The organism is Microbacterium atlanticum (genome assembly GCF_015277815.1).
Classification (GTDB): Bacteria; Actinomycetota; Actinomycetes; order Actinomycetales; family Microbacteriaceae; genus Microbacterium; species Microbacterium atlanticum.
Genome location: NZ_CP063813.1, coordinates 3,037,292 through 3,149,248, shown reverse-complemented (window position 1 = coordinate 3,149,248; position 111,957 = coordinate 3,037,292). Strand labels below are relative to the sequence as shown.

Genomic DNA, 111,957 nt, shown 5'->3' with positions numbered 1-111,957 from the left:
TCGTGTGGCAGGCGGGCGGCCAGTGGTTCGCCAACGACGGCGACGCGTGGACGGTCGAGCTCACCAGCGACGAGTCGGTGAAGGTCGCCGATTACTGGCAGGACCTCCTCGAGAACGACCTCGTCTCGAGCTACCCGGCGTGGACCGACGAGTGGAACAACGCCTACAACTCGGGTGAGGTGTGGACCTGGAACTCGGCCGTCTGGGGTGCGAACTCCATCTCGTCGGGCGCTCCCGACACCGCCGGCAACTGGTCGGTCGCGCTGGCGCCGCAGTGGGAGGACGGCGGGACCGCCGCCGGCAACTGGGGCGGCTCGTCCATCGCGGTGTTCAAGGGCACCGATCACCTCTACGAGGCGGCGAAGTTCGCGCTGTGGCTGAACACGTCGGAGGAGGCGCTCACGTCGCTGAACCAGACCGCGGCGATCTACCCCGCCACCACCGCCGGCCTGGAGCTGCCGACCCTCACCGAGGGCGTGGAGTTCTACGGTGGCCAGCCGATCTACGACGTCTTCGCGGAGGCGGCCGAGCAGGTCAACCCCGACTTCGTGTGGGGCCCGACGATGACGCAGACGTACGCCGACGTGTCCGACGGCTTCAAGGCCGCGGCCTCGGGGACCGGCACGCTCACCGAGGCGCTCGAGAAGGGACAGGAGTCCACGATCGCGACCCTCGAGGCGCAGTCGATCCCGGTCGCGGAGTAGTCCTCTCGCACACGCGCCGCCCCGGGGCCCTCGTCCCGGGGCGGCGCTCCGGCAGACCGCTCGCCACGGAATCGGAGATCGGCACTCGCGCGGACCGTGTGGGACGGATGCTCCGACCTCGCGTCGATCTCCGAGTCTGTGGCGCGGCGCCGCGCCGCCGCCGCGTCAGGACCGCGCGGCGCGCTTGACGTGCTCGTAGGCCGCCAGCGCCGCCTTCCGGGAGTCGCCGAGGTCGACGATCGGCTCGGGCGCGTCGCCCTGCAGGTGCTCCGGCGCCCACTCGCGGACGTACCGGCCGTCGGGGTCGAACTTCTTCGCCTGCAGCTCTGGGTTGAAGATGCGGAAGTACGGCGCGGCGTCGGCACCCGATCCCGCGACCCACTGCCAGTTGAACGCGTTGTTGGCGCCGTCGGCGTCGACGAGCGTGTCCCAGAACCACTCCTCGCCGTGCCGCCAGTCGATGAGCAGGTTCTTGATGAGGAAGGATGCCGCGACCATGCGCACGCGATTATGCATGTAGCCGGTGCGCCACAGCTCCTTCATCCCCGCGTCGACGAGCGGGACGCCGGTGCGTCCCCGCTGCCACGCCTCCAGGGCGCTGGGCCGCAGGCGCGGCCACGGGAAGGCGTCGAACTCCGGCCGCAGGTTCCTGGTCGCCAGATCGGGATGGTGGTACAGCACATGCCACGCGAACTCCCGCCAGCCCAGCTCCGACAGGAACCGGCCGCCGCCGCCCGACGCGATCGCCTCGTGCCACACCGTGTACGGGCTGATCTCGCCCCATCGCAGGCGCGGCGAGAGCTGCGAGGTCGCCCCCGCGGCGGGTTCGTCGCGGGCCCGGTCGTAGTTCGCGAGGTCGTCGCGGAGGAACTCGCGCAGCCGCCGCCGCGCCGCGGGCTCACCGGGTTCCCACGTCTCGCGCAGCCCGCCCGCCCAGTCGGGCCGCGTGGGCAGCAGCCCCCAGTCGTCGAGGGAGTCGGATGCCGCGGCCCGGCGCGGCGCCGGCACCTCGCGCGGTTCGGGCAGCGGCTCCCGCGGCGCCGGCAGCGACTGGCACGCGCGCCAGAAGGGCGAGAACACCGAGAACGGCGTCCCGGCGCCGGTCTTCACGGTCCACGGCTCGAAGAGGAGCGAGGCGGCGAACGAGGCGACCTCGACCCCGTCGCCGCGCAGGCCCACCTTCAGCTCGGCGTCGATCTCGCGCTCGGGGCCGCCGTAGCGCCGGTTCCAGAAGACGGCCGCGGCGGAGGCATCCGTCACCGTCTCCCGCACCACCCGCCCCGCGGGGCCGCGCCGCAGCACCAGCGTGCCGCCGCGCTCCTGCAGCCGCTCGCCGAGCGAGGCGAGCGAGTGGTGCAGCCACCATCGCGCGGCCCCGCCGATCGGGCGGATGCCGGGGCTCTCGTCGTCGAGGACGTACAGGCCGATCACGGGCTCCCCGCGGTCGAGCGCGGCACGCAGCGCGGGATTGTCGGCGAGGCGCAGGTCGTCGCGGAACCAGACGAGCGTGGGTCCGGGCATGGGTCCATCATGCCGCCGGCGCGTGCGCGGCGACGGGCCTTGACAGACGGCGTGCAGGACCCGGGCAGAATCGGCCGCTCGCGGGCTCGAGGGCGGCCCCCCGGCGCCGATCCGGCCCGGAAGTGTCCCCGTCAGAGGTCGTCGGTGGAGTGCCCCTTGGGGACGACGACGAGCAGCGCGGACGGCTCCACGCGGGTCTTCACCGAGAGCGCCTCGCCGAACTCGTCGCCGTCAAGCTGCACCGGCTGGGCCTCGTGCGCGGCCAGCTCGATGCCGGCGCCGCGGGAGTAGAGCACGGAGTTGTCCTTGGTGCGCAGCGCCAGCACGCGGCGACCGGTGCGGAACCGCCGCAGGAAGCTGTTGTCCCACGCCACCCGGCGCCACACGAACAGCCAGCCGAACGGGCCCTTCGGCTGGAAGATGACGATGTCCAGCGCCCCGTCGGCGACGGAGGCCTCGGGGATGAGCTCGAGGCCGGCGGGCAGCTTGCCGCAGTTGGCGAACAGCACGCTCTGCACCCGCGAGGAGTGCAGGCGGTGCCCGGGGAGCTCGTAGACGACGCGGAAGGGCTTGGCGCTGGGGAGCGCCCGAGCGGCGCCGTCGACGTAGGCGACCCATCCGACGGTCTTCTTCAGCTGCGGGTTGGTGTTGGCGATCATCGCGGCGTCCAGGCCGATCCCGCCCATGACCACGAACGCGTGCTCCGCCGTCGTGCCGTCGGGCCGGGCGAGCTCCGTCCACCCCACGTCCATCGACAGCGTGTCGCCGTCGAAGACCGCACGCACCATGGCGTCGGGCTCGGTGAGCGGCAGCTTGAGGTTGCGCGCCAGCAGGTTGCCGGTGCCGCTGGGCACGATCGACAGCGGCACGCCGCTTCCGCTCATCGCCTCCGACACCGCGCGCACCGTGCCGTCGCCGCCGGCCACCAGGACGGCGTTGACACCCTCCTTCAGCGCCTCGCGCGTCACGTCGTCGCCGAGGTCGTCCACCGTCGTCTCGTAGAACAGCGGCTCGGACCAGCCGGCCTCCTCGGCCAGCCTCGTCACCGTCTCGCGCAGCGCGTCGGCGTCGACCTTCGTCGGGTTGTAGACCAGCGCCGCCTTGGGGGACGGGCGCTCTGCGCCCTCCTCCATCGGGCGAGGCTCGCCCTCGGGCCCGACCCGCCGCGCCTCGCCGGTCTCGCCGTCGGCCGTATCGGGCTCGACGTCCTCCGGCTCGCGGATCACCTCGTCCGGCTCGGCCGCCTGCGCGGGGTCGGGCGCCTTGGCCTCCGCCGCGTCGGCGGTGGCGGATGCCTCGGCTGCGGTCGCATCCGCCGGCTCGGCCGCGACGTCGGCGAGGTCGAGGTCCTCGGTCGACGGGCCGTCCGCGTACACGGCGTCGGCCGGGTGAGGAGTGAGATCGTCGTCGTCGCGGGCCGCGTCCTCGCCCGATCCCGATACCGCCGCCATGTCGTACAGATTAGGACCCGACGGGGGCGTGCGGTGCAATCCGCTGGTGAGCTTGACACTCACCGGGCCGGTGTGCGGGCGCCGACTAAGCTTGCAGGGTGATCGATCCCGTGCTGCTCCGCGACAATCCCGAGCTGGTCAAGCGCTCGCAGGAGGCGCGCGGCGAGTCGCCCGAGACGGTCGACGCGGCACGCGAGGCCGACCGGGCGCGACGCGCCGCGATCACCGCGTTCGAGGAGCTCCGCGCCGCGCAGAACGCGCACGGCAAGAAGGTCGCTCAGGCCCCCAAGGAGCAGAAGGCGGCGCTCGTCGCCGAGGCCAAGGACCTCAGCGAGCGGGTGAAGCAGGCCCAGCACGCGGTGGCCGCCGCGGAGGAGGCATCCGCCGCCGCCTTCGCCGCGCTCGAGAACATCGTGATCGACGGCGTGCCGGCCGGCGGCGAGGACGACTTCGTCACGCTGCGCACGCACGGCGAGATTCCCGCGTTCGGCTTCGAGCCGCGCGACCACCTCGAGCTCGGGGAGCGCCTGGGCGCGATCGACATGGAGCGCGGCACCAAGGTGTCGGGCAGCCGCTTCTACTTCCTCACCGGCATCGGCGCCCGCCTCGAGATCGCCCTCATGAACCTCGCGCTGGACCGGGCCGTGCAGGCGGGCTTCACGCCGATGATCCCGCCGACGCTCGTGCGCCCCGAGGTCATGCAGGGCACCGGGTTCCTCGGCAAGCACTCCGCCGAGGTCTACCACCTCGAGGACGACGACCTGTACCTCGTCGGCACCAGCGAGGTGCCGCTGGCCGGGTACCACATGGGCGAGATTCTCGACCTCTCGGCGGGCGCGAAGCGCTACGCCGGCTGGTCCACCTGCTACCGCAGCGAGGCGGGGTCGTACGGCAAGGACACCCGCGGGATCATCCGGGTGCACCAGTTCAACAAGCTGGAGATGTTCGTCTACACGACGCCCGAGGATGCGGAGGCCGAGCACGAGCGTCTCGTCCAGATGCAGGAGGGCATGCTGCAGGATCTGGGCCTGTCCTACCGCGTGATCGACGTGGCCGCCGGCGACCTGGGCTCCAGCGCCGCGCGCAAGTTCGACATCGAGGCCTGGGTGCCCACGCAGCAGGCGTACCGCGAGCTCACGTCGACGTCGAACTGCACCACCTACCAGGCGCGCCGGCTCGACATCCGCCATCGCCCCGACGGCGGCAGGACCCAGCCGGTCGCGACACTGAACGGGACGCTCGCCACGACCCGGTGGATCGTCGCGCTGCTGGAGACCCACCAGCGCGAGGACGGCTCGGTCGCCGTTCCCGAGGTGCTGCGGCCCCTCCTCGGCGGGCTCGAGGTCATGGAGCCCATCGCGTGACATCGGCTCACGACGGCGCCGGCGGCAGCTCCCGCGCCGCCGACGACATCGACACCGACCCCGTCGTCGAGGAGGCGCTGCCCGCCGCCGGCCGCATCGAGGTAGAGCCGCAGGGGGACGCCGCCGAGCTGGTCGATGAGCTGGCTCGGGAGACCGAGGTTCCGGGCGTCGCGGTCGCGCGCATGCTCATCGTGCTCGACATCGACGGCACCGTCCTCCTCGAGGACGAATCCCTGAGCCCCGGCGTCGTCGAGGCGGTCGCGCACGCGCAGGACGCCGGCCACGAGGTGATGATCGCGACCGGGCGAAGCTGGGAGGGCACCCGCGGCATTCTGCGGGTGCTCGAGCTCGCACCCGAGTACGTGGTGTGCTCCAACGGCGCCGTCGTGCTCAAGCGCGTCGACGCCGACGAGCTGGTCTACGAACGGTGGCACGTCGAGACGTTCGATCCCCGCGAGGTGCTGCGGCTGCTGCGGGAGCACCTGCCGGAGGCGCGCTACCTCGTCGAGCTGCCCGACGGCGTGCGCCTGTACACCGAATACCTCGAGGACTGGAACCTCGTGCACGCCCGCCGGGTGCCCTTCGAGGAGCTGGGACGCGAGCGCGTCTGCCGCGTCGTGGTCGTCTCGCCCGAGCAGGACGAGCAGGACTACCTCGAGCTGGTGCGCGACATCGGCCTGCACGAGGTCTCGTACGCGGTGGGGTGGACCGCGTGGCTCGACATCGCCCCGCAGGGCGTCGACAAGAGCACCGGACTCGAGCTCGTGCGCACCGAGCTGAGGATCGAGCCCGAGAACGTGCTGGTGATTGGCGACGGCCGAAACGACGTCGGCATGTTCCGGTGGGCGCTCGAGCACGGCGGCCGTGCCGTGGCGATGGAGCAGGGCCCGCAGGAGGTGCGCGACGCCGCGGGCGAGACGACGGGATCGGTGCAGGCCGGCGGCGTCGCCGCGGTGCTGGGCGCGCTCTGAGCAGCGTTCGGCCGTCGCAGCCCCCGAAGGCGCCGCTGACACGCTTCACGTGCGCGTCCTTCAGAGGATTGCCAGCCGCCGTTGGAAGAATGGGGCGACAGTGCTGTCGGCTAGACTCGACGCCTGTTCGACGGATGCCGCGCCCCTCGGGGAGCCGGGATCCTCGGGAGGGTTGTCCGAGCGGCCGATGGACCTGGTCTTGAAAACCAGTGGGCAGCAATGTCCCGTGGGTTCGAATCCCACACCCTCCGCTGTGCACCTGTGCCCGGGGGCTTGAGAGCCGACATCCGGAGAGGACCGAGTGAGCCAGACCCGCCGACCCGCCCACCAGGGCCGCCGCACCGTGGCGCGCCATGGCGAGCTGTCGTCTCCGGGCCCGCTCGCTTTCCTCCTCAAGCTCGTCGGCGTCATCGCCGCCGTTGCGCTGGTCTCCGGCTTCGGCGTCGCCGCCTACGCCCTATCCGACCTCACCTCCAGCTTCGCCGACGACGCCGTCGAGCTCGAGGGCCAGGGCGCGCTTCCGCCCGACATCGGGGCCATCGAGGGCGGCGTGGACGTGCTCCTCGTCGGAACCGACGAGTGCGAGCCCGAGTACGCCTACATCTTCGGCGACCGCTGCACCGGCCCGGAGGCGGAGGGACAGCTCAACGACGTCAACATGCTCGTGCACATCTCGGACAACCCCCGCCGGGTGACCGTGGTGTCGTTCCCTCGCGATCTGATGATCCCCATCCCCTCGTGCACGCGTGAGGACGGCTCCACCACCGGTGGCAGCTCCTATGCGCAGATCAACCAGGCGTGGGGCGACGGCGGGCTGTCGTGCGTGGCCAAGACGATCAAGGAGCTCAGCGGCCAGAACGTGCCGCTGGCGGCCAAGGTGAGCTTCGGCAACGTCATCAACATCACCGACGCGATCGGCGGTGTCGAGGTCTGCATCGGCAACGGCGGCATCCGCGACATCTACACCGGGATCGACTGGGCCGCAGGCCCCCGCACCGTGCAGGGAGTCGAGGCGCTGCAGTTCCTCCGCACCCGACACGGCCTCGAGAACGGCAGCGACCTCGCCCGCATCAGCAACCAGCAGCAGTACATGTCCAGCCTCGCCCGCAAGCTGGTGAGCGAAGAGGTCATCTCCAACCCCGCGACGCTGTACAAGCTCGCCACGACGGCGGTCGACAACATCACGCCCAGCGCCGGGCTGACCAACCCGATGACGCTCGCGCAGATCGCGCTCGCGGTGAAGGACGTCCCCTTCCAGGACATCGTGTTCCTCCAGTACCCGGTCCTCGAGGACCCGAACGACCCGAACCGGGTCGTGCCCGACTACGACGCCGCAGGCCAGATGTGGGCCGCACTGGCCGCCAACGAGCCGATCGAGGTCACCCACGACCAGGATCTGACCGGCGGTGTGATCGTGGCCGACCCCGAGCCCAGCGAGGCGCCGGTGGACCCGACCCCGACCGCCGAGCCGGGCGCCACGCCCGTTCCCACCGAGACCGCGGTGGCGCTCCCCGACAACATCCCCGGGCAGAACGCCGCCCAGCAGACCTGCTCCGCCGGCAACGTCAGGGCCGCCGGCTGATGCCGGCGACCCGGCGACCCTCGACCGAGGGCCGCGGACCGCTCGCGCGCCACGGAGCGCTGCGCACGCGGCATCCGCTCACCACCGTCCTGTCCATGCTGGGCGTCGCGCTCGCCGTGTTCGGCGTGAGCGCGGCAGGCATCGCCGCGTACAACGTGTGGGACGCCGCATCGGCGATCTCCGCCAACGCGGTCGTCTTGAACGAGGACAAGCCGCTGCCGCCGTCGCTCGGCGCGATCGAGGGCGGTGTCAACGTGCTGATGGTCGGCACGGATTCCTGCGAGGGGCAGGACGTCGCGCTCTTCCCGCGCTGCGCCGAAGACGACTCGCCGGGAGAGCGCAACGACGTGACGATGCTCGTGCACATCTCGGACGAGCCGCGCCGCGTCACCGTCGTGTCGTTCCCCCGCGACATGCTCGTGCCGATCCCCGCGTGCGCGAAGGAGGACGGCAGCGGCGAGCACCCCGCCATGTCGCTGCAGATGATCAACGCGTCGTACCTCTACGGCGGGCTCGGCTGCACGGTGCGCACGGTGGAAGAGCTCACCGGCGAGCAGATCCACTTCGCCGCCGCCATCCGGTGGACCGGCGTCATCAACATGTCCGACGCCATCGGCGGTGTCGACGTCTGCGTCGCGGGAGACATCAAGGACGGCCACACGGGTCTCGACCTCGCCGCCGGCACCCACACCCTCGTCGGTGTGGAGGCGCTGCAGTTCCTGCGCGTGCGCCACGGCATCGGCGACGGGTCCGACCTCGGCCGCATCTCGAACCAGCAGCAGTTCATGTCGTCGATGATGCGCAAGCTGCAGTCCGACGCCGTGCTGGCTGATCCGGCGACGCTGCTCAACCTTGCGACCACGGCGGTCACGCAGGTGCAGCAGGAGCAGCTCGTGCTGAGCTCGGGGCTGACCAACCCGAACCTGATGGTGCAGATCGCGATGGCCGCGAAGGACGTCCCCTACGAGGACATCATCTTCGTGCAGTACCCGACGCGTTACGCGACGGGGGCGGGCGGCAGCCGCGTGCTCCCGGTCACCGAGGCCGCCGACGCGCTCTTCGAGGCGCTCCGCACCAACCAGCCGCTCACGCTCACGGGCGACGCCAGCCAGGGGTACGGCGTCGAGGTCACCGGGGAGGCGGTCAAGCCGGATGTCCCCGCGCCCGGACCGACGGGGGACGCTGTGGAAGCTCCTGCGGCCGAGACGCCCGCAGCCGGGCCGACCCCCGCCGAGGAGGAGCGTGTCGAGCTGCCCTCGGAGATCACGGGTCAGACCGCAGCGCAGACGACATGCACGCTGCCGGAGAACTGAGCACTTCGCATCCGGGCGGCTCCGAGCGTTTCTCAACGCGTGTGCTCGAGCCCGCCCGGCGATGCGATACATTTCGGACGGATGCCGCGTGCCCGGCGCGGAGAGGATGCTCATGAGCGGTCTGGAGATCGACGCGCTGCCCGTCGGCGTGGTGCGCGTGGACCGCGCCGACCATATCGTGGAGTCGAACGCGTGGTTCCGTCGGTGGCTCGGTGAGGACACCGATGTCACCGGCCGGGTGCTGAGCGACATCCTGGTGCCCGTCGCCGACTTCCTCGAGGGCGCGGCGTTCGCTGCGAGGATGATGTCGTGCCCCGGTCATCCGGAGCGTGCCGTCCTCGTCACGCGTGCGGAGGACGCCGACGGTGCAGTGCTGACGGTGATGGAGGCCGCCGACCGCTATGCGTCCGGCACCCGCCTGCGCAATCTGCACGGCCTGGCCGACCGCACGCAGAGCCGGCTGCAGCTGATCATGGACGCGTCCGTCGCGTTCGCGGCGGCGACGACCGAGGAGCGTCTCAGCAAGATACTGGCCGACACCGCTGCGCAGGCCTACCGGGCCGAGGATTCGGTCGTGATGCTGTTCTCCGACAACGGCGTCTTGCGGCGGACCGCCGGCACCAACCCCTTCGAGCCCGTCATCCCCGAGTTCACCATGTCGGCACGGGCGCGGGAGCTGCGCGAAGTGCTGAAGATCACCGACGAGGCGGTCGCCGAGAAGGTGTCGCCGTCGCTCGCGGCCGCGATGCGCCACACCGGCGTCCACGCCCTGATCGCCGCACCGCTGCAGCTGGACGGTGTGGCGCTCGGGCTGTTCGCGTGCTTCTTCCGGCATCCGCGCGTCTTCGACGACGAGGCATCCCCGCTGGCGGAAGCCCTCGCCGGCCAGGCCGCGCAGAAGCTCGCGACGGTGCGGCTCGAACGCCGACTGCAGCACGCCGCGATGCACGACGACATCACCGACCTGCCGAACCGGCGCAGCCTCGAGGATCTGCCGACGCTCGGAGACCACACGCCCGCCTCGGTGATCTTCATCGACCTCGACGGCTTCAAAGAGGTCAACGACACCCTCGGCCACGACCGCGGCGACGAGGTGCTGCGCGAAGTCGGCCGGCGGCTGCAGCAGAACCTGCGCGAGGGCGATGTCGTGGCCCGGTACGGCGGCGACGAGTTCGTGGTCGTGTGCGGGGCGGATGCCGCCTCCGCTGTGGAGATCGCGGAGAGGCTGCGCGAAGCGGTGGCCGGGGAGGAGTATCCGTTCCTGCCCGCGTCGCTGCCGATCGCAGCGAGCATCGGCGTCGCGACAGCCCGGGTCGGAGAGGGCGTGCTGAACGTGGATCGCCTCATCCGCCGTGCCGACCAGGCCATGTACACCGCCAAGAACAGCGGCGGCAACCAAGTGGCCATCGCCGACTGAGCGCCTGCTGCTTAGCGCGCGGGTCTCGCTGCGGGGGTCAGAGCGGGTGGCCCTGCGCGTCGGTGTGGTCGCGCTGGGTCGAGAACTTCGAGAGGAAGACGAGCCAGCGGCCGTCGGACTGCTGCGTCGCCACCGCGCCGTCCTGCCAGATGCCGTTCTCCGGCCACCACGGCGACCCCGCGGGGTCACCTTGGTTCTGATGCACGTTGTGCATGCCCTGCAGCGATGTGGGCGGGGCTCCCTCGGGGAACGGCTCGCCCCACACGAGCGTGACGGCGCCCACGCGGAGCGTCATCTCGAGCGCCTCTGACGCTTCGAGGTGATCGCCCGAGCGCCAGGGCCTCAGCACCGGGATCCAGAACCAGGACCGTGCCGCCGGCACCGCTCCGCCCACCCGGAGGATCCGGAGCAGCCAGCGCCGGAACCCGACGACACGGAGCGCCGGATGCCGGATGACGTCGATCGCGCCCGTCCCGGGGGCCGAGGCGAGTGCGGTGTAGCCCGCGGCCGGCGGCGTCGGCCAGCCGAGCGCCGTGCCACGCACGCGCAGCACCTTCCACTGCACGCCGACCGCGGAATCCTTGCTGTCGACGTCGACGGCGACCCGGAAGTCGCGTCCGCCGCTGCGGACCTTGAGGTTGACGTGCCTCCAGCGCCCGAAGTCGTCGGGGTCGTCGCGGTGGTGCGCGACCAGGGTTCCGCTGAGGACTCCGTACTGTGTGAACGGCATGACGGGAGGAGCGATCGTCCGAGGCCGCTGATACCGGGACGCTCGTGACTGCCGTCGACAGGGTGCAAGCGGCGTCGCGCGACTCGGTTATGATTGCTGGGTGCATCCGCGCCCAGCAGGCCCCGGATGCCTGGAGACGTCGCATAGTCAGGCCTAGTGCACCACCCTGCTAAGGTGGAGTCCCCTCACGGGGACCGAGGGTTCAAATCCCTCCGTCTCCGCAGTAAGTCCCTGGTCAGCCCACCCGTCGACGGGTGACCAGGCGCAGGTCCGCCGGGATCAGGTGGTCTCGCGAGCCACCAGGTGGGCATCGGTCTCGGGCCCTGCGGGTGGTGGTGCGGAGCCCATCGCGGCGCTGAGCGCCAAGTCGGCGAGATACCGGCCGAGTCCCGCGGTATCGATCCGAACACTCGAGAGTGCCGGAACGAGGAGTCGCGCGAGCGGCGTGTCGTCGTGACCGATGATCGCGAGGTCTTCGGGGACGCGGATGCCGGCACGCAGCGCGGCACCGAGCACGACGGCCGCGATGTCGTCGTTGTAGGCGACGACCCCGTCCACCCCGGCCGAGACCCAATCGGACACCGTGTCCGAGGAATCGGATTCTGTGAGCGGCCCCTCCGCGACGAGGCCCCGGCCCGTGCGATCCCCGAGGGTCTGCACGGCCAGTCGACGGCGCTGGGCGACGAGATCGGCGACACGTGGATCCGGCGAGCCGGCGAAAGCGAGTCGCGTGCGCCCCCGATCCAGAAGGTGCTCGACCTGGAGCCGCGGGCCACCCGCGAAGCCGAGGTCCTCGCTCGTCGCCGAATCGTCCGTGGGAGTGGACGGGAGGATGTGCTGCACTCCGCTGGCGCGGATCTCCTCGAGCCGACGCGCATCGAAGGGCGTCATCCCGAGAACGACGTCCGGGCGCAGGGTCTCCCAGAGGGGCCGCGCTTGACCGGTGGGATGGGGGGTCATCGTGACCAAGGAGTATCCGGCCTCATCCAAGGCGAGCGAGGCCTCATCGAGGTGGCTGCGCATGCTGTAGTCGAGCGGCCAATCGGGGAGGACCAGCAGGATGATCCGGCTTCGCCCGCTCGCCAGCGCCTGCGCCGCCGAGTTCGCCCGGTAGCCGAGCCGCTTGGCCTCCGCCAGCACCCGCTCACGCGTCGCCTCGGGGATGGTCTGACCGGGAGTGTCGTTGAGCACGAACCCGACGGTGGCGCGGGACAGGCCGAGAGAGCGGGCCACGTCGGCGGCGGTGACTCGCTTGACGGTGGAAGCCGGCATCCGATGCTCCTCGATACTTGCGCGCGCTAGTGACGATACCGTAGCATCCTGACCATGCGCTAGCACGTGCTAGTAACAACGACGATGGAGTCCCCATGACGACACCCAGCAAAGACGAGCCGCTCGTCACGCCGCTTCCCGCCTCCGTCCCTGCACCCGCGTTCGATGCGGTCGCCGTCGACGAGATCAGCGAGGCACCTCCCGCTGACCTTCCCAAAGTGGGTTCTCGCTACATCTGGTCCATGGTGCTGGCGCAGTTCGGCGTCTTCATGGCCTTCATCACGCCGCTCGCGATCTCGCTCACCATCCGCGTCAATGCCCTGGCCCCGGGGCATCCGGAGTATCTGGGGTTCATCACCGGAGCGGGTGCGCTGTTCGTGATGCTGACCTCGCCGTTCATGGGCATCTGGAGCGACCGCACGCGCACCCGCATCGGGCGCCGCCGTCCGTTCATGATCGGCGGTGTGGTCGTCGGAGTGCTCTCGCTCGTCGTGATGGCACTGGCGCCGAATGTGCTCATCCTCGGCCTCGGCTGGATCCTCGCGCAGTGGGGATGGGGCACCACCCTCAGCAACCTGCAGATCTCGACCGCCGATCGCCTGCCCGAGTCGCAGCGCGGCAAGGTCGCGGGCCTCACGAGCTTCGCCACGCAGATCGCACCCGTCTTCGGCGTGATCCTCGCGCAGTTCTTCACCGGTGACCCGCTGCTGCTCTTCCTCGTCCCCGGTGCGGTGGGCGTGCTGTTCGTCTTCCTCTTCGTCGTGCTCGTGCACGAGGCAGACAGCCGCACGATGGCGAAGGATCCGATCACGGTGGGCCAGCTGCTGGCGAAGTACGTCTACAACCCGCGCAAGTACCCCGACTTCTCGTGGAACTGGCTGGCACGTTTCCTCTTCTACACGGGCATCACCCTCAACACCACCTACACCGCGTTCTTCTTCGCGGATCGTCTCGGCATCAGCGTCGAATCGGTCGCCGGCATCATCGCCACCCTCAGTCTCGGCGGAATCCTCGCCGTGACCCTCGGCGCGCTCGGCGGCGGCTTCATGTCGGATCGGGTGAAGCGCCGCCGCGTGTTCGTTCTCCTGGGCGGGATCATCATGGCCATCGGAATGCTCCTTCAGGCATTCGCGCCCGAGATGGTGCTCCTCATCACCGGATCGCTCGTCACCTCGCTCGGGCTGGGTCTGTTCGCCGCGGTCGACCAGGCGCTCCTGCTGGACGTGCTTCCCGAACGCGAGACGGACGCCGGCCGCTTCATGGGCATCACGGGGTTCGCCACGTCGATTCCGCAGTCGCTCGCACCACTCGCGGCATCCGGCATCCTGCTGATCGGCGTCACCGGCGGGGAGCGCAACTACACGCTGCTCTTCGTCATCGCTGCCGCATCGGTACTGCTCGCCGGCGCCGTCGTCCTCCGCATCCGTTCCGTCCGCTGACCCATCATCCGGAGAATCCGCCATCATGGTCGCCGCTGTCACCGTCACCCCCGTCCGCTTCGAGAATCACCGCGACGCAATCGGGATCGGCGAATCCGCTCCCCGGTTGAGCTGGATCGTCAGCGCCGCGCCGGCAGGGTGGCGGCAGGCTCGATTCGAGGTTCAGGACGCCGATGGCGAGGCGATCGCCGTCGACAGCGCCGAATCGGTTCTCGTGCCGTGGCCCTTCGCGCCTTTGGCCTCGCGCGAGCACCGGTCGGTGCGGGTGCGGGTGACCGGCGAGGACGGATCAGTATCCGAGTGGGGCGAATGGGCGACCGTGGAGGCGGGGCTTCTGGAAGCGCACGACTGGCGAGCGCAGATGGTGAGTCCGGTGGATCCCACGGTCGCGTCGCCCCTCGTGCGCGGCTCGTTCGAGATCCGCGAGGCTGAGATCGCACGTGCTCGCATCTACGCGACGGCGCAGGGTGTGTACGAGCTGGAGCTCAACGGATCCCGCGTCGGAGATCAGGAACTGGCTCCCGGATGGACGGCGTACGAGAGCCGGCTGCGCTACCAGACGTACGAGGTCACCGAGCTGCTCATGCCGGGTCGCAATGCGATCGGCGCGTGGCTCGGCGATGGCTGGTGGCGCGGGCATCTCGGCTGGGACGGTCGTCGCGCGCTGTACGGCGGCGATCTGGGAGTGCTGGTGCAGCTCGAAGTCGAGTATGCCGACGGGGAGCGCCAGGTCGTGGCATCCGGCCCCGAGTGGGTGTCGAGCGCGGGCCCGATCAGCTCGGCTGATCTCTACAACGGAGAGGACTTCGACGCTCAGGCGTTCGACCCGGCGTGGTCGACCGCCGACATCGACGTCCGCGCGTGGGCTCCTGTGGCGCTGCGCGAGTTCGACGCCGCGACGCTCGTCGCACCCGATGGCCCGCCCGTCCGGCACGTCGAGACCCTCGCCGTGCAGGAGGTGTCGACGAGCCCGTCCGGCAAGACCATCCTGGACTTCGGCCAGAACCTGGTCGGGCGCCTCCGCATCCGGGTGAGAGGTGACGCGGGCCGCACCGTCAGTCTTCGTCACGCCGAAGTGCTCGAGCGCGGAGAGCTCGCGACCGAGCCCCTTCGCGGTGCGAAGGCGACCGACACCTACACGCTGCGTGGAGGAGAGGCGGAGGAATGGGCGCCTCGGTTCACGTTCCACGGCTTCCGGTATGCCGAGGTCACCGGCTGGCCGGGAGAGCTCGACCCCGCTGACATCGTGGCCGAAGTCCTGCACTCGGACCTTCGCCGCACCGGGTGGTTCGAGTCGTCCGATCCCCTGGTGAACCGCCTGCACGAGAACGCGGTCTGGGGGATGCGGGGCAACTTCGTCGACATCCCCACCGACTGCCCGCAGCGCGACGAGCGTCTCGGCTGGACCGGCGACCTGCAGGTGTTCGCGCCGACGGCCGAGTTCCTCTACGACTCCGCGGGATTTCTGACGTCGTGGCTGCGCGACCTCGCCGCCGAGCAGAAGAAGTACGGCGGGACGCCGATGGTGGTCCCGGCTGTCACCACCGGCTACCAGGGGCCGATGGCGGCGTGGGCGGATGCGGCGACCGTCGTGCCGTGGACGATGTACCGCGCCTACGGCGACCTCGGCATCCTGCGGACCCAGTTCGAGAGCATGGCCGCGTGGGTGGACGAAGTGACCGCGGCCGCAGGAGAGGACCGGATCTGGTCGAAGGGATTCCAGTTCGGCGATTGGCTCGACCCGACTGCGCCGGCAGGCCGGCCCGAGGCAGCCCAGACCTACCCCGAGATCGTCGCCACGGCCTATTTCGCTCGCTCGTCACGCATCGTTGCGGATGCCGCAGCCCTCCTGGGCCGAGACGAGGACGCGGCGCGCTACCGCACGCTCGCCGACGAGGTGCGCGCCGCGTTCCACCGCGAGTACGTCTCGGGATCGGGTCGGCTGCTTTCCGACTCGGCGACCGCGTACGCCCTCGCTCTGCAGTTCGACCTGATCGAAGGCGAAGCGGCGCGCGCGCATGCGGCGGATCGCCTCTCCGAGATCGTCCGCGGCAACGGGTACAAGATCTCCACGGGCTTCGTCGGCACACCGTTGATCTGCGACGCGCTCTCCGCCAACGGCCACCCGGACGTCGCGTACCGGCTGCTGCTGCAGACCGAGGCGCCCTCGTGGCTGTACACCGTGAAGCACGGCGCCACGACGATCTGGGAGCGGTGGGACTCACTGCTCCCGGACGGAACCGTCAATCCGAGCGGGATGACCTCGTTCAACCACTACGCCTTCGGCTCGGTCGCCGACTGGCTCCACCGCGTCGTCGCCGGGCTCGCCCCCGCCGAGCCCGGGTACCGCCGCCTGCGCATCGCGCCACAGCCGCCGCGCGCCGGGCTGACCTCGGCGGCCGCGCGCCTCGAGACGCCGTACGGCGAGGCCTCCGTCTCGTGGGAGCTGGCCGACGGCGCGATCACCGTGTCAGCCACCGTGCCGGTCGGCACGACAGCCGACGTCGTCCTTCCCTCCGGCGACACGGCGCTCGTCGAGCACGGCGTGCACGAATGGGTCGAGCCGTTCGAGGTCGACCCCACTGAGCGGGCGCCGGTCACCGTCGACACCCCGATGGGCGAGATCATCGACGAGCCCGAGGTGATGGCGGTGTTCATGGGCGTCGTGACGAAGTACGTGCCGGAGGCCGCCGCGCACATGAGCGGTGGCCTGAACGGGCGGGAGGACATCACGCCCCGCCAGATCGCCGGCATGATGCCCCACTCGGAGGCGTTCCTCGCCGATCTCGAGCGCGGCTTCGCCGCCGTGTCGGCAGGAGAGCCGATTCCCCAGGATCTCTTCGCCGAGCCCGAGCCGCAGAGCGACGAGGGTGTGGTCGAGGCGGCGGCGATGCTCAGCGGACGCGACTTCTGGTCCACTCGCGAGGGCGACGGCATCCGCTCCCTCACGATCGTCGACGGCCCGCACGGTGTGCGGCGGCAGGACGGTGCGTCCGACAACCTCGGCCTCTACGACAGCCTCCCTGCCACCTGCTTCCCACCGGGGGTCGCTCTCGGCTCGACGTGGAACCCCGCCCTGATCCGAGAGATCGGTGAGGCCCTCGGCCGGGAAGCACGTGCGCTCGACGTCGATGTGCTCCTCGGTCCCGCGATCAACATCAAGCGCTCCCCACTGGGCGGTCGCACGTTCGAGTACCTGTCGGAGGATCCGCTGCTCACCGGGGTGCTCGCGACCGAGTACGTCCACGGCGTGCAATCAACCGGCGTCGGCACATCGCTCAAGCACTTCGCCGTCAACAGTCAGGAGACCGACCGGATGCGGGTGAGCGCAGAGGTCGACCACCGGACTCTGCGCGAGATCTACCTGCCTGCCTTCGAGCGGGTCGTCACCCGAGCGCAGCCGACGACCGTCATGAGCGCTTACAACGCGATCAACGGCGTGTTCGCCTCGGAGAACGAGTGGCTGCTCACCGAGCTGCTGCGCGGCGAGTGGGGGTTCGAAGGGCTGGTGCTCTCGGACTGGGGTGCGATCAAGGATCGGGTCCAGGCCCTTCGCGCAGGACTCGACCTCGAGATGCCCGGAACCGGAGACGAGGGCCGCGATGCGATCGTCGCGGCCGTCCGAGACGGACGTCTCGATCGCGCGTCGGTGGATCGGTCGCTCGAGCGGCTCCGCACGCTCGCGGAGCGGACCGCCGCCGAACAGCCGACCGCGCCCCTTGACGCAGACGCGCACCATGCCCTCGCCCGGCGTGCCGCCGGCGAGGCGATCGTGCTCCTGCGCAACGAACGGGACACTCTGCCGCTTCGTCCGGGGCGGAAGACCGTCGTCCTCGGCGAGCTCGCTGTGAAGCCTCAGTACCAGGGCGGTGGAAGCTCCCATGTGAACGCCACTCGTCTCGACATCCCGCTCGACGAGCTGCGCGCGCAGCTCGGCGATCTCCCGTACGCGCCGGGATACTCGACGGATGCCGCAGCCGACGCCGCGGCTCTCCTCGACGACGCACGAGCCGCGGCGCAGGGCGCCGATGTCGCGGTGGTCTTCGTCGGCCTGTACGAGAAAGACCAGTCGGAGGGCTTCGACCGCACGCACCTCGAGCTCCCCGCGGCGCACGTCGCGCTCATCGAGGCGGTCGCGGCCGTCGCCGGTCGGACGGTGGTCGTCCTCTCCAACGGCGGGGTCGTCTCGCTCGAACCGTGGCACGATTCCGTCGACGCCATCGTCGAGGGATGGGCGCTGGGACAGGCCGTCGGGGGTGCTCTCGCCGACGTCCTCACCGGTGCGGTCAACCCCTCGGGACGCCTCGCCGAGTCCATCCCGCTCCGGCTGCAGGACACCCCCTCGTACGTCACCTTCCCGGGCGAGAACGAGACGGTCCGCTACGGCGAGGGCGTGTTCGTCGGCTACCGCTGGTACACGACCGCCGAGCAGCCGGTGCGCTATCCCTTCGGGCACGGCCTGAGCTACTCGACGTTCACCTACGAGGGACTCGAGGTCGCGGCATCCGGGTACGACGAAGCGACCGTGCGGGTCGTCGTGCGCAATGACGGGGCCGTCGCGGGTGCCGAGGTCCTCCAGGTCTATGTGGCACCTGCGGCAGCGCCGGTGCGTCGACCCGTGCGCGAGCTGGGCGCGTTCACGAAGGTGCACTTGGCGGCCGGCGAGTCCGCGGTCGTCGAGCTGACTCTCGAGCGGCGCGCCTTCGCCTACTGGGACGTCGTCAAGGACCGCTGGCGCGTCGAGCCGGGCGCCTACCGCATCGAGCTGGGCCGCTCGTCATCCGATGTGGTGCTGTCCGAGGCGCTGGAGCTCGCGGGCGATGTCGAGCAGCTCGAACCTCTCACCCTCGAGTCGACGGTCGGCGACTGGTTCGGGCATCCCGTCGTCGGTCCGGCGCTCATGCAGGCGATGATGGCCGGCGCCACCGAAGAGCAGCTGGCCGCGGCATCCGACAACGAGAACATGCTGAAAATGGTCGAGTCCATGCCGATGGGACAGTTCGCGCGCTTCCCGGGAGTCGAGATCCCGGATGCCGCACTCGAACAGCTCATGGCGCTCAGCGTCGCCGCGGCCGCCGCCTGATGGCGGCAGTCGGATCACGGGGGGCAACGGATGTCGCAGAGTAGCGCCTGACGAACTGGCAGCTGCAGACCGCGGTGGCCGCCGCGATTGGCGTCGCCGACGTTCGCCCGACGACCGCCTCGGGTCGGATGAGCGGGGTGAGACGTTCACTCGGCAGCGCTGGTCTACACCGGTCGAGGGGCGACATCCGTCCGATGGTCGGGTGACCGCGAGCCGAGCGGAGGCGCGCTGGCACGATCCCGACCCCGAGGGGGAGTTCGCGTACCTCGAGATCACGATCGACGAGATCGAGGACGCCCGTCCCGCGGTCGCCGACGAGGTCAGCAGCCTGGGCTCGTAGTCCGTCGTCAATGCGCAGCGCCGGCCGGCGCCTTGCGCTTCAGGATTCTCATCACGGCGAATACGATCCCCGCGATGAGCAACCCGTAGACCAGACCGAACAAGCCGGACAGCACGGACTCGACGACCCACACCACAACCGGCCCGAGCGACTCCACCCAGTGCGTCACGACATGCAGCAGGTCGTACGGGCCCGACCAGAAGGTCTCCGCCAGATTCTCGATCACCAGGTGGCCCCCGACCCACAGCATGGCGACCGTGCCGATCACACTGATGATGCGGAACACGGTCGGCATGGATCGCACGATCGATTCGCCCGTGGTGCGCACCCTGGCGACCGGGCTCTGCGCCATCCCGAGTCCCACGTCGTCGATCTTCACCAGCAGTGCGACGACGCCGTAGACGAGCAGAGTCATGGCCAGAGCGATCACGGTGAGAGCGCCGAGGGTCATCCAGATGCCCAGGCCCGCGTCGAGACTGGCCAGCGAGATGAGCATGATCTCGGTGCTGAGTATCAGGTCCGTGCGGATCGCGCCGAACACCAGCTTGCGCTCGTCCCTCGGCTCGTCCTGACCGGGGCCGTGGTGGGCCCCGAACCACTCCATGACCTTCTCGGCGCCTTCGAAGCACAGGTAGGAGCCGCCGATGATGAGCAGCCACGGCAGCACCCACGGTGCGAACGCGGTGAGCAGCAGTGCGAGGGGGATGATGATGACGAACTTGTTGGCCAGACTGCCGAGGGCGATCTTCCCGACGACCGGCAGCTCACGCGCCGGGGTGATCCCCTGCACGTACTGCGGAGTGACGGCCGCGTCATCGATCACGACGCCCGCGGTCTTCGCGCTCGCTTTGACGGCGGCGGTGAGGATGTCGTCCACCACCGCGAGCAAACCCACCGACATGCTCTGACCTCCGCCTCGAACCTCTCGACGCCGGCGCGCGCCGTTCGACGTCATGCACGCTAATGCAGCCGGCACGCCTCGACAAACGGGTTGCGTTTCGGTGAACTCATCCTGCGCTGTCAGGCGACCCGACACGACGGCGCCGAGATCCGGCGTCGCTACGTCGCGGTCCGCAGCGGCTCGAGGGCGGCGAGGACGAGGTCGAGGCCGAAGATGAACTCCTCAGCCGGGTCGAAGCCGGCAGCGACGAGCGCCGCGGCTGACTCATTCAGGTACGGGAACTCATCGTGAGGAAGCTGAGGCAGATAGATGTCCTCGGTCATGTCGGCGAGCTCAGCGGCGGTGTCGAACGGCAGGCCGGCTGTCTGGAGAGCGAAACCGTACACATAGCTGTCGAGAAGCCAGTTGGCATGGGTCGCCGCCAAGGGTGAGAAGCCGGCCCTTCGCAGGCAGGCGGTGACGGCTTCGTGGTGGCGGAGGTTGGCGGGCCCCGGCGAGGTCCGCGACTCCATCAGGCCATTCGCCCAGGGGTGGCGCGCGAGCACCTGCCGGGCGGATATCGCTCGCTGTCGCAGTGCCGACTGCCAATCCGTGCCTTCAGGGGGCAGTTCGATCTGCTCGAAGACGACGTCGATCATGGCGTCGAGCAGATCCTCCTTGCTCGCGACGTAGTGGTAGAGCGACATCGCGCCGGCGCCGAGGGTGCCGGCCAGCCGGCGCATGCTCAGACCCGCGACACCCTCACGGTCGGCGAGCCGGATCGCCTCGTCCACGACCCGTTGCCTGCTCAACCCCGCATCGGGGGCCCGCTGGCGGTGTTCCTCGGCAGACATCGTCTCCTCGCTCCCCTGCAGCACTTGACAATCGTACGGCGTACGGCGATAGTACAGCGTACGACGTACAGTGTACGAACTCCCGAGACGCGAGAAGAGGCTTCACATGCACATCGAAGAGCGACCGGATGCCGCGGCCCACGTGGCGTCAGCGACGAGCCGGATCATCGCCACGACCATGCGCGCCGTCGTGCAGCGCGAGTACGGGCCGCCGTCCGTGCTGGGCGTGACCGAGATCGGGGTGCCGCGCCCTGGTCGCGACGAGGTGCTCGTCCGCGTGGTGGCGGCCTCCGTGCATCCCGGCGACTACTTCGTCATGACCGGTCAGCCCTACCTCGTACGTCTGGTGTTCGGGCTCCACCGACCGCGCAACGGCATCCCCGGCAGAGACTTCTCCGGAGTGGTGGCGGCGGTGGGGGAAGATGTCATCGACCTCCACCCTGGCGACGAGGTCTTCGGCTGGGGCACGACCGGAGCGCTCGCCGAGTACGCCTGCGTTCCGGCGGGCAACGTCGCATTGATCCCCGCCGGCCTGTCGGCCGCGGATGCGGCAGCGGTGCCCACCTCGGCGATGACGGCGCTGCAGGCGTTGCGCGACATCGCGAACGTCGAGCCGGGTCAGACGGTGCTCATCACGGGCGCGTCGGGCGGGGTGGGATCGTTCGCCGTCCAGATCGCGAAGGCGTTCGAGGCTGAGGTGACGGGCGTGTGCAGCACCCGCAATGTTGACCTGGTCCGGTCGCTCGGCGCAGACCACGTCATCGACTACACGGCGACCGACTTCACCCGCATCGGGAAGCGCTACGACGTCATCTTGGACAGTGTGGAGGCCCAGCCCCTGGCGGCTTCCCGCCGGGCGCTGACGCCGACGGGCACCCTCATTCCCAACAGTGGTCGCGGCGGCCGCTGGATCGGTCCCCTCGGCCGGATCCTCGTGGCTCGCATGCTGTCCGCCTTTACGCGTCAGAGACTGCGGCCCTTCACGTCCGTCGGGAAGCGCCAGGATCTGCTCACCCTGGCCGACCTCCTCGCGACCGGGCAGGTCACGCCCGCTATCGACCGGACGTACCTGCTCGACCAGGCAGCCGAAGCCCTCAGCTATGTCGGGACCGGGCACGCCCGCGGAAAGGTCGTGGTCACCATCTGACGCCCCGTCCGACGAGAACGACCCCATCCACGAACACGCCCCCGGTCCGACCTCCAGCCATCGCGGAGGGACCACTCCTCAAGAAAGGGATACCCATGACCACGAGAACAGAGATCACAAACCCGCTCGACAACGGGACGGTCCCCGTGCAGCTGAAGCTCGCCGCCGCCTGGACCACCTTCATGTTCCTCTACGTGTACGTCGACATCCTCAACTTCTACAAGCCCGGCGTCGTCGACGGCATCCTGAACGGCCTCGTCTGGCGGTTCGACATCAGCTCGACACTGCTGACGATCTTCCTCGTATCCGTGTCGATCCCGGCTCTGATGGTGGTCCTCTCCGTCACGCTGCCGGCTCAGGTGAACCGCCTCACGAACCTCGTCGTCGCATCGCTCCTCATCCCGTACTCGATCTTCAACGCGGCAGGGGCGACCTGGGAGTGGGCCGCCTTCTACGGCATCTCGATCGGCATCGAAGTCCTGCTCCTGGCCTTCATCCTTCGCTCCGCCTGGGCATGGCCCCGCACCTCTGGCGTCGCCGCTGATCACCCGATGACCGCTCTTCGACGGTGAGCCGGAGCGGGCGCGCCGTCGATCGGCGCGCCCGCTGCGGGAATGCCATGGTGGTCTCAGACCACCCCGCTGCGCGTCATCCGGCGGTGTAGCCGCCGTCGGCGACGAACTCCGCTCCGGTCACGAAGCTCGCGTCGTCGCTCGCCAGGAACGTGATGATCGCGGCGATCTCCTCCGGGCGTCCCAGGCGGCCCATCGGCGTGCCGGCCACGAGCTGATCGCGATCGGTGTCGCCCAGGATGGGGGTGTCGATGAACCCGGGGTGCACCGAGTTGACCCGCACACCTTCCTTGGCCCACCCGAGCGCGGTGGTCTTGGTGAGCAGTCGCACCGCCCCCTTGGCGGCGTGGTAGGCCGGGCTGACGCCGGAGCCGACGATGCCGTACATCGAGCTGATGTTGACGACGGCGCCGTTGCCTCGCTTCTTGAGCGCCTCGGCCGCCGCCTTCATGCCGAGGAAGACACTCGTCTGGGTGACCGCCACGACACGGTCCCACGTGTCGGCGCTGGTCGCCTCGAGGGCGTCGGTGTCGACCTGTTGCAACGCCCCTCCGCGAATTTGTATTCCGGTGAATAAATATCTCGGCCGCCCGCGACGGGGGTGGAGGAAGCGCGTTGTCGTCACCGTGGCGTTGTGGCGTGTCGTCGGAGTAGAACGGGTCCATGCCATCCCCGCTGATCCTGGGGCCGATGCTCCGCTACGTCGACGAGACGTCGGCCAGCATCTGGGTGGAGACGCAGTCCGAGTGTCTGGTGAGCGCGCACGTCGGGGGACGGTCGTGGGAGGCCCGCACCTTCGCGGTGCACGGCCACCATTACGCACTGGTCGAAGTCGACGGGCTCGAGCCCGGGAGCGTCTCGCCGTACCGTGTCGAGATCGACGGGCGCACGGTCTGGCCTGATCCGGGCTCGGACTATCCGGCTTCGGTGATCACCACGCGCGCGCCGGGGCATCCGTCTCAGATCGCCTTCGGATCGTGCCGCACCAGCGTGCCCCACGACCGCTCGGGCAACCGGACCCACGGCGTGGACTCGTTGCGGTCGTTCGCCCTCGCGGTGGCCGACGGTCGCCAAGACCGGCCGGAGATGCTCCTCTTCCTCGGGGATCAGGTGTACGCCGATTCGACCACCAAGGCCATGCAGGCGTTCATCCGCAGCCGCCGCGACATCCACGAGCCGCCGGGGAAGGAGCTCAAGGACTTCGAGGAGTACGCGCATCTGTACCGCCTGGCATGGTCGGATGACGCGAACCGGTGGCTGTTGTCCTGCGTGCCGACCGCGATGATCTTCGACGACCACGACATCCGTGACGACTGGAACGCCTCGCTCGACTGGAAGAAGAAGATGCAGGCCACCACGTGGTGGCACGAACGCATCGTCGCGGGCCTGGCCTCGTACTGGGTCTACCAGCACCTCGGCAACCTGTCTCCCCGCGAGCGCGCCGCCGACGAGATGTGGCAGACCGTCTGCGCCCGCCGCGACGACGCCTCCCGCGACCTGACTGATGCCCTCGACGCGTTCGCCGATCGCTGCGACAGCGACCCGAGCAGCTACCGCTGGAGCTACTCGCGGGACTTCGAGGGAACCCGCCTGATCGTCCTGGACTCGCGTGTCGCGCGAGACCTCACCCCGTCGGACCGGGGGCTGCTGAACGACCGAGAGCTGACGTGGTTCGACGAGCACATGCAGGGCGGATGCCGCCACGTGCTGGTGGCCACCTCGCTCCCGTTCCTCCTGCCGCTGGGTCTGCACCACGTCGAGGCGTGGGATGAGGCGATCGCTCAGGGCGCGTGGGGTCGCGCGGCCGCGTGGGTGGGCGAGCGACTGCGGCGGGGCTTCGATCTGGAGCACTGGGCGGCCTTCCAGAACAGCTTCCAGGCGGTGGCCGCGATCGCGACGGAGGTGGCCGACGGCGACCGTGGCCCGTCGCCGCAGACCGTGACCTTCCTGTCGGGGGATGTGCACTTCTCGTACCTGGCCGAGGTCGAGCGGCAGCACGGCAGCCGCATCGTGCAGGCCGTCTGCTCACCGATGCGGAACCCGCTGCCGCGCTTCCTGCGCTGGTTCTCGGTGGTGATGTCGTATGGCGCAGCGACGCCGCTTGGGGCAGCCGCGGCGCATTCCGCCAAAGTGCCCGACCCGCCCTTCCGCTGGAAGACGGTGAAGGGCCCCTGGTTCGACAACAACGTCGCGCTCCTGGAAGACAGACCCGATGGGCTCACGATGACGTGGCACACCGGCGTCGTCGAGGACGGCGACGAGAGCCGTCCTCGGCTGGAGGAGGTGGCGTCCATCACGGTGCCTGCGAAGCGAGACTCGGCCGTGTCGTCCTGATCCGCTGCTCGAGCCCGCCTCGTGCGCCTCTGCGAGCCGGAGGACGGAGAGATCGCGGGACGAAAGGCCCCTGGCAGCGGAGCGCGCGCGGCGAGGATGAGGCCAGGCGATCGGCGCCTGGAGCGTCCAGCCCGCCGCGCCGAGGAGGCATGATGCATGCAGTAGTGGTGTTCGAGACGCTGTGGGGCAACACCGAGCAGCTCGCCCGAGAGGTGGCCGCCGGTCTCGGCCTCGAGTCCACCGACGTCGTAGACGCCGTGTCGGCGCCGGCGATGCTCGAGGACGACGTCGATCTGCTGGTCGTCGGCGGGCCGACACACGCCTTCTCGATGTCGACGGACAAGACGCGCGAGGCCGCGCAGCAGCAGGGCGCGGAGAACATCCCGCGCCGAGGCATCCGGGAGTGGATCGCTTCCCTGGCGTCGCCCGGCCGCGACATCAGGGTCGCGACGTTCGACACCCGCGTGACCAGCCCCCGCCTGCCGGGGTCGGCGGCGAAGAAGGCCATGAAGCGCCTCGTCGCGCTCGGCTTCCGCCCGGCCGCGAAGCCGCACACGTTCGGGGTGCACGGCTACTCCGGCCCGGTCGCCGACGGCGAGCTGGAGCGGGCGCGCCGCTGGGGTGAGGAGCTCGCGGCCACGAGGTGACCGACCGACGCGGCATCCGTCCCCCGCCCCACCGCAGCGAGCATCGGCGCCCGTCACTCGTGCTCGGGCAGCAGCGGCGTCGACCAGCCCGGATCGCGGCCCAGCTGCGCGGCGCGCGAGACGGCGGCCGCGCCGAACCGCGTGCGCACCGCGTCCAGTGCGACATCGAGACGGGCGCCGTCGTCCCAGTCGAGGGGAAGTTCGGGTGGGATGCTGTCGGCCCCGCCGAGCTGCGACAGCGAGACGCCGATCAGCGTGATGCCGCGCCGGTCGATCTCGGGTTGCGCAGCGGCCAGCAGCGCGCGCGCCACCGCGAGGAGCACGGTCGTGCGGTCGGTGGGGGATCGGACGGTGTGGGAGCGGGTGGCCCTCCCGAAGTCGCCGTACCGGAGTCGCAGCACGACGGTGCGGCACACCCGGTCGCCGTCGCGCAGCCGGCGCGCGAGCCGGTCGACGATCTGGGTGAGGATCACGTCGAGCTCGTCGGCGGAACGGGGACGGGTGCCGAGCGCCCGCTGCGAGCCGATCGATCCGCGGCGCTTCGTGGTGTCGACGGGTCGGGGATCGCGCAGCCGCGCCAGCGCGTGAAGGTGGGCTCCGGCGGCCCGGCCGAGGAGCCGCTCGGCGGTCGACGCCTGGAGCTCGGCGAGCTCGCCGACGGTGTGGATCCCCAGGCCGTGCAGCTTCGCGGCGGTCGCTGCCCCCACGCCCCACAGCCGTTCGACGGGGAGGGGGAGGAGGAACGCCTGCTCCCGCTCGGGCTCGACGACCAGCAGCCCGTCGGGCTTGCTCACCGCGCTCGCCACCTTGGCGAGGAACTTCGTGCGGGCGACCCCGACCGAGATCGCGAGCCCCACCTCGGCGCGCACCCGCTCACGCAGGCGCACCCCGATCTGCTCCGGAGTGCCGGCCAGCCGGCGCAGCCCGCCCACCTCGAGGAACGCCTCGTCGATCGACAGTCCCTCCACCAGCGGCGTCGTGTCGCGGAAGATGGCGAAGACCGCCTTGCTCGCGGCCGAGTACGCCTCCATGCGGGGCGGTACGACGATCGCGTCCGGGCAGAGGTCACGCGCCTGGCGGCCTCCCATCGCGGTGCGCACCCCGCGGGCCTTCGCCTCGTAGCTGGCGGCGAGCACGACCCCGCCGCCGACGATCACCGGCCGCCCGCGCAGCGCCGGCGCGTCCCGCTGCTCGACCGAGGCGTAGAAGGCGTCGAGGTCCGCGTGCAGCACGGTCGCCTCGCCCCGCATGCCCTCGCCTCCCGCCGCTCGTCCGTCGTGCGAATCGTCGCACCGACGGCGGACACCGGGAGGTGCGCGGTCACGTCGTGTGGTCGTCCGCCGACGCCCGATAGCGGTCCGGCTCAGCAGTCCTCTGAAACCATCGGCCGCTGATCTGCGTCGGCGTGATGCGCACCCAGCGGTACTTGAGCGTCGGGATCCACGGCCGCAGCGGCAGCGCGTCCGCCGCGTCGATGTCACGCTGGCGCTCCAGGCGCTCGGCCACCCCCTTGACGATGACGCTCGCCGCGAAGGTGTCGTCGTACTCGTCGACCTCGAACGCCACGCGCGGGCTCGTGGCCAGCGTGGCGAGCTTCGAACCCGGCGCGGTGCGGAACAGGATGCGCGATCCGTCGGTCACATAGTTCACCGGAAAGATGTCGGGCTCGCCGTCGGCGTCCAGCGCGAGGCGGCCGAGTTCGCGTCGGGCAAGGAGGTTCCAGCAGCGCTCCTCGCTGAGTGTCACGACCGCATCGTTCGTATCCTGCATGACGCCATCACCGCCGATCTCGTCCGCTTCTCGCTTCCTTTGTACTCGCTCCGCCCCTGGATGTCGCCACGGACGTCGTGTCACCTCGAACGGCACCCGCGTATGGACCGCGCGGCACCGGGTGCGCCAGAGTGGGCATCGTGTCCACCCTCGCTGACGAAGCCGCCGATGTCGCCGGAATCCTCGACGATCTGGCGGGTGCCGGTGCCGAGGCGGAGTTCCTCGACCGTGTCCGCCGGCACCTGCCCCGCCTCCACGGACTGTTCGGGCGCCTCTACGGCGACCGCCCGGACGCGCTCGACCGGCTCCGGTCGGTGGTGGCGCTCGCCGCGGAGTCGTGGCATGCCCGGCCCGAGCCGCTCAAGGAGCTGGATCGGGAGCGGGAGCGGCGTCCGGACTGGTTCCAGTCGCAGCGCATGCTCGGCGGCGTCTGCTACGTCGACCGGTACGGCGGCGGCCTCGCCGGCATCCGCGAGCGCATCCCGTACTTCCGCGAGCTGGGGCTGACGTATCTGCACCTGATGCCGCTCTTCGAGAGTCCGGAGGGCAACAGCGACGGCGGCTACGCCGTCTCCAGCTACCGACGGGTGAACCCCAGGCTCGGTTCGATGGCGGAGCTCGCCGACCTCGCCGCGGAGCTGCGCGAGGCGGGGATCTCGCTCGTCGTCGACTTCATCTTCAACCACACGAGCAACGAGCACGAATGGGCCCGCAAGGCCGTCGCCGGCGTAGCCGGCTACGAGGATTTCTACCTGATCTTCCCCGACCGCACCCTGCCCGACGCGTACGAGCGGACCACGCGCGAGATCTTCCCCGACGACCATCCCGGCTCGTTCGTGCAGCTGCCGGACGGCCGGTGGATCTGGGCGACCTTCTACTCCTTCCAGTGGGATCTCAACTACGCCAACCCCGCCGTCTTCCAGGCGATGGCCGGCGAGATGCTCTTCCTCGCCAACCAGGGCGTCGAGGTGCTGCGGATGGACGCGGTGGCCTTCATCTGGAAGCGGTTCGGCACGGCGTGCGAGTCCCTGCCGGAGGCCCACCTGCTGCTGCAGGCCTTCAACGCGGTGCTGCGCATGGCCGCCCCGAGCCTGCTGTTCAAGTCCGAGGCGATCGTGCACCCCGACGAGGTGGCCGAGTACATCTCACCCGACGAGTGTCAGCTGTCGTACAACCCGCTTCAGATGGCGCTCACTTGGGAGGCCCTGGCGACGCGCGACGGGCGGATGCTGCAGCAAGCGCTCGAGCGCCGGCACGCGCTGCCCGACGGCACGGCGTGGGTGAACTACGTGCGCAGCCACGACGACATCGGCTGGACGTTCGCCGACGAGGACGCCGCGGAGTTCGGCATCGACGGCTACCCGCACCGCAGGTTCCTCAACGACTTCTACGTCGGGCGGGCTCCCGGATCGTTCGCGAGGGGGGTGCCGTTCCAGGAGAACCCGCGCACCGGCGATGCCCGGGTGACCGGCACGACGGCGTCGCTGGCGGGTATCGAGGCCGGTGACGACGGCGGCGAGGATCGCGTGGTCCTCGCGCACGCGCTCGCCCTCTCGACCGGAGGCATCCCCCTCCTCTACCTCGGCGACGAGGTGGCGCAGCTCAACGACTACTCGTACGAGGACGACCCCGCTCAAGCCGGAGACAGCCGATGGGTGCACCGGCCGCACCGGCCCGAGCGCGAGTACGCCCGAAGGAACGATCCCCGCACCGCCGCGGGCCGCGTCTTCGCGCGCCTGACGACGCTGATCTCAGCCCGTCGCGACGCCCCCGAACTCGCCGGGAACGAGCTCCGGCCGTTCGACGCACACGACGACCATGTCGTCGGATTCCTCCGCCCCGGCCCGGACTCCGCGATCCTCGTGCTCGCCAACGTCGGCGATCATCCGGTGGAAGTCGATGCGCTGACGCTCTCCGGCCTCGACCCGGACGCGCGCGACCTCATCGGCGGCCGTGCCGTCTCGCTGCGTGACGGCCTGGTGCTCGCCGCCCATGAGGTGGTGTGGCATCGCGTCGTGATCCGGTGACAGGCCGGCCGACTTCCATTCGCCTGCATCCATTCGCGTGCCGCGGGCGGAACAACCCTTCGAGACCCGCACTGGGCCGCGCGCAGAGCTGCGAAGGGGATCGCGATGAGAGCACCGACGGAGGCCTTCACCTACCGCTACACCCACTACGGCGACGCAGACGTGCTCAAGCGCCATCTGCACCCGCTGCCGACGCCCGGGCCGGGCGAAGTGCTGGTCGAGGTGATCTCGACGGCGATCAACCACATGGACGCCTTCCTGCGCAACGGCAAGGAGGACACCTGGCGCGATGACCCCTGGCCGCGCGCGTCCGGGTGCGATCTCGCCGGGATCGTCCGCGCGGTCGGTCCGGGAGTGACCCGATTCCGCGTCGGGGCCGACGTCGTCGGGCACACCCGGACCGGTGCGCACGCGAGCCACGTCGTCCTCCCCGAGGCCCAGCTGGTGCCCAAGCCCCGGGGCTTGGAGTGGGAGGTCGCCGGAGGGCTGTTCCTCGCCGGCGCCACGGCGCTCGAGACGCTCGACGACCTGCGGATCGGCGCGTCCGACACGGTGGTGATCTCGGCGGCCGCGGGCGGCGTCGGCAGCATCGAGGCGCAGATCGCCAAGCACCGCGGCGCTCGCGTCATCGGCACCTGCGGCGCCCGCAACTTCGACTACCTGCGACAGCTCGGCATCATCCCCGTGAGCTATGACGACGGCATGGCCGAGCGCATCCGGCGGGCCGCGGGGCGGCCGGTCACGGCGTACATCGACAACTACGGCAAGGATGGCCGACAGGTGGCCGAGGCGCTCGGCGTTCCCGCCGAGCGCTACCGCTCCAGCGCAGACCGGCGCGAGGTGGAGCTGCGGCTGCTCCGCGACGACCCGGAATCCGTCGCCCAGGCGACGAGCGTGCTGCAGAAGGTCGTCGACCTCGCCGGCGCGGGCGCGTTCCGGCTGCTCGTGTCGGGGCTGTATCCCATCGACGACATCGTGGACGCGTTCGAGGACCTCGCCAAGCTGCACGCCCGGGGGAAGATCGTCCTGGCCACCCGTCCCGTCACCCGGGTGCGAACCCTGCGCGCGCGCGAGGTGTTCGAGCGGATGCCCTGATCCCGGGGACGCAGGAGCAGGGAACGGATGCCGCGGACCTCGCTGCCGCGGCATCCGTCGCCCCTGGCTCAGGCCCCGGTGATCCAGACGGTCGTCTCACCCGGCAGCTGGTCGCCCTCGAAGTGCTGGCTCGACAGCGACCTGGCGCCCCGTCCATCGAGGGCGTACGGCGCCTCCCCGAAGTTCGTCACGACGGTCCAGCCGTTCGGCCTGCGGAACGCCAGCACGTCGTCGCGGCCGGTGTCGATCCACTCCAGGGACTCGTCGGTCTGCACCAGGCGGCGCAGAGCGAGCGCCTGGCGGTAGAGCGCCAGCGTCGAGGTCGGGTCGCCGTCCTGCACCGACACGGCGAGCTCGCCGAACCAATCGGGCTGCGGCAGGTGCGCCCCGCCGTCGCCGAAGCCGAACGAGGAGCCTGCTGCCGACCATGGCAGCGGGACGCGGCATCCGTCCCGTCCGATGTCCTCGCCGGGGCTGCGGAAGAAGGTCGGGTCCTGGCGCGCGGAGTCGGGGATCGACGCGACCTCGTGCAGGCCCAGCTCCTCGCCCTGATAGACGTACGCCGACCCCGGCAGCCCGAGGACGAACAGCGATGCCGCTCGGGCGCGCCGCAGGCCCCGCTCCTTGTCGAGTGCCGGCGTGGTTCCGCCGGAGAGCAGCCACTCGTTCCCGTGCTTGCGCGTCGGCCGGCCCTTCTCGTCGCGCTCGGCGTCGGGCAGGCCGTACCGGGTCGCGTGGCGCACCACGTCGTGGTTCGACAGCACCCAGGTCGTCGAGGATCCCGACTTCTCGGCGAGGGCGAGGTTGTCGCCGACGATGCGGCGGAACTGCCCGGCATCGAAGTCGGCCTCGAGCAGGTCGAAGTTGAACGCCTGGCCCAGGCTCTCGGCGCGCGCGTACAGCGGGATGCGCGACGGCTCGACCCACGCTTCGGCCACGGCGGTGCGCGGCGGGTCGTACGAGTCGAACACCTCGCGCCACTCGGCGTACACCTCGTGCACGTCGTCGCGGTCGATCATCGGGTGGTTGCCGTCACGGGGCATGGCGTCCAGCTCCGCCTGCGACGGGAGCGGGTCGACGAAATCCTTCGTGAGCATGTGGGCGACATCGATGCGGAAGCCGTCGACGCCGCGGTCCGACCAGAAGCGCAGCGTGGTGACGAAGTCGGCGCGCACCTCGGGATTGGACCAGTCGAGGTCGGGCTGCTCCTTGGCGAAGTTGTGGAAGTACCACTGCCCGTCGGCCACGCGCTCCCACGCCGATCCGCCGAACACCGACACCCAGTCGGCGGGCGGCTCGGACCCGTCGGGGCCCGTGCCGTCGCGGAAGATGTACCGCGCCCGGGCGGCCGAGCCGCGCCCCGCCGCGAGAGCCTCCTGGAACCATGCGTGCTGGTCGGAGGTGTGATTCGGGACGATGTCGACGACGACCTTGATGCCCGCCGCGTGCAGCGCCGCCAGCATCTCGTCGAAGTCGTCGAGCGTGCCCAGCCGCGGGTCGACGTCGCGGTAGTCGGCGACGTCGTAGCCGCCGTCCGCCAGCGCCGACGGGTAGAACGGGCTCAGCCAGACCGCGTCGACGCCGAGCTCTTTCAGATACGGCACGCGCGAGGTGACGCCCTTGATGTCGCCGATGCCGTCGCCGTTCGCATCCGCGAAGCTTCGCGGATACACCTGGTAGACCACCGCCTGCCGCCACCAGGCGGGCAGCTCGAGGTCGTTGAGCTTGTTGGTCAGGGGTGCGGAGTGCACAGTCGTCACGGGGACGCGTTTCCTTTCGGGTGTTCCTTGTCGGGTGGGATGACGGGATGCCGCGGGCTCAGCCCTTCACGGCACCCTGGGTGACGCCCTCCACGACCCATCGCTGGGTGAAGAGGTAGACGATGATGGCCGGCGCCATCGCCATCAGGTACGAGGCGAACGAGACGTTGTAGTTGTTGCTGAACTGCGTCTGGAAGATGTTCTGCACCACCGGCAGCGTCTGCAGCGCCGGGTCGGAGATGATGAGCGACGGCATCATGAAGTCGTTCCACGAGGCCAGGAAGGCGAAGATGCCGACGGTGGCGCTCATGGGGGCGAGCAGCGGGAAGATCAGCCGCCAGAACGTCTGGTTGGTGCTGGCGCCGTCGATGCGCGCGCTCTCCTCCAGCTCGGCGGGGATCGAGCGCAGGAACGCCGTGAAGAGCAGGATGCTGAAGCTCAGCTGGAACATGATCTTCAGGAGGATCACGCCGGCGGGGTTGTCGAGACCGGTGAGGCCCGTCAGCTGGATCTGCGGGAGCGCCACCACCGGGAACGGCAGGAACATCGCCGCGAGCAGGTAGTAGAACGAGTACCGGAACAGCTTGTGGTCCCAGTTGCGCGAGATCGCGAACGAGGCGAGCGCCGCAAGGATGATCGTGCCGCCCACCGTGAAGACGGTGATCAGCAGCGAGATGAGGAACGCGCGCGGGAAGTTCGTCAGCTCCCACGCCGTGACGAATCCCTCGATGCTCCACGGCGACGGCCACGTGAAGGCGTTGCCGTCGACGGCCTGCGACTGCGTCTTGAACGCCATCATCACCGTCACGTACAGCGGGACGAGCACCGTGATGGCGCAGAGGGCGAGCACGATGGTCCCCGGCCAGTTGACGCGCTCCATTGCGAACCGGGAGCGGGCGGGCTTCCGGGCTTCGTCGCCGGCGAGCACGCGCTCGGCGGTCATGTCCTCGACAGCGAGGGCGGGCTGCGTGGTCATCAGAACACGTTCCTTCCGCGAGTGAGACGGAGTTGGAGGAGGGCCAGGCTGAGCGCGATGAGGAAGAAGATCGTCGCGTTGGCCATCTGATAGGCGTAGTCGCCGCCCGAGAAGCCGGTGAAGATCGTCATCGCGATGCTGCGCGTCGCGGTGCCCGGGCCGCCGTTGGTGAGGCCGACGATGATGTCGTAGGCGTTGAGGAAGTCCTTGAAGCCGATGATCAGGTTGATCACGACGTAGCCGGCGACGAGCGGCAGCGTGATGCGCGTCAGCTGCTGGAACTTGCCGGCGCCGTCGATGTCGGCCGCCTCGTACACGTCGCCGGGGATCGACAGGAGCCCGGCGATGTAGATGAGGAGCGTGCCGGGGATCGCCTGCCACGCGGTGACGATGACGATCGCGATCCAGGCCAGGTCGGGGTTGGCGAGGATGCTCTCGCTCAGCCACCCGATGCCCCACAGCTGGCCGAGCGTGGGCACGGAGTTGGAGAACAGGAAGTTGAAGACGTAGGCGATGATGATGCCCGAGATCACCATCGGGATCACGAAGATGGTCCGCAGCCCCGTCTTCAGCCGCACCCGCGACACCAGCCCGACCGCGAGGAGGAAGGCGAGGACGTTGACGACGACGACGGTCACGGCGGCGAAGCCGAACGTGAACAGGTAGCTCTGCAGGATCGCCGGGTCGGTGAAGACGGCGATGTAGTTGATGATGCCGACGAACTCCCAGTCCCCGAATCCGATCGAGTTGGTGAAGCTGAAGAAGATGCCGATGACCGCGGGGATCGTGATCGCCAGCGTGAACAGGATCAGCGCGGGCAGGAGGAAGAGGTAGTAGACCCCGTCCACCTTGCGGCGCGTGCGCGGCATCGTCGCCGCGCCGGAGCGCCGGTCCGTCTTCGGCGCCGTGACGGCGGCCGTGGTGGTTGCCATGAGTGCGTTCCTCTCGTGTCGCGCTATTGGCGCAGCGCCAGGCGGGCCCAGTCGGCGTCGAGCCTCGCGAGCGTGCGCTCGGGGTCGGCGCCGGTCACGATGCCCTGCATGTAGTTGTCGGTGGGGATGGTCAGCGGGATCGCCTTCGAGGCGCCTTGGTAGAACTGCGCGGCGTCGTAATACTCCTTCATCCCGAGGATGCGCTCGTCGGTGACGGGGGCGGAGTCGGTCGTGGTGCCGTAGCCGAGGAAGGCCGCGTTGTACTCGTCCATGACCTCCTTCTGGAAGAGGTAGCTCAGGAAGTCCCGCGCCCCCTCCTTCTGGTCGGACGCCTCGGGGATCCACGCGGCGAGGTCGATGTTCACGCGCACCCTGTTGTCGGCGGGGTCGTCGGTCATCGGCAGCGGGAAGGTGCCGAGGTCGAGGTCGGGGTTGGTCTTGTCGATCTCGCCGAAGGCCCACGGCCCCTGCAGGTACATCGCCGCCTCCTCCTTGGCGAAGGCGAGGTTGCCGTCGCCGTAGCCGCGGCTGGCGGCATCCTCGTTGACGTAGTTCTCGGTGAGCTGCACCATCCGCTCGACCGGGTCCAGCATCGTCTTCTGGAACGACACGGGAGAGTTGGGACCGACCTCCGTGCCGAGCTCGTTCATCTGCTCGTAGAACTCGGCCACGTCGATCTCGCCGCCCACCGTGTAGTCGAACCACCCCTGCCCGACGGTCCACGGATCCTTGAAGGTGGCGTAGAACGGCGTGATCCCGGCGGCCTGGAGGGCGTCGCAGACGGCGATGAGCTCATCCCACGTGGTGGGCACTTCGAGCCCCTGCTCCTCGAAGATGCGCTTGTTGTAGATGACGGACGCCGCCATCACCGAGTACGGCAGCACGCTGGTGCGGCCGGGGTAGGTGGCGTACTGGTCGACGAGATCCTGCACCTCGGGCAGGATGCGGTCGGCCTCCGGCATGTCGCTGAGGTCGCTGAGGGCGCCGCGCTCCATGAAGCGCGCCATCTCCATGTTGTAGTTGAGCAGCCCGAGGTCGGGCGGGTTTCCGCGGAGAAACCCCGCTTGCAGGTTCGAGGAGGTGTCGAAGACGACTTCGACCTCGTCCTGGCTGGCGTTGTACTCCTTGATGAGGTCCCGGAAGTACGGGATGGCCTCGGGCTTGCTGAGGTGGAACCTCACCTCGGCGGGACCCGATGCTGCGCCGGCGCACGCGACGAGCGTGGAGCCGGCGATCGCGAGGGCGGCGGCCGCTGCGCAGGCGCGGCGGACGATGACGGATGCTGCAGGCACGACGTTGTCCTTCTCCGTGGGGTCGAGGGTCGCATTGGTTCGATGATTAGATTTAGCCGTCGAATCAAATTGTTGTCGTCCATAATGCAGAAGGAGCCCACGAAAGGTCAAGGCCTTGACTTCACAATCCCTGCTGACGCCGACGACGCTGCGTCGGGCGAGCCTGGACGCGGTGCTCGGCTTCGCGTGGGATGCCGAGGCCTTCACCTCGTCCGATGTGATCGAGAGCACCGGGCTGACCCGGTCGACGGCCATCGACGTCGTCGACGAACTCGTCCGGCGTGGCCTCCTGGCCGAACTGCCCAACGCGAGGGCCGCCGGGGACTACCGCAAGGGGCGCCCTGCCCGCCGGTTCGCGTTCCGTTCGGACGCCGCCTGCGTCGTGGGACTGGATGCGGGCCGTGCCCACCTCACGGCGACCGTGGCCGACCTCCGCGGCGGGGGCCTCTCGGTGCGCCACCTCGACGTGGCTCCCGAGGAGGATTCCGCCGAGGCCCGGCGGCGCGACGCCGCACGGGTCGTCGACGAGGCGCTGTCTTCGGCGGGGCGCGGGCGGTCCGCCGTGGCGGCCCTGTGCGTCGGCGTGCCGGCGCCGGTCGACCGCGCAGGCGCCTCGCCGCCCCACCGCGACGACTTCTGGCGGCGCATGAACCCCGACTTCGCCGGGCTCTTCGGGGCGTGGGCGCCGCTGGTGCGCGTCGAGAACGACGCGTCGCTGGCCGCGGTCGCCGAGCGCACCGTCGGGGCGGCGGTCGGATACGACGACTTCGTCACGCTCCTCGCGGGCGACCGCCTCGGCGCCGGCGTGTGGGTGGACGGCCGGCTGCTCCGGGGTGCGCACGGCGGGGCGGCCGAGATGGTGGCGTTCGACCACGTCGCAGGCGTCGAGGGCGCCTGGGGCCTCGGCTATCGCGCCGCAGCCCTGGCGCGCGAGGCGCTCGCCGCGGGCGCCGTGCCCGCCGGCAGCGCGCTGCGACGGCTCGCGGACGCCAGGATCGACGGAAAGGCGGTGCTGACGCTGGCGGCGGGGGGCGACGAGGCGGCGCTCGCGATCGCGCGGCAGGTCGGCGAGACGCTCGCCGTGGTGGCCGGCGTGCTCGGCAGCTTCTTCGACTCGCGCCGCATCATCGTCTCGGGCGCGGTCGCCGAAGGCGCCGGCCCCGTGATCGAGGCCGCGCGCGCCGCACTCCCGCGCGAGCTCGACCTGCCTGTCCCCGAGGTGGTGGCCTCGACGCTCGGCGCCGACATCGTCTCGCTGGGCGCGGTGCACGCGGCGATCGAGACGGCCCGCGAGGGGGCGCTCGACCTCCCGGCTTTCGCGGGGTCCTGACCGTCAGCCGGCGGCTCCGCCGGCGCCTGCGGCCGTTGGTGCGCCGGCGTCGGAATCGGGGCGGAGCCGCGCCCACTCGGTAACCACCCGCGCCGGTCGGACGCCCGCCCAGTCGTCCAGCTGGTCGGCGAAGTGCGGCGATCCCGGGTGCCCCGAGGCGCCGAACGGGACGCTCCACAGGCTCTGCTCCCGGTCCGCCAGGTCCCACGCCCAGCGCGCGACCGAGCCCCGCCAGCTGCGCTCGGTGACGCCCGAGGTGGAGCCGGTGCACCGCACCGTCTCGCCGTCTCCCGACATCGGGATGTCGAGCCCCGCCCCCGGAGCCATGACGCCCGGGACGCCGGCGAGCGCATGCGTCGGCAGCAGCCGGTGCATCTCGCCCCACGCGGGCGCGACGGATGCCTCCTCCCACGCCTCGGTGACGATCGACGGCATCTCCGGCGCGAGGGCCGGATGCCGCAGCAGACGCGGCAGCGCAGCGGGCACCTGGACATCCGCGCCGACCCACGCGTCGAACACGCGGCCGAACGGGTGCGGGGCGCGGAGCGGGGCCAGCGCCGGATGCGCGGCGACGCGGCGGGCGACGCCGGACCGCCAGGCGCCGTAGCGGCCGGCGTCAGCGGAGGAGGCATCCATCCGCCCGTCCCACGCGCGCAGCTCGTCGAGCGCCGCCGCGGCGGCGGGCGACAGGTCGTCCGGGCGGACAGCGGCGAGGAGACCGGCCATCAGGGAGCCTCCTGCGGTGTCGCCCCAGACCGCGGCGAACTCGGCGACCGCGCGAGGCCGCCGCTCGGCGAGAAGGTGGCGGATGCGCGACGCGCGGTGCGGCGGCGGGTAGGCCCAGCCCAGGTCGATGCGCGGATCGGAGGGGCGCTCGTTGGCGTCGACGACGCTGTCGGTCACCTCCACGGCCGGGACGGCCGGCCGGTTCGGGGCCGGATCCACCGTGGCGCCGTCGAATGCCCGCCGGCGCCGGCCGGGCGGCCGATCGGGCGTCGCGCCGACGGTGGCCGAGAGCACGACGCCGGTGCGATCGGCCGCCAGGACGCGGTTCACCGGGTCCACCCACGACGAGAAGGCGCCGATCACCTCGACGGCGGTGCGCGCGCGCAGCAGCGGCAGCAGCGCCCGGGCCCCCACGTCGGCGCCCGCCCGCGCGGGAAGGCGCACGCTCCAGCCGACGAGCTCGCCGTCGCGTCGGCTCAGCTCCGACACCACCGTGCCGCGCTCGGTCTCGATCGCCTCGACCTCGACCGCCTCGGCTCCACGAACCCGCACCAGCGAGCGCCGCACGTCGGCGGGGCGCCAGCCCCGCGGGCCGAGGGAGTCGTACCCGTCCTCGGTCGGGCGCAGCCGCTCGCGGAACACGTCGACGCTGTGCGCCATCGCGTTCGTCACGCCCCACGCGGCCTCGCCGGTGTGGCCGAAGTGCTGCACGCCGGGCACCCCGGGGAACGTGAGGCCGACGACGTCGAACTCGTCGCAGGCCAGCCGCACCTGCTGGTACACGCCGGGCAGCTCGAACGTGCGGTGCGGGTCTCCCGCGAGGAGCGGCATCCCGCTGTCCGTCCTCGATCCGTGCAGCGCCCACGCGTTGCTGCCCGAGGTCGGCGTGCCGTCTTCCCCGGAGTCGCCGTCGTCGCCGAATCCGGCGAAGACGTCGACCCAGTCGTCGCCGAGCGTCGCGGCCACGTGCTCGCGCCACAGCAGCAGCGGAAGCGGCGAGAACAGCGCATGGGCCGCATGCAGCACCCCGAGGGGATCGTGGTCCTCCCACGGCTCGAGGGGCCGGGCCTCGTGGAACGCCGTATCCAAGGTCGCGAACTCGGCGGCCGAGCCGCCGGACGTCGCCATTCCCCGGCGGACCCCTGCGGCGTAGCGGCGGACGAACTCGGCGGTGTCCGCGTCGAGCGCCGCGAACGCCCGGCGAGCCGTGTCGTCCAGGCGCGCACGTCGCGCGAAGACGTCCCACGCCACTCCCGCCTGCCCGATCAGCTCCGAGATGCGGCCCGACGCGCGCAGCCGGGCGACCTCGATCTGCCAGCCGCGATCCCGCGCGGTCACCTCGCCCTGCGCCTCGGCGAGGTCGCCGACGTCCGAGGCGCGGATATGGGGGACGCCGAGCTCGTCCCGGAAGACCTCTGCCATGCCGTCAGACTGGCACAGCGTCCGTCTGGCGGGGGCGAACCGGCCGCGACGGCGAGGAGGGGCGTTAGCATCGGCCCCGACGACCGTGCGAGAAGGGCAGGCGCATGAGCCTGAACGAGATCGATCCCACTCTGCCGCCCTCCGGAGAGGGCTGCGCCGACTGCGACGCCGTCGGCGGCTGGTGGGTGCACCTGCGGCGGTGCGCGGTGTGCGGAGAGATCGGATGCTGCGACACCTCGCCCGCACAGCACGCGACGGCCCACTTCCGCTCCAGCGGGCACCGCTACGCGCGCAGCTTCGAGCCGGGGGAGACCTGGTTCTGGGACTACATGGCCGGGGATTACGTGGACGGCCCGCCGCTCGCGCCGCCGGAAGCTCGTCCGCTCAGCCAGCCTTCGCCCGGTCCCGCGGGCCGGGTGCCGGCCGACTGGCGACTTCTGATCCACTGACGACGAGGGGCCTTGCCATGGGTGGTTCGAGTGTGACGCAGACCGACCTCGAGCGGATGATGAGGCCGCCGCTCACCGACGCGCAGTGGAGCCGCCTGCGGGCGTTCGGAGAGCCGCAGGAGGTCGCCGAGGGCGAGTACCTGTTCGAGGCCGGAGACCTGGACTACGACCTGATCCTCGTCGAGTCCGGCGAGATCGAGCTGGTGCGCGTCTCGTTCGGCTGGGTGGGCGAGACGTCGATCGGGCGGATGGGCCCGCGCAGCTTCGTGGGCGAGCTCGGGCTGCTCAACGGTCAGGGCGCGTTCCTGTCGGCGCGCGCCTCGGCCGGGGGGCGGATGCTGCGGGTCAGCCGTGCCCAGCTGCGACTGCTCATGGCGGAGGACGACGAGCTGTGCGACATCGTGCTGCACGCACTGTGGGCCCGCCGCGAGATGCTCCGCCGGGGACCCGCTGCCCTCACGCTGAAGCTCGTCGGCCCGCGTTCGTCGCGCGAGTTCATGACGCTTCGCCGGTTCGCCGAGCGCGTCGACCTGGTCCACACCGCGATCGAGCTGCCGCCCGGCGACCTCGGCCCGCTCGGAGAGCACGGCATCACGCTCGACGACCTTCCGGTCGCGTTCATCCAGGGCGCGCCGATGCCGCGGGCCACCCCCGGCGCCGTGGCGGAGAGGCTGGGGCTCAGCTACCAGGCGCGCGGCGACGAGGTCGTCGACCTGGTGGTGATCGGCGGGGGACCGGCGGGGCTCGCCGCCGCGATCTACGGCGCCTCCGAGGGACTGAGCACGGTGCTGCTGGACGCGGTCGCGCCGGGCGGGCAGGCCGCAGCCACCTCGCGCATCGAGAACTTCCTCGGGTTCCCGTTCGGCGTCAGCGGCGGCGACCTCATCGGCCAGGCATCGCTCCAGGCACTGAAGTTCGGAGTCCGCGTGTACGCGCCGTGCGAGGCCGTCGACCTGCGCGCCGCGGGGGACGACCTCGACATCACCCTGACCGACGGTCGCGTCATCCGTGCCCGCACCGCGATCGTCACCTCCGGAGCCGCCTACCGCACGCTCGATCTCGACCGCTGGAACGAGTTCGAGGGAGCGGGGATCTACTACGCGGCGACGCCGCTCGAGCTGCGGCAGGTGCTCGAGTCGCCGGTGGTAGTCGTCGGCGGGGCGAACTCCGCCGGCCAGGCATCGCTCTACCTCGCCGCCAACGGCTGCCCCGTGCACCTCGTGGTGCGCGGGTCCGACCTCGGCACGCGGATGTCGTCGTACCTGGTGGACCGGCTCCTCGAGGAGCCGAGGGTCGCCGTGCACACCGGGTCGCGCGTGGTCGGCCTCGAGGGCTCGTCGTCCCTCGAGCGCGTGCGCATCGACTCGATCGGCGACGTCGACGCGAAGGGCCTCTTCTGCTTCATCGGCGCCGAGCCCGCGACGTCGTGGCTCGCCGAGCTGGATCGCGACGCCGACGGGTTCCTGCGGACCGGCACCGACGTGTCGGTGCAGTCGCTCCAGCGCTGGCAGGGGCTGGGGCGCGAGCCGCTGCCCTTCGAGACGTCGGTGCCGCGCGTGTTCGCCGCCGGCGACGTGCGCCGCGGATCCATGAAGCGCGTGGCCGCCGCCGTGGGCGAGGGCTCCAGCGCTGTCGCGTCGGTGCACCGCGCGCTCGCGGACCTGCGCTGAGCGCACCCTCCGCGGGCCGCGCTGGCCCGGCGGACCCGCGCTGGCCCCCGGGCCCGCGCCGGCGCTCGCCGGCCCGCGCCGGCCCGCGCCGAGCGCCGAGACAGGGCGTTTCGGCCGAGCAGAGGAGCGACGTCCCCGGTCTCGGCCGGAATCCCTTGCCTCGAGCCGCGCCGGCTGGCGTGACCCGGGCTGCGCGGCGAGACGCGGCGTGCTCGCCGAGCCGAGGGGTCGCCGGCTCGCACTCCGCGGCGAGACAGGGCGTTTCGGCCGAGCTGAGGAGCGATGTCCTCGGTCTCGGCCGGAATCCCTTGCCTCGAGCCGCGCCGGCTGGCGTGACCCGGGCTGCGCGGCGAGACCGGGCCTCCCCGCCGACCGGAGGGTTCGTCGACCTCCCTCAGCCCCGAGACCGGGCGTCTCGGCCGAGCTGAGGGGCGGCGTCCCCGGTCTCGGCCGAAACGCCTTGCCTCGAGACGGCGTCGGCGCGGCCGCGGTGGCCCGCGGTTACCAGCCGCTGCGCGTCGGAGTGTGACCCTCCCGTGCGTCGTCGGGCATCGCCATCTCGGCGCGCACGCCGAGCAGGCGGATGGGACGGCCCGGATCGATCTTCGCGACGAGCTCGAGCGCCCGCGCCACGACGACCGCGCGGTCGGACGTCGCCGGGATCTTCTTCGTGAACGTCTTCGTGAGGAAGGGCGCGTAGCGCACCTTGAGGCCGAGTCCCACGACAGGGCGATCGTCGGATGCCACCTCATCGAGCACCTCGTCGAGGAGGCGGCGAGCCTCGCGCTCGATGTCGTGGGGATCGACGATGTCGACCTGGAACGTCGTCTCCTTGCTGTGCCCGCGCGCCACCCACGGCGTGTCGTCGACGACTGCGGACCCGTCGCCGCGACCGAGCTGGCGGTACCACGGCCCCATCTTCGGCCCGAACTCACTCGCCAGCGCGTCGGTGTCGGCGACGGCGAGCTCGCGGACCGTCGTGACCCCGAGCAGCGCGAGCCGCTTGGAGACCTTGGAGCCGACGCCCCACAGGGCGATCGTCGGCTTGTCGCCCATCACGTCGAGCCAGTTGTCCGCGGTCAGACGGAAGACGCCCCGCGGCTTGCCGAAGTCGGTGGCGTTCTTGGCGCGCACCAGTGTGTCGCCGATGCCGACGCTGCAGTGCAGCCGCGTGCGCTCGAGCACCGCCGCCTGCAGCCGGCGTGCGTACCCCTCGGGATCCTGCGCGGCGACGCCGACGAACGCCTCGTCCCACCCGAGCACCTGCACCACCGCACCGGGCTGCGCGCGCAGCGTCGCCATGACCTCCTCGGACGCGGCGAGGTACGCGGGCGCGTCGACCGGAAGGATGACGGCATCCGGAACCTTGCGTGCGGCGATGCGCAGCGGCATCCCGGATCCCACCCCGTACTGCCGTGCCTCGTACGACGCCGTCGACACCACCGCGCGCTCGGTGGGATCGCCCCGGCCGCCGACGATCACCGGTCTGCCGGCGAGATCGGGGGTGCGCAGCACCTCGACCGCCGCGATGAACTGGTCCAGATCGACGTGCAGCACCCATCGGTCCGCCGACCGCCCGCCGTCGCTCACGAACCCGCCTCCGAAGACCCGTGCATGAGACGAGACTAGGCCGGGTTCGCGGGCGCGAGGCATCCGGCGTCCGTACCTCTCCGCGGGCTCGGCCGTCAACCCCGTGCCGCCCGCCGCCGGACCTTCGTACGGTGGCTTCTCCTGAGAGAGAGGACACGAACACCCATGTCCGACAACCTTCCCGATGACATCCCCCGCGCCCCTGACGGGCTGACCGGCGTGCAGCCGCTGCGCGACCAGGACACCTCGATCGAACCCGATCCCACCCTCGACCCGGCGCAGGCCGAGTGGGACCGCACGAACGGGCAGACTGACGACTTCGACGACGACGCGGCGACCGCCACCGGCGACGACCCCGCGCACCTGCCGTCGGACGAGGACCAGGTGCCACGCCTCGACCTGCCGTCGGAGGGCCTCCAGCCCGAGACGCAGGACATGTCTCCTGAGATCGCCGAGCTGGGCGAGAGCGGGCAGGGCGACCTCGCCCCCGAGGACTACTAGGCCCTCGACGTGCGGGTCCTCCTCTGGCCCATCCACGGCGGCTACACCGACGCCTTCGTCCGCGGCGCCCACGAGTACCTTCTCGCGGTGCCCGGCGACGGGCCGGGGGAGGACGACGGCGTCGGATGCTGGGGGTGGGAGCACGCCCGGGCTGTCCCGCTCCACGCGCTCGGCGAGGAGGACATCGACATCGTCGTCCTCCAGCGCCCGGAGGAGCTCGCGCTGGTGGAGCAGCTGACCGGCCGCGTGCCGGGCAGGGATGTGCCCGCGGTGTACCTGGAGCACAACACTCCCGGCCCGTCCGCCTTCGCCACGAGGCATCCGCTCGCCGATCAGCGCAGGATCCCGATCGCTCACGTGACGCACTTCAACCGGCTGTTCTGGGACAGCGGGAACGCCCGCACGACCGTGGTCGAGCACGGCGTGCCCGACCCCGGGCCGCTCTACACCGGGGAGCTGCCGCGCATCGGGGTCGTGGTCAACGAGCCGGTGCGGCGGTGGCGGGCGACGGGCACCGATCTGCTGCCGCAGTTCACGCGGGAAGCGCCGGTCGACGTGTTCGGGATCGACGCGGGGCGGCTGGCGGATGCATTCCCGGGTCACACCGACATCCACCCCGCGGAGAGCCTGCCGCCCCGGCTGCTGCACGCCGAGCTGGCGCGCCGGCGCGTGTACGTCCATCCGTTCCGCTGGACCTCCCTCGGCCTTTCGCTGCTGGAGGCGATGCATCTGGGGATGCCGGTGGCCGCTCTCGCGACGACCGAGGCCGGTCGCGCCGTGCCGCCCGACGCCGGCGTGGCATCGACGGACGTCGACGAGCTGCGGCGTGCGGTGCGGACCTTCCTCCACGAGCCGGAGTGGGCGAGGGACGTCGGCGCCCGGGCGCGCACGCACGCGCTCACCCACTACGGCCTGCCGGCGTTCCTGGCGCGGTGGGACGACGTGCTCACCGAGACCGTCGACGCCACCCGGCGCGCCGCCGCGGCGCTGCGGCGACGTCGTGCCGCCGCAGCCCACCCGCACGCGCCGACGGGCGGGAACGCCGCGACCACGATCGGCGCCCCGGTGCCGTAAGGCTGCGCCGCCGGCGCTGGGCAGGCGGCTTCAGTGCGGCGTGACGCTCGCGCCGCCCGCCGCTGAGCGAGGACAATGGGGGCTCAGCCGGAGGGCGTCCGGCGTGACCCGATCCGAGGAGTCGTCATGGCCCGGCCTCTCTCCCAGATCCGCGAACGGTCCCGGGCGCGCGCGCAGGCGCGTGCCGCCGCACGGGCGGAGCTCAAGAACACCGCGTACGAGATCTTCATCGGTGCGCTGTCGATCCTCTCGATCGTGAACCTGGTGCTGGTGTACCTGGTCGCGGGGGACGCCGCGCTCGAACTCGTGCTGTCGGTGATGAACGCGCTGTTCAGCGCGATCTTCCTCGGCGACTTCATCTACCGGATCACGACGGCGCCGTCGGCCGGCCGGTACTTCTTCCGCGGCTTCGGCTGGGCCGACCTGCTGGCGAGCCTCCCGTTCCCGCAGTTCAAGATCCTGCGGCTGTTCCGTCTGCTGCGCGTCTTCCGGCTGCTGCGCGAGCTCGGTCCGAGGACCGTCTGGACGACGCTGGTGAAGGACCGCGCGAACAGCGCCCTGATGACCCTCCTGCTCATGGGGGTGCTGGTGCTCCAGTTCGGCAGCATCTCGGTGCTGGCCGTCGAGGAGGACGCCGACGGCGCGAACATCACCACAGCCTCGGACGCGCTCTGGTACACGCTCGTCACCATCTCGACGGTGGGCTACGGCGATCGGTTCCCCGTGACCAACGCCGGACGCCTGATCGGGGCGCTGATCATCATCGTGGGCGTCGGCATCTTCGGCACCTTCACGGGGTACCTCGCCAACCTCTTCCTCGGGCCGCGCAAGGCGGCGGACGAGAACGCCGAGGCGGATGCCCAGGCTCTGGCGGTCAGTGACGTCGAAGGCGAGACGGCCCCCGAAGCGGCGACACCTTCCCTGGCCTCGCACGCGGCGAAGGGCGTCGCCGCCGGTGCGGTGTCCGGTGCCGTCGACGCGGGCGTCGCGGTGACGTCGACGGCCGGGGCGGATGTCACCGCGGCGGGCCCGACCACGACCGCGCGCGCGAGCGACGACGCCACGCAGCGACTGCACGAGCTCCTCGCGCAGTCGGAGCAGACGATGGCCGAGATCAAGAGGCTGCTCGCCGGCGCGACGCCCTAGCTCTCGCGCCGCGCGACCGCGTTCACGATGCCGGCGCCGAGCACGAGGGCCGCCGCGAGGGCGGGCGCGACGAGGGCGACGGGCGCTCCGGCCGCGTCGGCGACGATGCCGGTGAGAGCGGATGCCGCGGACTGGCCGACCACGATCCCCGAGCCGAGCATCGTCATGACGGTGGCGGACCGGCCGCGTGGGCTGAAGGCGGCGGCGAGGCTGTACTGCGTGACGAGCGTCGGCCCGATGCCGACGCCGATCACCAGCAGGCACAGCGCCATCCCGGTGACGGAGTCGACGAACGGCAGCGCGGCCGCGCCGGCGACGAGGAGCCCCGCGAAGGTCAGCCACCGCGCGCGGAGCGAGAAGCGCGCAGGGAAGAGGGTCACGCCGAGGGCGAGCGCGGCCGATCCGATGCCCATCGCGCCGTACACGAGCCCGGCCTGCTCGGGCACGCCGCGCTCGGCCATGAAGGCGGTGAGGGAGGTGAGCATCGCCCCGAAGAAGAGCCCCATCCCGAGGGCACCCGCGACGGGTGCGAGCACCCGCACGCGCAGAAGCTCCCCGACGGGGGCTTGCACCGGGCGCTCGGCGTTCCCGTGCGCTGTGCCGCTCGCAGCCGTCGGGTGCAGCGCGAACGCGGTGACGAACACCAGGGCGAGCAGCGCGGCGCCGATGACCGGTGCCGCGGGCGTCATCGTCGTGGCGAGGAGGCCGACGATCACCGGACCGAACACGAAGACGATCTCGTCGGCGGCGGACTCGTACGCCATGGCCCCGTTGACGATCCTCGTGCGGCGGTCACGCGGATAGGCCCGCCCGATGATGGCCACCAGGCGGCTGCGCGACAGCGGCGCGACCTGGGGCATCGACGCGCCGATGAAGAACGCGACGGCCAGGAGCGCGGCATCCGGAACCGGCGCGAAGGCCAGCCACGCCATCGCCACGAGCAGCACGCTGTTGGCGGTGCCCGCGATCAGCAGCACGCGGCGCTGCCCGAACCGGTCGGCGGCGGCGCCGAGGAGCGGGCCGACCAGCGCTGTGCCGAGACCGGTCATGGCGCTGGTGACGCCGCCGAGCGCGAGCGAGCCGCGCGCCGACACGACGAGCGTGAGGATGCCCACGACCATCATCGCGAAGGGGAGGCGGGCGATCAGCGCGACCGGGAAGTAGGCGTAGCCGGCTTCGCGGATGAGGCTCGGGCGGCGGATCGCCGCACGCGCGATCGTGTCGGTCTCGACCAGGGTCGTGTGCATCTCTCTCCAGGCTCGCAAGCCGCCGGCGGCGGCGCATCGTGCCGCCTTGCTCCGCGCAGAGGACGCGGTCAGGTAGATGCACATCGAAATGGGCGGTGCCAGTCTACCGGAGCCCGCCTGTGCGGCGCCTGCGCGCTCTGTCGCGGGGCTGCGCCGGGGCGCACTTCCCGCGACTGCACGGCTTCTCGACCAGTGCACGGGTTGCCTGCGCGAACAAGCCGTTCCCTCGGCGCGATCCCGTGCGCTCGATGCCGGGGCGAGGCGGGGTCAGAGCGCCGCGCCGACCGCATCATCCAAGGAGTGGCAGGATGCTCCCGGAGTGCTCGACATCCCGACCGGACGCTGAAAGGACTGCACGAATGTCATTCCAGGCATACCTCGACAACATCGAGGAGAAGACCGGGCTCACGCCCCGCCAGTTCATCGAGAAGGCACGCGAGAAGGGATTCGGCGAGACGACGAAGGCGACGCCGATCATCCAGTGGCTTGCGGACGACTACGGGCTGGGGCGCGGCCATGCGATGGCGCTGGTCCACGTCATCACCAAGGGTCCACAGATCGGTGACAAGCACGTCGGCACGGACTCGACGCACTCCGACCCTTCGAACACGCTCTGGCTCGACGGCAGGGCCACGAACCCGAACGCCTGACGCGCCGCCGGACCCCTACTCGCGCCCCCGCCGGCGCCACCACGGGCGACGTCGCGCGGGGGAGGCATCCGTCCCCTCCTGCTGCGCTACGAGCCGCGCCTGCCGGCGCTCTGCCCACGCGGCGACCTCCGTCTCGACGTCGCGCACCGGGGTGACGACCGGCGGGCCGCCGAGCAGCTGCCGCCGCGCCTCGATGACGCGGCGGTTGAAGTCCTCGACGGTCTCGCGCACGTCCTGCTCACGGGCGAGCTCGTCGAGTCGATCGCCGAGCTCGAGGTTCTCGACCCGGAGCATCAGGGCGGGCGGGCCCAGCCCGGTGAGGTTCTCAGTCTCGATCTTGCGGCGGATCCACCAGTCCGGGTCGTGGCTCTCGCCGAGCCCCGGGATCGGCTTGCCGGCGCCCGGCAGGTCGTCGAAGTCGCCGCGGCGCATCGCCTGCTGGATCGCGGTCTCGACCACGGCGGCGCGGTCGGCCGCCGAATACGCCTGCGCGGCCCGCGACGGCGGCCCGGCGGCATCCGTCTCCGCTTCGGCGGCCTCGCCGTCGCGCGCCGCCCGGTAGCGGGCGGCAGCGAGGCGCGGGTCGTCGTTCATGAGCCCGGGACGTGGTCCCGCCACGAGTGCTCCGGCTCGTAGCCGAGGATGCGGCGGGCCTTGTCGATCGAGAGCAGCGTGTCGTGGTCGCCGAACCCGCGCGTCTGCACGCCGGGGAACACCTCGGCGACGAGTTCGCCGTTGGGCCGCGACATCACCGTGTCGGCCGCGGCGATGATGTACGTCTCGAAGCCCGTGGGGGCGACCTCCAAGGCGCGGCGCACGGCCTGGGCACCGTCGCGGGCGTCGATGTAGCCCCAGAGGTTCCACTTGCGCTTCGTCGCGTCGTCGTCGAACGACGGGAACTCGGCGTAGTCCTCGGGGACCATCACGTTCGAGAAGCGCAGACCGGTGATCGACAGATCGGGATGCCAGCGCACCAGCTCGACCGCCATGCGCTCCTCGAGCGTCTTGACGAGCGAGTACACCGACTCGGGGCGGGGCGGGTACTCCTCGTCGACCGGGATGTACGGCGGCGGAACGTCGAACGGCAGGCCCAGCACGGTCTCGCTCGAGGCGTACACGATGCGACGGATGCCGAGCCTCACCGCCGCCCAGAACACGTTGAAGCTCGCCGTCATGTTGTTGTGGAACGTCGCCACGTCGGAGCGGATGCCGGGAGCCGGGATCGCGCCCAGGTGCACGACCGCGTCGAACCCGTCGTGGCGGTCGTTCACCGCCGAGAGGGCGTCGACGACCTGGCCGTAGTCCGTCAGGTCGACCTGCACGAAACCGGGACCGCGGTCGCCGACCACATCGAGGCCGATGACCTCGAAGCCGGCCGCCCGCAGCTCGCGGGCGACGACGGTTCCCAGTTTTCCGGACGAGCCGGTGACGGCGATGCGCATGCCTCCAGCGTGCCACGGCGGCGGTCAGGGAGGGCCGTCATCGCCGAGCTCAGCAGGGGCCGCGTGGCGTGCCGCAACTCCGCCAGCGCGGGATGTGCGAGCCTTCGGGACCGCATGAATCCGCGCCGCGATCCGGGGGCGGGCCGACGCCGGGCGGAGTCATGGCACGGTGCGGGCGGCGTAGGGCGGGCTCAGGTCGGCGCGGCGGCGACCTCCGCCGGCGAGCCGCCGGCCGCGAGCCTGCGCAGCCGGTCCCGCGCGAAGTCCTGGGCGCGGGGGCCGCGCGCGAGCGCCCTGGCCGACACCGCGAGCACGACGCGGGTCAGCGTCACGACAGGGAGCGGGGTGCGACGCAGCCCAAGCAGCCGCCGGTACCGCACGGGGAGGCTTGCCACCGCAGCGGCGAAGAGCACACGGTACGCCACCCGCATGACGCCGGTGAACGGCGCGCGGCGGAGGAAGCGGACCACGTCGTCGACCCGGTCGTCGCGGCGAAGCTCGCCGGCCGCCAGGTAGCCGTCCATGCGCGCGTGCAGCTCGGCCTCGGTGAGCGGGGGCTGCTCCAGGCCCATCAGCCGGCCGGCCTGCGCCCACTCGCGGACGTACGCGTCGGGTCCGCCGGGGATCGGTCCGCCCCAGCGCTCGTGCGCACCGAGGAAGGCCTCGGTGAAGGCCAGGTGCACCCAGTCGACGAGGTCGGCGTCGGCGGCCGAGTACTCCCGCCGCCCCGACGCCGATTCGTATGATCCCCGCACGCGCTGGTGCAGCCGCGCGACCCGGGCCGTCTCGCGCGACGCCTGCGCGGTGGAGCCGTACGTGACGCAGATGATCCACCGCACGGTCCCGGTGAGCCGGCCGATCGGGTCGTCGCGGTACCGCGAGAAGTCGTGGACGCCCGCCATCGCCCCCGGGTGCAGGGCCTGGATGAGAAGGGCACGGATGCCGGCGACGAAGGTCCCCGTCCCCGCGTGCACCGTCCACACCGGCCCGCCGTCGGCGAACCAGCCGGCGTCGTCGCCGTCGGCGAGGGCCCGCACCCACCCGGGCGTGCCGTCGGGATCACCCGACAGTGCGGTCAGCAGTCGCGCGCGCAGCGTGGAGCGGCCGGTGTCCTTGAAGCGTGCGCGCATGGCTCCAGCGTGCCATCCGCCCGAGGGCACTCGGCGCGGCGCGGACGATTCCGCCTCGCGCACTGCGCTCCCGCGGTTCACGCGGACGGAGCGCGCGTGGACTCCCGGACGATGAGGTGCGTGGGGATCGGGGTGTCCTCGGTGATGCTGTCGGGCTCCTCGACGGCGAGCAGCACCTTCTGCATGATCAGCTCGCCCAGTGTGCCGAAGTCCTGTCGGACCGTGGTCAACGGCGGGTAGAGGTATCCCGCCTCCGGCACATCGTCGAACCCCACGACGCTCACGTCCTCGGGGACCCGCAGCCCGCGCTCGCGGAGCGCCGACATGAGGCCGATCGACATGTGGTCGTTGCCCACGAACACCGCCGATCCCGCGGCGACGTCGAGGTCCAGCCCCACGCGATGCCCGCTGGCGGCCGACCAGTCGCCGTGCCGGGGCTCGAGGATCTCGAGCCGGCGCTCGGCGAGCTCGTCCCGCCAGCCGCGGATGCGCTCCAGCGCATCGGGCGCGCGGGTGGGCCCCGCGAGGTGCAGGATCCGCGTGTGGCCGAGCTCGGCGAGGTGGCGCACGGCGGACCGCGCCCCGCGGTACTGGTCGATCGAGACGATGTGCGGGCTGCGCCGGGCGGCGGACGTCGCTGCCACCAGCGGGATGCTGAGGTCGAGCCCCCGCACCACCTCCAGCACGCCGATGTCGACGACGATCAGCACGATCGCGTCGACGCGCTGGCGCAGCAGGCCCTCGACCACGCCCTTGATCGCAGCCGGGTCGGGGTCGACGGCGCTGACCGTGTCGACGCTGTAGCGGGCCGCGCGCGCGGCGAAGTTGAAGTGCGTCGCGATGGATGTCGGACCGTAGTCCGGCACGCCGGGCGTGACGAGGCCGATGGTGCGGGTGCGTCGCGTGACGAGAGCCCGGGCGGCAGGCGAGGGGCTGTAGCGCAGCTGGGCGATCGCCTGCTCGACGCGCGCGCGGGTCGCCGGTCGCACGTTCGGCAGATCGTTGATGACCCGCGAGACGGTCTGGTGCGAGACGCCCGCGAGGCGGGCGACGTCGAAGATGTTCGCGGCCCGCGTCGATCCGTCGTCGGCCGTCGTCCGCGGGTCAGTCATCGAGCTCTTCCGGTCGCGCGACGAGCGCCAGCAGCGAGTCGACGGTCAGGGAGTCCGACGGCAGCGTGTCGACGATGCGCCCGTCACGCAGGATGGCCACCCGGTGGCCGACGCGGAGGACCTCCTCGAGCTCCGCCGAGATGAACATCACCGACAGCCCGTTGGCCGCCATCTCGCCGACGAGGTTCTGGATCTCGACCTTCGCACCGACGTCGATCCCGCGCGTCGGCTCGTCGAGCACGAGCACCCGCGGCGACAGGGCCAGCAGGCGCGCGAGCAGCACCTTCTGCTGGTTGCCGCCCGACAGCGTCCCGGCGGGGCGGTCGAGATCGGGCGGCCGGATGTCGAGCGCCTCGACCCAGCTCGCCGCGAGCTCGCGCTGCCGGGCCGGGGGGATGCGCCGCATCATGCCGCGGTCGGCCTGCAGGGCGAGCGTGATGTTGTCGAGCACGCTCAGCTCGCTGATGATGCCCTCCGACCGGCGGTTCTCGGAGGAGTACACCACGCCGAGCGAGATCGCCGAGCGGGCGCCGGTGGGCGCCTTGCCGGTCCCCTCGATCCGGATGACGCCGCTGTCGATCCGGTCGATCCCGGTGATCGCCCGAGCCAGCTCGGTGCGCCCCGAGCCGAGCAGCCCGGCAACGCCCAGCACATCGCCCTCGTGGAGGTCGACGTCCGCATCACGGATGCCCGGGCCGGCCGACACCGCCCGTGCGGTGAGCGTCGGCCGCTCGTCGAGCGCGCCCTCCGCCCGTGGAGTCGAGGTGAGGGCGGCGGCGGCGCTGCGTCCGAGCATCGCCTGCACGAGGTCGATGCGCAGGAGCTCCCGGGTCAGGTACTCGCCGATGAACCGGCCGTCGCGGAGCACGGTGACGCGATCGCACAGCTCGTACACCTGGTCGAGGAAGTGCGACACGAAGAGGATCGCGACGCCGCGCTGCTTGAGGTCGCGGACGACGCGGAAGAGCTCGGCGACCTCGTCGAGATCCAGACTCGACGTCGGCTCGTCGAGGACGAGGACCCGCACGTCGGTGGAGATCGCGCGCGCGATCGCGACCAGCTGCTGCACCGCGAGCGAGTGGGTGCCGAGCCGCGATGCCGGATCGATGTCGAGGCCGAGGTCTGCGAGCGCCTCGTGGGCGTCGCGGCGCACGCGCCGCCAGTCGATCCCGCCCGCTCTCCGCGGCTCACGGCCGAGGGCGATGTTCTCGGCGACCGACACGTTGGGGAGGAGATCGATCTCCTGGTACACGGTCGAGATCCCGGCGCGCTGCGCATCGTGCGGCGAGCTGAAGCGCATGACCTCGCCACCCAGCGTCAGCACACCGGCATCCAGCGGGAGGGCACCGGTGATCGCCTTGATGAGCGTCGACTTGCCCGCGCCGTTCTCGCCCATCAGCGAATGCACCTCGCCGGGGAACAGTCGGAAGTCGACACCGTCGATCGCGGCATCCGCTCCGAAGCGCACCGTCGCCCCGGAGAGCTGCAGCAGCGGCCGCGCCTCTTCCATCAGGCCATTATCCCGACGGAGAGGGGCGCGACCGCTGTGCACGGACGTGGTGTCGCCTCGCTATCTTCGTCGCTGCGAGCGTGCGACGATCACCCGCTGCACGACGATGAAGATCAGCAGCAGCGCCCCGATGATGATCTGGGTCCAGGCCTGCTCGGCGCCCATGAACGAGATCAGCTTCTTGATCGTGCCGTAGACCAGCACGCCGATCAGCGATCCCAGCACGTAGCCGGTGCCTCCGGTGAGGAGGGTGCCGCCGATGACCACCGCCGCGATCGCGTCGAGCTCGGTGCCGATGCCGTTGCGGGGGTACCCGGCGCCGGAGTAGGCGGTCAGCAGCAGCCCGGCCAGGCCGCCGCAGACCCCGCTGATCACGTAGACGATGATCTTGGTGCGGGCGACGCTGAGTCCCATCAGGCGCGCCGACTGCTCGTTGCCGCCGATCGCGTAGACGGTGCGTCCGAAGCGGGTCCACAGCAGCACGACGAAGGCGATGGCCACCGTGAGCAGCGCGATGATGCCGGTCGGCGTGATGTACCAGCCGCCGAGGCTGAAGCGCGTGCGCTGCAGCCACAGCACCGCCGGGTCCTCCACGCGGATCGACGAGAGGCTCACCACGAACGCCAGGCCCCGCGCCAGGAACAGTCCTGCGAGGGAGGCGATGAACGGCTGGACGTCGAAGTACTGCACCAGGACGCCGATCAAGAGGCCGATCGCGGCGCCGGCGACCAGCATGACGGGGATCGCGACCGCCGCCGGTACCCCCTGCGAGAGCATGCTCGCCCCCAGGATGCCGGTGAAGGCCATCACCGAGCCGACCGACAGGTCGATGCCGCCGGTGAGGATCACGAAGGTCAGGCCCACGGCGAGCACGACGAGGTAGGCGTTGTCCAGGAGCAGCGCCGAGAGGTTGCCCGGGCTGAGGAAACGCGGGAAGCGGGACTGCGCGCCGACGAGCAGCACGAGCAGGATCACCACGGCGGCGAAGGTCGGCATGAGCGACGCGTGCCGGCTCATGAAGGTGGCGTAGCGCGACGGGGCCGTCGTGCGGCGCGCCGTCATCTCGAGGCTCCGGGTCATGACGCCACCCCCGTCCGGTCACCGGCGGTCGATCTGCTGCGGGCGCGCGCCGCGCGCAGCGCCCCGCGGGCCCACCGGTGCAGGCGCGGGGACTGCACGAGCACGACGACGATGACGACGATCGCGAAGAACACCGGGCTCTGCGCCGAGGGCACACCGAGGAACAGGATGGTCGCCTCCAGGGTCTGGATGGTGAGCACGCCGATGACGGTGCCGGCGATCGTGAACTTGCCTCCCATGAGGGACGTGCCGCCGAGGACCACCGCGAGGATCGCGTAGAGCTCGATGAAGAGGCCGGCCGCATTGGCGTCCGCCGCGCGGATGTTGGAGCTGTAGATGATCCCGGCGATGCCGGCGAGGAGGCCGCTGACGACGTACGCGCTGAACACGATGCCGCGGGCGCGGACGCCGGCCAGCCGGCTCGCCTCCGGGTTGATGCCCACCGCCTCGGTGAGGACGCCGAGCGCCGTGCGCCGCTCCATCAGGCCGATCACGACCACAGCCGCGACCCAGATGAGGAACGCGAAGGGAACGGCGAGCAGGTAGCCGGTCGCGATGAACTCGTACGGCTCGCTGTTGACGGTCGTGATGAACCCCTCGGTGATGAGGAGGGCGACGCCGCGTCCCGCCAGCATCAGCACCAGGGTGGCGATGATCGGCTGGATGCCGACGACCGCCACGAGGAACCCGTTCCACACGCCCAGCACCAGCGCCACCGCGAGGGCCACGACGAGCGCGACGAGGACCGTGGCGAGATTGCCGGGGTCGGGGGAGGCATCGATGATCGTGAGGGCGACGGCGCCCGAGACCGCCATGATGGCGCCGACCGAGAGATCGATGCCGCGGGTCGCGATCACGATCGTCATGCCGAGGGCCACGAGCATCAGCGGCGCGCTGTTGCGCAGGATGTCGATGAGCGCGCCGTAGAGCTCGCCGTCCCGCAGCGTCACGAGGATGAACTGGGGCCGGGCGATCGCGTTGACTGCGATCAGGATCACCAGTGCGGCGGCCGGCCAGAACAGCCGGTGCTTCATGATCGCTCTCATGCCGCGCTCTCCTCGGTCTCGTGGGCGATGTACTCGATGAGTCCGTCGAGATCGACCTCGCTGCTGTCGAGCTCGCCGATCTTGCGGCGGTCGCGCATCACGACGATGCGCTGCGCGATGCGCAGCACCTCCTCGAGCTCGGAGGAGATGAAGATCACGGACAGCCCCTGGCCGCTCAGCTCGGCGACCTTGCGCTGGATGTCGGCCTTGGCGCCGACGTCGATCCCGCGCGTGGGCTCGTCCAGGACGATCAGCTCCGGCGCCGTGGCCAGCCACCGCGCCAGCAGCACCTTCTGCTGGTTGCCGCCGGAGAGGTTGCCCGCCGGCATGTCGGGGTCGGCCGGGCGCACCCCGAGGGCGGCGATGTACTCCGCGACGACGGCATCCGCCTCGCTCTTGGGAATCCTGCGCATGGCGCCGCGACGCGCCTGGATGCCCAGCACGATGTTCTCGGCGACCGTCAGGTCGGCGATGATGCCCTCGGCCCGCCGGTTCTCGGATGAGAACGCGATGCGGTTCTCGATGGCGTGACGGGGCGTCGGATGCCTCGTGGGGCGGCCGTTGACCTCGATCCGGCCGCTCTCGGCCCGGTCGGCGCCGTACAGCAGGCGCACCAGCTCGGTCCGCCCGGACCCGAGCAGCCCCGCGACGCCGACGACCTCGCCCTCGTACACCTCGACGTCCACCGGCTCGAGCGAGCCTCGCCTGCCCACGCCGCTCGCCCGCAGCACGGGCGTCGCCGAGCGGTCGATGGCCCGGTCGGCGACGGTGGCCAGCGCCGCGAGCTCGTCGAGCTCACGGCCGATCATCTTGCTGACGAGCTCGCCGCGGGGCAGTTCGTCGATCGCGTACTCGCCGACGAGGCGCCCGTTGCGCAGCACCGTGATGCGGTCGGAGATCTCGTAGATCTGGTCGAGGAAGTGGCTCACGAAGAGGATCGCGACGCCCTTCGCGCGCAGCTCGCGCACGACGCGGAACAGCTGCTCGACCTCGCCGCGGTCGAGGCTCGACGTCGGCTCGTCGAGGATCAGCACCTTCGCGTCGAGCACCATGGCGCGAGCGATCGCGATGAGCTGCTGGATGGCGATGGAGTGGCTCGACAGCGCGGAGCGGGTGTCGACGTTCAGCCCCAGGCTCTCCAGCTGGTCGGCGGCCCGTCGATGCGCGGCCTTCCAGTCGATGCCGGTCGCGGTGCGGGGCTCGTGGCCGAGCATCACGTTCTCACCCACCGACAGGTTCGCGCAGAGGTTGACCTCCTGATAGACGGTCGAGATGCCGGCGTCCTGCGCGTCGGCCGTGCTGGCGAATCGCCGCGGGCGACCGCCGACGACGATCTCGCCCGCATCCACCGGATACACGCCGGTGAGGGCTTTGATGAGGGTGGACTTGCCGGCGCCGTTCTCGCCCATGAGCGAGTGGACTTCGCCGGGGCGCAGCGAGAAGTCGACGCCGTCCAGTGCGAGCACACCGGGGAAGCGGATGGTGATCCCGGTCATCTCGACGACCGGCGGGACTGCGGTGTCCGCGGACATGGGTCAGCTGCCTTTCCGGGCTTTCATCGTCGGCACCGCCGCCGGGGACCCGTGGGCCACCCGGCGGCGTGCTCTCGACCTACCTTGTTACAGGATCGATGCGATGACGATCAGTAGGGACGGCTGTCGATGACCTCGGCGGCCTGCTCCTGCGTGAAGGTCTGGTCCTCGACGTAGACCTCCTTCTCGACCTCTTCGCCGGCCAGCACGTCCTTCACCAGGGCCGCCGCCAGCTCACCGAGCAGCGGGTTGCACTCGACGATGAAGTTGATCTTCCCGTCGACCAGGGCCTGCATGCCGTCCTTGACGGCGTCGATCGAGACGATCTGGATGTCGACGCCCGGCTCGGCACCGGCCGCCTCGATGGCCTCGATCGCACCGAGCGCCATGTCGTCGTTGTGCGCGTAGACCAGGTCGATGCCGTCGACGCCGTACTTCTGGAGGAAGCCCTCCATGACGGTCTTGCCGCCGTCACGGGTGAAGTCGCCGGTCTGCGAGTCGATCTTCTCGATCGCCGTGCCTTCCACGGCCTCGTCGAAGCCGGCAGCGCGGTCGTTCGCGGGAGCGGAGCCCGTCGTGCCTTCGAGCACGACCATCTTCGTGGGGGTGTCGCCGAAGGTCTCGGCCGCCCACTCGCCGGCCATGACGCCTTCCTTCTTGAAGTCCAGGCCCACCCAGCTCGCGTAGAGGTCGTCGGGCGCCGAGACGGTGCGGTCCTCGAGGATCACCGGGATGCCGGCATCCGCCGCCTCCTGCAGCACGTCGTCCCAGCCGTCCTCCACGATCGGGGCGATGACGATCGCGTCGACGCCCTGGTTCATGAAGTCGCGGACGGCCGCGATCTGGGCGGCGGTGTCGTTGTCGGCCGCGTTGAAGATCAGCTCGAACCCGTTCTCGGCCGAGAACGCGTCCTTCATCGACTCGGTGTTGGCAGACCGCCACCCCGACTCGGAGCCGGTCTGGGCGAACCCGACGGTGATGACCTCGTCACCGCCGCTCGCGTCGCCGCTGTCGCCGGCGTCGGCGTCTCCGCTGGCGCAGCCGGTCGCCGCGAGGGCCAGTGCCCCCAGGAGCGCGAACCCGGCGAGAAGCTTCTTCTTGCTCATTCCAAAACCTCCTCGTTCTGGTCCGGCATCGCTGCCGGCTCTGTGTGATGCGAGCCGCTCCCCGGCGACTCCGACGCTGGAGATGTTAGCCCTCACATTCCGGTCGATGGCAAGATGTTAGCGGTAACAGCTTCGTAACGCGAGAGGGAAACAGGCTTCTCGATCACGGATTCACGGAAGTGAGGCCGGCCGGAGTGAGGGATCACATTCCGCCTCGACGCCCGCCCTGCAGCACGCGGATGATCCCATCGCCGCATCGCCGGCGGATAGGGTGAGCGCGATGAGCGAGCCGCGACGGGAAGTGCCCACCTCCCGGGTGGGCGTGCGCGACGTCGCCCGGGCGGCCGGGGTCTCGACGCAGACCGTCTCGCGCGTCCTCAATCAGCAGCCGAACATCCGACCCGAGACCCGGGACCGCGTCGAGCAGGCCATCGCCGCGCTCGGGTACCGCGTCAACAACGCCGCGCGGGCGCTCGGCACGCGCACCACCCGCACCCTGGGCGTCATCGCCTCCGACGCGACCCTGTACGGCCCGGCGGTCGGCATCGCGGCGCTGGAGGCGGCGGCACGCGGCTCGGGCCGCTGGATCGCGACGGCCTACGCGGATGCCTCGGACGAGGCATCCGTCCGCGACGCGGCCGACCGGCTCCTCGGCCAGGGCGTCGACGGCCTCATCGTGCTCGCCCCGCACGCCGCGACGCTTCCCGCCCTGGTGGACGCGCACGCCGGGATCGCCGTGGCGGCGCTGCACTCCGGCTCGGGCGCGGCGGCGCAGGAGGCGGGCGCCGAGCTCGCCGTGTCGCACCTGGTGACGCTCGGCCACCGCCGGATCGCGCGGTTCGCCGGACCCGAGGACTGGCTCGAGGCCCGCTCGCGCGAAGCCGGCGCCCTGCGCGCGCTCGCCGCGGCGGGCGTCGAGCCCGGGCCGCGGTGGACCGGCGATTGGACCGCCGCTGCAGGCGACGCGCTGGCGGGCGACGTTGCGGCGGCGGTGCGGTCGGCCGACGGTCCGACCGCCGTCGCGGTCGCCAATGACCAGATGGCACTCGGGCTCATCGCCGGCATGCGGCGCGCAGGCCTGGAGGTGCCCGGCGACGTGAGCGTCGCGGGATTCGACGACAACCCGGATGCCGCCTACTACCGTCCCGCGCTCACGACGGTCGGGATCGACCTGACCGGCGAGGCTCGCCGCGTCGTCGCCGAGGTGCTGGGGGAGTCTCCGCCTCGCGTCGCCCCGCCGCGCCTCGTCGTGCGGGCGTCCACAGCGCCGCCTCGGTGAGGTCCCCGGGCGCCGCGGGGCGCCGCGATGAGCGCCCCGGCGATGGGCCTGAGCGCGCGACGCGGCGGGCGCCGATGTGAAGGCACCGGTGCGGATCGCGGTTGTTACCGGTAACATGGCGTCCGGAGGCCCAACCGGCCCGCCTCTCTCACACGAGACCCGACGGAGGATCCCCGTGACCAGCCCTGACTCCCCGGCGACGGCGACGCGATACAGCCCGGAGGTCGAGGCCGCCATCGCGGCCGTCCGCGCCGACGTGGCGAGGCTCCACGGCGAGCTCGTCCGCTACGGCCTCGTGGTCTGGACCGGCGGGAACGTCTCGGGCCGCGTCCCCGGCGCCGATCTCTTCGTCATCAAGCCCTCCGGCGTCTCGTATGACGACCTGGCGCCCGACAACATGATCCTGTGCGACCTTGACGGCAACGTCGTGCCCGGCACTCCCGGCAGCGAGCGCAGCCCGTCCAGCGACACCGCCGCGCACGCCTATGTCTACCGCCACATGCCCGAGGTCGGGGGAGTGGTGCACACCCACTCGACGTTCGCGGTGGCGTGGGCAGCCCGCGGCGAGGAGATCCCGTGCGTCATCACGGCGATGGCGGACGAGTTCGGCGGTCCCATCCCGGTCGGGCCCTTCGCGATCATCGGCGACGACTCGATCGGACGCGGCATCGTCGAGACGCTCACCGGCCACCGCTCACGCGCCGTGCTGATGCAGAACCACGGTCCCTTCACCATCGGGGTCTCGGCGAAGGACGCGGTCAAGGCCGCGGTCATGGTCGAGGACGTCGCCCGCACCGTGCACTACGCGCGGGAGGCCGGCCCGGTGATCCCGATCCCGCAGGACGCGATCGACCGCCTCTACGACCGCTACCAGAACGTCTACGGACAGAGCTCCGACGAGCGCCGTGACGAGGACGAGCGCCGCGGCGAGGAGGCCCGGCGATGACGGCGGCCGCCGCCGACGCGATCCGCGCGGGCCGCACCGCGCTCGGGATCGAGCTCGGCTCGACCCGCATCAAAGCCTGCCTCGTCGACGCGGACGACCCGGCCACGGTGCTCGCCGTCGGCTCGCACGCGTGGGAGAACCGCTACGAGTCGGGGGTGTGGACCTACTCGCTCGACGACGTGTGGTCGGGTCTTCAGGCCGCGTACGCCGACCTCGTCGCCGACGTGGAGCGGCGGTACGACGTCGTGGCCGAGACCTTCGGGGCGATCGGCGTCTCGGCGATGATGCACGGCTACCTGGCGTTCGACGCGGAGGGGGAGCTGCTCGTGCCGTTCCGCACGTGGCGCAACACCAGCACGGGCGTGGCCGCCGCGGAGCTCACCGAGGCCTTCGGGGTGAACATCCCGCTGCGCTGGTCCATCGCGCATCTGCACCAGGCCGTCGTCGACGGCGAGGACCACGTCCCCGCTGTCCGCTTCGCCACCACGCTCGCCGGCTACGTGCACTGGAAGCTGACGGGCCAGAAGGTGCTCGGCGTCGGCGACGCGTCCGGCATGTTCCCGATCGGCGCCGGGACCGCCGGCTACGACGCCGACCTGCTCGCGCGCTACGACGCTCTCGCCGCCGGCCGGCTCCCGGTGGACAGCGTCGCCGAGCTGCTGCCTGAGGTGCTCGTCGCGGGCGAGGCGGCGGGGGAGCTGACCACGGAGGGCGCGGCGCTGCTCGATCCGTCGGGCACCCTGCGCCCCGGCATCCCGTTCTGCCCGCCGGAAGGCGACGCCGGCACGGGCATGGTCGCCACCAACGCGGTGGCGCCCCGCACCGGCAACGTCAGCGCCGGCACGAGCATCTTCGCGATGGTCGTGCTCGAGCGCCCGCTCGAGCGGGTGCATCACGAGCTGGACCTCGTCACGACCCCCGCGGGCGACGCGGTGGCGATGGTGCACTGCAACAACGGCGCCAGTGAGCTCGCCGCCTGGGCCGGGATGTTCGCGCAGTTCGCCGAGGCGGCCGGACACGCGCTCCCCGACGATCTCGTCTACGAGACGCTCTTCGCGCAGGCCCTGGCCGGGGAGCCCGACGCGGGCGGGCTGCTCGCGTACAACCATCTCGCCGGTGAGCCGATCGCCGGCCTCACCGAGGGCCGGCCGCTCTTCGTGCGCACTCCCGACAGCCGCCTGACGCTCGCGAACACGATGCGCGCGCACCTGTACGGGGTGTTCGGCACCCTCGCACTGGGCATGCGGGTGCTCGACGAGGAGGGCGTCCGACTCGATCGGCTGTTCGCGCACGGCGGCATGTTCCGGACCGCCGGTGTCGCGCAGCGCTTCCTCGCGGGAGCGCTCGGCGCCCCCGTCTCGGTCGGCGACACCGCCTCCGAGGGCGGGGCATGGGGGATCGCCGTGCTCGCCGCGTACGCGCGGGCAGTGGCGGGGACGGATGATCTCGATACGGGCGCAAAGCGCCCACTCCATCCGGCGGCCTCGGCGGAGGCATCCGCTCGCTCGCTGGCTTCCTACCTCGGCGAGCGCGTCTTCGCGGGCGCCGCCATCTCGACCGCCGATCCGGACCCCGCCGACGTCGCCGGCTTCGCCTCCTACCTCGACCGCTATCGCGCCGGCCTCGCCGTGGAAGCCGCGGCCGTCTCCGCCCTCTGAGAACCCCGAAGGACCCCTCATGCCCCGCACACCCCTGTCCACGTCCCTCGACGCCTACGAGATCTGGTTCGTCACGGGCAGCCAGACGCTCTACGGCGAGGAGACCCTCCGCCAGGTCGCTGAGCAGTCGCAGACCGTCGCGGCCGGGCTGGAAGGCCTTCCCGTCAACGTCGTGTGGAAGCCGGTCCTGAAGGACTCCGACTCGATCCGGCGCCTCGCCCTGGACGTCAACGCCCGCGACGAGGTCATCGGCGTCGTGGCATGGATGCACACGTTCAGCCCCGCGAAGATGTGGATCGCCGGCCTCGACGCCCTGCAGAAGCCGCTCCTGCACCTGCACACGCAGGCCAACGTCGAGCTGCCGTGGGCCGACATCGACTTCGACTTCATGAATCTCAACCAGGCCGCGCACGGCGACCGCGAGTTCGGGTACATCCAGACGCGGCTGGGCGTGGCCCGCAAGACCGTCGTCGGCCACGTGTCCAACCCGGCGGTGCGGCAGCAGGTCGAGGACTGGCAGCGGGCCGCGGCCGGGTGGGCCGCCTCGCGCACGCTCAAGCTCGCGCGCTTCGGCGACAACATGCGCTACGTCGCCGTCACCGAGGGCGACAAGACCGAGGCCGAGCTGCGCTTCGGCGTGCAGGTCAACACGTGGGGCGTGAACGAGCTCGTCGCTGCGGTCGAGGCTGCAGCCGACGCCGACGTCGACGCACTGGTCGCCGAGTACCTCGACGCCTACGACGTCGCGCCCGAGCTGCGGCCGGGCGGCGACCGCCACCAGTCGCTGCGCGACGGCGCGGCGATCGAGCTCGGGCTGCGCTCGTTCCTGGAGGAGGGCGGCTTCGGCGCCTTCACGACGTCGTTCGAGGATCTCGGCGCGCTGAAGCAGCTCCCCGGCCTCGCGGTGCAGCGCCTGATGGCCGAGGGCTACGGCTTCGGCGCCGAGGGCGACTGGAAGACGGCGATCCTGGTGCGCGTCGCCAACGTCATGGGCGCCGGCCTTCCCGGCGGTGCGAGCCTCATGGAGGACTACACCTACGACCTCGTGGCGGGCGACGAGAAGATCCTCGGCGCGCACATGCTCGAGGTCTCGCCCTCGCTCACGACCGCCAAGCCGCGCCTCGAGGTGCACCCGCTCGGCATCGGCGGCAAGGATGACCCGGTGCGCCTGGTGTTCACCGCCGACCCCGGGCCGGCGCTCGTCGTCGCGATGAGCGACATGCGCGACCGCTTCCGCCTCGTCGCCAATGTGGTCGAGAACGTCGACGCCCCCGACCTCCCGCAGCTTCCTGTCGGCCGGGCGGTGTGGAAGCCGGCGCCGGACTTCGCGACGAGCGCGGCGTGCTGGCTCACCGCCGGCGCGGCGCACCACACCGTCATGACGACAGCCGTGGGCATCGAGGTGTTCCGCGACTTCGCCGACATCGCGGGCACTGAGCTCGTCGTGATCGACGAAGACACGACGCTCCGCGGGTTCCAGCGCGAGCTCCGCTGGAACCAGGCCTACTACCGGCTCGCGCAGGGGCTCTGAGCCCGCGCCGTCGCCCCCCGCGTGGTCGAGACCGAGGGAACCGGCCGAGACCGGTGACGTCGTCACCGGTCTCGCCGCGAAACCCCCTGGCTCGCCGCGAAACCCCCTGGCTCGCCGCGAAACCCCTGGCTCGCCGCGAAACCCTGGCTCGAAGCGCCGCGAACCGCTCGAAGCGCCCCGAACCCCGCCGCTACGCTGGGTGGCGGCATCCGCCCACTTCCAAGGAGCCCACATGGCACGTCCCCCCGCTTCCGGAACCCAGCACGCGCTGCGCGCGGGCGACTACGAGGCCGTCGTCGCGAGCGTCGGTGCGACGCTGCGCTCGCTGACGTACAGCGGCCGCGACCTCGTGGTGCCGTTCGAGGCCGACGAGGTGCGTCCGTCGCATCGCGGTGCGACGTTGGCACCGTGGCCCAACCGCGTCGTCGACGGCACCTACTCGTTCGGCGGGCGCGACTTCCAGCTGCCGCTCACCGAGGTCGCGCGCTCGCACGCGCTGCACGGCCTCGCGACCTGGCTCGACTTCGAGGCCGTCGACAAGGGACCCGACCACGTGACGCTGGCCGCCGTCATCCAGCCGCAGACGTTCTACCCGTGGCGCCTCATCGTGAAGACGACCTTCTCGCTGGGGGCCGACGGCCTCACGCAGTCCGTCACGGCGTCGAACGAGAGCGCGGAGCCGGCACCGTGGGGAACCGGGCCGCACCCGTACCTCGTCGCGGGCGACGGGCGCGTGGACGACTGGACGCTCGAGCTGCCGGCCGCTGAGGTGCTCGCGGTGACCCCCGACCGCCTCATCCCCACCGAGCTCGTCGCCGTCGACGCCGACGATCCCCAGCGCTTCGACTTCCGCTCGCCGCGGGCGATCGGCGGCGTCGAGCTCGACCACGCCTACTCCGGCCTCGTGCGCGACGCCGACGGCTGGGCCACGGTGCGGGTGACGGATGCCGCGGGCTCGGGCGTGCAGATGACGTGGGATGCCGCGTGCCCGTGGGTCCAGGTGCACACCGCCGACAAGCCCGACCCGGCGCAGAGCCGCCTCGGGCTGGCCGTCGAGCCGATGACGTGTGCGCCGGATGCCTTCAACGCGCCGTCGTACGACTACGACGCGGGTCTCATCGTCATCGAGCCCGACGCATCCGTCACCGCCTCGTGGCGCATCGCCGCGATCGACTGAGAATCCCGCCGACATGGCGAAGGCGGAGCCGGCCCCCCGGGCGGCTCCGCCTTCTTCAGGTGCGGGTCAGTTGTCCCGCAGGTCTTCCTTGATGTCGTTGCGCGTCTTGACCGAGTCCCGCTCGCGCTCAGCCTTGCGAACCTCTGCGTCGGCCTTCATCTCGTCGACCTTGTCGCCGATGCGGTCCGTGGTGTCTTCCCACCCGCGCTTGACCTTCTCGCCGACGGCTTCAGCCGTCTCCTTGGCGTCGTCCATGATCCCCATCGGTCACTCCTCTCGTGAGGGATGACTCCGACGCTACGGGGAGCCTTCGCAGCCCGGGGAGGGTCTTGATTCCATGCGCACGGATTGCTAGCGGCGCTGCTGGTGTTCGAAGGGGAGCGGTCGAACGATCCGGCGGACGCTAGCCTCTTGAGGGGAGGCGCAATGGGCAAGACCGCAGAGGCGATCGCCGAAGGGGTGTCCATCGCGTCCGCCGCCGCTCGGCTGGCGATCCGCAACCACATCCTCGTCGAGACGATCGCCCACGACGAGCCGTTCGACGTCGCGCGCTTCGCGCCGTACGCCCACGAGACGCTCGTCGCGCTCGCCGACGAGCAGGATGAGGCGGCTGAACTCGTCAAGCGTCAGCGCAAGAAGGCGTGGGGCAAGTTCACCGATCCGGACGGCACGCACGACTACCGCGACCGCGACACCCGCAACCTGCGCAAGCGCGGCCGCCAGTACGCCGGCGTCGCGCACGAGCTGCGTCGCATGGCCGACGACCCGCACGTGGTGCGCACCCTCATCGAGCAGGCGCGCGACGCCGCGTGGGGCGACGTCGAGGCGAACCTGCAGCGCCGGCTGCGTGTGGAGGGCATGCGTCCCGACCTCGACCCCGACTACGACCGCATGCGGGCGGCGCGCATGCAGTCGATCCGCCTCGTCGACCTTCCCCGTCTGGCCGCCCACAAGCGCCATCACGACGCGGGGACGGATGCCTCGGCCCCGACATCTACCTCAACGCCGTCGCCGCGCATCTCGGGCATCGACGTCAGCGAACTCGACGCGTGACGGCGGTGCCCGCGGGCGGACACGCCCGGGGCGCGGCATCCCGCCGCCGATTCGCGCCCCGCGCACGCGTGAGGTATTCTTGACGACGTTGTGCGCGCGAGCGAGCAACATGCGCCCGTAGCTCAATGGATAGAGCATCTGACTACGGATCAGAAGGTTAGGGGTTCGAGTCCCTTCGGGCGCGCACTGTGTTGAGACAGTGATCGAAGACCCGCGGATCTCCGCGGGTCTTCGTGTTTCCGGGATTCGAGTATCCCGCCTGATTCCGAGGGCGACTCTTCCTGTCGATTACACGCCATTCTTCCGATGACCGGAATAACCGCGCCGGACGGCATACTTGAGGAGAACTCGAGTCTCGAAGGATGTGCCATGGCCGGTGAGCGGCAAGCCGGACTATCGGCCGTCCTCGACGCGATCCGACGTGACGACGGCGTCACGCAGACGACTCTCATCGAGCGGGTCGGGCTCGGACGCAGTGTGGTCGCGGAACGCGTCACCCAGCTGCAGGAAGCCGGGTTGATCCTCAGCACGGGACGCGGCCCCTCCACGGGCGGCCGGGCACCGCGCCGGCTCTCCCTGTCGGCTGGCGTGGCGACCCCTCCTGCGGACCACGCCGTGGCGGCGGGAGCCGGATCCGCATCTCGAGCAGCACCTCGCCGACCGGCAGTCGTGGGTCACCGTCCCGGCGGTGGTGCGAGGGGTGTCCGATGAGGGGGTCTCCCCACGCACTCTGCTGACGCTGGAGCTGCGGAACTCGCTGATGGGCTTCTGCCACGGCTACAACGAACGCGGCCTGGACGTGCTGGAGGACGCCGACATCAGCGCCTCGGCCGCGTCAGCGGCCCGCCGGATGCTGGCCTCGAGTGGGCGCGGGGCATCCGGCTTCATCCTCGCCACCTCGCCCGTCGTCCGCATCGGCGAGGATCTGCTGTCGGCGGATGTCTTCGCCAGCGTCACCGTCATCGCACCCCGCAGTCCCGGACAGGTCGAGCATCAGCGGGGGAGCCTGCTGGCGAAGTACTCGCGCTCATCCGAGCTGGGTCCCTGGCACCTGGAAGAACTGACGTGGTATCGCTATGCCACGCTGCACCCGTGGTCGGTCGACGCCGCTGCGACCGTCTCGAAAGGAAACCCTCGTGAATGACCCGTTCGTCGAAGACCTCCTCGCCCGGATGACCTGGCAGGAGAAGCTCGGCCAGCTGCAGATCACCTATCACCCGGATGCGGGACGCACTCGCGACCTCGTCTCCGCCGGCATGGGCTGCATCTTCTGGCAGGGCAGCGCCGAGGCGACCAATGCGATGCAGCGCCACGCGGTGACGAACACCCGGCTCGGCATCCCGCTGCTCGTCGGTCTCGACGTCATCCACGGCCAGCGGACGATCTTTCCGACACCGCTCGCGCTGGCCTCCAGCTTCCAGCCGGAGCTGGCGGAGCTCGTCGCCCGCGTCTCGGGCCGGGAGGCGGCATCCGGGGGCGTGAACTGGACCTTCTCGCCGATGGTCGACGTCTCGCGCGACCCGCGGTGGGGCCGCGTCGTCGAGGGCTTCGGCGAGGACGTCCTCCTCAACAGCGCCTTCGGAGCGGCGATGGTGCGCGGATACCAGGGCGACGACCTGGCCGCGGCCAGCGCCATCGCCGCGTGCGCGAAGCACTTCGTCGGCTACGGCCACGCAGAGGGCGGACGCGACTACAACACGACGGACATGTCCGAGTACCGCCTGCGCAACACCTACCTCCCGCCCTTCAAGGCAGTGCTCGACGCCGGCGCTGCCACCATCATGGCGGCCTTCAACACCATCGACGGCGTTCCCATGCACGCCAACGGGCGCCTGCTCACCGAGGTGCTGCGGGAGGAGTGGGGGTTCGAGGGCGTCGTCGTCGGGGATGCGGACGGGGTCATGAACCTCATCCCCCATGGGGTTGCGGCGACCACCGCCGAGGCGCTCCTCCTCGCCTTCCGCGCGGGCTTGACGGTCGAGATGGGAGGCAACGTGGTGAAGGACGGCGTCCCCGCCCTCACCGACGCGGAGCTCTCGCCCACGGTCGTCGACGACGCCGTCCGTCGGGTCCTCACGCTGAAGGTCGCGCTCGGACTCTTCGACGACCCGTATGTCGAGCCCGAGCAGGAGATCTTCGAGGCGACCCCGGAACACCGCGACATCGCGCGCGACGTCGCCGCGGCGTCGATGGTGCTGCTCAAGAACGACGACGCGCTGCTGCCTCTTCGCAGGCCGCGGCGACTTCTCGTGACCGGCCCCTCCGCGGACAGCACCGATCATCTCGGAGCATGGGTGCAGTCGTTCGCCACCCCATCGGGGAGCATCGTGGACGAGCTGCGTCGCCGACTCCCCGAGACGGAGGTTCTTCTGAGCCCGGGCGCGACGTTCCTCGGGGGAGACGACCCGTCTCTCGCCGCGGAGGCGGCTTCGAAGGCGTCGGAGAGCGACCTGGTCGTCGTGTTCGTCGGCGAGCCGAGCAACCTCTCGGGCGAGGCCGCGTCACGAAGCGACCTGCGCCTGCCCGGCCAGCAGGAGGCGCTCATCCACGCCATCGCCGACACAGGGGTGCCGTTCATCGTGGTCATCGAGAGCGGTCGGCCGCTCGCGCTGAGCGAATGGTTCCATCGGGCGCCGGCCGTGCTGCAGGCGTGGCACCTCGGCACCGAGGCACCGCATGCGATCGTCTCGGCGCTGACGGGGGGCACCGCGCCCTCCGGCAAGCTGCCCGTGTCGCTGCCGCGAAGCAGCAGCCAGGTGCCGATCTTCTACAGCCACGAGAACACGGGGCGCCCCGCAACTGTCGGCGGGCAGCTGGAGCCGACGAAATGGGACCCCGCCCTGCACGGGCCCAACAATGTCGACGACAAGTACTCCTCGAAGTACCTGGATCTCGACCTCGGGCCGCTGCTGCCCTTCGGACACGGGCTGACCTACACCCGATTCGAGTACTCGGAAGCACGCGTGCGGACCGAGATGATGCCCCTCGAGAGCCTGCGGCAAGGCGCGACATTCGGTCTCGAGATCACCGTGACCAACGTCGGCGACCGCGAGGGAGACGAGATCGTGCAGCTGTACATCCACGACGTCGTCGCGCACCGCGTGCAGCCGGTCAGGGTGCTGCGCAAGTTCTCCGGGGTCCACCTGGAGGCAGGAGAGTCGCAGTCGGTGGCGTTCCAGCTCTGCTTCGAGGATCTCGCCTTCTGGTCGGAATCGCACCGCACGCCGGGCTTCGACGTCGAGCCGGGAGCCTTCGACGTCTTCATCGGAGGATCGTCGGATGCGCCGCTCGCCGCGCGCATCGAAGTGACGGCTGCTTCACCGCAACCCTCGACCGGAGATCGTTCGTGACACTCATTCTTCCCTCGCCGCGGCGCGGCGGGCACCGTCACACCCGATGGCGTCGACGCCACCGCGAACATCCTGCTCACCAGCGAAGGCGATTCCGCCGCGCTGCTGTCGACATCGCTTGTCACATCGCTCCCCGCGACGGCCGACGTCGCCGGGTCCGCGGGTCGCGTCGCGTTCGCCTCGCCATGGTTCACGCCCACGGAGATGACCGTCGTGGTGGGGCCGTGGGGTGCGCAGGAGACCGCGACGTGGCGGCATCCGTCCGTCGACGGGCCGACCGACGGCTACGCCTATCAGTCGACCGCATTCGCGTCATACGTGGCCGAGAAGCGGGTCGAGTCGCCGCTGCACACGCACGACGAGACGGTGTCGATCCTCGCGACGATCGACGAGGTCCGAGGGCAGCTGCACCGGAGCGCGCGGCCGGCTCTGGTCCCCGTCCGCAGGCAGGGTGGTTGAGACTCCGAACCGGCGCGGTGCTGCGATACTCATGTATGCCGCGCGGCGGTCCCCGAGGGCGGTTCTGCATCCTCGATCGTCCTCCACGTCCTGGAACTCGATGAGGCGCGAGCCGCCATCGACGCCGCATCCGATGATGGCGCGTTCGACATCCTGATCAACAACGCCGGCGGCGGGATCAACGCGCCGGCGATCGACGTGACGGAGCGGACTTCGACGCGGTGTGGTCGCTGAACGTGCGCTCAGCGCTGTTCCTCTCGCAGCACGTCGCGCGCTCCATGCCGTCCGGCGGTGCGATCGTGAACATCGCTTCGCAGGCCGGCATCGTGGCGCTGCCCGGTGAGTCGTCCTATTGCATCGCCAAGGCGGCCATGCTGCACATGACCCGCTGCCATGCGGTCGAGTGGGGTGAGCGGGGCATCCGCGTCAACGCGGTGGCTCCGACATTCATCGAGACCGACGGCACGTCCGAGGCGTTGTCCGATCCCGCATTCCGCGCCGACGTCATCGACCGGATCGCCGCACTGCATCGCATCGGCAAGCCCACGGAGGTTGCCGGAGCCGTCGTGTTCCTCTGCTCTCCCGCGGCGTCGCTCATCACCGGCCAGACGCTGGCCGTCGACGGCGGGTGGACCATCCGCTGAGGAAGGCGGCTTGGTCTAGAGCGTCGGTTCCGGCTGGACGACGTCCGGGAGCTCGGGGACGAGCACCAGCACGATGTCCTGCACCTTCCAGTCGATGTCGATGCAGGCGAGCCGGGCACGCTCGAGGTGTTCCATCGACGGCGGCTGACCGTCGCGCGGGACGATGAACGCCTCGATGTGGAACACGTGCCCCTCGTCGCGCGTGCGGCACCCCGCTTCGGCGACCCACGGCAATTCGCGGAGGTACTTCTCCACCTCTCGGCCGACCGGGTGAGGCTTCTTGTCGTCGAACGTGGTCGCGCGCTCATCCATCAGGTCGAGGATGGCGGCGCGGAGGTTGCGGAAGCCGTCGTACAGGATGCTGGCGGAGATGAAGAGGGCGGCGACGTAGTCCAGCCACCAGAGCCCGATGCCGACGCCCGCGACACCCACGATGGAGCCGGCCGCCGTCATCCAGTCGGCCTTGTTCATGTCGGCGTCGGCGTACAGCACCTTGTTGTGCAGCTCCCGTGCCAGCTTCAGCTTGGCGCGCCCGATGATGACGGGTGGCACGGCGATGAGAGCCATGACGCCGATCATCAGCCAGCCGAGCCAGATCACCTGACCGAACACCACGACGGTTCCGATGGTCGGGTGGTCGCCGCGAAGGAGTCCCGTTCCCGAATCGATGATGAGGAACGTCCCCATCGCGGTCAGGGCCACCGCGGCGACGAGGTGCCCGACCCCCACCGATCGGTGGAACCCATAGGGATGATCCGAAGTGGGTGGCTTCCGGTTGATCCGCACCGCGATGAGGAAGGCGATCGGAGGGATGAACGAGAGCAGATCCTCGAGCCAGGCGGCCTTCATCGCCTGAGAGTTGCCGAGCACGAGGAACACCAGGGTGACGCTGACGGCGAGGAAGCCGATCGTGATCCACTCGAGCCTGATCGCCCGGTGCAGCACCTGCACCTGCTTCTCGGGCAGCTCGGTCCTGCCGAAGCTGATGCTCACCGTGACCCCGCAGCCTCGTGCGTCAGGAACGTCTCGAGCCTGGTGAGGAAGGCGTTCTCGCCCATCGGCACCAGCATCACCAGCTTGTGGGTCTTGCCGTCTTCGTCGGTGAACTCGCCGTACGGCCTCGTCACACCCGCCTTGTCCGCCCACGGCGTGGCATCGGTCAGCCCGCCGATCACGAGATCGACATCCTCCCGCTCCAGGGCACGCACCAGTGCCTCCTCTGATCCCACGGTCCACTCCACGTCCGCGTCGACCGTGTCGGCGAACGCCTCGACGAGCGCTGCCTCGGAGCCGGTTACCGCGTCGCCGGACACGGAGGCGAAGTCGCCGTTCGGGGACACGCCGACGTTCAGGGTGCCGCCCGACACGCGCTCCAAGGTGCCTTGGGGATCCGCGGGGACGGCGGCGCATCCGCTCAGCAAGAGCAGCGATGTGGTCAGCGCCAGGACTCTCCGCATGAGATCACGATAGGTGCGCGCCTGCGACGGCTCGGCGAGGCGCCACGAAGGTACGTCGAGCTGGAGTGCTCGTCCACCGCGCCGGAAGTGCTGACGTGGGCCATCGGCGGCGCGGGTGGCCGCCAGGCCGTCGCTCTGATCCTGTGGGCCCTTCCCTCGGCGCGTGCACGCCATCATCATGGACCTGTCCGCATCGAGCGATGGAGGTCGAGATGAGCGTGTACCGAGTGATCGATGTCGTCGGCACGAGTGCGTCCTCGTGGGAGGAGGCGGCCCGGGAGGCGATCACCACAGCGTCCGGGTCGCTTCACGACCTGCGCGTGGCGGAGGTCACGAAACAGGACGTCGTGGTCGGCGACGACGGCGCGCTGCTGTTCCGCACCCGGATCCAGCTCTCGTTCAAGTACGTGCCGGAGTAAGCCGGGCGTCATCCCGGCGTGCCGTTCGGGGACCTAGCCTTGCACGTCGAGGGTGCGGACGAAGCGGCGCTGCCACGGGGCCTCCGCCGCCCGCGCGCGGTAGTTCGCCCGCGCCCCTTCGCGCAGTCCGCGGCCGCGCACGCGTCGACCACCGGGCAGCTCGACGACGCCGGGAAGATCGAGACTCCACGCGGTCACGGCCGTGATGGGCCGCGTGCGCTGTCGCGGTGATCCGCCACGTCCGGCTCCGCCCGCAGGAGGTCGGCGACCTCTTCCTCGGGCCGAGGGGCGATCGTCTCGTCCACCTCGATCTCCGGGATGTCCGGTTCACCGGGTCCGGGCACGCGGTGCACCGGCAGGTCATCATCGTGGACGGGCATCGGTGCTCCCTTCGCGAACAGTCACAGCGTACGTCGGCCTCGCCGCCGTCGGCGCGCATCGCTCCCGCGTCAGCGTGACGAACGCGCCGACCCGGCCAGGTGCGCCGCCACGAAGCCGCGGATGCGCTGCGTCGCGGCATCCCGCGGCTCTCGCGATGTCTCCACCACGATCGTCGGCAGATCCAGCCGAGTCAGCAGGTCGAGCTCCAGCTCGCGGCGCATCCGCATGAATTCGACGTAGCCATCGAATCCCTGCAGGCCCGCCCGAAGCCCGAAGCCCTGCTCGGTGTGGTACCGGATCACGAAGTCCAGCCACCACTCCGGGCGCTCCTCGGCGACCCTCCGGAGCACCGCGTCGGGGTCGCCGGGGTCGAGGTACACGAGCATCGGGTTGTGGCTTCGCACCGCCGCGACGAGTCCTCTCACATGGTCCATGAGCACCGCCGGCGGGCGGTCGAACCGGGCGATGAAGGCGCAGACGGGATTCTGTATCAGCACGCACTCCCACACCTGCACCTCGTCCGCGCTCACCGCCGCGCCGAATCGACGCCAGCTCTCCGACAGGGCTCGCGCGTGGACCTCGGGCGCAACGTCGCCGTCGTACGCGTCCCTGGCCCGGATCCAGCCGATCAGGTCACCGGGCAGCTGCAGGCGATCGGTGTCGCGGACGATCCAGCCGTCGGGGTAGCGCTCCGCATGTGCGCGTACGGTCCGCCACGACTCCGGGTCGTCGCGCAGATGCGCGAACTCCTCGTCCGTGAGGAGGGAGACCTTCTCGAAGTCGACCGGGTGGTCGGGTCGACCCTCCGGCCAGTGCTGGGCGGGTACGCCCTTATCGCCCACCCACGCGGCGAGGTCGCCGGCTGTCGTCGACTTCCCCGACCCCGGAAGCCCCTCGACCAGCACGATGCCGCTCGCTTGATCGACGGCGTCCGTCATGGACCGCGCACCCCCTCCAGCCGAAAGGGCGATTCTCGCATGTCCGCGATGGGTCGCCCGCCGCGGACGCGGATGACGGATGACGGATGCTACCTCCGCTGCTCGAACATCCCCGCAGTGATCGGCACCGCCACGGCGCCGGCGATGATGAGCACGCCCACGACGAAGGCCGGGGCGGAGAGGATCGGCAGCGAGAACGAGATGCCCACCAGCACCATGCCGCCGATGAGCAGGATCAGATAGATGACGAACAGCATCACGCACCTCCAGAAGACGAGTACCTCTTGACTACTCCGACCGGGGGCGCCGCGCGAGGGGGGTTGCACCGTGCTGGCACGTCGCGTACGCGCGGGCCACAATGACGCCATGAGACTCGTCCAGGTCGCCCAGCATGCCGACGATCTCGACCGCGCGGCAGCCTTCTACTCCGCTCTACTGGGAACGCCGGCCGCCGCCGTCTTCGACCCGCCCGGCCTGCTGTTCTTCGAGCTCGACGGGGTGCGGCTGCTCTTCGACCGCGGCGCGCCGTCATCGCTGCTCTACCTCCATGTCGACGACGTCGAGACCGCCATCGCGCGGCTGGCAGATCGCGCGGAGGTGGTCTCGCCGCCGCACGTGATCTTCCATCACTCCGACGACACGCTCGGCCCTGCCGGTCACGACGAGTGGCAGGCGTTCGTCAAGGACTCCGAAGACAACACGGTCGGGCTGGTGTCGTTCCGGCCGTCGGCCTGACGCGGCAGACTGCCCCGCCAAGTCGTCTGGATGCGCGCATCGTGCTCCTATCGGCTCGATAACGCCTGCCAGAGCGCACGGAGTGCGGCTAGCCTGGTGGCGATGAGCGCCTACGTCTCGGCGTTCGAGCTGTTCTCCATCGGCGTAGGACCCTCGAGCTCCCACACGGTCGGCCCGATGCGGGCGGCCCACGACTTCGCCGACCGGCTGCGCGCGTCCGGTGCGCTGCCCCGGGTGGCGCGCATCACGTGCACGCTGTACGGCTCGCTGGGCGCCACCGGCATCGGCCACGGGACGCCCGACGCCGTCGTCGCCGGGCTGCAGGGGCTGGAGCCCGAGACGGTGGATCCGGATGCCGTGCGCGCGGCGTGGAGCGGATGGACCGACGGAGACGCCCTCGCTGTAGCCGGCGTCCACGCCGTCCCGTTCCGGCGCGGCGACGTCGTCTTCGCGGCGCGCACCAGGCTTCCCGCCCATCCGAACGCGATGACACTGGAGGCATGGGGCTCGCCGGCCGACGGCCCGCCGCGCGGGCTGAGCGCGCCCGGCATCCGCGAGACCGGATCATCGACGGGCGTCCTCGCCCCGGCAGTCGCCTCGGACGCCGGCCTCGTCGCCCGCGAGACGTACTACTCGATCGGCGGTGGCTTCATCCGCCGTGAGGGCGAGCCGGTCGCGACGCGCGCCGCCGCCTTCCCCGTCCACTTCGACAGCGCCGAGCAGCTGCTCGCGCTGTGCGATGAACGAGGCCTGACCATCGCCGAAGTCGCGCGGCTCAACGAGACCGCGCTGCGCAGCGAGGAGGAGGTCGCCGAAGGGCTCGACGCCATCTGGGACGCCATGGCCGGCTGCGTCGAGGCGGGGCTCCGTGCCGACGGCGTGCTGCCCGGGATCCTGGGGGTCAAACGGCGTGCGGCTGCGATCCGGGCGCAGCTCGAGGAGGCCGAGGCCGACGGTCGCCGGGAGCTTCCGGGTGAGTGGCTCGGAGCGTTCGCGCTCGCCGTCAACGAGGAGAACGCCGCGGGCGGACGCGTGGTGACCGCCCCCACCAACGGCGCCGCGGGCATCGTGCCGGCGGTCGCGATGTACTGGTGGCGCTTCCTCGCCGACTCCGGGCTCGGTGCCGGCAACGCAGTGACCCCGTACGGCGAGCTCGTCGGCAGCGCCCTCCTCGGCTACCACGGGCATCCCGCCGCCCCCGCGGAGGTCGCCGGGTGGGACGAGCACGAGGTCGCCGAAGCCAACCGTCGCCGCGGCATCCGTCGCTATCTGCTCACCGCGACGGCGCTGGGCTCGCTCTTCAAGGCCAACGCGTCGATCTCGGGAGCCGAGGGCGGGTGCCAGGCCGAGGTGGGCTCGGCGTGCGCGATGGCGGCGGGCGGCCTCACCGCGGTGATGGGCGGCACCAACCGCCAGATCGAGAACGCGGCCGAGATCGCCATGGAGCATCACCTCGGCCTCACCTGCGACCCCGTCGGCGGGCTGGTGCAGATCCCGTGCATCGAGCGCAACGCGATCGCCGCGTCGACCGCGGTGACGGCGGCCCGGCTCGCGTTGCGCGGCGACGGCTCGCACTACGTCTCGCTCGACGCGGTGGTGGAGACGATGCGCCAGACCGGCATCGACATGTCGCACAAGTACAAGGAGACGAGCGAGGGCGGTCTCGCGGTCAACGTCATCGAGTGCTGACGGGTTCGGAGAATCCGGCGCTTGCGGCCGGTACGGCGAGTGCGAGGCGGCCACAGCTGCCAGATCCTCTGGGGCGTGCGCACCCGCCGGCGGACCGATCGCGGGTCAGGAGGGTTCCCATCCTCGCCGCAGGAGGGTAGCTCGAACAATCGAGATAGCGCGCGGATGCCTCCCGCGGATGTGTGCGGAGGTGAGCCGCACCACCTCCCACCCCGCCTGCGCGTACGACGCGTACTTCTCGATGTCCCGGTTCCATTGGGCGCGACTGGTGCGGTGGTGGTCGCCCTCGATCTCGACCACCGTGCGCTGATGCGGATACACGACTTCCGAGATGCCCAGCAGACGCCCTGCGGCGTCGCGGATCTCGACGTCGAGCTGCGGCTCGGGCAGCCCCGCGCCCGCGGCATCCAGGCGGTACTCCGACTCGAGCGGAGAGCTGCTTCCGACTCTGATGAGCTCGAGGGCTGCCCGCAGGCGCGCAGCGCCCTTCCGCGGCCCCGCCGCGGTGGCGCGCTGAAGCTGCTCGATCGACGTCAAGCTCCGGTGGGGCAGCGGCTTCTCGCGGTCGTCCCGGGGGATGCGGACGAACGCATCACCCGCCGTGACGAGCTCCCGCAGCGTCAGGATCGACCCGAGCATGGCCCACGTCGACGCCGGGCTGCTCACCCGCACACCGCCGCAGTCGCTGACGCGGACGAGGCCGGGATCGACCTGCAGGCCGCGGACGCCCTGGCGCCGCGGCGCACGGTGCGGAGCGGGAACGGCCACCGCGAGAAGGTCGCCGTGGCTGACGGGAACGCCCCAGAGGACGGCGGCCGTCTCGGTGGCGAAGAACGCGTGGGCCGGCATCACCTGCTGCAGCCCTCGGGCGCGCCGCGTCACGTCGGCCCGCTGGATCCGGTCGCGGGCGAGCGGCGCGTCCGCCGCCTCCTCGATCCGGTCCGGTCGCGTGAGGAGCCGCACGCCGCGGAACGGCGCCTCACAGTCCTGCGCCCGGAGTCGTCGCCGCGTCACCCCGGCCCGCCGCGCGTCCGCGTACGCGAAGGCGTCTCCGAGCTCGGGTGGCAGCGGGCGCGGGACGCGAGGCATATGCCCGACCCTCTCGCGCGGGGTGGCCGAGGGGGTCCAGGCATCCGGATCTGTGTGTACTCGTGCGGACCCGGCGCGCTGGGGAGGAGGCGCCGGCGCTGCGCGGGCCCATGGATGTGGCAGTCGTGGCCGCTTCCAACCGTCGGTTCCGGCCCTCACGGCCACATCTGGCAACGTCGCGACCCGGGTGTTCGTCCAGGGCGAACACGCGCCCACTTAGCACTCGGCACGTGCGAGTGCTAATCTGTCACTAGTTGAGTCGAGTCGACTCAACTCCAAGAACGAGAGGAGAAACCCCATGGCCACCTACGACCCGTTCCGTGACCTCGATCGTCTGGCGTCGAGTCTCCTCGACACGCGACGCGGCCCGCGCCGCATGCCGATGGACCTCTACCGCGACGGCGACCACTACGTCCTGACGGCCGACCTGCCGGGCATCGACCCGGGATCGGTCGACATCGACGTGGACGGCCAGCTCCTGACGATCCGCGCCGAGCGCACGCTCCACAGCGGCGACGACGTCAAGTGGATCACGCGCGAGCGGGAGGCCGCGAGCTTCCTGCGGCAGCTCAACCTCGGGCAGGGGATCGACACCGAGCGCATCTCCGCCAGCTACAGCAACGGCGTGCTGAGCGTCACGATCCCCGTCAGCGAGAAGGCCAAGCCGCGCAAGGTCGAGGTGTCGACGGAGGGCTCCGCGCCCACCATCAAGGCGCACGAGTCGACCGCCGACGCGCCGCAGCCCATCGAGCAGTGACCGGCTGAGCAGCAGGCGAGAATGACGGATGCCTCGTCCCCGCGCCCGGGGGCGGGGCATCCGTTCTCTACCGGCGCGTGAGCGCCGCGGTGAAGTGCCGACGGCAGCGCGCCTGGTACGACTCGATGCCGCCCACCTGCGCCCGCGTCGGGACGGTCGGGTCTTCGCCGTCGCCGGCGGCCGCGATCCGCTGATGGAACGCCGCGTCCTCGCCGCAGACCGCGCACACCGCGGTGAGCTTGATCGCGTTCTCGGCGATCGCCATCAGCGACGGCAGCGGCTCGAAGGGCCGCCCGTCGAACGTGACGCACAGTCCCGACACGACGACGTCCACGCCGCCGGCCACCAGTGCGTCGACCGCCGGCACGAGGTCGGGCCCGAAGAACTGCGCCTCGTCGACGGCCACGAGATCCAGTTCCCTTCCGTGCACGGCCGACACGAGGGACGCGACATCGGAGAAAGGCCGTGAGGGGATGCTGAGCCCCGAGTGCGAGCTCACTTGCCCCTGGCCGCGCCGGTCGTCGAGCGTGTGGCTGAACACCTCGACCGACAGCCCGGCGATGCGCGCGCGGCGGACCCGGCGCAGCAGCTCCTCGGACTTGCCGGCGAACATCGGGCCGGCCACCACCTGCAGCCTCGCCTGGTTGCGTGTGTGCATGGCGCCCACCCTACGACCGCGCTCGACGCCGCGCGCGGTGCCGATCGCCGGGTGCCGACATAGGCTGGCGTCGTGGCGGAGTATGTCGTGCCGGCTTCAAAGCGGCGCCGTGGCCGCCCCCGGGCGGGGCAGTCCGACGCGCGCGAGCGGATCCTCACCGCCGCGATGGACGAGTTCGGCGAGCTGGGCTACGACGGTGCCACGATGCGCGGCATCGCGGCGCGCGCGGGCGTGGACGCGGCGCTGGTGCATCACTATTTCGGCACGAAGGCCGACCTGTTCGGCGAAGCCGTCGGAGCGCCGATGCGGCCCGATCTCGCGCTTCCCGAGATTCTGGCCGGCCCGACGGACGAGATCGGCGCGCGCATCGTGCGCTACCTCCTGGTCACCTGGGAGGACCCGGACGTGCGCCGCCGTGGTGTGGCGCTGCTGCGCACCGCCATCGGCAACAAGCTCACGACACCCCTCCTGGCCGGCTTCCTCTCGCGGGAGCTGCTCTCGCGCATCGTCGGCACGCTCCAGGTCGAGGACGCCGACCTGCGGGCTTCGCTCGTCGCCTCGCAGGTGGCAGGGCTGATCGTCGCCCGCTATGTGCTGCGGCTGCCTGGCCTGGCCGAGGCATCCGTCGACGAACTGGTCGGCCGCGTCGGACCCACGCTTCAGCGGTACCTGTTCGGCTGACGATCGCTCTTGACGCCGCGGCGTCCCGGGAGCACTATTCATCACGTGATGAATAACTCGTCGGCGGATGCCGTCACCGTGCGCGGCCTGCACGTGCGGCGGGGTCGCACCGAGGTCTTCACCGACCTGCAGCTCGACATCCCGCGCGGCCAGATCACGGGGCTCCTCGGGCCGTCCGGCTGCGGCAAGACGACGCTGATGCGCTCGATCGTCGGCGTGCAGAAGATCGCCGGCGGGACCGTCACCGTGCTCGGTGAGCCCGCCGGATCGAGCGCGCTGCGGCGGCGCGTGGCGTACGACACCCAGGCCGCGTCGGTCTACGGCGACCTCACGATCCGGCAGAACCTGCGCTACTTCGCCCGCGTCGTCGGCGCCCCGCGTGCGGACGTCGACCGCGTGATCGAGCAGGTGGGCCTCGCCGACCAGCGCGATCAGACCGTCGACTCGCTCAGCGGCGGACAGGAGTCCCGGGTGTCGTTGGCGGTCGCGATGCTCGGCGCCCCGGAGCTGCTCGTCCTCGACGAGCCGACCGTGGGCCTGGACCCGCTGCTGCGCAACGAGCTGTGGGACGTCTTCCGCTCACTCGCCGAGTCCGGCGCAACGCTCATCGTGTCGAGCCACGTGATGGACGAGGCGCTGCGCTGCGACCGCCTGCTGCTGATGCGGGCGGGGCGCATCATCGCCGACACGACCCCCGCCGGCCTGCTCGCCGACACCGGAGAGGCCGATCCGGATGCCGCGTTCCTCGCGCTCGTCCAGCAGGACGCGCTGCGACAGGCGGCGGATGCCTCGGCCGACGGCGACCGCCGCGCGCTGACGCGGCGCGAGGCGCGGCAGCACGCCGGACCCGGGGGGCCCGCGGGCGCGCACGATCCGCGCGGTCAGGACGGGGGCCGATCATGAACGGCACCCTGACCGTCGCCACCGCGGGCCGGGTGCTGCGGCAGCTGAGCCACGACCCGCGGTCGATCGCCCTGATGCTCGTCGCGCCGAGCCTTCTCGTGGGGCTCTTCGCGTGGCTGTTCAGTGACATGGACGGCGTCTTCGACCAGTTCGGGGGACCGATCCTGGCGCTCTTCCCGTTCATCGTCATGTTCCTCATCACCTCGATCACGACGCTCCGCGAGCGGCGGTCGGGCACGCTCGAGCGCCTGATGACGACGCCGCTCGCGAAGGCCGACTTCATCCTCGGCTACGGGCTCGCCTTCGGGCTCATGGCGACGCTCCAGGCGGTCATCACCGTGACCTTCGCGGTGTGGGTGTGCGGACTGGAGGTCGAGGGCCCGCTGTGGCAGCTCGGCCTTGTCGCCGTCGTCGACGCCATCCTGGGCAGCGCGCTGGGTCTGCTCGCAAGCGCGTTCGCACGCACCGAGTTCCAGGCGGTGCAGTTCATGCCGCTGATCGTCTTCCCGCAGATCATCCTCGGCGGCCTGTTCATGCCGCGCGAGGACATGCCCGAGGCGCTGTATCAGATCTCGAAGGTGCTGCCGCTGAGCTACGCGATCGACACCATCAACGCGGTGACGGCGGGCGACGAGGGGTGGGACGTCTTCGCGCCGCTGCTGGTGGTGGTGGCCTTCGCCGCCGGGGCGCTCATCCTCGCATCGCTGACGCTCCGTCGCCGTACGCCGTAGCCTCCGCCTGCGGGTGACGATCCCGGGCTCAGTACGTGGGCGTCCTGCGCAGCTTCGCGGTGAGGTCGCGGAGCTGGGCCAGCTCGTCGTCCGTCAGCAGCGACATCCGCTCGGCGATCGCCCGCCCATGGGCGCTCGCGACGCGGCGGAACAGTGCGGCGCCGGCATCCGTCGCCCGGACCAGGGCGCCGCGCCCGTCGTCGGGATCGGCGCACTTGACCAGCAGCCCGCGCGCGACCATGCGGTCGACGAGGCGCGAGACGCTCGGCTGGCTGATGAGCATGTTCGCCGTGACGTCCCGCAGCCGGGCGGTCGCGTCGGTGGCCCGGGTCACCGTGAGCAGCACGTCGTACTCGGCCTGGCTCAGCGTGGCGTCGTCGAAGTCGTCGTTGATGTCTCCGAACACCTCGTGCTGCGCGCGGAAGAGGCTCTCCCAAGCGTCGATGGCGAGGCGGCGATCGGTCATAGCGTCCAGATTACGGCCTCCCCCCGACCCTAGGCTGGCCCCATGGGGTCTTCTGCTGCCATGAGTTCCGGCACACGGCGGCTCGGTGCGGCCGGCCTTGTGCTCGCCGTGCTCGCGGGCCTGCTGCTTGCCGTCGCCGGGCCCGTTCCGGCACGGGCCGGGGTCGATGACTTCTCGTTCGAGAGCCTCGACGTGGAGTACCAGCTGGGGCGCGCCGGCGACGGTTCCAGCACCCTCACCGTCGTCGAGACGTTCGTGGCGCTGTTCCCTGACATCGATCAGAACCGCGGGATGAGGCGCATCCTCCCGGACTCGTACCAGGGCGCACCGCTGAACCCGCGGCTGGTCTCGATCACCGACGGGGAGGGCGCGCCGCGAGAGGCCGAGACGGAGTCCGAGGACGGGGTCTTCGTGATGACATCCCGCGCAGACGACTTCGTGCACGGTCGCCAGACGTATGTCCTCACGTACACCCTCGAGAACGTCACCCGGTACTTCGCCGACACCGGCGCCGACGAGTTCTACTGGGACGTCAACGGCACGGACTGGGCGCAGCCGTTCGGCCGGGTCACGGCGCGCGTCACCATGCCCCCTGACCTCGCCGCCGAGCGCACCGGCGAGGAGGCCTGCTATGTCGGGTATCAGGGCGACGAGCAGACGTGCCCCATCGGCGCCGACGCCACGGCCGTCGTGGCATCCGTCGACGGACTGCAGCCGTATCAGACGATGACGATCGCGATCGGGTTCGACTCCGGCACCTTCACGGAGTTCGACTCCTCCTATCTCGCGTCGCCGTGGGGCTGGCTGCAGGGCGGCGTCGCGCTGCTGGGCCTCGGCGCCGCTGTCGTGCTCGCCGCCCGCTCGCGGATCCGGCACCTGCGGGACGAGCCGGGCCGGCCCGTGATCATCGCCGAGTACACCCCGCCGCGCGTCATCGATGCGCTGGAGAGCGCCGTGCTGCTGGGCCGGACGACCAAGGCGATCCCGGCGGAGGTGCTCGAGCAGGCGGTGGTCGGCAGCATCCGCATCGAGGAGGGGCCGCGCAAGCTCTTCGGCGGCCAGCGCCTGAAGGCGGTGCTCGTCGATCCGGCACGCGCCGACGGCGATGGGCGGATGCTGCTGACCGGCCTGTTCCCGAACGGGGTGCCCGGCGAGGAGTTCGAGTTCGGCCGCACCGACACCCGGTTCTCCACGACGGCGCAGTCGGTCCTCAAGGCCGCGGCGAGCGAGCTGGTGTCGCGCGGCCTGCGGCGGCGGGTGCCGGTCAAGGCCAGGGCATGGCCGATCGTGGTCGTGGTCGTCACCGACGTCCTGGTGCTGCTGTTCGGCATCGGCGCGCTGACGGCCTTCGTCGCGCCGCTGTGGCCCATCCTGCTGATCATCGCGGCGGGTCTGGCGAGTATGGTCGTCGTCGCCGTGGTGGCGCGCAGGCCGTTGACGGCCGCCGGCGCCGAGGCGCGGGATCACCTGCTCGGGCTCAAGCAGTTCATCGAGTGGGCGGAGGCCGACCGCATCCGCATGCTGCAGTCGCCGCAGGGTGCGGAACGCGTCCCCGTCGACACCGGCGATCCGCGCGTGAAGCTCAAGCTGTACGAGGCACTGCTGCCGTACGCGGTGGTGTTCGGGCAGGAGAAGGAGTGGTCCACCGAGCTCGCAGTGCTCTACGGCGAGGGCAACTCGCCGACCTGGTATGCAGGCACGTCGGGGTTCAACGCCGCCGCGTTCTCGGCGGGCGTCTCGCACCTGTCCGCGTCGGCGGCGTCGTCATCCTCGTCCGGGGGGTCGTCCGGCGGCGGATCCGCCGGTGGCGGCGGCGGAGGCGGAGGCGGCGGAGGCGTGTGAGCCGGAGGCGGTGTGGGCCGGCGTCGGGCCGATCCTGGGCGTGGCAAGAGTAAGGGCCGGTCGGAGAGGCTACCGACCGGCCCTTGTCCCTTGCACCAAGAGTGTCCTGCAATCACATGTCGGCAGCTGCCACAGCAAAACAACTACCGTGCAAGCACTCTATAACGGCGAGGTAACGGTGGCAAGGGTCAGTTGTTATGTTTTCGTGATCCGTGGCAGGACTCTCCCGACGGCTGGCCGCGGTCCGACACCTTCGACCGCTGGATCTCCTCGCAGGAGGTGGCGGAGCTCTACGGATCCGGATCGTCCTCTCAGGCCTGAGCCTTCAGACCGAGGATGCCGCACCCCGCGACTGCGGCCGGGGTGCGGCATCCTTCCTCTGCATCGCGCAGTGGGGGACGTCGATCAGTACCAGTCCGTGGCCTGGCTGTGTCCCCACGCTGCGCATGGCGTGCCGTACGCGCGCTTGATGTAGTCCAGGCCCCACGCGATCTGGGTCGTCGCGTTGGTCTGCCAGTCGGCGCCGAAAGTGGCCATCTTGTCGCCCGGGAGCGACTGGGGGATGCCGGTGGCGCCGCTGGAGGTGTTGTAGGCCTCGTAGTTCCAGTCCGACTCCTTGTCCCAGAGCGAGTCGAGGCACGAGAACTCCCCGTCTCCCCAGCCGTACTGCGACGCCGCCATCTGGCGCGCCGTGGCCTTGGCGCCGTCCACGGTGTTCGCCGCGGCTTGCGCCGCCGCGGCAGCAGCGGCAGCCTCGGCCTGGCGCTGCGCCTCCGCGGCTGCGGCGGCGGCAGCGGCGGCTGCCGCCTCCTCGGCCGCCTTCTTCTCCTTGGCGCCGTCCAGGCGCTCACGGAGGGCGTCCACCCGCTGGGTCACGTCGGTGGTCGCGCTCTCGGCATCGGCGGTGAGCCCCGGGATGAGCAGCATCGGGACGACGTCGAGCTCTTCGAGGGGCTCGGCGGCGTCCTCGAGCGTCGACGTCCGGATGGTGGTGTCGTCGACGCCGAGATCCAGTCCCGCCGCCTCGATCTCCGCGGCGAGGCTGTCGGCCTCGGTGAGGGCGACGCGGGCGGCGAGGAGTGTGCCCTGGGCGTCGACGCGGATGTCGCGCAGGGTCTCGGCTGCGGCATCCGGCGCGGCTGCCGTGACGATGGCGCTGGCCGCGAGCGGGGCGGCGGCGGCGAGGGCCGGCGAGGCGAGGGCGAACCCCGTGGTGAGGGCGATGCCGAAGGCGGTGCCGGCGACGACGGCCGGACGGAAGGGGCGGCGACGGCGGCGGAGGGAGCGACGGGAAGGAGCAGGCGACTGGTCTGTATGCATGGCGAACGTGACGATCTCTCGGGTCTCGCGCCGCGGGTATCGGCGCCGATGCGCCCATCGGGTCGGACGCACAAGTCCCCGAGTCTGCCTCATCGCGGCTGGACGGTTCCCGGTCGTTGCCTGGGAGGAACGTGGAGGCCTCGGCAGGCGGCCGGGCGATCCGTGCGACCGGTGGCCGAGGCATCCGCATCGCTGTTCGGAGGACATCAGCCCAAACGAGGGCCTGGTGTGAGAAGCGCCCTCTGTTCGGCAGATCTCCTCGGATCCGCGGATGCCGGTGGCCCCGGCATCCGGCTCTCCGACGCCGCTGCTACCTGCGGTGCTCGGTGTAGTAGGCCAGGAGCGCCCGAGTCGAGGCATCCTGCGCGGCGATCGCCGACTCGTCGCCCTCGATGGCGGGAGCGATCTGCAGCGCCAGCTGCTTGCCGAGCTCGACTCCCCACTGGTCGAACGAGTTCACGCCCCAGATCACGCCCTGCGTGAAGGTGATGTGCTCGTACAGCGCGACCAGCTGGCCGAGGACGGCCGGCGTGAGCGCGGGCGCGAATATCGACGTCGTCGGCCTGTTCCCCGGGAAGGTGCGGGCGGCCACGAGCGCACCCGTGGTGCCCTCGGCCTCGACCTCCTCGGCGGTCTTGCCGAAGGCGAGCGCCTTGGTCTGCGCCAGGAAGTTCGACAGGAACAGCGCGTGGACGTCGCGGCCGCCGTCCTCGAGCGCGTACGCCGGGTTCGCGAAGGCGATGAAGTCGGCCGGGATGAGCCGGGTGCCCTGGTGGATCAGCTGATAGAACGCATGCTGCCCGTTGGTGCCCGGCTCCCCCCAGAACACCTCGCCGGTGTCGGTGGTGACCGGGGAGCCGTCCCAGCGCACCGACTTGCCGTTGGACTCCATCGTGAGCTGCTGGAGATACGCGGCGAAGCGGCTGAGCTGCTGGGCGTACGGGAGCACCGCGTGCGACTGGGCGCCGAGGAAGTTCGAGTACCAGATGTTGAGGAGGCCCATCAGCACCGGCACGTTACGCTCGAGCGGCGTGGTGCGGACGTGCTCGTCCACGGCGTGGAAGCCGGTGAGCAGCTCGCGGAACACGTCGGGGCCGAGCTCGATCATGAGGGACAGGCCGATGGCGGAGTCCACGGAGTAGCGACCGCCGACCCAGTCCCAGAAACCGAACGCGTTGTCGGTGTCGATGCCGAAGGCGGCGACCTTGTCGAGCGCGGTCGAGACGGCGACGAAGTGGTGGGCGACGGCATCCGCCTTCTGCTCTTCGCTCCCGTCGATCGCGCCGGACTGCGAAAGGCCCGCCCACAGCCAGTCCCGCGCGAGGCGCGCGTTGGTGAGGGTCTCGAGCGTCGTGAAGGTCTTCGACGCGACGATGAACAGGGTGGTCTCGGGGTCGAGGTCCTTCGTCTTGTGGGCGAGATCGAACGGGTCGATGTTCGACACGAAGCGCGCCTCGATGCCGGCCTTCGCATACGGCTCGAGCGCTGCCGAGATCATGACGGGGCCGAGGTCGGAGCCGCCGATCCCGATGTTGACGATGTGCATGACCCGCTTGCCGGTCACCCCCTGCCACTCGCCCGAGCGCACCCGGTCGGCGAAGGCGGTCATCGCCGAGAGCACCGACTGGACGTCGGCGTCGACGTCCTGCCCGTCGACGACGAGCGCCGGCCTGGCGCCCGGCGGGCGGCGGAGCGCGGTGTGGAGAACCGCGCGGTCCTCGGTGGTGTTGATGTGCTCGCCGGAGATCATCGCGGCGTAGCGCTCGGCGACACCGGTCTGCTCCGCCAGGCGCACCAGGGCCGCGAGGACGTCGTCGGTGACGAGGTTCTTCGACAGGTCGACGTGGAGGTCGGCCAGCGGGAGGCTCAGCCGCTCCGCCCGCCGCGGATCGGCCTCGAACCAGCCGCGCAGGTCGGGCGCGAACGAGTCGCGGAGCGCGCTGAGCTCCGACCAGGCGGGCGTGGTGGTGGCATCGACGGGAGCAGTCACGCCACTACGGTACTCGCGCGGATGGGCGCGGTGGTTTCGTGTTGCTCACCGGCGGGAGGCGCATCATGTGAGGTGGGCGGCCAGTGCACGACGTCGCCGCGAACGCACGGCCTGCCTGCGCGCGGAAGGCGTGCAGTCGACAGGATGCCGCGCACTCGGCGCCGCCCCGGCCGCGTCGGGTGCTCCTCCGACGGTGCGATGGGTAGCGTGTCGGGCATGGTGGCGAGTGGGAGCAGGCGTGCGCGCGCGGCGCGACGTCGCGCCCGCCGGGTCGCCGCCGCCGACAACGACCTCAGCATCGAGGAGTGGCAGGCGCTTCTCGCGGCCTGGGGAGCGTGCGCCTACTGCGGCACCGTCACCGGGCCGTTCCAGAAGGACTGCGTGCTGCCGATCTCGCGCGGCGGACGGTACACGTTCGACAACGTCGTGCCGGCGTGCCGCTCATGCAACGCCAGCAAGTGCAACGACGAGGTCACCGGGTGGCTGCGTCGCAAGCGGCTCGACGAGCGCGCGTTCCTGATGCGGCACGTCGAGGTGCTCGCCGCGTGGCGCGAGTCGGCTGCGCAGGCCGCGCCGGCTGCACCCATCCGGGGGGCGCCGGCGTGATCACCGAGATCCGCCCGTATCAGCCGGGCGACTGGGACGACATCTGCCGCATCCATGACGCTGCACGCCTGCAGGAGCTGCGAGGCGCCGGCCTGCTGGAGGCGTACCTCGATCTCGCCGCCACGTATGAGAACGAGGGGCTGTTCGACGGCGAGGTGTGGGTGGCCGAGGCCGACGGCCGCATCGCGGGATTCCTGGCCGGCGGCATCGAGGAGGGCGACGGCGAGATCACCTGGCTCTACGTCGACCCGGATCTTCATCGCCGTGGCGTCGGACGGGCGCTCGTGGAGCACTTCGCGGCCCGCTGCGACGGCTCGGTGGAACTGGAGGTCCTCGCCGGGAACGCGGCGCGCGACTTCTACGAAGCGCTCGGCTTCACCGTCGAGGCGACGACGACCGGGAAGCTCGCCGGAAACGAGGCCTTCACCGCGACCGGCCACACGCTCGTGCGGCGCCGCGGGGCGGCATCCGACTGATCCGCTTCGCGCCCTCCACCCGCCGTCAGACGTCCTCGCCACCGCGCAGGATGGCGATGCCGTCGAGCACAGCGTGCGTCGTCGCGTCGGCCCCCAGCAGCCGGAAGTGCCCCGCGGTGCCCACCGCGATGTTCGTCGCGCCGTCCAGGGCGCTGCCCTCGGGGATGTGCGGGTCCCATGGCCCGAAGACCGAAACGATGCGGCCGTTCACCGACGAGTCGCGCCTGAGCGTGAGGATGGTCTCGTCGTCGGGGTGGAACGCACGGATGCTCGGGATCACGAAGAGGCCCGCCAGGCGCGAGCCGCCGAAGGGAGTCGCGACGGCCACGAGACCGAGCAGGCCCAGCGGGCGGCCGTCCTCGGCGGCCGTCGCGGCAGCCGAGGCGGGGTCTCCGCCGGCCGCCGCCGCCGCCGCCGCCCGGGCGGCCGCCCCCGACGACACGAGCAGGTGCTTGCCGATGAGGCCGCCCTTGCTGTGGGCGACGAGCACCCGCCCGGCGGGCGGCGCGGGCGTCTGCGCGAGGAGGTGCGCGAGACGCTCCGCGGTGTCGGGGACGCTGCGGCGGTTCACCCCCAGGCCGTGCACCACGCCCACCCGGTGCCCGGCGCGGGCGAGCGCGTCGCCGAGGGGGCGCAGGAAGGTCCAGTGCTCGTACACCCCCGGCACGAGGAGGATCTCGGGCAGGTCGTCGCCGTCCCGGCTCCAGGCGGGCGGCGTGGGCCGCGGGCGGCCGATCGCCCACGGGAACGAGAGCACGGCCAGCTGGCGTCGTGCGGCGTAGGCGTAGTCGGCGGCCCACCACAGGCCTCGGCGGATCAGCGAGGGGCGCGGGTCCGAGGTCGTCTCGCGTGTGACCGCCATGCGCGAAAGTCTAGGAGGGGTGGGGGGTGGGGTGGGCCGCGTCGCCCGGCGCGGGGGAGCCGCGCACACCGGTAATCGCCGCCTCGACGACCGCGGCCGCCAGGGCGTCGATGACGGATGCCGCCTGCCACCGGACCGGCCCGTGCACGGCGATGTCGGCGAAGCCGTGCACGGACGACCAGCAGGCCCACTCCGCCAACGGCCGCCGCTCCGGCGCGAGCGCTCCCGCGTCGACCATCTCGTCGAGCGTCGACATGAGCAGCCGGAACGGGGCGACGATCTCGTCGTCGAGCGTGACGATCCCGTCGTTGGCGTGCGTGTCCTGGGTGAAGAACGCCGTCTCGAACCACCCGCGCTCGGTGCGGGCGAAATCGATGTAGGCGAGGCCCACGCGCCGCAGCCGCTCGATGGAGGCCTCCGCCGGCGCCAGGTCGGACGGTGTCTCGCCGACGCGATCGGTGATCGCGCGCGCGAGCGCGAGCTGCGCCTCGGCGGCGACCGCCCTGACGAGCGCGTCGCGATCGGTGAAGTGGCGGTACGCGGCGTTGGGGGAGACGCCGGCGGCGCGCGTGGCCTCCCGCAGCGTGACGGCGTTCGGCCCCCCGGTGCGGGCGAGCTGCAGGCCTTCGCCGATCAGCGCACGTCGGAGGTCCCCGTGATGATAGGTGCGCGGTGAGGTCATTGCGTCGCCCCGCTCGGATGTGTACGTTGTGAGCACCGAATGTGAACACTGTCCACATTCACTCTATCCCTCACCCCCGCTCCCGACCGCAACACGCCGGAGGAACACATGAGTCAGCCGTCCCCTGAGGGCGTCGTCCGGGTCGACGAGGCGCAGCCGAAGCCGGGGGAGCGGACGCTGCGCGCCTTCTACCAGGTGCTCGTCAACACCGCCGTGGCGAACGTGACCACGAGCTTCCTGTGGTTCGCGCTCACCTTCTGGGTCTACCTCGAGACCGAGTCGGTGCTGGCGACCGCGATCATCGGCGGCTCGTACATGCTCCTCGTCGCGGTGTTCGGGGTGGTCTTCGGCGTGATCGTCGACCACATGAAGAAGAAGGCCGTCATGCTCCTGTCGAGCGGAGTGACGGCCGCGTCGTACCTCGCGGCCGGCGGGCTCTACCTCGCGTTCCCCGAGAGCACGCTCCTGGACTGGCAGGGGCCCTGGTTCTGGGTGTTCGCGGGCGTGATCCTCGTCGGCGGGGTCGTCGAGAACCTGCGCAACATCGCCCTCTCGACGACGGTGACCCTGCTGGTCCCCGCCGAGCGCCGCGATCGCGCGAACGGCCTCGTCGGCGCGGTCCAGGGCATCGCGTTCATGGTGACCAGCGTGTTCTCCGGCCTGGCGATCGGCTTCCTCGGCATGGGGTGGACCGTCGCGATCGCCATCGCCGCGACCGGCGTCGCGCTGATCCACCTCCTGTTCGTGCCGATCCCCGAGCGCGGCGTCGCGCACGTCGAGGGCGAGGCGCCCAAGGGCTTCGGCTTCCGCGGCGTCATCCCCGCCGTCATGGCGGTGCCGGGTCTCCTCGCGCTCATCCTGTTCGCCACCTTCAACAACCTCGTCGGAGGCGTGTTCATGGCGCTCATGGACCCGTACGGCCTGACGCTGTTCTCCGTCCAGGTGTGGGGGATCGTCCTGGGTGTGACCAGCTTCGGCTTCATCATCGGCGGCGGGCTCGTGGCCAAGTTCGGTCTCGGGAAGAACCCGGTGCGCACCCTGCTGCTGGTGAACGTCGGCGTGGCGCTGCTGGGCCTGAGCTTCGCGATCCGCGAGTGGTGGTGGCTGTACGCGCTGGGGATCCTCCTCTTCATGAGCCTCATGCCGATCGCCGAGGCCGCGGAGCAGACGATCGTGCAACGCGTCGTGCCATTCGAGAAGCAGGGGCGCGTGTTCGGCTTCGCTGCCAGCGTCGAGTCTGCGGCCGCGCCCGTGTCGGCCTTCATCATCGGGCCGGTCGCCCAGTTCTGGCTCATCCCTTACATGGATTCCACTGCGGGCCAGGGTGCCTTCGGCTGGCTGCTCGGCGACGGGGAGGCGCGTGGCATCGCGCTGGCGTTCGTGGGTGCGAGCCTGCTGATGCTGCTCATCGTGCTTCTGGCCTTCTTCTCCAAGCCGTATCACGATCTGTCCGACGCCTACGCGGCGGCGCCGCCGTCGTTGACGACAGACGGCGAGCCGGCCGGCGCGGATCGTACGCTCGGCGCCGTCGGCGGGGCGGGAGAGGATCTGCGCTCGGGCCTGCGGTGAACGGCGCGCCAGGTCGAAACCTCCGACCGGTGCTCGGACGTCAGAGCTCGGGTGTGCGCGGGGGCGGGGTGCGGCGGGGGCGCAGCGCCTCGAAGGCCGAAGCCCACGCGAGAAGGTCGGCGTCGGCGTAGGCCCGACCGGCGATCGTGAGCCCCACCGGCATCCCGATGTCGGACATCGTCCCCATCGGCACGGTCACCGTCGGTATGCCGAGGTGGCGGATCGCGAGGTTCCCGTTCGCCACCCACACGCCGTTGCGCCAGCCGAGATCCGCGGATGCCTCGTTCACGTCCATGTCGGCGCTTCCGACGTCGGCCACCGCCGGGAAGACGACGGCGTCGAGCCGCAGCTGCGACATCCACTCCTCGAGGTCGAGGCGGCGGGTCTCCTCGAGACCCTCGACCCCGTCCGCCAGCTCGGGGATCTCGGTGAACGAGTCGTACCGATGCGCCCGGACGTGATCGGGGTAGGTCGCGATGTCGTCGTCGAATCCCGTGTACCGATCGGGAAGCGCGCCCTCCGGATGGGGGAAGATCGCCGCACCGTCGACGGCTTCCAGGCGGTCGAGCGCGGGGTCGCCGTTCGCGCGGAGGAAGTCGTCCCACGCCCACGCCGACAGGTCGACGATCTCGCGCTGGAGGAACGCCTCGGACACGAGGCCGCGGGTCTTGATGTTCGGCGCACCTGGGCGGTCGCCTTCGTAGTTCGTCACGACGGGGAAGTCGACCTCCACCACTTCCGCACCGGCCGCCTCGAGATCGCGTCGCGCCTGCTCCCAGAGGGCCAGTACCGACGGCCGCGTCTGGATGCGGGTCCCGGTCGGGCCGCCGATCCCGCCCGCCGGGTCGGTGCCGGCGTCGGGATCCTCGTCGATGTACATCCGGGGCACACCGAACCGGCGCCCGGCGAGTGCGGCGCGCGCGCCGTCGACGCCGGAGGAGCGCAGCGCCGGATACGCGGCGGGACGCGTGGCGGAGGCATCCGGGATCTCGACCCACGGCTGCGCGCGCCAGAAGTCCCCGCGCGTGTCGGGATCGTCCGCGACCAGCACGTCGAGGACCTCGAGGAGGTCGGCCATCGTTCGGGTGTGCGGCACCACGACGTCCATGGTCGGCACGAGGGGCCAGTTGCCGCGCACCGAGATGACCCCGCGCGACGGGGTGTACGCGCAGAGGGCGTTGTACGAGGCGGGCGCGCGGCCGCTGGACCAGGTCTCCTCGCCGAGCCCGAACGCCGCGAAGGAGGCGGCGGTCGCCGTGCCCGAGCCGTTGGACGACCCGGAGCCGAACGCCGAGGTGAGATAGGCGGCGTTGTACGGGCTCTCGGCGCGTCCGTACACGCCGCGCTGCATGCCGCCGTTCGCCATCGGCGGCATGTTGGTGAGCCCGAGGAGGATGCATCCCGCGGCGCGCAGGCGTTCGATCGAGTAGGCGTCGCGCTGCGCGACGAGCTCGGCGAACGCGGGGGACCCGGCGGCGACCGTGAGCCCCTCTGCCATGAACGAGTCCTTCGCGGTGTAGGGGATGCCCTCCAGCGGCCCCAGGCTGCGGCCCTCGGCGCGACGGAGATCGGATGCTGCGGCCTCGGCGCGCGCGGCCGGGTTGCGCACGACCACCGCGTTCAGGGCGGTCGGGGTGCCGGGGGCGTCGTAGGCGTCGAGGCGAGCGAGGTAGGCGTCGACCAGCTCGACGGCCGTCACCTCCCCGGCCTCGAGAGCCGCACGCAGCTGGGCGATGGTCTTCTCCACCACCGGGAACGAGCGCGTCATCGGGTCACGACCTCGGGCTGCTGCTGGGTGATGCAGTGGATGCCCCCACCGCCGGCGAAGATCTGCCGGGCGTCGACGGTGACGGCGCGCCGGCCCGGGTAGGCCGCCTCGAGGATCTCACGGGCCCTGGCATCCGCGCGCTCCTCGCCGAAGCCGCAGGCGATGATGCCGCCGTTGACGACGAGGTGGTTGACGTAGCTGTAGTCGACGAACCCGTCGGCGTCGCGGAGCGTGTCGGGGGCGGGGAGCTCGACGATCTCGAATCGGCGGCCCGCGGCATCCGTCTGCTCCGACAGGAACGCGTGCAGTCCGTTCGAGACCTCGTAGTCGGGGTGCTCGGGATTCTGCTGCGTGTGCAGCAGCACACGCCCGGGGGCGGGGATCGTCGCCACGATGTCGACGTGCCCGTTCGTGCCGAACTCGTCGTAGTCGCGAGTGAGCCCGCGGGGGAGCCATACGACCCGGGTGGCGCCGATCGTGCGGCGCAGCTCCGCCTCGACGCGCGCCTTGTCGGCGAGCGGGTTGCGGCGCGGGTCGAGCTGCACCGTCTCGGTGACCAGGACCGTGCCCTCGCCGTCGACGTGGATGCCGCCGCCCTCGTTCACCAGGAGCGAGCTGACGAGCTCGGCGCCCACGAGGCCGGCCGTGAAGCGGGCGTGCTCGGCGGCCTTCTCCCACGACGCCCACTGCGGGGCTCCCCAGCCGTTGAACACCCAGTCCACCGCGCCGAGCACGCCGGGCCGCTCGTCGTCGACCACGAAGGTGGGCCCGTGGTCGCGGAACCAGAACTCGTCGACGGGCGTCTCGACGAGCTCGATCGCGGAGTCGAGCATGCGGCGCGCGCGCTCGGCCTTCGACGGGTCGACCAGCATCGTGACCGGCTCGAAGTCGGCGACCGCGTTGGCCACCGCGCTCCATGCGGCGTAGAACCGCTCGTGCTCGGCGGGGTCGTCGCCGAGCGTGGGTCCGTCGGTCGGGAACGCCATCCAGGTGCGCTCGTGCGGGTCTCCCTCGTGCGGCATCCTCCACGCCATCGTCGCGGATCCCTTCCGTTGCGCGCCGCGGTCGCGGCGCTAATTGATCTAGCGATCAATAGCGAAGATATCTATGCTGGCCGGACCATGTCAAGCACGTCCAGTCGCCCGCGTACGCGGAAGGCACCCGCCGAGCGCGCCGCCGAGATCGTGGCGGCGGCGATCGGCATCGCACGCGAGCAGGGGCTGAGCGCCCTCACGCTGCGGGCGGTGGGCGAGCGCGCGGGCGTCGCGCCCGGTCTCGTCGCGCACTACCACCCGTCGATGGACGACCTGGTCGCGCGCGCGTACACCGACCTCGTCGACGAGGAGATCCGCGACGTCGAGGAGGTCATCGGCGCAGGGGACGACCCGACGCTCCGCCTCGGCAGGCTCATCGACACGCTGATGGACGATACGCGCGAGGAGCTCACCGTCGTGTGGGTCGAGGGTTGGGCGATGTCGCGACGCAACGAGGCGCTGGCGGCCGCGGTGCGCACGCAGATGCAGCGGTGGCAGGCGCTCGTCGAGCGCATCGTCGCGGACGGCTGCCGCACCGGCGCCTTCTCGACGACCGCGCCGGGCGGGGTCGCGTGGCAGCTCATCGGCATGATCGACGGCCTCAACGCGCAATCGCTCGCCCGCGGCGCCGACACCACGCGCTTCGCCGCCCGCACCGCCCACGCCGCCGAGGCGCTCGTCGGGGCGCCGGCCGGATCCATCCCGGTCGGCGGGGCGGCGTCGGCGTCGCGGTACCGCCAGCCGACGCCGGGCGCAAGCCCCTCCGGTCGCGCGGCAGCCGGCCGTACCGTCGGGTCAGTGGAAGGAGGGCGACATGACCAGCCAGCCCTATGACGGACCGATGGACGACGACCGGGACGACGACACGATCCTCGACCCGCTGCTGCGCGGGGAAGACGACCGCCCGCTGGACTCCGACGTCGACGACGACCAGGTCGACAGCGCGGAAGCCGACGAGCGTGCCGCCCGCGAAGGCGAGATCGGCACCGACGAGCTCCCGTGACCGGCCGCACCCGGTTCGCTCCGCGGCGCGGGTTCCACGCCAGGATGGGAGCATGAGCGCGATCCCCACCGTGATCCTGAACGACGGAGCCTGGTTCCCCGAACTCGGGCTGGGCACCTACAACCTGCGGGGCGAGGAGGGGATCGCGGCCATGGTCGCCGCGATCGACTCCGGCTACCGGCTGCTGGACACCGCCGTCAACTACGAGAACGAGCGCGAAGTCGGCGAGGCCGTGCGCCGCAGCGGCGTCTCGCGCGACAAGATCCTCGTCACGTCGAAGATCCCCGGGCGGCACCACGGCCGGCAGGAGGCGCTCGACAGCATCAAGGGGTCGCTCGACGCGCTCGGCCTGGACCACATCGACCTGCACCTCATCCACTGGCCGAATCCGAGCGTGGGCCGCTACGTCGAGACCTGGCAGGGCCTGATCGACGCCCGCCGGCAGGGACTCGTGCGCTCGATCGGCGTGTCGAACTTCACCGCGGAGATGCTGACCGAGCTCATCGAGGAGACCGGCGTGGTGCCGGCCGTGAATCAGGTGGAGCTGCATCCGTACTTCCCGCAGGAGCCCCTGCGCGCGTTCCACCGCGCGCACGGCATCCGCACCGAGAGCTGGAGCCCGCTTGCCCGACGCAGCGAACTGCTCACCGAGCAGCTGCTGAACGAGCTCGCGACCGTGCACGGCGTCACCCCGACGCAGGTCGTGCTGCGGTGGCACACGCAGCTGGGCAGCACGCCGATCCCGAAGTCCGCCGACGCCGACCGGCAGCGGGAGAACGCCGACGTCTTCGGCTTCTCGCTCACCGACGAGCAGGTCGCCGCCGTCAGCGCCCTCGAGCGCGGTCGCCTCTGGGACGCCGACCCCCTGACCCACGAGGAGATGTAGGGCGCGGTCGTCACACGTCGGGAAGCCCGGCCAGCCACTCGGTGAACGTCTGCGTCCCCCGCAGCGCCTCGGGTCCGGGAAGCAGGGCGCCGGAGCGCAGGGCGCGCCCGATGGGACCCGGGGTGCGAACGGCGGGGACGGGGCCGCGGTAGCCGATCGCCTGCGCGTAGCGGCGCACCATGTCGGAGAGGCTCTCCTCGCGGGGTCCCCCGAGGTCGACGGCGCGTCCGACCGGCCCCCGCTCAGCGAGGTCGACGAGGTGGCGCGCCACCTCGCGCACCGCGATCGGCTGCACGCGGCCGGTCGGCGCGACGTGTGCGCCCGCGTGCGTGCGGTGGAACATCAGGGCGGCGTACTCGTGGAACTGCGTCGCGCGCAGGATCGTCCACGGCACCCCGCCGTCGGCGACGAGCCGCTCCTGCGCGAGCTTTCCGGCGTAGTAGCCCTCCGGTGCCGCGTCCGCCCCCACGATCGTCAGCGCGAGATGATGTCGCACGCCGGCCGCGCGCTCCGCCGACACGAGGGTCTTGGTCACCCCCGCGAAGAACATCACCGCGACGTCCGCCTTCGCCGTCTTCACGTTGGTCGCGTCGATGACGGCGTCCACACCCTGCAGCGCCGTGCCGAGACCTGCGCCGCTGAGCAGCTCGACGCCGGTGCTGCGCGCGAGCACCACGACCTCGTGCCCACGCTCGCGAGCGACGGCGGCGAGATGGCGGCCGGTCATGCCGGTGCCGCCGGCGATCGCGAGTCTCACCTGGTCCCTCTCGTCGCGCCGTGTGAACACCCATGGTGACCCAGCGGCGGCCGGTGACGCGAGGGCTTGCGCTCGCGGCTCAGCGCCGGGCGACCTTCGCGGCGTGCTCGAGCCAGTCGGCGAAGCTCAGCGTGCCGAGGTCCGCACCGCGCGCCGGCAGGCCCAGGCCCGCTCGCAGGGCCTTCATCTGCGCCCCCGGAAGGCTCACCGCGGGGATCCACCCGCGATATCCGCTCCGGCGCGCGTAGGCCTTCACCATGTCGTCCAGCCGCTCCTCGCGGGGCCCCGCGAGGTCGGCGACCCTTCCGCGAGAGGGCTCGGTCGCGAGCTGCGCCAATCGCGCCGCCACCTCCCTCGCCGCGACAGGCTGCACCCGCGCCCGCGGCGCCAGGTGCAACGGACCCAGCGCGGCGCGCTCGAACAGCTGGGCGGCGAACTCGTGGAACTGCGTGGCGCGGAGGATCGTCCAGGGAACGGCCGCGGCCTCCACCAGCCGCTCCTGAGCGAGCTTGCCGGCGTAGTAGTCGTGCGGCATCCGATCCACGCCGACGATCGACAGGAGCACGACGCGCGCGCCGGCGCGCCCGGCGGCCTCGAGGAGGTTGCCGGTCGCGGCGCGGAAGAACCGGGTCGCCGCGTCGGCCGACAGGGTCGTGATGTTCGCGACGTCCACGACCGCCTCGACGCCTTCGAGCGCGGCCGCCAGTCCCGAGCCGGTCGCGAGATCGACGCCGGTGCTCCGGCTGAGCACGACCGGCTCGTGGGCACCCGCCCTCAGCTCGTCGACGACGTGGGCTCCGACCATCCCTGTTCCTCCGGCCACTGCGACCCTCATGTCCTGTCTCCTTTCCGCCCGCGCGCCTGCGGGACGTCTCGCATCACCGACGACGCAGCACGACAGAATGTGACGTGTCGCCGGCATCGCCTGCCGGCGGACACGGCCCGAGACCAGGAGGACGGATGCCGCCGACCGACGTCGACGGCGAGCGGGGGAGCCTGCTCGCCGTCTGCTACCGCCTGCTCGGCACGGTCGCCGACGCGGAGGATGCGGTGCAGGAGACCTACGTCCGCTGGTTCCGGCTCTCGGACGAGGAGCGCGCCGGCATCCGCAATCCGGCGGCGTGGCTCACCCGGGTGGCAGGCCGCGTCTGCCTTGACATGCTGGGGTCGGCACGCGCCCGCCGCGAGCGCTACGTCGGCGAGTGGCTGCCCGAGCCGGTGCCCGCGGACGCGCCGGTCGCGGCATCCGTCCCCGTCGATCCCGCCGACCGGGTCGCGCTCGACGATTCGGTCTCACTCGCGCTGCTGGTGGTGCTCGAGTCGCTGACACCGGCCGAGCGCGTGGCGTTCGTGCTGCACGACGTCTTCGGCGTGCCGTTCGGCGAGATCGCCGCCACCCTCGGTCGCAGCCCCGCCGCCGTCCGCCAGCTCGCCGCACACGCGCGCCGGCGGGTGCAGGAGCGGCGCGCCGGCGAGGCGTCGCGTGCGGAGCATGACGCCGTCGCACGGGCCTTCGCCGCGGCGACCGAGACGGGCGATCTCGACGCGCTCGTATCGGTCCTCGACCCCGGGGTCGTGCTGCGCTCCGACGGCGGCGGTCGCGTCTCGGCCGCTCTGCGCCCGGTGACCGGCGCGGATCGCGTGGCCCGCTTCCTTCTCGGACTGCCGCGCCTCGAGCCGGACGCGGTGCTGCGCGCGGTCGAGACCCCGGACGGCGTCGGGTTCCTCGCGACGCTGCAGGGCCGGCCGAGCGCCCAGTTCACGGTGCGCGTGCAGGGCGGCCGGATCACCGACGTCTTCGTCATGCGCAACCCCGACAAGCTCACGCAGTGGTCGTGACGGGCCGCCCGGCTCGTCGAGGCGGTCGATTAGCGTGGAAACATGCCCACCGCCACCGGCTCCTCCCCGTTCGCCTCGCTGACCGACTACATCGCACTGCCGCGAGTGGAGGGGATCGCGCTCTCGCCGGACGGTGAGACCGCGGTGCTGACCGTCGGCGCGCTGAAGAAGGACGGCACGGCCTACGAGCGGGCGCTGTGGGCGGTTCCGGCGACCGGCGGCGGGACGCCCCGCCGGCTGACCAGGTCGGCGAAGGGCGAGGCGGGTGCCGCGTTCACCGCGAGCGGCGACCTCCTCTTCGTGTCGGCCCGGTCCGACGCCGAGGGCGACGCCGACGACGAGTCCGGCCAGCTCTGGCTCCTCCCCGCCGCCGGCGGCGAGGCCCGCCCGGTCACGCGGCTGGCCGGCGGCGTCGACGGGATCGCCGCGACGGCCGAGGCCGCCGAGACGGTCGTCGTGACCGCAGCGCTGCTCCCGGGCGCCGACAGCCTCGAGAGCGAGGCCGCGCTGCGCGCGAAGCGCAAGGAGAAGAAGGTGTCGGCCATCCTCCACGACGCGTATCCGGTGCGCTACTGGGACCACGATCTGGGACCGGCCGAGCCGCACCTCCTGGGCCTCGATCTCGGCGATCTCGAGGAGACGATCGCCGCCGCGGTGGCCGAGTCCGCCGCCGGCGAAGAGCAGCAGACGGATGCCGCCCCCGGCGACGTCGAGACCGCAGGCTCACCCGAGAAGCCGTATCCCGCGACACTGCCCCGCCCGCGCGACCTCACGCCCCGGCCCGGCCGCTCCGCCGACCACGCGGAGGCCGCGCTCACTCCCGACGGCGCGACTCTGATCGTCTCGCTCGAGCGGCGCGAGCAGCGAGCGGGCCGGCGCGTCATCGTGGCGATCGACACCGCGAGCGGGCGGAGCACCACCCTGTTCGACGAGACGGGGGTGGACTACGAGATGCCGGCGGTGAGCCACGACGGCACCCGGATCGCGTTCCTGCGCACCGTGAAGTCGACGCCCGAGGCCCCCACCGACGAAGAGGTGTGGGTCGCGGGCATCGACGGGTCGAAGGCGGCGCGCGTGGTCGCCGATTGGGATCGGTGGGCCTCGTCGCTGACCTTCGACGCCGGCGACGCGGCGCTCATCGCGACGGCCGACGACGACGGTCGCGGACCGGTGTGGCGGCTGCCGCTGGACGGCGGCTCCGCCCAGAAGCTCACGGACGACGACTTCGCCTACGCGAATGTCGTCGTCGACCGGCGCACCGGTGACCTGGTCGCCCTGCGGTCTTCCTGGGTGCTGCCGCCGCACCCGGTGCGCATCGCCCGCAGCGGGAGCGTGACCCCGCTGGCCACGCCCGCCGCGTCCCCCGCCGCACCGGGTTCGATCGCCGACGTCGAGACGACGGCCGAGGACGGCGCGCGCGTGCGGGGCTGGCTGCTGCTGCCCGACGGGGCGTCGGCGGAGGCCCCGGCGCCGCTCCTGCTGTGGATCCACGGCGGTCCGCTGGGCAGCTGGAACGCCTGGAGCTGGCGGTGGGCCCCGCTGCTGGCCGTCGCCCGCGGCTACGCCGTGCTACTGCCCGACCCCGCGCTGTCGACGGGCTACGGACTGGACTTCATCGCCCGCGGCTGGAACAGCTGGGGCGGCAAGCCGTACACCGACCTCATGTCCATCACCGACGCGGTCGCCTCCCGCGACGACATCGACGAGACCCGCACCGCGGCGATGGGCGGCTCGTTCGGGGGCTACATGGCCAACTGGGTGGCCGGGCACACCGATCGGTTCCGCGCGATCGTGACGCACGCGAGCCTGTGGGCGCTCGACCAGTTCTCGGGCACCACCGACAACTCCGAGTACTGGCAGCGGATCTTCACGCCGGAGGCGATGCTCGAGCATTCGCCGCACCGATTCGTCGCGAACATCCGCACGCCCCTGCTCGTCATCCACGGCGACAAGGACTACCGCGTGCCGATCGGCGAAGGGCTGCGGCTGTGGTCGGAGCTCGCGGAGCACCACGCCGATGAGGAGGGACGGATGCCGCACCGCTTCCTGTACTTCCCGGACGAGAACCACTGGGTCCTCAAGCCGCAGCACGCGGTGATCTGGTACGAGACGGTGTTCGCATTCCTCGCGGAGCACCTGCGGGGCGAGGAGTTCCGGCGGCCCGAGCTCCTCGGGTAGCCGACGAGGATCAGTGGGGGGCGTCCGCCACGCCGCGCTTCCAGTAGCCCTTCACGACGACCTGCTCCGCGTCCAGTCCCCAGCGCTCCAGCAGCAGGTCACGCGCGGGTCTCACGATCGACTGCTCGGCCGCGACGAATCCGAGCACCGACCCCGCCGGCCGGTCCGCCGCGGTCAGTGCGTCGAGGCGGGCGGCGAGCGCGCCGCCCGGGTGACCGCCGCCGCGGTGCACCTGCTCGACACGGACGCCGGCCGGCGCGTCGATGGGCAGCTCGTGCGCGGCATCCGTCACTTCCACGCAGATCGTGCCGACGGCATCGACGTCCATCTGCCGCGCGAACCGGCGCATCGCGGGCACGGCGGTCTCGTCGCCTGCGAGCAGCCACGCGTCCGGTCGCCCGGTGAGCACCTTCGAGCCGCGGGGACCGCCGACGCCCGCGATCGCGCCGAGGGGAGCCGTCGCGGCCCACGCGGCGGCGACCCCGGCCGTGCCGGCGGCCGGGTCGCCGTGGACGGCGAACTCGAGCTCGAGCCAGTCGTCGCCCCACGCGAGGGGGGTGTACTGCCGACTCGGGGCCGCGCGCAGCTCGTCGGCCGTCTGCGGGTCGCCGTCGGGGAAGAAGACCCGGATGTGGTCGTCGGCGCCCCGCGACGCGAAACCGGCGAGCTCGGAGCCCTCGAGCCGCACCCGCACGTACGCGCGCGTCAGCCACTCGCGCGCGGCGAGCCTCACGCGGCGGAAGCGCAGCTCCAGGCGGGCCGGCTGCAGGGCGAAGGAAGAGGGCGCGGGGGGCCGGGTCACCCCGGTCGCAAGGCGATCGTGCATACGCGCAAGGCTAGCCTCACCCGGTCGGACACCTCTGCGCCGGCTCCACGGTCAGGATGCGTGACGGATCTCGCAGTCGCTTCCGGGGGACAGGATCGCCTCGTGCCCGTCGTCGTAGCGGACGACGAGCAGCGGGTTCTCCCGACTGCCCCGCACCTCGATCACCTCACCCGCGCGCTCCACCGCACCGACGACTCGGCCGTGGATGACAACGCGGTCTCCGACGCTCGCTTGCATGCGGATCACCTCCTGGCGCACACGATACGACGGGCGGGCGGAGATGGGTAGGGCTGCGGATCGGTCAGAGCCGCGCGCCGTCGTCGTCGCGGTCCTCGAGGCCGACGCTGCGGCCCCGCCAGGACTCGTACGCCATGAGCCAGCCGATCGACACGGCGGCGGCGAGCATGACCCCCAGCAGCACGTTGCCCCAGATCAGTCCGAAGATGATCCCCAGCGTGAACATGAGGGCGGTGCCGAGCGCCCACCCGGAGTGCCCGCGGGTCCAGCCCCTGCGCGTCGTGGCCATGCCCAAGAGCCTAGAGGCCCTTCCCGCGCGGCCCGTACCCTCGCGCGATCTGGAAAGGTAAAAGGACACGCCCCCCACCGGAACGGATCTCATGGCCCTCAACGTCAGCCCGCTCACCCTCGGCACGTCCGGCCTCGGACGCGGCACCGAGCCGGGGTCCCGTGAGGAGGAGGCCGCCGTCGACGTCGCCGAGCAGCTCTTCGCGAGCACGCACGCCTTCATCGACACGTCGAACAACTACGCCGACGGACGCAGCGAGGCGGTGCTCGGGCGCGCGATCGCGAGGCTCGGGGCGGATGCCGCGACCCGCGTCATCTCGAAGGTCGACGCCGATCCCGTGACGGGCGCGTTCGATCGCGACCGCGTGCTGCGCTCGTTCGACGAGACGACGGCGCGCCTGGGCGTGGACCGCCTGCCGCTGCTGCACCTGCACGACCCGTTCACGGTGACCTTCGACGAGGCCATCGGACGCGGCGGCGCCGTCGAGGGGCTCATCGAGCTGCGCGAGTCCGGTCGTGTCGGCGCCATCGGGGTCGCGGCCGGCCCTGCGCCCCTGATGGCGCGCTACGTCGACACCGGCGTCTTCGACGCCGTGCTGGTGCACAACCGGTTCACGGTCGTCGATCAGTCCGCCGAGCCGGTGTTCGCCGCTGCGCGGGAGCTCGGCATGACGGTGTTCAACGCCGCCCCCTTCGGCGCGGGGATCCTGGCGCCCGGCGCCCGTGCGGGCGCCATGTACGCCTACCGCCCGGCGCCGCCGGCCCTGCAGGAGTGGGTGGCGCGCCTCGAGCGGGTGTGCGCCGCGCACGGCGTGCCGCTCGCCGCGGTCGCGCTCGACTTCTCGGTGCGCTCGCCCCTCGTCGACTCGACCATCGTCGGCATCTCGTCCGCCCGTCGGCTCGCGCAGCTGGACGAGCTCGCCGCCACGACGATCCCCGCTGAGGTCTGGGCGGAGCTGGAAGCGCTCGGACCCGCGCCGTCCCCGGTCGACGACAGCGCCTACGCCTAGCGGGCGCCCGCCTCGGCCGGCGCGGCGTGCGGGACGGACACCCTTGAACTTGCCCGGCCGGGCGGCCAGGATGTGACTCAACGCAGTCCGGCGTCGGACACGCCGGGTCGGACTCTCTCGCCCAGGGGGTTCCTCATGCCCGACCTCGCCCCGGACGGATCACCGGCCGACGACGTGCTCCTGCAGCCCTTCACGCCCGGCATGCGGGAGAACCCGCCCGAGCTCACGGAGCTGACCCGGGACGACCAGATCGTGCGGCCGGTGATGATCCCGGTGGCCGACGTCAAGACCCGGGAGTTCGTCGAGGAGTGGCGCAACGCCTCGTACAACTGCTATTCGTCGGGCCATAAGTTCTGCCGCGAGGTCTGCCCGGTCATGACCGAGACGCGCAACGAGTCGTGGACACCGACCGCCTTCCACGCCAACGTCGTCGCGATGGAACGCGGGGAGCTGACGATCGAGGACGTCGCGGCCGACTACGTCAACTGCACGCAGTGCGGGGCGTGCGAGCTGCGGTGCCCCAACACCCTCTTCACCGGCGACTTCTACCGGTTCCGCACCCGCACCGTCGACGTCGTGAAGGCGGCGCGGGCGCTCGCGGTGGACTCCGGGATCCACCAGCCCGGGTACAAGGTGTGGAACGAGCTCACCGCCGAGCGCAGCCACGAGCCGGTACTCGGCGAGCAGCCGGTGGGGCAGGACACCGTGCGGGACTGGGCCGCGGGTCTCGGCATCCCGGTCGGCGGCGAGACCATCCTCTTCGTCGACTGCGAAGCGGCGTTCTACCGCACCTCGGTGCCGCGGGCCGTCGCGCAGATCCTGCAGAAGGCGGGCTACGAGTTCGGGCTGATGGGCGAGCAGTGGTGCTGCGGCGGACCGGCCGCCGAGATGGGCTACGTCGATCAGGCGCGCGCCTTCGCTGAGCACAACATGAGGTCCTGGCGGGAGACGGGCACCCGCCGCATCCTGGTGCTCGACCCGCACGACTACATCTCGTTCACCGAGGACTATCCGAAGTACTTCGGAGCCGAGTTCGACCTCGAAGTCGTTCTGGTGGTGGAGCTGTTCGCCGAGATGATCCGCGACGGGCGCCTCGTTCCCGAGGTCGCCGTCGATCGGGCCATCACGTACCACGACCCCTGTCGGCTGAACAAGCGCAAGGGCATCTGGAAGGAGCCGCGCGAGATCCTGCGTGCGATCCCCGGGCTGCGCTTCGAGGACGTCGATCGGGTGACCCAGTGGTCGTACTGCTCCGGCGCGGGCGGCGGACTCGCGATCGAGAAGCCCGAGCTCACCGCCGCGATCAGCGCGCGGCGCCTGTCGCACGCGCAGAAGCTCGACATCGACACGCTCGTGAGCGCGTGCCCGTGGTCGGAGCGACCGCTGACCGAGGCCGGCGACGACGTCGACATCGACGTGCTCGACATCCACGAGCTGCTGGCGACGTCGCTCGGGATCCAGGTCGGCGGCACGCGCGGCGCGACCGGCGATCGCCGGCTCGCCAGGGCGCGGCAGGGCGCGGCCGGGCGCGGTCGCAGTCCGCGGGGGTGCGGCGGCGGTGGCTGCGGGGGCGGCACCTGCGGCTGCGGGGGAGCGCACTGATGACGATGACGATCGACGACGTCGACACCGTCGTCCGGGCCCTGCGCACCGTCCTCGCGGACGAGCAGATCCTCACCGGCAAGGCCGACCGCTACAACCGCGCCCGTGTGCCGGCGCCGTTCCCGGTGCATCGCTGGTCGGAGCGGCTGCCCGACCTCGTGGTGCTGCCGACCTCGACCGAGCAGGTCGCGGCCGTGGTGACCATCGCGAACGACCTGCGGGTGCCGGTGGTGCCGCGCGACGGCGGCACGGGATTGACTGACGGTGCGGTGCCGCTGCGCGGCGGCATCCTGATCGACGTCAAACGGATGAACCAGGTGCACGAGCTCGACCTCGTGAACCGCACCGTGACCGTCGGCACCGGCATCAACATGCTCAAGCTCAACGAGTACCTGGCGCCGTACGGGCTGTTCTACCCCGACAATCCCGCGTCGTACCCCTGCTCGCTCGTCGGCGGGCGCATCGGCACCAGCGGGTGGTCGCTCATCGGCTCGCGCTACGGGCACACCCGCGACCTCGTGCTCAGCTTCGACCACGTGCTGCCCACGGGCGAGATCCTGCACGTCGGCGACGGCATCGGCGGCAAGATCACGAAGTCCTCCAGCGGCTATCAGCTCAAGCACCTGTTCATGGGGCATCAGGGCACGCTCGGCATCGCGACCAAGGCGACGCTGAAGCTCTTCCCCAAGGCCGAGGCCGAGCTGTCGCCGTTCTGGGCGTTCGACAACTACGACGACGCGTACGCGTGCACCGGGGCGCTGGCCCGCGCGGGCGTGGCGACCTTCGCCGGCGCGGTGCTGTTCGACGAGCACAAGGTGGCCTACCTGCGGCGCGACGACGAGGCCTACATCCCGCAGCCCACCGACGTGCGGGCGCTCGTGTGCGCCGTGATGTACGGGTACGACGACGAGGTGCGCGCCGGCGGGCGGCGGCTGTTCCGCATCGCGAAGGAGCACGGCGCCCGCTACCTCGGCGACGAGATCTCCGAGGGCGACTGGGCCGCGCGGCACGACCGCTACGCCACGCCCCTGCACGGCCGCACCAAGGACGGCCAGGTCGTGCCGATGAGCTGGCACTGCGAGGACGCCGCGATCAACTACTCGCAGCTGCCGGGCGTGACCAAGGCGTGGCACGAGATCGTCGCCGAACTCCGCCGCCGCACCGACGTCTTCGACGACTGGGGGATGTTCGCCTACACGCAGGGCAGCACCGGCGCCGACTACCTCACCGAGATCGATGTCGGCATCTGGGAGCAGCAGCTCGACGACCGCGCGTGGGAGCTGTGGGTGAACGCCAAGCGCGACATCGCCCGCGTCTCGATCGACCACGGCGGCTCGATCAGCGCGTGCCACGGCTCGTGCCGCGAGGGTGAGGTCGACCTCGTGCCCGAGGAGCTGGGTCGCGGCTTCGAGGTCATGCTCGACATCAAGCGCACCCTGGACCCGCACAACATCATGAACCCCGGGAAATACCACCTCGACCGGGCGTACCGCGAGGAGGGCTGACATGGCCTACCGCTACGACGAGCAGATGCAGCCCCCCGAGCCCCGGCGGGTCAGCGACGTGGCCATCACGACCCACGAACACGTGTTCGAGGTCGACCCCCGGCTCATGGAGCGATGGGTGCTGCAGCAGACGTTCCCGAACTGGGACTCGCTGCGGATCATGAACGCCCGCGGCGACCACCTCGCCTGGATGCACCGGCACTTCGCAGACAGCGTGGTCGCCGGCTCCGAGATCCTCGCCGACATCGAGGCGGAGGGGGCGGATGCCGCGACCGGCGCCGCGCCGTAGACACCGACCCGAGACCGAGCAACGGTGTTCGGTCGCGCCCACCCGAAGGAGATCGCCATGAAGTTCAGCTACGTCATGCTGCCCGACTACCCGCTGGACCAGTCGCTGCGCTCGATCCAGCTGGCCGACGAGCTCGGCTTCCACGCCGTGTACGCCGCCGACGAGACCTGGCACAAGGACCTGTGGCTGCTGTTCGCCGCTGCCGCCGACAAGACCACCAACGTGCGGTTCGGCCCGAGCGTCTCGGGCGTCGTGCTGCGCGAGCCGACCCTCATCGCCCAGGCCACCGCCACCCTCGACGAGCTCACGAACGGTCGCGCCGAGGTCGTCATCGGCAGCGGCAACTTCGGGCTGCTGGCCCAGTACAAGATCGACTGGACCGGCACCAAGCCGCTGTCCCGCGTGATCGAGGGGACGAAGGTCATCCGCACGCTGCTGGATGACGGCGCGATCACGATGGACGGCGAGTTCTTCCGCTACGAGGGCCTGTTCACCTTCGCGCGCCCGGTCCAGGAGCGCGTGCCCGTCAAGATCGGCGCGATGCGCGGCCCCAAGTCGTTCGAGGCCAGCGCCGAGTTCTCCGACGGATGCCATCACGCCCTGAGCTACACGAGGGAGGCCTACGACTACATGGTCGAGCACTGCCGCATCGGTGCCGAGCGGGCAGGCAAGAATGTCGAGGACCTCGACCTCGGCGCGTGGGTCGTGTTCGCGGTCGGCGAGGACTCGGCGGCGGCGAAGGAGGCCGCGCGCTCGATGGTCGGCCTCTACGCGTCGGCGATGCCGGCCGAGCAGCTGCGACGCAACGGCGTCGAGCCGGAGCAGCTCGCGCCCGCGATCGCCGCCCTCGGTGCGGGCGACCTCGGCGGCGCGATCGACCTCACCCCGCCCGACGTCGCCGAGCGCCTGTCCATCGCCGGCACGCCCGAGGAGTGCGCAGAGAAGATCAAGCGCGAGATCGAGCCGGCCGGCGTCAACCACATGATCCTCGCGATCACGGATGCCGCGCTCGTGAAGTCGTTCATGGGCCGCGATGTCGCCGGTGTTCCCGACGTCGACACGCAGCTGCGGCTGGTGCACGACCGCGTCATGCCCGCCTTCGCCTAACCGCCGAGCGGTCGGGTCGTCACGGCGACGGCGCGTTGACGGCCACCATCCAGTCGATGCCGAAGCGGTCGGTGAGCATGCCGAACCGCCCGCCCCAGGGTGGGGTGTCGAACGGCATCGTCACGGTGCCGCGGTCTGTCAGCTTGTCCCAGAAGCCCTGCAGCAGCGCCTCGTCGTCGCCGCTGACCGACACCGCCATGCCGGCCGGCTGCCGCCACGTCATGCCGGTCGGCGTGTCGGCGGCCATGAGCACGAAGCCGTCGGGACTGGTGAGCTGCGCGTGCATGACGAGGTCGGCCTCTGCGGGATCCTGCACCATGCCCTCGTACTGGCCGAAGGTCGAGATGTCGAGCTCGCCGCCGAACACGCCCTGATAGAACGTCATCGCCTCGCGGGCCTGGTCCGCGAACGAGAGATACGGGTTGAGGCTGGCCATGTCGGACTCCTGACGACGGACGGTGGATGCCGCGCCCGGCCGCGCGGCGCGTCCCAGTGTCGTGCGTGGCTCCGACATCGGCAAGGGGCGCCGGTCGACCGACTCAGCGACCGCGGTGATCCTCGGGGTGGAGCCGCGGGCCGCGTCTCGGCTCGCGCACGCCGCTCGCGCCGATGAGGCGGACGACGCGCTGGCGGTGGCGCGGCCACGCGGCCAGCAGCTGCAGCATCCCGTCGTCGTCCACGCGATGCCCCGTCAGCGCGTAGCCGACCTCGTGTGCGAGGTGGAAGTCGCCCACGCTGACAGCATCGGGGTCGCCGAGCGCGCGGATGCGGGTCTCGGCCGAGGTCCACGGACCGATCCCGGCCTGGCTGACGAGGACCCGGTCGACCGCCTCGCCGTCGTCGGCGGCCAGCACGGCCCGCACGATCGCGTCGCCGCGCCGCGCGGCCCGCACGACGGCCTTCGACTGGGGCGGCTCGAGTCCCGCCCGGTGCCAGAGCCACGACGGGACGTGCTGCCAGCCCTCGATCGTGGGCGGCGCGAACATCGGCACAGGCGTCGGGCCGGGTGCGCGCTCCCCGCACCAGGTGACGATGCGGCGCCACGCGCCGAAGGCCTGCATGCCGGTCACCTTCTGCTCGAAGATCGCACCGGCCAGAGCGTCGAAGACGAGTCCCGTGCGAGACAGCCGCAGACCCGGATTGCGGCGGTGGGCGTCGGCGATCACCGGATGCCGCGTCGCATCGAACCCGGTGGGGTCGTCGTCGGCGCCGCACAGCGCCGGCAGCTGCGCCAGCGCCCACTCCCGGCCGGGACCCCACGCCGCGCCGCGCACCACGCCGGGATGCGTCTCGCGGATGGCCAGGGTCGCCACGCCCTCCGGGGTGCGGCTGGCCCACCAGATCACGGCCCCGGAGACCGCCATCGTCGGATCCGCCGCGCCGCGTCGCTGAGCGAGCACGGTGCGTCGCAGGTCCAGTGGCCGCCGCGGGCGGTACTCCGTCTCGATGGGCCGGCCGTGGTCGGGGCGCGGATCGCGATCGGCGGCGCGCGTCGTGCCCCGCGCGGCATCCCTCGTCCGGGAGGTGCGCGGGAGCGACGTCGTCATGCCGCCCACCCTACGCCCCGGCCTCCGACACCGCGGAGGCCGACGGCGGCATCAGAAGCGATCGGGCGACGGGGTGCCGTGCCCGTAGCGGATCACGACGTCGGCGTGACGGTCGAAGCGGTAGCCGACGCCGCGCACCGTGCGCACGATGTCCTCGTAGCGCCCGAGCTTGGCGCGCAGGCGCCGCACGTGCACGTCGATCGTGCGCTCGCCCGGGGCGTCCTCGTCGGACGTTCCCTGCCACAGGGAGCTGACGAGCTCGGTGCGCTCGATGGTGCGGCCCTCGCGCAGCACGAGGTACTGGAGGAGCTCGAACTCCTTGAACGTGAACGCAGCCGACTCGCCGTCGATCAGCACGCGCTTGCGGGAGATGTCGACGACGACTCCTCCGGCGGTGACCTCGTCGTCCTCCGGCTCCTCGTGCTTGGTGCGGGCGATCGCCGACGGCTCCTGGAGCGCCAGGCGCACCACGTCCACGTCGCGGCCGCCGGAACCGACCGGGGCGAGGGCGACCGTGGCATAGGTCTCGGCGGACGGCGCGAGGTCGGCGAGGGTGCGGCGGAGCGCGTCGACCAGGACACCGAGGTTGACCCCCGAGGCGGCGGCCTTGGCCTCGTCGATCCCGACGTAGAGGGCGAAGCCGCGCGGCGCGGAGCCGGCGGGCAGGGCGCGGGGGGCCGGCTGCGCGGGTTCCGGCGCCGCGGCGGGCGGCTCGATCCGGGCGGTCCGGTCGACGGCGCGGAGGTGGCGGACGGGAGCGGCGGGGCGGTCGAGGAGGGCGGTGTTCGACATGATGATGGTCCTTGCGGGAGGAACCCGGCCGCGGAGCCGGGTGGGATGTGCTGCGGCCCTGGTCGTCGGTGGCGAGAAAGGCCGTCGGCCGATGGAGGCCTGTGCCCGACGTTGGGCGGTGTGCGAAGCGGGTCCGGGTGCGCGTGATCGACGCACGAAACCGGTGCTTCGGGGGACTCCTGGCGATCCGTCTTCAGAAGCGGAGGAGGAGTCCGGCGGGGGTCACCGTGCTAGTGGCACATTCGACAACACATGACAATGCGGCCGGCCATCATCATGCCGGCAGTCCTGTTCGCCTCCCGGGCGGACAGATACAGCGCGTTGTCAGTCATGTGGCCGATTATGACGGAGTCTGTCGAAAAACGTCAAATCGCACGGATGCGGGGGCTCCGATCATGACGGAATGTGACAGATTGCTCAGTCCCAGCAGCCGCGGGACCTGCGGCAGCTGCGCCTGGCGCGGCCCTGCGGGCGGTGGGTCCTGAAGACCGGCACAACGTGCGCTCAAGGAATGCCGCGACATCGCTCTGCGCGGACGCGTGCGGTCCGGGCGCGGCGTAGCCTGTGCGGGTGACCGAGCTGCGCTTCACCAAAGAGACGGATGCCTCGCGCTACACGCTGCACCGCGGCGACGACCTCGTCAGCGTGCTGGACTACCGCGACGACGGGCGCACGGTGGCGATGACCCGCGCATACACCGTGCCGACATTCCGCGGACACGGCTACGCCGGCGAACTGGTCGGGAGAGCCGTGAAGGAGCTCGAGGAGACGGGGGACCGGAAGGTCCTGCCCGTCTGCTGGTACGTCGCCGACTGGTTCGACGAGAACCCCGCGCACCGCGGCATCCTGCACTCCCGCCCCTGATCCCGGCCCGCGTTCCGACGACCCTCCGCCTTGTCAACCCCATGACGCTCCGCATCACGCGGGGGATGCTGGGGGAGGACGAGAGGAGCGCCACATGGAGCGCGATCGGTCGGAGAGCGACCTTCCCGAGGGCGTCATCGACGCCGACCCGCAGGGCGGCTGGGAGCAGGTGGACGACACCGCGTCGCAGGAGCGCAGCGCCGCCACCACCGAGGGCGACCTGCTGACGGACGCTGCTCTGCAGCCCGACGACCCCGTCGAGGGTGAGGCGGCCCGGCAGGGAGCCGACCCCGACCTGGCATCCGATCAACAGCGCGGAGAGGAGCCCTGAGATGAGCACGACAGGCAACGAGGACCAGCAGCCGGAGGCCGCGCCGGCCCTGGGTGAGCCGGCCCCCGGCTCGGAGCCCGCCGGCACGTGGACCGAGGCGCCCGAGCAGGGAGGCGCCGCCCCTGCGGCGACCAGGCCGCCCGCGGAGGGATCGCCGGACAGCGCCGAGGCGAGCCGCTCCGCCGGGGCCGACTCCGGGTCGGCGGAGCAGGCCGCCGCGAGCGCCGCGCCGGCCGAGCCCGCGGAGGGTGCCGCCGCCACGGTGCCGTCGGACGGCGCGCAGAGCGGGGAGCCGAGCCACGAGGCGGTCGGCATCGGCGTCATCGACGGCGGCGACCACCACGGCCACGACGGGGGTCGCGACACGCTCTCGGTGAGCGAGGCGCAGCGCACGCCGGGCGCACTCGGCTCGGAGCAGGAGCAGCGCCTGCCCGCCATGTCGCAGAACAACGCCTCGGACGTCGACAAGGTGGCAGGCATCGTCGCGCAGACGCGCTCCGATGTCGGCGCCGAGCCGCTCGAGCGCATCGCGGAAGTGCTGCGCCAGCGGCTGACGCAGTCGGGGATCGATCTGCCCGAGCACGACGTCGAGGAGCTCGCGAGGCAGGTGTCGACCGGTGACGCCGACAGCCCCGCCTCGCCGGGACGCGACGACTCGCGCTGAGTTCCGCGATCCGGCGGCGGCGACGGACCGCTCGGCCCTAGGCTGAGCGCGTGCGCATGGAGGACGTGTTCACCGTCGTCGCCGTCGGCTTCGAGGCGATCGGGGCCGCCGCGATGATCGTCGGCTTCGTCATCGCGCTCGTGCTCAGCGTGCGCTCCCTCAACCGGCGCGAGGGCGGCCGGGCCGCGTTCACGGTGCTGCGGACGACGCTCGGCGGTGCGATCCTCCTCGGCCTCGAGGTGCTGGTCGCCGCGGACCTCATCCGAACGATCACGTCGAAGCCCTCGCTCGAGGAAGCGGCGATCCTCGGCCTCATCGTACTCATCCGCACGATCCTCTCGATCTCCATCCAGATCGAGATCGAGGGCACTCTGCCCTGGCGCCGCGCACTGCTGCGCAGCGGCGGCCAGGTCGTCGGCGACGCCGTCGCGCGGGACCGCGCCGCGAGCCGCAGCGCCGGCGCGACGGCGGCCGAACCCGGATCGCTCTGAGACGGGCCGGCGCTCGGGGTCAGGCGATCGCGCACGCCGCGGGGGTGGCGGCCTCGCTGCGTCGTCCGATCGGGCGCGCCCACGGCGCGCGCGGCAAGGGAGCGGCAGCGGGCGCTGCGACGGCGCTCATCGCCTGGGCGCCCTGCCGCTCGCGGATCGACGCGAGCAGGGCGTGGTCGCGCCGGCGCGTCCAGGTGTCGTGGCGGTACTGCTGCTCGGCGGCATAGACAGCGAACATGGTTTCCTCCGTTGGTTCCGACAGGGGAAACCTACGCCGGGGGTCCGACATTGCCGGGTCGACGGGAGATGGCAGGAATCCGGCGTCGACCGGCAGTCGACGATCCCGCATGAGCTCAGACGGTGCCGCCCTGATCGCGCAGGCCCACCCGGTCGGGGATGTCGAACTGCACCTGGGGCAGCCAGGCCGACGGCTCGGGCCAGGGCCGCGACGCCGGAAGGCTGCGCAGCCGCGCGCGCAGCGCCGCCCCCGACGCCTCCACCGGCAGCACGCGCGACGGCGCGCGATGGGCGAGGGCGCCGAGCCACCAGTGCCGCCAGGTGCCTCCGATCGCCTCCGGGCCCGCCACCACGTAGTAGTCGGGCATGACCGCCTCACCCGAGGCGAACTGGTCCAGCAGCGCCCCCACCTCCACCTCGAGCGACCCGAGCGTCGAGCGCTCCTCGTACAGTTCGACCCAGGCCGACGCGACGTGCTCGAGGGGGTCCGCGTCGTGCACCACGTAGGGCAGCGACACCGACGCGACCAGGTGCGCCGCGACGGCCGGGTCCGCCTCGCGCAGCGACAGCGCGACGAGGGCGGGCACGTCGGCGAGGCCGGTCAGCAGCTCGTCGCTGTCGGCGCCGACGAGTGCCACGACGGTGGATCGTGGGGCGGTGTCCGCGGTGAGCGCCATGCTCCACGATAAGGCGACGGACACGTGGTGCGGGAGTGCCGCGCGCGCGTGTTCACATCGCGGTGAGCACCACGGTGTGGAGGTCCGCGCCGAAGGTGAAGCGGGCGTCCACGGTGCCTCCGCGGAGCACTCCCGGCAGCCAGCGCGAGGCGTCGTCCCACATCCGCGGGTACGGCACGGCCTCCAGCGCGTACCAGCGCGGCGTGATCTCGGCCGTCTCGACGGGCTCGCCCTCCCATCGGCGGCACACGAAGACGGTGGACCGCTGGGACCAGGCCGGCCGGGTCGGGAAGTGGTAGTCGATCGTGCCCGCGAGATGGAGAGCGGATGCCTCGACCCGCACGCCGATCTCCTCCTCGACCTCGCGCACCGCCGCCTCGTGCGCCGACTCGCCGTGATCGAGCTTCCCCCCGATCCCCACGACCTTGCCCTGTCCGAGGC

At 71.3% G+C, this 111,957-nt stretch carries 110 protein-coding genes and 3 tRNA genes (2 of these 113 only partly in view); 61 read left to right on the top strand and 52 right to left on the bottom strand.

Annotated features, from left to right (window positions below):
- A protein-coding gene (locus IR212_RS14505; RefSeq protein ID WP_194396573.1) for an ABC transporter substrate-binding protein crosses the window boundary here: on the top strand, window positions 1–704 show its 3' portion. Its footprint begins 628 nt before the window's first position; the window shows 704 of its 1,332 coding nt (coding positions 629–1,332); its start codon lies off the left edge, out of view; the stop codon is at window positions 702–704.
- Between the two features lie 165 nt (window positions 705–869).
- Here IR212_RS14505 and IR212_RS14500 read toward each other — a convergent pair whose 3' ends face one another.
- Window positions 870–2,225: a cryptochrome/photolyase family protein gene (locus IR212_RS14500; protein WP_194396572.1), complete on the bottom strand. Its 1,356-nt coding sequence runs from the start codon at window positions 2,223–2,225 to the stop codon at window positions 870–872.
- A 131-nt stretch (window positions 2,226–2,356) separates the two neighbouring features.
- A complete protein-coding gene (locus IR212_RS14495; RefSeq protein WP_194396571.1) occupies window positions 2,357–3,676 on the bottom strand; it encodes a diacylglycerol/lipid kinase family protein in 1,320 nt (439 codons plus the stop codon).
- Window positions 3,677–3,774: 98 nt separating this feature from the next.
- Between IR212_RS14495 and serS the strand changes: the two genes are divergently transcribed.
- The 6 genes from serS (at window position 3,775) to IR212_RS14465 (ending at window position 10,323) form a co-directional block, all read left to right on the top strand.
- Window positions 3,775–5,040, top strand: coding sequence for a serine--tRNA ligase (serS, locus tag IR212_RS14490; protein ID WP_194396570.1), 1,266 nt, complete (start codon window positions 3,775–3,777; stop codon window positions 5,038–5,040).
- Entirely contained in the window at window positions 5,037–6,011 is a 975-nt protein-coding gene (locus IR212_RS14485; protein WP_194396569.1) for an HAD family hydrolase, read from the top strand. Before serS ends, IR212_RS14485 begins: the two co-directional genes overlap by 4 nt.
- Window positions 6,012–6,177: 166 nt before the next feature.
- Window positions 6,178–6,262, top strand: a tRNA-Ser gene (locus IR212_RS14480).
- A 50-nt stretch (window positions 6,263–6,312) separates the two neighbouring features.
- A complete protein-coding gene (locus IR212_RS14475; RefSeq protein ID WP_194396568.1) occupies window positions 6,313–7,593 on the top strand; it encodes an LCP family protein in 1,281 nt (426 codons plus the stop codon).
- Window positions 7,593–8,906 carry an LCP family protein gene (locus tag IR212_RS14470; protein ID WP_194396567.1) on the top strand — a complete coding sequence of 438 codons (1,314 nt, stop codon included), beginning with the start codon at window positions 7,593–7,595 and terminating at the stop codon, window positions 8,904–8,906. Before IR212_RS14475 ends, IR212_RS14470 begins: the two co-directional genes overlap by 1 nt.
- A gap of 112 nt (window positions 8,907–9,018) precedes the next feature.
- Window positions 9,019–10,323, top strand: a complete 1,305-nt coding sequence (locus IR212_RS14465; RefSeq protein ID WP_194396566.1) for a GGDEF domain-containing protein — start codon at window positions 9,019–9,021, stop codon at window positions 10,321–10,323.
- A 37-nt stretch (window positions 10,324–10,360) separates the two neighbouring features.
- Here the strand turns inward: IR212_RS14465 and IR212_RS14460 are convergent, their stop codons facing one another.
- Entirely contained in the window at window positions 10,361–11,053 is a 693-nt protein-coding gene (locus IR212_RS14460) for a DUF2278 family protein (RefSeq protein ID WP_194396565.1), read from the bottom strand.
- Window positions 11,054–11,185: 132 nt separating this feature from the next.
- Between IR212_RS14460 and IR212_RS14455 the strand changes: the two genes are divergently transcribed.
- Window positions 11,186–11,274, top strand: a tRNA-Ser gene (locus IR212_RS14455).
- Between the two features lie 58 nt (window positions 11,275–11,332).
- On the opposite strand, the gene IR212_RS14450 is transcribed toward IR212_RS14455, so the two are convergent.
- Window positions 11,333–12,325, bottom strand: coding sequence for a LacI family DNA-binding transcriptional regulator (locus tag IR212_RS14450; protein ID WP_194396564.1), 993 nt, complete (start codon window positions 12,323–12,325; stop codon window positions 11,333–11,335).
- A 95-nt stretch (window positions 12,326–12,420) separates the two neighbouring features.
- Between IR212_RS14450 and IR212_RS14445 the strand changes: the two genes are divergently transcribed.
- From IR212_RS14445 to IR212_RS17300, 3 genes are read left to right on the top strand one after another with little or no spacing between them, the layout of a single operon-like run.
- Window positions 12,421–13,764 carry an MFS transporter gene (locus IR212_RS14445; protein WP_194396563.1) on the top strand — a complete coding sequence of 448 codons (1,344 nt, stop codon included), beginning with the start codon at window positions 12,421–12,423 and terminating at the stop codon, window positions 13,762–13,764.
- 25 nt (window positions 13,765–13,789) lie between these two features.
- Complete coding sequence (locus IR212_RS17155; RefSeq protein WP_228479344.1) at window positions 13,790–18,847, top strand: family 78 glycoside hydrolase catalytic domain; 5,058 nt, start codon at window positions 13,790–13,792, stop codon at window positions 18,845–18,847.
- Window positions 18,795–19,187, top strand: coding sequence for a DUF6544 family protein (locus tag IR212_RS17300; RefSeq protein ID WP_337907605.1), 393 nt, complete (start codon window positions 18,795–18,797; stop codon window positions 19,185–19,187). The genes IR212_RS17155 and IR212_RS17300 overlap by 53 nt, the downstream gene beginning before the upstream one ends.
- Before the next feature lie 7 nt (window positions 19,188–19,194).
- On the opposite strand, the gene IR212_RS14425 is transcribed toward IR212_RS17300, so the two are convergent.
- Together IR212_RS14425 and IR212_RS14420 are read right to left on the bottom strand one after the other, a co-directional pair.
- Window positions 19,195–20,088, bottom strand: coding sequence for a DUF808 domain-containing protein (locus tag IR212_RS14425; protein WP_194396561.1), 894 nt, complete (start codon window positions 20,086–20,088; stop codon window positions 19,195–19,197).
- A 158-nt stretch (window positions 20,089–20,246) separates the two neighbouring features.
- Window positions 20,247–20,945, bottom strand: a complete 699-nt coding sequence (locus IR212_RS14420) for a TetR/AcrR family transcriptional regulator C-terminal domain-containing protein (protein WP_237684552.1) — start codon at window positions 20,943–20,945, stop codon at window positions 20,247–20,249.
- A gap of 82 nt (window positions 20,946–21,027) precedes the next feature.
- On the opposite strand from IR212_RS14420, the gene IR212_RS14415 reads away from it, so the two are divergent.
- Window positions 21,028–22,068 carry an NAD(P)-dependent alcohol dehydrogenase gene (locus IR212_RS14415; protein WP_228479343.1) on the top strand — a complete coding sequence of 347 codons (1,041 nt, stop codon included), beginning with the start codon at window positions 21,028–21,030 and terminating at the stop codon, window positions 22,066–22,068.
- A gap of 95 nt (window positions 22,069–22,163) precedes the next feature.
- Entirely contained in the window at window positions 22,164–22,640 is a 477-nt protein-coding gene (locus IR212_RS14410; protein ID WP_194396560.1) for a DUF6326 family protein, read from the top strand.
- A 76-nt stretch (window positions 22,641–22,716) separates the two neighbouring features.
- Here IR212_RS14410 and IR212_RS14405 read toward each other — a convergent pair whose 3' ends face one another.
- Window positions 22,717–23,184 carry an SDR family NAD(P)-dependent oxidoreductase gene (locus IR212_RS14405; protein WP_228479342.1) on the bottom strand — a complete coding sequence of 156 codons (468 nt, stop codon included), beginning with the start codon at window positions 23,182–23,184 and terminating at the stop codon, window positions 22,717–22,719.
- Between the two features lie 119 nt (window positions 23,185–23,303).
- On the opposite strand from IR212_RS14405, the gene IR212_RS14400 reads away from it, so the two are divergent.
- Both IR212_RS14400 and IR212_RS14395 read left to right on the top strand, forming a co-directional pair.
- A complete protein-coding gene (locus IR212_RS14400; RefSeq protein WP_194396558.1) occupies window positions 23,304–24,974 on the top strand; it encodes an alkaline phosphatase D family protein in 1,671 nt (556 codons plus the stop codon).
- A gap of 149 nt (window positions 24,975–25,123) precedes the next feature.
- Window positions 25,124–25,621, top strand: a complete 498-nt coding sequence (locus IR212_RS14395; protein WP_228479341.1) for a flavodoxin family protein — start codon at window positions 25,124–25,126, stop codon at window positions 25,619–25,621.
- Window positions 25,622–25,674: 53 nt separating this feature from the next.
- Here IR212_RS14395 and dinB read toward each other — a convergent pair whose 3' ends face one another.
- Together dinB and IR212_RS14385 are read right to left on the bottom strand one after the other, a co-directional pair.
- Window positions 25,675–26,871, bottom strand: a complete 1,197-nt coding sequence (gene dinB, locus IR212_RS14390) for a DNA polymerase IV (RefSeq protein ID WP_194396557.1) — start codon at window positions 26,869–26,871, stop codon at window positions 25,675–25,677.
- 70 nt (window positions 26,872–26,941) lie between these two features.
- Window positions 26,942–27,391: a pyridoxamine 5'-phosphate oxidase family protein gene (locus IR212_RS14385; RefSeq protein WP_194396556.1), complete on the bottom strand. Its 450-nt coding sequence runs from the start codon at window positions 27,389–27,391 to the stop codon at window positions 26,942–26,944.
- A 140-nt stretch (window positions 27,392–27,531) separates the two neighbouring features.
- On the opposite strand from IR212_RS14385, the gene IR212_RS14380 reads away from it, so the two are divergent.
- Together IR212_RS14380 and IR212_RS14375 are read left to right on the top strand one after the other, a co-directional pair.
- Window positions 27,532–29,418 carry an amylosucrase gene (locus IR212_RS14380; protein WP_194396555.1) on the top strand — a complete coding sequence of 629 codons (1,887 nt, stop codon included), beginning with the start codon at window positions 27,532–27,534 and terminating at the stop codon, window positions 29,416–29,418.
- A 105-nt stretch (window positions 29,419–29,523) separates the two neighbouring features.
- A complete protein-coding gene (locus tag IR212_RS14375) occupies window positions 29,524–30,513 on the top strand; it encodes an NADP-dependent oxidoreductase (RefSeq protein ID WP_194396554.1) in 990 nt (329 codons plus the stop codon).
- Window positions 30,514–30,581: 68 nt separating this feature from the next.
- Here the strand turns inward: IR212_RS14375 and IR212_RS14370 are convergent, their stop codons facing one another.
- The 4 genes from IR212_RS14370 to IR212_RS14355 all read right to left on the bottom strand — a co-directional run bounded on the left by IR212_RS14370 (window position 30,582) and on the right by IR212_RS14355 (window position 35,473).
- Window positions 30,582–32,264, bottom strand: a complete 1,683-nt coding sequence (locus tag IR212_RS14370) for a glycoside hydrolase family 13 protein (protein ID WP_420488624.1) — start codon at window positions 32,262–32,264, stop codon at window positions 30,582–30,584.
- A 67-nt stretch (window positions 32,265–32,331) separates the two neighbouring features.
- Window positions 32,332–33,153 (bottom strand): carbohydrate ABC transporter permease, encoded by an 822-nt coding sequence (locus IR212_RS14365; protein WP_228479575.1) that lies wholly within the window; start codon window positions 33,151–33,153, stop codon window positions 32,332–32,334.
- Between the two features lie 95 nt (window positions 33,154–33,248).
- Window positions 33,249–34,181, bottom strand: coding sequence for a carbohydrate ABC transporter permease (locus IR212_RS14360; RefSeq protein WP_194396552.1), 933 nt, complete (start codon window positions 34,179–34,181; stop codon window positions 33,249–33,251).
- A 23-nt stretch (window positions 34,182–34,204) separates the two neighbouring features.
- On the bottom strand, window positions 34,205–35,473 hold the full coding sequence (locus IR212_RS14355; protein WP_194396551.1) for an ABC transporter substrate-binding protein: 1,269 nt from the start codon (window positions 35,471–35,473) through the stop codon (window positions 34,205–34,207).
- 115 nt (window positions 35,474–35,588) lie between these two features.
- Between IR212_RS14355 and IR212_RS14350 the strand changes: the two genes are divergently transcribed.
- Complete coding sequence (locus IR212_RS14350) at window positions 35,589–36,803, top strand: ROK family protein (protein ID WP_194396550.1); 1,215 nt, start codon at window positions 35,589–35,591, stop codon at window positions 36,801–36,803.
- A gap of 3 nt (window positions 36,804–36,806) precedes the next feature.
- Here IR212_RS14350 and IR212_RS14345 read toward each other — a convergent pair whose 3' ends face one another.
- Window positions 36,807–38,951, bottom strand: a complete 2,145-nt coding sequence (locus tag IR212_RS14345) for a penicillin acylase family protein (RefSeq protein ID WP_194396549.1) — start codon at window positions 38,949–38,951, stop codon at window positions 36,807–36,809.
- Window positions 38,952–39,055: 104 nt separating this feature from the next.
- Here IR212_RS14345 and IR212_RS14340 point away from each other — a divergent pair, with 104 nt between their 5' ends.
- Both IR212_RS14340 and IR212_RS14335 read left to right on the top strand, forming a co-directional pair.
- Window positions 39,056–39,400 (top strand): UBP-type zinc finger domain-containing protein, encoded by a 345-nt coding sequence (locus IR212_RS14340; RefSeq protein WP_194396548.1) that lies wholly within the window; start codon window positions 39,056–39,058, stop codon window positions 39,398–39,400.
- A gap of 17 nt (window positions 39,401–39,417) precedes the next feature.
- Window positions 39,418–41,070 (top strand): FAD-dependent oxidoreductase, encoded by a 1,653-nt coding sequence (locus IR212_RS14335; RefSeq protein WP_194396547.1) that lies wholly within the window; start codon window positions 39,418–39,420, stop codon window positions 41,068–41,070.
- A gap of 501 nt (window positions 41,071–41,571) precedes the next feature.
- On the opposite strand, the gene IR212_RS14330 is transcribed toward IR212_RS14335, so the two are convergent.
- The gene (locus IR212_RS14330) at window positions 41,572–42,660 is read right to left on the bottom strand and encodes a DNA polymerase IV (RefSeq protein WP_475591206.1); all 1,089 of its coding nucleotides are present in this window, start codon (window positions 42,658–42,660) and stop codon (window positions 41,572–41,574) included.
- Window positions 42,661–42,825: 165 nt separating this feature from the next.
- On the opposite strand from IR212_RS14330, the gene IR212_RS14325 reads away from it, so the two are divergent.
- From IR212_RS14325 to IR212_RS14315, 3 genes are all read left to right on the top strand, one after another.
- The gene (locus tag IR212_RS14325) at window positions 42,826–43,161 is read left to right on the top strand and encodes a sugar ABC transporter ATPase (protein ID WP_194396545.1); all 336 of its coding nucleotides are present in this window, start codon (window positions 42,826–42,828) and stop codon (window positions 43,159–43,161) included.
- 9 nt (window positions 43,162–43,170) lie between these two features.
- Complete coding sequence (locus tag IR212_RS14320) at window positions 43,171–44,235, top strand: glycosyltransferase (protein WP_194396544.1); 1,065 nt, start codon at window positions 43,171–43,173, stop codon at window positions 44,233–44,235.
- Between the two features lie 126 nt (window positions 44,236–44,361).
- Window positions 44,362–45,381, top strand: a complete 1,020-nt coding sequence (locus IR212_RS14315; protein ID WP_194396543.1) for a potassium channel family protein — start codon at window positions 44,362–44,364, stop codon at window positions 45,379–45,381.
- On the opposite strand, the gene IR212_RS14310 is transcribed toward IR212_RS14315, so the two are convergent.
- The gene (locus IR212_RS14310; RefSeq protein WP_194396542.1) at window positions 45,378–46,628 is read right to left on the bottom strand and encodes an MFS transporter; all 1,251 of its coding nucleotides are present in this window, start codon (window positions 46,626–46,628) and stop codon (window positions 45,378–45,380) included. The genes IR212_RS14315 and IR212_RS14310 overlap by 4 nt on opposite strands.
- A gap of 359 nt (window positions 46,629–46,987) precedes the next feature.
- Here IR212_RS14310 and IR212_RS14305 point away from each other — a divergent pair, with 359 nt between their 5' ends.
- Window positions 46,988–47,278, top strand: coding sequence for a DUF4287 domain-containing protein (locus tag IR212_RS14305; protein ID WP_194396541.1), 291 nt, complete (start codon window positions 46,988–46,990; stop codon window positions 47,276–47,278).
- A 15-nt stretch (window positions 47,279–47,293) separates the two neighbouring features.
- On the opposite strand, the gene IR212_RS14300 is transcribed toward IR212_RS14305, so the two are convergent.
- From IR212_RS14300 to IR212_RS14260, 9 genes are all read right to left on the bottom strand, one after another.
- On the bottom strand, window positions 47,294–47,872 hold the full coding sequence (locus tag IR212_RS14300) for a DnaJ family domain-containing protein (RefSeq protein ID WP_194398694.1): 579 nt from the start codon (window positions 47,870–47,872) through the stop codon (window positions 47,294–47,296).
- A complete protein-coding gene (locus IR212_RS14295) occupies window positions 47,869–48,720 on the bottom strand; it encodes an NAD-dependent epimerase/dehydratase family protein (RefSeq protein ID WP_194396540.1) in 852 nt (283 codons plus the stop codon). Before IR212_RS14295 ends, IR212_RS14300 begins: the two co-directional genes overlap by 4 nt.
- A 191-nt stretch (window positions 48,721–48,911) precedes the next feature.
- A complete protein-coding gene (locus IR212_RS14290) occupies window positions 48,912–49,850 on the bottom strand; it encodes an oxygenase MpaB family protein (protein ID WP_194396539.1) in 939 nt (312 codons plus the stop codon).
- A 77-nt stretch (window positions 49,851–49,927) separates the two neighbouring features.
- Entirely contained in the window at window positions 49,928–50,962 is a 1,035-nt protein-coding gene (locus IR212_RS14285) for a LacI family DNA-binding transcriptional regulator (RefSeq protein WP_194396538.1), read from the bottom strand.
- The gene (locus IR212_RS14280; RefSeq protein ID WP_194396537.1) at window positions 50,955–52,472 is read right to left on the bottom strand and encodes a sugar ABC transporter ATP-binding protein; all 1,518 of its coding nucleotides are present in this window, start codon (window positions 52,470–52,472) and stop codon (window positions 50,955–50,957) included. Before IR212_RS14280 ends, IR212_RS14285 begins: the two co-directional genes overlap by 8 nt.
- Window positions 52,473–52,532: 60 nt before the next feature.
- On the bottom strand, window positions 52,533–53,552 hold the full coding sequence (locus IR212_RS14275) for an ABC transporter permease subunit (protein ID WP_194396536.1): 1,020 nt from the start codon (window positions 53,550–53,552) through the stop codon (window positions 52,533–52,535).
- Entirely contained in the window at window positions 53,549–54,598 is a 1,050-nt protein-coding gene (locus tag IR212_RS14270) for an ABC transporter permease (protein WP_194396535.1), read from the bottom strand. Before IR212_RS14270 ends, IR212_RS14275 begins: the two co-directional genes overlap by 4 nt.
- Window positions 54,595–56,130: a sugar ABC transporter ATP-binding protein gene (locus tag IR212_RS14265; protein ID WP_194396534.1), complete on the bottom strand. Its 1,536-nt coding sequence runs from the start codon at window positions 56,128–56,130 to the stop codon at window positions 54,595–54,597. Before IR212_RS14265 ends, IR212_RS14270 begins: the two co-directional genes overlap by 4 nt.
- A 110-nt stretch (window positions 56,131–56,240) precedes the next feature.
- A complete protein-coding gene (locus IR212_RS14260; RefSeq protein ID WP_194396533.1) occupies window positions 56,241–57,236 on the bottom strand; it encodes an ABC transporter substrate-binding protein in 996 nt (331 codons plus the stop codon).
- 280 nt (window positions 57,237–57,516) lie between these two features.
- On the opposite strand from IR212_RS14260, the gene IR212_RS14255 reads away from it, so the two are divergent.
- The 5 genes from IR212_RS14255 (at window position 57,517) to IR212_RS14235 (ending at window position 63,827) form a co-directional block, all read left to right on the top strand.
- Window positions 57,517–58,515 (top strand): LacI family DNA-binding transcriptional regulator, encoded by a 999-nt coding sequence (locus IR212_RS14255; RefSeq protein WP_194396532.1) that lies wholly within the window; start codon window positions 57,517–57,519, stop codon window positions 58,513–58,515.
- A 175-nt stretch (window positions 58,516–58,690) separates the two neighbouring features.
- The gene (locus IR212_RS14250; protein ID WP_194396531.1) at window positions 58,691–59,461 is read left to right on the top strand and encodes an L-ribulose-5-phosphate 4-epimerase; all 771 of its coding nucleotides are present in this window, start codon (window positions 58,691–58,693) and stop codon (window positions 59,459–59,461) included.
- The gene (locus tag IR212_RS14245; protein ID WP_194396530.1) at window positions 59,458–61,119 is read left to right on the top strand and encodes a xylulokinase; all 1,662 of its coding nucleotides are present in this window, start codon (window positions 59,458–59,460) and stop codon (window positions 61,117–61,119) included. The genes IR212_RS14250 and IR212_RS14245 overlap by 4 nt, the downstream gene beginning before the upstream one ends.
- 19 nt (window positions 61,120–61,138) lie before the next feature.
- The gene (gene araA, locus IR212_RS14240) at window positions 61,139–62,650 is read left to right on the top strand and encodes an L-arabinose isomerase (RefSeq protein WP_194396529.1); all 1,512 of its coding nucleotides are present in this window, start codon (window positions 61,139–61,141) and stop codon (window positions 62,648–62,650) included.
- Window positions 62,651–62,882: 232 nt separating this feature from the next.
- A complete protein-coding gene (locus tag IR212_RS14235; RefSeq protein WP_194396528.1) occupies window positions 62,883–63,827 on the top strand; it encodes an aldose 1-epimerase family protein in 945 nt (314 codons plus the stop codon).
- Between the two features lie 66 nt (window positions 63,828–63,893).
- On the opposite strand, the gene IR212_RS14230 is transcribed toward IR212_RS14235, so the two are convergent.
- Window positions 63,894–64,091: a hypothetical protein gene (locus IR212_RS14230; RefSeq protein WP_194396527.1), complete on the bottom strand. Its 198-nt coding sequence runs from the start codon at window positions 64,089–64,091 to the stop codon at window positions 63,894–63,896.
- 162 nt (window positions 64,092–64,253) lie between these two features.
- Between IR212_RS14230 and IR212_RS14225 the strand changes: the two genes are divergently transcribed.
- From IR212_RS14225 to IR212_RS14195, 7 genes are all read left to right on the top strand, one after another.
- Complete coding sequence (locus IR212_RS14225) at window positions 64,254–64,880, top strand: asparagine synthase (RefSeq protein WP_194396526.1); 627 nt, start codon at window positions 64,254–64,256, stop codon at window positions 64,878–64,880.
- A 111-nt stretch (window positions 64,881–64,991) separates the two neighbouring features.
- Window positions 64,992–65,064: transfer RNA gene (locus IR212_RS14220), tRNA-Arg, on the top strand.
- 122 nt (window positions 65,065–65,186) lie between these two features.
- Window positions 65,187–65,591, top strand: coding sequence for a winged helix-turn-helix domain-containing protein (locus IR212_RS17350; protein WP_420488603.1), 405 nt, complete (start codon window positions 65,187–65,189; stop codon window positions 65,589–65,591).
- A complete protein-coding gene (locus tag IR212_RS14210; protein ID WP_194396524.1) occupies window positions 65,581–66,024 on the top strand; it encodes a hypothetical protein in 444 nt (147 codons plus the stop codon). Before IR212_RS17350 ends, IR212_RS14210 begins: the two co-directional genes overlap by 11 nt.
- On the top strand, window positions 66,017–68,230 hold the full coding sequence (locus IR212_RS14205; protein ID WP_228479339.1) for a glycoside hydrolase family 3 N-terminal domain-containing protein: 2,214 nt from the start codon (window positions 66,017–66,019) through the stop codon (window positions 68,228–68,230). The genes IR212_RS14210 and IR212_RS14205 overlap by 8 nt, the downstream gene beginning before the upstream one ends.
- Window positions 68,231–68,434: 204 nt before the next feature.
- The gene (locus IR212_RS14200) at window positions 68,435–68,689 is read left to right on the top strand and encodes a hypothetical protein (RefSeq protein WP_194396522.1); all 255 of its coding nucleotides are present in this window, start codon (window positions 68,435–68,437) and stop codon (window positions 68,687–68,689) included.
- 236 nt (window positions 68,690–68,925) lie between these two features.
- A complete protein-coding gene (locus IR212_RS14195; RefSeq protein ID WP_237684551.1) occupies window positions 68,926–69,333 on the top strand; it encodes an SDR family NAD(P)-dependent oxidoreductase in 408 nt (135 codons plus the stop codon).
- A gap of 15 nt (window positions 69,334–69,348) precedes the next feature.
- On the opposite strand, the gene IR212_RS14190 is transcribed toward IR212_RS14195, so the two are convergent.
- Both IR212_RS14190 and IR212_RS17150 read right to left on the bottom strand, forming a co-directional pair.
- Complete coding sequence (locus IR212_RS14190; RefSeq protein WP_228479337.1) at window positions 69,349–70,326, bottom strand: cation diffusion facilitator family transporter; 978 nt, start codon at window positions 70,324–70,326, stop codon at window positions 69,349–69,351.
- On the bottom strand, window positions 70,323–70,790 hold the full coding sequence (locus tag IR212_RS17150; protein WP_228479336.1) for a transglycosylase SLT domain-containing protein: 468 nt from the start codon (window positions 70,788–70,790) through the stop codon (window positions 70,323–70,325). The genes IR212_RS14190 and IR212_RS17150 overlap by 4 nt, the downstream gene beginning before the upstream one ends.
- 212 nt (window positions 70,791–71,002) lie before the next feature.
- Here IR212_RS17150 and IR212_RS14185 point away from each other — a divergent pair, with 212 nt between their 5' ends.
- Window positions 71,003–71,209 (top strand): dodecin family protein, encoded by a 207-nt coding sequence (locus tag IR212_RS14185; protein WP_194396520.1) that lies wholly within the window; start codon window positions 71,003–71,005, stop codon window positions 71,207–71,209.
- Between the two features lie 33 nt (window positions 71,210–71,242).
- Here the strand turns inward: IR212_RS14185 and IR212_RS14180 are convergent, their stop codons facing one another.
- From IR212_RS14180 to IR212_RS14165, 4 genes are all read right to left on the bottom strand, one after another.
- On the bottom strand, window positions 71,243–71,407 hold the full coding sequence (locus IR212_RS14180) for a hypothetical protein (RefSeq protein ID WP_194396519.1): 165 nt from the start codon (window positions 71,405–71,407) through the stop codon (window positions 71,243–71,245).
- A complete protein-coding gene (locus IR212_RS14175; RefSeq protein WP_194396518.1) occupies window positions 71,404–71,589 on the bottom strand; it encodes a hypothetical protein in 186 nt (61 codons plus the stop codon). Before IR212_RS14175 ends, IR212_RS14180 begins: the two co-directional genes overlap by 4 nt.
- A 69-nt stretch (window positions 71,590–71,658) precedes the next feature.
- The gene (locus IR212_RS14170; RefSeq protein ID WP_194396517.1) at window positions 71,659–72,528 is read right to left on the bottom strand and encodes a P-loop NTPase family protein; all 870 of its coding nucleotides are present in this window, start codon (window positions 72,526–72,528) and stop codon (window positions 71,659–71,661) included.
- 89 nt (window positions 72,529–72,617) lie between these two features.
- Window positions 72,618–72,785: a hypothetical protein gene (locus IR212_RS14165; protein WP_194396516.1), complete on the bottom strand. Its 168-nt coding sequence runs from the start codon at window positions 72,783–72,785 to the stop codon at window positions 72,618–72,620.
- A gap of 109 nt (window positions 72,786–72,894) precedes the next feature.
- On the opposite strand from IR212_RS14165, the gene IR212_RS14160 reads away from it, so the two are divergent.
- Window positions 72,895–73,263: a VOC family protein gene (locus IR212_RS14160; RefSeq protein WP_194396515.1), complete on the top strand. Its 369-nt coding sequence runs from the start codon at window positions 72,895–72,897 to the stop codon at window positions 73,261–73,263.
- Between the two features lie 102 nt (window positions 73,264–73,365).
- Entirely contained in the window at window positions 73,366–74,952 is a 1,587-nt protein-coding gene (locus tag IR212_RS14155; RefSeq protein ID WP_194396514.1) for an L-serine ammonia-lyase, iron-sulfur-dependent, subunit alpha, read from the top strand.
- Between the two features lie 105 nt (window positions 74,953–75,057).
- On the opposite strand, the gene IR212_RS14150 is transcribed toward IR212_RS14155, so the two are convergent.
- Window positions 75,058–76,041, bottom strand: coding sequence for a hypothetical protein (locus tag IR212_RS14150; protein ID WP_194396513.1), 984 nt, complete (start codon window positions 76,039–76,041; stop codon window positions 75,058–75,060).
- A 298-nt stretch (window positions 76,042–76,339) separates the two neighbouring features.
- Between IR212_RS14150 and IR212_RS14145 the strand changes: the two genes are divergently transcribed.
- Window positions 76,340–76,798, top strand: coding sequence for an Hsp20/alpha crystallin family protein (locus tag IR212_RS14145; protein ID WP_194396512.1), 459 nt, complete (start codon window positions 76,340–76,342; stop codon window positions 76,796–76,798).
- Between the two features lie 67 nt (window positions 76,799–76,865).
- On the opposite strand, the gene IR212_RS14140 is transcribed toward IR212_RS14145, so the two are convergent.
- Window positions 76,866–77,456, bottom strand: a complete 591-nt coding sequence (locus IR212_RS14140) for a thymidine kinase (RefSeq protein WP_194396511.1) — start codon at window positions 77,454–77,456, stop codon at window positions 76,866–76,868.
- Window positions 77,457–77,528: 72 nt separating this feature from the next.
- On the opposite strand from IR212_RS14140, the gene IR212_RS14135 reads away from it, so the two are divergent.
- The 3 genes from IR212_RS14135 to IR212_RS14125 are packed head-to-tail and all read left to right on the top strand — an operon-like array spanning window position 77,529 to window position 79,771.
- A complete protein-coding gene (locus IR212_RS14135; protein ID WP_228479335.1) occupies window positions 77,529–78,137 on the top strand; it encodes a TetR/AcrR family transcriptional regulator in 609 nt (202 codons plus the stop codon).
- 48 nt (window positions 78,138–78,185) lie between these two features.
- Window positions 78,186–79,040, top strand: a complete 855-nt coding sequence (locus tag IR212_RS14130) for an ABC transporter ATP-binding protein (RefSeq protein WP_194396510.1) — start codon at window positions 78,186–78,188, stop codon at window positions 79,038–79,040.
- Window positions 79,037–79,771 (top strand): ABC transporter permease, encoded by a 735-nt coding sequence (locus tag IR212_RS14125; protein ID WP_194396509.1) that lies wholly within the window; start codon window positions 79,037–79,039, stop codon window positions 79,769–79,771. The genes IR212_RS14130 and IR212_RS14125 overlap by 4 nt, the downstream gene beginning before the upstream one ends.
- A 28-nt stretch (window positions 79,772–79,799) precedes the next feature.
- Here the strand turns inward: IR212_RS14125 and IR212_RS14120 are convergent, their stop codons facing one another.
- Window positions 79,800–80,237, bottom strand: coding sequence for a MarR family winged helix-turn-helix transcriptional regulator (locus tag IR212_RS14120; protein ID WP_194396508.1), 438 nt, complete (start codon window positions 80,235–80,237; stop codon window positions 79,800–79,802).
- Window positions 80,238–80,297: 60 nt separating this feature from the next.
- Between IR212_RS14120 and IR212_RS14115 the strand changes: the two genes are divergently transcribed.
- Complete coding sequence (locus IR212_RS14115; protein WP_228479334.1) at window positions 80,298–82,079, top strand: DUF2207 domain-containing protein; 1,782 nt, start codon at window positions 80,298–80,300, stop codon at window positions 82,077–82,079.
- Window positions 82,080–82,484: 405 nt separating this feature from the next.
- Here IR212_RS14115 and IR212_RS14110 read toward each other — a convergent pair whose 3' ends face one another.
- Both IR212_RS14110 and pgi read right to left on the bottom strand, forming a co-directional pair.
- On the bottom strand, window positions 82,485–83,399 hold the full coding sequence (locus IR212_RS14110) for an aggregation-promoting factor C-terminal-like domain-containing protein (protein ID WP_194396506.1): 915 nt from the start codon (window positions 83,397–83,399) through the stop codon (window positions 82,485–82,487).
- Between the two features lie 310 nt (window positions 83,400–83,709).
- The gene (pgi, locus tag IR212_RS14105; RefSeq protein ID WP_194396505.1) at window positions 83,710–85,389 is read right to left on the bottom strand and encodes a glucose-6-phosphate isomerase; all 1,680 of its coding nucleotides are present in this window, start codon (window positions 85,387–85,389) and stop codon (window positions 83,710–83,712) included.
- A 216-nt stretch (window positions 85,390–85,605) separates the two neighbouring features.
- Here pgi and IR212_RS14100 point away from each other — a divergent pair, with 216 nt between their 5' ends.
- Both IR212_RS14100 and IR212_RS14095 read left to right on the top strand, forming a co-directional pair.
- A complete protein-coding gene (locus tag IR212_RS14100; RefSeq protein WP_194396504.1) occupies window positions 85,606–85,995 on the top strand; it encodes an HNH endonuclease in 390 nt (129 codons plus the stop codon).
- Complete coding sequence (locus IR212_RS14095) at window positions 85,992–86,471, top strand: GNAT family N-acetyltransferase (RefSeq protein WP_228479333.1); 480 nt, start codon at window positions 85,992–85,994, stop codon at window positions 86,469–86,471. The genes IR212_RS14100 and IR212_RS14095 overlap by 4 nt, the downstream gene beginning before the upstream one ends.
- Before the next feature lie 25 nt (window positions 86,472–86,496).
- Here IR212_RS14095 and IR212_RS14090 read toward each other — a convergent pair whose 3' ends face one another.
- Together IR212_RS14090 and IR212_RS14085 are read right to left on the bottom strand one after the other, a co-directional pair.
- Window positions 86,497–87,333 (bottom strand): esterase/lipase family protein, encoded by an 837-nt coding sequence (locus tag IR212_RS14090; RefSeq protein ID WP_194396503.1) that lies wholly within the window; start codon window positions 87,331–87,333, stop codon window positions 86,497–86,499.
- 10 nt (window positions 87,334–87,343) lie between these two features.
- Window positions 87,344–88,015: a TetR/AcrR family transcriptional regulator gene (locus tag IR212_RS14085; protein ID WP_194396502.1), complete on the bottom strand. Its 672-nt coding sequence runs from the start codon at window positions 88,013–88,015 to the stop codon at window positions 87,344–87,346.
- Between the two features lie 108 nt (window positions 88,016–88,123).
- On the opposite strand from IR212_RS14085, the gene IR212_RS14080 reads away from it, so the two are divergent.
- Complete coding sequence (locus IR212_RS14080; protein ID WP_273542101.1) at window positions 88,124–89,584, top strand: MFS transporter; 1,461 nt, start codon at window positions 88,124–88,126, stop codon at window positions 89,582–89,584.
- A gap of 40 nt (window positions 89,585–89,624) precedes the next feature.
- Here the strand turns inward: IR212_RS14080 and IR212_RS14075 are convergent, their stop codons facing one another.
- Complete coding sequence (locus IR212_RS14075) at window positions 89,625–91,352, bottom strand: amidase (RefSeq protein ID WP_194396501.1); 1,728 nt, start codon at window positions 91,350–91,352, stop codon at window positions 89,625–89,627.
- The gene (locus IR212_RS14070; RefSeq protein WP_194396500.1) at window positions 91,349–92,386 is read right to left on the bottom strand and encodes an agmatine deiminase family protein; all 1,038 of its coding nucleotides are present in this window, start codon (window positions 92,384–92,386) and stop codon (window positions 91,349–91,351) included. Before IR212_RS14070 ends, IR212_RS14075 begins: the two co-directional genes overlap by 4 nt.
- A gap of 87 nt (window positions 92,387–92,473) precedes the next feature.
- On the opposite strand from IR212_RS14070, the gene IR212_RS14065 reads away from it, so the two are divergent.
- The 3 genes from IR212_RS14065 to IR212_RS14055 are packed head-to-tail and all read left to right on the top strand — an operon-like array spanning window position 92,474 to window position 94,275.
- Window positions 92,474–93,220: a TetR/AcrR family transcriptional regulator gene (locus IR212_RS14065; protein WP_194396499.1), complete on the top strand. Its 747-nt coding sequence runs from the start codon at window positions 92,474–92,476 to the stop codon at window positions 93,218–93,220.
- The gene (locus IR212_RS14060) at window positions 93,201–93,389 is read left to right on the top strand and encodes a hypothetical protein (RefSeq protein ID WP_194396498.1); all 189 of its coding nucleotides are present in this window, start codon (window positions 93,201–93,203) and stop codon (window positions 93,387–93,389) included. The genes IR212_RS14065 and IR212_RS14060 overlap by 20 nt, the downstream gene beginning before the upstream one ends.
- Window positions 93,390–93,441: 52 nt before the next feature.
- Window positions 93,442–94,275, top strand: coding sequence for an aldo/keto reductase (locus IR212_RS14055; protein ID WP_194396497.1), 834 nt, complete (start codon window positions 93,442–93,444; stop codon window positions 94,273–94,275).
- 10 nt (window positions 94,276–94,285) lie between these two features.
- On the opposite strand, the gene IR212_RS14050 is transcribed toward IR212_RS14055, so the two are convergent.
- Both IR212_RS14050 and IR212_RS14045 read right to left on the bottom strand, forming a co-directional pair.
- Window positions 94,286–95,032: an SDR family oxidoreductase gene (locus IR212_RS14050; protein ID WP_194396496.1), complete on the bottom strand. Its 747-nt coding sequence runs from the start codon at window positions 95,030–95,032 to the stop codon at window positions 94,286–94,288.
- A gap of 79 nt (window positions 95,033–95,111) precedes the next feature.
- A complete protein-coding gene (locus IR212_RS14045) occupies window positions 95,112–95,867 on the bottom strand; it encodes an SDR family oxidoreductase (protein ID WP_194396495.1) in 756 nt (251 codons plus the stop codon).
- 125 nt (window positions 95,868–95,992) lie between these two features.
- Between IR212_RS14045 and sigJ the strand changes: the two genes are divergently transcribed.
- Together sigJ and IR212_RS14035 are read left to right on the top strand one after the other, a co-directional pair.
- Window positions 95,993–96,871, top strand: a complete 879-nt coding sequence (gene sigJ, locus IR212_RS14040; protein WP_194396494.1) for an RNA polymerase sigma factor SigJ — start codon at window positions 95,993–95,995, stop codon at window positions 96,869–96,871.
- Between the two features lie 42 nt (window positions 96,872–96,913).
- Window positions 96,914–99,049 (top strand): S9 family peptidase, encoded by a 2,136-nt coding sequence (locus IR212_RS14035; RefSeq protein ID WP_194396493.1) that lies wholly within the window; start codon window positions 96,914–96,916, stop codon window positions 99,047–99,049.
- A gap of 10 nt (window positions 99,050–99,059) precedes the next feature.
- Here IR212_RS14035 and IR212_RS14030 read toward each other — a convergent pair whose 3' ends face one another.
- The 3 genes from IR212_RS14030 to IR212_RS14020 form a co-directional block, all read right to left on the bottom strand.
- Entirely contained in the window at window positions 99,060–99,875 is an 816-nt protein-coding gene (locus IR212_RS14030) for a siderophore-interacting protein (RefSeq protein WP_194396492.1), read from the bottom strand.
- 51 nt (window positions 99,876–99,926) lie between these two features.
- On the bottom strand, window positions 99,927–100,112 hold the full coding sequence (locus IR212_RS14025) for a DUF1918 domain-containing protein (protein ID WP_194396491.1): 186 nt from the start codon (window positions 100,110–100,112) through the stop codon (window positions 99,927–99,929).
- A gap of 64 nt (window positions 100,113–100,176) precedes the next feature.
- On the bottom strand, window positions 100,177–100,401 hold the full coding sequence (locus IR212_RS14020; protein ID WP_194396490.1) for a hypothetical protein: 225 nt from the start codon (window positions 100,399–100,401) through the stop codon (window positions 100,177–100,179).
- Between the two features lie 91 nt (window positions 100,402–100,492).
- On the opposite strand from IR212_RS14020, the gene IR212_RS14015 reads away from it, so the two are divergent.
- The 5 genes from IR212_RS14015 to IR212_RS13995 all read left to right on the top strand — a co-directional run bounded on the left by IR212_RS14015 (window position 100,493) and on the right by IR212_RS13995 (window position 105,913).
- Window positions 100,493–101,410, top strand: coding sequence for an aldo/keto reductase (locus tag IR212_RS14015; protein WP_194396489.1), 918 nt, complete (start codon window positions 100,493–100,495; stop codon window positions 101,408–101,410).
- 135 nt (window positions 101,411–101,545) lie between these two features.
- Window positions 101,546–103,012 carry a (Fe-S)-binding protein gene (locus IR212_RS14010; protein WP_228479332.1) on the top strand — a complete coding sequence of 489 codons (1,467 nt, stop codon included), beginning with the start codon at window positions 101,546–101,548 and terminating at the stop codon, window positions 103,010–103,012.
- Complete coding sequence (locus tag IR212_RS14005) at window positions 103,012–104,517, top strand: FAD-binding oxidoreductase (RefSeq protein WP_194396488.1); 1,506 nt, start codon at window positions 103,012–103,014, stop codon at window positions 104,515–104,517. Before IR212_RS14010 ends, IR212_RS14005 begins: the two co-directional genes overlap by 1 nt.
- A gap of 1 nt (window position 104,518) precedes the next feature.
- A complete protein-coding gene (locus IR212_RS14000) occupies window positions 104,519–104,806 on the top strand; it encodes a hypothetical protein (RefSeq protein ID WP_194396487.1) in 288 nt (95 codons plus the stop codon).
- A gap of 57 nt (window positions 104,807–104,863) precedes the next feature.
- Window positions 104,864–105,913: an LLM class flavin-dependent oxidoreductase gene (locus tag IR212_RS13995; protein WP_194396486.1), complete on the top strand. Its 1,050-nt coding sequence runs from the start codon at window positions 104,864–104,866 to the stop codon at window positions 105,911–105,913.
- Window positions 105,914–105,932: 19 nt separating this feature from the next.
- On the opposite strand, the gene IR212_RS13990 is transcribed toward IR212_RS13995, so the two are convergent.
- From IR212_RS13990 to IR212_RS13980, 3 genes are all read right to left on the bottom strand, one after another.
- On the bottom strand, window positions 105,933–106,349 hold the full coding sequence (locus IR212_RS13990; RefSeq protein WP_194396485.1) for a VOC family protein: 417 nt from the start codon (window positions 106,347–106,349) through the stop codon (window positions 105,933–105,935).
- A 103-nt stretch (window positions 106,350–106,452) separates the two neighbouring features.
- Entirely contained in the window at window positions 106,453–107,460 is a 1,008-nt protein-coding gene (locus IR212_RS13985; protein WP_194396484.1) for a DNA-3-methyladenine glycosylase family protein, read from the bottom strand.
- Between the two features lie 51 nt (window positions 107,461–107,511).
- Window positions 107,512–108,252, bottom strand: coding sequence for a winged helix-turn-helix domain-containing protein (locus IR212_RS13980; protein ID WP_194396483.1), 741 nt, complete (start codon window positions 108,250–108,252; stop codon window positions 107,512–107,514).
- A gap of 570 nt (window positions 108,253–108,822) precedes the next feature.
- On the opposite strand from IR212_RS13980, the gene IR212_RS13975 reads away from it, so the two are divergent.
- The 4 genes from IR212_RS13975 to IR212_RS13960 all read left to right on the top strand — a co-directional run bounded on the left by IR212_RS13975 (window position 108,823) and on the right by IR212_RS13960 (window position 110,602).
- Window positions 108,823–109,116 (top strand): GNAT family N-acetyltransferase, encoded by a 294-nt coding sequence (locus tag IR212_RS13975; RefSeq protein ID WP_194396482.1) that lies wholly within the window; start codon window positions 108,823–108,825, stop codon window positions 109,114–109,116.
- A gap of 94 nt (window positions 109,117–109,210) precedes the next feature.
- Window positions 109,211–109,447: a hypothetical protein gene (locus tag IR212_RS13970; protein ID WP_194396481.1), complete on the top strand. Its 237-nt coding sequence runs from the start codon at window positions 109,211–109,213 to the stop codon at window positions 109,445–109,447.
- Window position 109,448: 1 nt separating this feature from the next.
- A complete protein-coding gene (locus IR212_RS13965; protein WP_194396480.1) occupies window positions 109,449–110,111 on the top strand; it encodes a hypothetical protein in 663 nt (220 codons plus the stop codon).
- A 56-nt stretch (window positions 110,112–110,167) separates the two neighbouring features.
- The gene (locus IR212_RS13960; RefSeq protein WP_228479572.1) at window positions 110,168–110,602 is read left to right on the top strand and encodes a DUF1622 domain-containing protein; all 435 of its coding nucleotides are present in this window, start codon (window positions 110,168–110,170) and stop codon (window positions 110,600–110,602) included.
- 19 nt (window positions 110,603–110,621) lie between these two features.
- Here the strand turns inward: IR212_RS13960 and IR212_RS13955 are convergent, their stop codons facing one another.
- The 3 genes from IR212_RS13955 to IR212_RS13945 form a co-directional block, all read right to left on the bottom strand.
- A complete protein-coding gene (locus IR212_RS13955; RefSeq protein WP_194396478.1) occupies window positions 110,622–110,840 on the bottom strand; it encodes a hypothetical protein in 219 nt (72 codons plus the stop codon).
- Window positions 110,841–110,955: 115 nt separating this feature from the next.
- The gene (locus IR212_RS13950) at window positions 110,956–111,516 is read right to left on the bottom strand and encodes a hypothetical protein (protein ID WP_194396477.1); all 561 of its coding nucleotides are present in this window, start codon (window positions 111,514–111,516) and stop codon (window positions 110,956–110,958) included.
- Window positions 111,517–111,568: 52 nt separating this feature from the next.
- Window positions 111,569–111,957, bottom strand: partial view of an 8-oxo-dGTP diphosphatase gene (locus IR212_RS13945; protein WP_194396476.1) — the 3' portion only. Its footprint extends 85 nt past the window's final position; only the last 389 of its 474 coding nucleotides appear in the window; its start codon lies off the right edge, out of view; it ends in the stop codon at window positions 111,569–111,571.

Coding starts and splice junctions, on each gene's coding strand:
- IR212_RS14500 (WP_194396572.1), bottom strand. CDS start 2,225: ATGCCCGGACCCACGCTCGTCTGGTTCCGCGACGACCTGCGCCTCGCC.
- IR212_RS14495 (WP_194396571.1), bottom strand. CDS start 3,676: ATGGCGGCGGTATCGGGATCGGGCGAGGACGCGGCCCGCGACGACGAC.
- IR212_RS14470 (WP_194396567.1), top strand. CDS start 7,593: ATGCCGGCGACCCGGCGACCCTCGACCGAGGGCCGCGGACCGCTCGCG.
- IR212_RS14465 (WP_194396566.1), top strand. CDS start 9,019: ATGAGCGGTCTGGAGATCGACGCGCTGCCCGTCGGCGTGGTGCGCGTG.
- IR212_RS14460 (WP_194396565.1), bottom strand. CDS start 11,053: ATGCCGTTCACACAGTACGGAGTCCTCAGCGGAACCCTGGTCGCGCAC.
- IR212_RS14450 (WP_194396564.1), bottom strand. CDS start 12,325: ATGCCGGCTTCCACCGTCAAGCGAGTCACCGCCGCCGACGTGGCCCGC.
- IR212_RS14445 (WP_194396563.1), top strand. CDS start 12,421: ATGACGACACCCAGCAAAGACGAGCCGCTCGTCACGCCGCTTCCCGCC.
- IR212_RS17155 (WP_228479344.1), top strand. CDS start 13,790: ATGGTCGCCGCTGTCACCGTCACCCCCGTCCGCTTCGAGAATCACCGC.
- IR212_RS17300 (WP_337907605.1), top strand. CDS start 18,795: ATGCCGCACTCGAACAGCTCATGGCGCTCAGCGTCGCCGCGGCCGCCG.
- IR212_RS14425 (WP_194396561.1), bottom strand. CDS start 20,088: ATGTCGGTGGGTTTGCTCGCGGTGGTGGACGACATCCTCACCGCCGCC.
- IR212_RS14415 (WP_228479343.1), top strand. CDS start 21,028: ATGCACATCGAAGAGCGACCGGATGCCGCGGCCCACGTGGCGTCAGCG.
- IR212_RS14410 (WP_194396560.1), top strand. CDS start 22,164: ATGACCACGAGAACAGAGATCACAAACCCGCTCGACAACGGGACGGTC.
- IR212_RS14400 (WP_194396558.1), top strand. CDS start 23,304: ATGCCATCCCCGCTGATCCTGGGGCCGATGCTCCGCTACGTCGACGAG.
- IR212_RS14395 (WP_228479341.1), top strand. CDS start 25,124: ATGATGCATGCAGTAGTGGTGTTCGAGACGCTGTGGGGCAACACCGAG.
- dinB (WP_194396557.1), bottom strand. CDS start 26,871: ATGCGGGGCGAGGCGACCGTGCTGCACGCGGACCTCGACGCCTTCTAC.
- IR212_RS14385 (WP_194396556.1), bottom strand. CDS start 27,391: ATGCAGGATACGAACGATGCGGTCGTGACACTCAGCGAGGAGCGCTGC.
- IR212_RS14375 (WP_194396554.1), top strand. CDS start 29,524: ATGAGAGCACCGACGGAGGCCTTCACCTACCGCTACACCCACTACGGC.
- IR212_RS14365 (WP_228479575.1), bottom strand. CDS start 33,153: ATGGAGCGCGTCAACTGGCCGGGGACCATCGTGCTCGCCCTCTGCGCC.
- IR212_RS14360 (WP_194396552.1), bottom strand. CDS start 34,181: ATGGCAACCACCACGGCCGCCGTCACGGCGCCGAAGACGGACCGGCGC.
- IR212_RS14345 (WP_194396549.1), bottom strand. CDS start 38,951: ATGGCAGAGGTCTTCCGGGACGAGCTCGGCGTCCCCCATATCCGCGCC.
- IR212_RS14340 (WP_194396548.1), top strand. CDS start 39,056: ATGAGCCTGAACGAGATCGATCCCACTCTGCCGCCCTCCGGAGAGGGC.
- IR212_RS14335 (WP_194396547.1), top strand. CDS start 39,418: ATGGGTGGTTCGAGTGTGACGCAGACCGACCTCGAGCGGATGATGAGG.
- IR212_RS14325 (WP_194396545.1), top strand. CDS start 42,826: ATGTCCGACAACCTTCCCGATGACATCCCCCGCGCCCCTGACGGGCTG.
- IR212_RS14315 (WP_194396543.1), top strand. CDS start 44,362: ATGGCCCGGCCTCTCTCCCAGATCCGCGAACGGTCCCGGGCGCGCGCG.
- IR212_RS14310 (WP_194396542.1), bottom strand. CDS start 46,628: ATGCACACGACCCTGGTCGAGACCGACACGATCGCGCGTGCGGCGATC.
- IR212_RS14305 (WP_194396541.1), top strand. CDS start 46,988: ATGTCATTCCAGGCATACCTCGACAACATCGAGGAGAAGACCGGGCTC.
- IR212_RS14300 (WP_194398694.1), bottom strand. CDS start 47,872: ATGAACGACGACCCGCGCCTCGCTGCCGCCCGCTACCGGGCGGCGCGC.
- IR212_RS14295 (WP_194396540.1), bottom strand. CDS start 48,720: ATGCGCATCGCCGTCACCGGCTCGTCCGGAAAACTGGGAACCGTCGTC.
- IR212_RS14290 (WP_194396539.1), bottom strand. CDS start 49,850: ATGCGCGCACGCTTCAAGGACACCGGCCGCTCCACGCTGCGCGCGCGA.
- IR212_RS14285 (WP_194396538.1), bottom strand. CDS start 50,962: ATGACTGACCCGCGGACGACGGCCGACGACGGATCGACGCGGGCCGCG.
- IR212_RS14280 (WP_194396537.1), bottom strand. CDS start 52,472: ATGGAAGAGGCGCGGCCGCTGCTGCAGCTCTCCGGGGCGACGGTGCGC.
- IR212_RS14275 (WP_194396536.1), bottom strand. CDS start 53,552: ATGACCCGGAGCCTCGAGATGACGGCGCGCCGCACGACGGCCCCGTCG.
- IR212_RS14270 (WP_194396535.1), bottom strand. CDS start 54,598: ATGAGAGCGATCATGAAGCACCGGCTGTTCTGGCCGGCCGCCGCACTG.
- IR212_RS14265 (WP_194396534.1), bottom strand. CDS start 56,130: ATGTCCGCGGACACCGCAGTCCCGCCGGTCGTCGAGATGACCGGGATC.
- IR212_RS14260 (WP_194396533.1), bottom strand. CDS start 57,236: ATGAGCAAGAAGAAGCTTCTCGCCGGGTTCGCGCTCCTGGGGGCACTG.
- IR212_RS14255 (WP_194396532.1), top strand. CDS start 57,517: ATGAGCGAGCCGCGACGGGAAGTGCCCACCTCCCGGGTGGGCGTGCGC.
- IR212_RS14245 (WP_194396530.1), top strand. CDS start 59,458: ATGACGGCGGCCGCCGCCGACGCGATCCGCGCGGGCCGCACCGCGCTC.
- araA (WP_194396529.1), top strand. CDS start 61,139: ATGCCCCGCACACCCCTGTCCACGTCCCTCGACGCCTACGAGATCTGG.
- IR212_RS14235 (WP_194396528.1), top strand. CDS start 62,883: ATGGCACGTCCCCCCGCTTCCGGAACCCAGCACGCGCTGCGCGCGGGC.
- IR212_RS14230 (WP_194396527.1), bottom strand. CDS start 64,091: ATGGGGATCATGGACGACGCCAAGGAGACGGCTGAAGCCGTCGGCGAG.
- IR212_RS14225 (WP_194396526.1), top strand. CDS start 64,254: ATGGGCAAGACCGCAGAGGCGATCGCCGAAGGGGTGTCCATCGCGTCC.
- IR212_RS17350 (WP_420488603.1), top strand. CDS start 65,187: ATGACCGGAATAACCGCGCCGGACGGCATACTTGAGGAGAACTCGAGT.
- IR212_RS14200 (WP_194396522.1), top strand. CDS start 68,435: ATGACCGTCGTGGTGGGGCCGTGGGGTGCGCAGGAGACCGCGACGTGG.
- IR212_RS17150 (WP_228479336.1), bottom strand. CDS start 70,790: ATGCGGAGAGTCCTGGCGCTGACCACATCGCTGCTCTTGCTGAGCGGA.
- IR212_RS14185 (WP_194396520.1), top strand. CDS start 71,003: ATGAGCGTGTACCGAGTGATCGATGTCGTCGGCACGAGTGCGTCCTCG.
- IR212_RS14175 (WP_194396518.1), bottom strand. CDS start 71,589: ATGCCCGTCCACGATGATGACCTGCCGGTGCACCGCGTGCCCGGACCC.
- IR212_RS14170 (WP_194396517.1), bottom strand. CDS start 72,528: ATGACGGACGCCGTCGATCAAGCGAGCGGCATCGTGCTGGTCGAGGGG.
- IR212_RS14165 (WP_194396516.1), bottom strand. CDS start 72,785: ATGCTGTTCGTCATCTATCTGATCCTGCTCATCGGCGGCATGGTGCTG.
- IR212_RS14160 (WP_194396515.1), top strand. CDS start 72,895: ATGAGACTCGTCCAGGTCGCCCAGCATGCCGACGATCTCGACCGCGCG.
- IR212_RS14155 (WP_194396514.1), top strand. CDS start 73,366: ATGAGCGCCTACGTCTCGGCGTTCGAGCTGTTCTCCATCGGCGTAGGA.
- IR212_RS14150 (WP_194396513.1), bottom strand. CDS start 76,041: ATGCCTCGCGTCCCGCGCCCGCTGCCACCCGAGCTCGGAGACGCCTTC.
- IR212_RS14145 (WP_194396512.1), top strand. CDS start 76,340: ATGGCCACCTACGACCCGTTCCGTGACCTCGATCGTCTGGCGTCGAGT.
- IR212_RS14140 (WP_194396511.1), bottom strand. CDS start 77,456: ATGCACACACGCAACCAGGCGAGGCTGCAGGTGGTGGCCGGCCCGATG.
- IR212_RS14130 (WP_194396510.1), top strand. CDS start 78,186: ATGAATAACTCGTCGGCGGATGCCGTCACCGTGCGCGGCCTGCACGTG.
- IR212_RS14125 (WP_194396509.1), top strand. CDS start 79,037: ATGAACGGCACCCTGACCGTCGCCACCGCGGGCCGGGTGCTGCGGCAG.
- IR212_RS14120 (WP_194396508.1), bottom strand. CDS start 80,237: ATGACCGATCGCCGCCTCGCCATCGACGCTTGGGAGAGCCTCTTCCGC.
- IR212_RS14115 (WP_228479334.1), top strand. CDS start 80,298: ATGAGTTCCGGCACACGGCGGCTCGGTGCGGCCGGCCTTGTGCTCGCC.
- IR212_RS14110 (WP_194396506.1), bottom strand. CDS start 83,399: ATGCATACAGACCAGTCGCCTGCTCCTTCCCGTCGCTCCCTCCGCCGC.
- IR212_RS14100 (WP_194396504.1), top strand. CDS start 85,606: ATGGTGGCGAGTGGGAGCAGGCGTGCGCGCGCGGCGCGACGTCGCGCC.
- IR212_RS14090 (WP_194396503.1), bottom strand. CDS start 87,333: ATGGCGGTCACACGCGAGACGACCTCGGACCCGCGCCCCTCGCTGATC.
- IR212_RS14085 (WP_194396502.1), bottom strand. CDS start 88,015: ATGACCTCACCGCGCACCTATCATCACGGGGACCTCCGACGTGCGCTG.
- IR212_RS14080 (WP_273542101.1), top strand. CDS start 88,124: ATGAGTCAGCCGTCCCCTGAGGGCGTCGTCCGGGTCGACGAGGCGCAG.
- IR212_RS14075 (WP_194396501.1), bottom strand. CDS start 91,352: ATGACGCGCTCGTTCCCGGTGGTGGAGAAGACCATCGCCCAGCTGCGT.
- IR212_RS14070 (WP_194396500.1), bottom strand. CDS start 92,386: ATGGCGTGGAGGATGCCGCACGAGGGAGACCCGCACGAGCGCACCTGG.
- IR212_RS14065 (WP_194396499.1), top strand. CDS start 92,474: ATGTCAAGCACGTCCAGTCGCCCGCGTACGCGGAAGGCACCCGCCGAG.
- IR212_RS14060 (WP_194396498.1), top strand. CDS start 93,201: ATGACCAGCCAGCCCTATGACGGACCGATGGACGACGACCGGGACGAC.
- IR212_RS14055 (WP_194396497.1), top strand. CDS start 93,442: ATGAGCGCGATCCCCACCGTGATCCTGAACGACGGAGCCTGGTTCCCC.
- IR212_RS14045 (WP_194396495.1), bottom strand. CDS start 95,867: ATGAGGGTCGCAGTGGCCGGAGGAACAGGGATGGTCGGAGCCCACGTC.
- sigJ (WP_194396494.1), top strand. CDS start 95,993: ATGCCGCCGACCGACGTCGACGGCGAGCGGGGGAGCCTGCTCGCCGTC.
- IR212_RS14035 (WP_194396493.1), top strand. CDS start 96,914: ATGCCCACCGCCACCGGCTCCTCCCCGTTCGCCTCGCTGACCGACTAC.
- IR212_RS14030 (WP_194396492.1), bottom strand. CDS start 99,875: ATGCACGATCGCCTTGCGACCGGGGTGACCCGGCCCCCCGCGCCCTCT.
- IR212_RS14025 (WP_194396491.1), bottom strand. CDS start 100,112: ATGCAAGCGAGCGTCGGAGACCGCGTTGTCATCCACGGCCGAGTCGTC.
- IR212_RS14020 (WP_194396490.1), bottom strand. CDS start 100,401: ATGGCCACGACGCGCAGGGGCTGGACCCGCGGGCACTCCGGGTGGGCG.
- IR212_RS14015 (WP_194396489.1), top strand. CDS start 100,493: ATGGCCCTCAACGTCAGCCCGCTCACCCTCGGCACGTCCGGCCTCGGA.
- IR212_RS14010 (WP_228479332.1), top strand. CDS start 101,546: ATGCCCGACCTCGCCCCGGACGGATCACCGGCCGACGACGTGCTCCTG.
- IR212_RS14005 (WP_194396488.1), top strand. CDS start 103,012: ATGACGATGACGATCGACGACGTCGACACCGTCGTCCGGGCCCTGCGC.
- IR212_RS14000 (WP_194396487.1), top strand. CDS start 104,519: ATGGCCTACCGCTACGACGAGCAGATGCAGCCCCCCGAGCCCCGGCGG.
- IR212_RS13995 (WP_194396486.1), top strand. CDS start 104,864: ATGAAGTTCAGCTACGTCATGCTGCCCGACTACCCGCTGGACCAGTCG.
- IR212_RS13990 (WP_194396485.1), bottom strand. CDS start 106,349: ATGGCCAGCCTCAACCCGTATCTCTCGTTCGCGGACCAGGCCCGCGAG.
- IR212_RS13985 (WP_194396484.1), bottom strand. CDS start 107,460: ATGACGACGTCGCTCCCGCGCACCTCCCGGACGAGGGATGCCGCGCGG.
- IR212_RS13980 (WP_194396483.1), bottom strand. CDS start 108,252: ATGTCGAACACCGCCCTCCTCGACCGCCCCGCCGCTCCCGTCCGCCAC.
- IR212_RS13970 (WP_194396481.1), top strand. CDS start 109,211: ATGGAGCGCGATCGGTCGGAGAGCGACCTTCCCGAGGGCGTCATCGAC.
- IR212_RS13965 (WP_194396480.1), top strand. CDS start 109,449: ATGAGCACGACAGGCAACGAGGACCAGCAGCCGGAGGCCGCGCCGGCC.
- IR212_RS13960 (WP_228479572.1), top strand. CDS start 110,168: ATGGAGGACGTGTTCACCGTCGTCGCCGTCGGCTTCGAGGCGATCGGG.
- IR212_RS13955 (WP_194396478.1), bottom strand. CDS start 110,840: ATGTTCGCTGTCTATGCCGCCGAGCAGCAGTACCGCCACGACACCTGG.
- IR212_RS13950 (WP_194396477.1), bottom strand. CDS start 111,516: ATGGCGCTCACCGCGGACACCGCCCCACGATCCACCGTCGTGGCACTC.